We start from the raw sequence: 111173 nt of genomic DNA, 5'->3' as shown, positions 1-111173 counted from the left end.
CCGATGTCGCCCTCGGTGTCGGCGTAGATCAGGTTCTGCGAGGGGACGTCGAACAGGGCGGCGGCCTCGCGGAAGTCGTCCCAGTCCTTGGCCTTGTTCATCGCGAAGACGGCGTCCATGGAGGTGCCGGGGTCGAGCGCGGTCCAGCGCAGCGCGATGCCGTAGCCGTCACCGCGGTCGGGGGCGTCCTGGTCGACGGTGGCCTTCTTGCCGACCTGGACGAGTTCGTCGTTGCGGTCGGAGAGCAGGGGGCCGTTGTTGGTGGTGCGGACGACGATCTTCTTGGCGGTGCCGCCGGCGACCTCGATGGTCTCCTCGCGGGTGTCGAAGGGGAGCACCTTGCGGCCGAACTCGTAGCCGTCGCCGGTGAGCTTCTCCAGGTAGAGGTCGGTGACGTCGACGCCGGAGTTGGTCATGCCCCAGGCGATGTCCGCGTTGTGGCCGATTATCACGCCGGGCATGCCCGAGAAGGTGTAGCCGGAGACGTCGTACCGGCACTTCTCGGAGACGGGCTTGCAGTGCAGGCCCATCTGGTACCAGACCGACGGCAGCGAGGCCGACAGGTGCGGGTCGTTGGCGAGCAGCGGCTTGCCGGTGATCGTGTGGCTGCCGGAGACGACCCAGGAGTTGGATCCGATGCCGTTGCCGTTCACACCGACGGCCTCGGGCAGGTCCTCCAGGACCTTGTAGAGACCGTCCAGCTGGGTCGTGAGGGCCGAGCCGTCCGTGGAGGTGGCGGTACCCACGCCCGTTCCCGTGCCGCCGGTGCTCTGGGTGGAGCCGCCCGCGCTCTGGGTGGAGCCGCCCGTGCCCTGCGTCGATCCGGACCCGTCCGACCAGGTCTTGGTGAGCGCGTCGTACTCGCCCTCCTGCACGATCGCCTTGTTGCGGTCGTACGGGTACTGCGGGTAGAGGTCGGCGATCTGCTTGGGGCCGAGGCGGCTGGTCATCAGGGCGCGGTCGATCTCGTCCTGCATGTTGCCGCGCAGGTCCCACGCCATCGCCTTCAGCCAGGCGACCGAGTCGACCGGGGTCCACTCCTCGGGCTTGTAGTCGTTGGCGAAGCCGAGGGCCGCGTACTCCAGGGAGATCTCGTCGCCGCTCTTGCCGGCCAGGTAGGCGTTGACACCCTTGGCGTACGCGTCGAGGTACTTCTTCGTCTCGGGCGAGAGCGTCTTGTCGTACTCCTGCTGGGCGATCCGGTGCCAGCCGAGGGTGCGCAGGAACTCGTCGTTGTCGACCTGGCCCTCGCCGAACATCTCCGAGAGGCGGCCGGCCGTCATGTGGCGGCGCACATCCATCTCGTAGAACCGGTCCTGCGCCTGGACGAAGCCCTGCGCCATGAACAGGTCCTCGTCGGAGGAGGCGTAGATCTGCGGGATCCCGTTGCCGTCGCGCTTGACGTCGACCGGTCCGCTGAGACCCTCCAGGGCTATCGAGCCCTTGGTCTGCGGGAAGGAGGCACGCACGGTGGAGATGGACCAGAACGCCCCGTAGCCGACGCCACCGATGATGGCCAGGACCAGGACGATCAGGAGAAGGCGGACTTTACGCCCCTTCTTCCTGCCGGACTTGCCGGACTGCTGGCCGGAGGAGGCGGTGGTGTCGGTGGGCATCGCTGTCCTTGCTGTCCTAACACGAGCGGCAGGTCGGGCTGTGCATGTACTGAACGCTGGAGCAACCATAGGCGCAGGGCCCGACGCGACTTGACGCGGAGTCGGGAACTGGCACGGACGGCCGTTCGATCTTGCCCACGGAAGCGTCAAGAAATCGTCAAGAGTTAGGTAAGGTAACGAAGTACTTGCACTGACGTAACCGCAACCGCACGGTTTCCGTGATCGGCTTCGCCTGCCCACACACGCGCGCGTGCCCGCATCCAGTGCTCGGCACCCCACACTCGGAAACACACGTGCGGTTCGGCGAGAAAGGTACGGCCCTCTGACTGTCCACGACCTCAACCAGCTCCTGCTCGTCTGCTCGATCGTCCTGCTGGTCGCGGTAGCCGCGGTCCGGATCTCGTCGCGCAGCGGGCTCCCCAGCCTGCTCGTCTACCTGGGCATAGGTATCGCCATGGGCCAGGACGGCATCGGCGACATCCACTTCAACAACGCCGAACTGACCCAGGTCATCGGCTACGCGGCCCTCGTCGTGATCCTGGCGGAGGGTGGCCTCGGCACGAAGTGGAAGGAGGTCGAGCCGGCCCTGCCGGCCGCCAGCTCACTGGCGCTGGTCGGAGTCGCGGCGAGCGTCGGCGTCACAGCCGCCGGCGCGCACTATCTGATCGGGCTGGAGTGGCGACAGGCACTCATCATCGGAGCGGTGGTGTCCTCCACGGACGCGGCGGCCGTCTTCTCCGTGCTGCGCAAGATCCCCCTCCCCGCCCGCGTGACGGGCACCCTGGAGGCCGAGTCCGGCTTCAACGACGCCCCGGTGGTCATCCTCGTCGCCGCGCTCTCCACGGCCGGCCCCGTCGAACACTGGTACGTCCTGATCGGTGAGATAACCCTGGAGCTGGCGATCGGCGCGGCCATCGGCCTCGCGGTGGGCTGGCTGGGTTCCTGGGGCCTCAGGCACGTGGCCCTGCCCGCCTCCGGCCTCTACCCGATCGCCGTCATGGCCATCGCCGTCGCCGCGTACGCGGCCGGCGCGCTCGCCCACGGCAGCGGATTCCTCGCCGTCTACCTGGCCTCCATGGTCCTCGGCAACGCCAAGCTGCCGCACTGGCCGGCCACCCGCGGCTTCGCCGAGGGGGTCGGCTGGATCGCCCAGATCGGCATGTTCGTCCTGCTCGGCCTGCTCGTCACCCCGCACGAGATGGGCGACGACATCTGGCCCGCGCTCGTCATCGGCCTGGTGCTGACCATGGTGGCGCGGCCGGTCAGCGTCATCGTCGCGCTGCTGCCGTTCCGGGTGCCGTGGCGCGAGCAGGCGCTGCTCTCGTGGGCCGGACTGCGCGGCGCGGTGCCCATCATTCTGGCGACGATCCCCATGGTGAGCGGCGTGGAGGGCAGCCGCCGCATCTTCAACATCGTCTTCGTGCTGGTCGTCGTCTACACCCTCGTCCAGGGACCGACGCTGCCATGGCTGGCCCGCAAACTGCGCCTGGGCGGCTCCGGGGACGAGGCCGCCGACCTCGGCATCGAATCGGCGCCCCTGGAGCGGCTGCGCGGCCATCTGCTGTCCGTCGCCATCCCCGAGAAGTCCCGCATGCACGGCGTCGAGGTCAACGAACTGCGCCTCCCCGCGGGCGCCGCCGTCACCCTCGTCGTCCGCGACGGCACGTCCTTCGTGCCCCTGCCGAGCACGGTGCTGCGACGTGGCGACGAACTGCTCGTCGTCGCCACGGACCCCGTCCGTGACCAGGCGGAACGCCGTCTGCGGGCCGTCGGCCAGGGCGGCAAGCTGGCGGACTGGCTGGGGACGGGGAACGGGAACGGCGGGTCCCGTCGTTGAAGGAGCGTTTCCGTACCGTTCACACCCTCTGGAATCGGGGGCACGGGCGGCCACGGTGCTCATCTTCACAGGTGGCCCGGCCGTTCCCCCTGTACGATGAAGGCGCACTTGATCGGACCAACTCTGCCTGACGCAGAGCTGGCGCGACCGTATGGCGGCCGGAACACCCCCTCACCGCGGGCCCGGCATCTACCGCAGTAGCGCAAGAGGACAGCTCTCGGCGCCCGATCCCCGTCGCCGGGGGCCGCGCTACCAGGTGGCGGAAAGGCACGGCCGTGGCGTCCACGGTCACCTCGAACAGCTTGAACAGCTTGAAGACGTCCCGCCCGGGTTACGGGCAGCTGCTGCGCACCCGCGGCGCCTGGACGTTCCTCCTCCCCGGTTTCGCGGCCCGCCAGCCGTTCGCGATGCTGACCCTCTCCATCGTGCTGCTGGTCCAGCACACCACCGGCTCGTACGGGGCGGCCGGCGCCGTGGCCGCCGTGACCGGTGTCTCCATGGCGCTGTTCGCCCCGTACAGCGGCCGTCTGGCCGACCGCCACGGCCAGCGCGCCGTCCTCGTCCCCGGCGTTCTCGTGCACGGGGCGGCGGGTCTCTCGCTGACGGCGCTGGCGCTCGCGGACGCCCCCCTGTGGGCGCTCTTCGCCGCCGCCGTGCCGACGGGCGCCTCGGTGCCGCAGATCGGCCCCATGGTGCGGGCCCGCTGGGGCGTCAAGCTCAAAAACTCGCCCCTGACGAGCACCGCGGCCGCCTTCGAGTCCGTCACCGACGAGCTGACCTTCGTCCTCGGCCCACTGCTGGCGACCGCGCTGTGCACCGCCGTCCACCCGGCCGCCGGCCTGGTCACCGAGGCCGCGCTCACCCTGATCGGCGGCCTGCTGTTCGCCGCGCAGCGCGGCACGCAGCCCGAGGTGGTCTCCGTGGCACGCGCGCGCGTGGAGCGCGTCTCCGCGCTGTCCGTCCCCGGAGTACGCGTCCTGATCGTCACCTTCCTGGGCATCGGTTCCGTCTTCGGCGGCATGCAGGTCTCGCTCGCCGCCTTCTCCGAGTCGATAGGCGAGCCCGGCCTGAACGGTGTCCTGTACGGCGTGTTCGCGGCCGGCAACATGCTCGCCGGCCTCGTCTGCGGCGCGATCGCCTGGAAGTCGACCCCGCGGCGGCGCCTGATCGCCGGCTACTCGGCCCTCGCGCTGGTGGCCTGCGCCCTGTGGACCGCCGACTCGGTGCCGGTCCTCGCCGGGCTCGGCCTGCTGGTCGGCATGTGCATCGCGCCCGCCCTGATCACCGGTTACACCCTCGTCGACTCGCTGGTCCCGTCCGGTGCCCGCACCGAGGCCTTCACCTGGCTCACCGGAGCGGTCGCCCTCGGCCAGGCGGCGGCCGTCACGGCCGCCGGTCAGCTGGAGGACCGGCTGTGGACCGGCGCCGGGTTCCTGGTGCCGGCGGCCGGTACGACACTGGCCCTGACGACCCTGTTGGCGCTGCGTACGCGGCTGGTGGGCAACCCCCGCAGCCGTACCGTCGCGCGTGTCGTCGGTCACCGAGTGCCGGTGACAGTGGACTGATACCCGGGGAATAGGTCACTATGGACCGTCGTTAGCACTCATCGAGTGAGAGTGCCAGGAGGAAGACCAGTGCCGACGTACCAGTACCAGTGCACCGAATGCGGTGAGGGCCTCGAAGCGGTGCAGAAGTTCACCGACGACGCCCTGACCGAGTGCCCCAGCTGCGAGGGACGCCTCAAGAAGGTGTTCTCAGCGGTCGGCATCGTCTTCAAGGGCTCCGGTTTCTACCGGAACGACAGCCGTGGCTCGTCGTCGAGCAGCAGCCCGGCGTCGGCCGCGTCGAAGTCCTCCTCGTCCTCGTCGGACGCGAAGTCCTCGACCTCGTCGTCTTCGTCGTCTTCGTCGTCCTCCGACTCGAAGCCGTCCTCCTCGGGTTCTTCCTCTTCCTCCACCAGCAGCACGTCGGCCGCATAGCACCGGCTGCCGCTCCGCGTGGCACTTCCGCCCGGCCGTCCAGCGGTTTCGCACGGCCGGGTGGCGCTCTCGCCGGCCGAGTGCCGGTATAGCCGACGTGTGGCACCACCGCTTCTGGACCCTGCCGTCGTGACGAAGACCGGCGGGGTCTTTGGCGTTTTCCCGGCCCGGTTAGGGTGCGGGCATGGCGAACAGGGCGCATGCGGAGAACGTGACGGGGCCGGCGGTCGAGGCGGAGGAGGGCGCGGGCCTGGCCGAGATCGGCGTCATAGGGGGCTCCGGCTTCTACTCCTTCCTCGACGACGTGACCGAGATACAGGTCGACACCCCCTACGGGTCGCCTAGCGACTCCCTCTTCCTCGGGGAGATCGCCGGCCGCCGGGTCGCCTTCCTCCCCCGCCACGGCCGCGCCCATCACCTGCCACCGCACCGCATCAACTACCGCGCCAACCTGTGGGCCCTTCGCGCCGTGGGCGCACGCCAGGTGCTCGGCCCGTGCGCGGTGGGCGGCCTGCGACCGGAGTACGGACCGGGCACGCTCCTCGTCCCTGACCAACTGGTGGACCGTACGAAGTCCCGCACCCAGACGTACTTCGACGGCCTCCCGCTGCCCGGCGGCGCCGTCCCCAACGTCGTCCATGTCTCGCTCGCCGACCCCTACTGCCCCGTCGCACGCGAGGCCGCCCTGGAAGCGGCGCGGGGGCGCGACTGGGAACCGGTGGACGGCGGCACCCTCGTCGTGGTCGAGGGCCCCCGTTTCTCGACTCGCGCCGAGTCCCTGTGGCACCAGGCCCAGGGCTGGTCCGTCGTCGGCATGACCGGCCATCCGGAGGCCATCCTCGCCCGCGAACTGGAGTTGTGCTACACCTCGCTGACCCTCGTCACCGACCTCGACGCCGGCGCCGAAACGGGCGACGGCGTCTCCCACGAGGAAGTCCTCCAGGTCTTCGCCGCCAACATCGACCGCCTCCGAGGCGTCCTCTTCGACACGGTGGCCGCGCTACCGCCGAACGACACGCGTGACTGCCTGTGCACGAAGGCACTGGGCGGAATGGCCCCGGGCTTCGACCTGCCCTGACCGAAGCGGCGTCGAGCCCTTGGCCGATCGAGGAAGGCCTCACCTTCTCCCGGCCCGCGCATCAGAGGACGGGGGCCGACTCCTTTCAACCCGCCACACTTGAAGACGCCCCCGACCACCACCCTCACCCGCCACACTTGAGGACGAGCCCCACGACCACCCTCACCCGCCACACTTGGGGACGAGCCCGCCATCTTCAGCCCGTCCGGCGTTTGAGGACGAGCCCCGTAGGGCGATGACGGGGGTCTGGGGGCGGAGCCCCCAGGGGGCGGTCCGGGGTCGAAGGGGCAGCGCCCCTGGGATGGGACGGGCAGGGGCGGCGGGGGCGGAACTCCCCGTTCGAGTGTCGAAGTTATCCACAACCGGCAAGTAGTCCACCGCCCTCAACACACCCCACCACAAACCCTCATCGTGGGACCGCAAGCCGATCTCACACAGCAGGTGGTGGCCCCATGTCCCGTCCCTCATCCACCCCCACGTCCGCACCCACGTCCACAGCCAGGCCCGCGCCCCCGTACGCGCACCCATACTCGTCCGCCCTCACATCCACATACTCGTCCAGCCCTCAACACCCCTTCCCCCGCCTCCCCACCTGGGCCGCCGGCCCACCCGGCACCGACGCCCCACCCACCTGCGAGGTCCCCCACTTCGCCCCCCTACGCGTACGCGGCGGCACCCACCGTCTCCGCCGCCTCGCCCGCTGCCGAAGGCGAGCCATCGCGGCAGGCCTGGCGATGACGGCGGCCGCCCTGTTGGCGACGGGAGCGAGCCCGAGTGAAGCCGAACGGGTCAGGGGTCACCCCGTGGCCGACCCCGTTCCCGAGCGCCGCCCCACCCCGGCCGACACGGTCACCGCCCCCGTACGTATCGCCGACGCCGCGACGGTACGACTACTGCGCCCCGGCGACCGCGTCGACGTGATCGCCGCCGAGGACTCCGCCACAGGTGTCGGCGCCGACACCGACACCGCACGGATCGTCGCCCACGGCGCCCGCGTGTCCGAGGTGCCGACCGCGAGCGCCACCGAAAGCGGAGCCCTGGTCGTCCTGACCGTCCCCCGCCGCACGGCGGCCCGACTGGCCGGCGCGGGCGCCACATCCCGTTTGGCGGTGACCCTGTGGTGACGTCGAGTCCCACGTTGGAGCGCCCCGACTGGACACCCGGGCCACACCCTCACGTAGGTTGCGGAGTCGTTTGTTCCACAACCAGCTGTTCCACAACCAGCGCAGAGGGGCCTTGTGGTGAGCACGAAGAAGAAGCCGAGCGTCTGGGAGGGCTTCAAGGCCTTCCTGATGCGGGGGAACGTTGTCGACCTGGCTGTCGCCGTGGTCATCGGCGCGGCCTTCACGAACATCGTCAACTCGGTGGTGAAGGGGGTCATCAGCCCGCTGGTGGGGGCGTTCGGGACGAAGAACCTCGATCAGTACCGCTCGTGTCTGAAGGACCCCTGCGAGGTGGCGGCGGACGGAACGGTCACCGACGGCGTCGCGATTCTCTGGGGCACGGTCCTCAACGCGACCCTCACCTTCCTCATCACCGCGGCCGTCGTCTACTTTCTGATGGTCCTGCCCATGGCCAAGTACCTGGCCCGCCAGGAGGCCCGCCGCAAGGCGAAGGAAGGCGCCCACGAGGTCATAGAGGTGACCGAGCTGGAGGTGCTCAAGGAGATCCGCGACGCCCTGGTGGCCCAGCGCGGCTCGGGCCACGACCGCGAGTAACGGCAGTCGAGGCCTTCGGCGGCGGTGTCAGATGTGGTGGGGCGGCTTCTCGTCGAGGAAGCGCTTGAGGTCGGCCGCGCTGTCGCCGCCGTCGCCGGGCCGCTCGCCCCACCCGTGGTCCGTGTCGTCGGACGACGGCCGGCTCAGCGGGTCGTCGAAGACCAGCGCGGCCTTGGGGTCACGCGGTTCGGGGGCAGGAGCGGTACTCATGCCTCCAGAGTACGGCCCCCGCCGCGGACACCGTCCGTGCCCGCCACACACCCGCACACCCCTTTGCCCGCACACCCCCGACAACCCAGGCCACTCCCCCGCCTCCGACCCGTCCGCGCGCTCCCCCGACCCACAGGGAGTGACGCTCACCGCCCGCCACCACGGCATGCCGAGTGCCACGGACCCCCGAGGGACCCATGACAGTTGACGCTCTGACCGATGTCCCCGGCCTGCGGGTCGGCCACGCCACGCGGACGGATGGGGGGTGGCTCACCGGCACGACGGTGGTGCTGGCCCCGGAGGGCGGCGCGGTCGCGGCCGTGGATGTGCGCGGCGGCGGGCCGGGCACCAAGGAGACGGACGCGCTCGACCCGCGGAACCTGGTACAGAAGGTAGAGGCGGTCGTGCTGACCGGCGGCAGCGCGTACGGGCTGGACTCCGCGTCGGGGGTGATGGCCTGGTTGGAGGAGCACGGACGCGGCGTGCGGGTCGGCCCTGCCCCGGCGCATGTCGTGCCGGTCGTGCCGGCCGCCTGCGTCTTCGACCTGGGCAGAGGCGGAGACTTCAGGGCCAGACCCGACGCGGCCACCGGCCGGGCCGCGGTCGAGGCCGCCGCGGGGAGCGGGCTCGGCGCCCCGGTGGCGGAGGGGTGCGTGGGTGCCGGGACGGGCGCGACGGTCGGCCGGCTCAAGGGCGGCATCGGCACCGCGAGCACCGTGCTGGACTCCGGGATCACGGTCGGCGCGCTGGTGGTGGCCAACGCGGCCGGGTCGGTGACGGATCCGGAGACAGGCGTGTTGTACGGGGAGTTGTTCCAGGGGCGTACGGCCCGTCCGGCGCCGGAGGTCCACGCGAGCGCGGGCCGACGGCTCGCCGAGGCCGCCGCGAGGAACCCTCCTCCCCCGCTGAACACCACGCTCGCCGTCGTCGCCACCGACGCCGACCTGACCCGCGCCCAGGCCCAGAAGCTTGCCGGCACGGCGCACGACGGCATCGCCCGCGCCGTACGCCCCGTGCATCTGCTCAACGACGGGGACACGGCGTTCACCCTGGCGACCGGAGCCCGGCCGCTCCCACCATCGGCAGGCCCCCTCGCACTGAACGAACTCCTGGCGGCGGGCGCGGACTTGGTGACCCGGGCGATCGTACGGGCGGTGCGGGCGGCGGAGTCGGTGGACGGGCCGGGCGGAGTGTGGCCGTCGTACGGGGACTTGTACGGAGGACTCGGTTAGGTCCAGCAGAGGTGCCGGGAGGTGATTGTCCCGGTTCTGTCACGTGATGCCCCCGAGCGGGAGACGGGGGGAACCCGCTCGGCAGCCGTTCGCTCTCTCTCCACGTAACGGAGCGGATCACGCAGATCACGTAGACGCGAAGAAGCTGGAGCAGATCGTGACAAGGCCGAAGGTTGCTGTACGGCGTGCGATGGGGGCCTGTGCCGTGCTGGTGGTCGGTGCGCTGACGCTCACCGGCTGCGGCGGGGACGCCCAGGCCGACAACAAGAGCGAGGGGAAGGAGACGTCCGCGAAGGACTCGGCGGCACGGATCACGATCTCGGCGAAGGACGGCGCGACGGACGCGTCCATCAACGCGACCGGCGTGAAGGTCAGCGGCGGCAAGCTGACCGAGGTGACGATGACCGTGTCGGAGGGCGGCGCGGTCGTACCGGGTGAGATAGCGGCGGACGGGCGGTCCTGGAAGCCGAAGGAGCAGTTGGAGCGCGGAACCAAGTACCGGATCTCCGCGACCGCCAAGAACGCGGACGGGAAGACGTCGGCCGCCAACTCCATCTTCACGACCGTCTCGACGGCCAACAGCTTCATCGGGACCTACACCCCGGACAACGGCACCACGGTCGGGGTGGGGATGCCGGTGTCGTTCACCTTCGACAAGGCGATCACGGACCAGAAGGCCGTGCAGTCGCACATCACGGTCACGTCGAGCAGCGGGCAGGAGGTGGTGGGGCACTGGTTCGGAGCGCAGCGGCTCGACTTCCGGCCCGAGGAGTACTGGAAAGCCGGTTCCAAGGTCACCATGAAGATCGACCTGGACGGCGTGGAGGGCGCGAACGGCGTCTACGGCGTGCAGGACAAGACGGTCACCTTCACGGTCGGGCGCTCGCAGGTCTCCACGGTCGACGTGAACACGCAGACCATGACGGTCCAGCGGGACGGGAAGACGCTCAAGACCGTGCCCATCTCGGCGGGCAGCGCGGAGAACCCGACGTACAACGGCCAGATGGTGATCTCGGAGAAGTTCCGGCAGACGCGGATGAACGGGTCGACGGTGGGCTTCGGCGGTGAGTACGACATCGCGGACGTGCCGAACGCGATGCGGCTGACGACATCGGGCACCTTCATCCACGGCAACTACTGGTACAGCAGGTCCAACCCGCCCTTCGGACGGCAGGGCACCAGCCACGGCTGCGTCGGCCTCGCGGATGCCCAGGGGGCGAACGGCGACACCACCGCCAAGTGGTTCTTCGACAACTCGCTCATCGGTGACGTGGTGATCGTCAAGAACTCCCCCGACAAGACGGTCTCACCGGAGAACGGCCTCAACGGCTGGAACATGTCGTGGAGCGACTGGACGGCGGGAAGCGCCATCTGACGTCGCTGTTCCGGGAGTTCGTCGAGCCGCGCGGGAACCGATCGCGCGGCTCCGGCGTTTTAGGGGCGTACGTTTTCTCGGTTCCCGGACATGATGTCCGACCGAGGGGCTACGGTATGCACCCACAAGGTGACATGCAGCAACGCCGGGAGAAACCTTGAGCGTTCCGTACGAGACGGCAGCGTACGAGCCACCCGAGTCGCCCGAGTCTCCTGAGGAGCACCTCGCGCGACTCCTCGGCCGCGCCCTTAACTCCTTCGAGCTGCCCGACGAGACGATAAGGCAGCTCGACTGCGCCCTCGCGCACGACAGCTCGCTGCACTCCGCGCACTACAGTTCGGGGCTGCACCGGGCCACGTATCGGCACACGTGGCTGCTCGCCGACGGCTCCGCCGTCACCCTGTGGGAGCTGGTGCACAACACGGCGCCCGGCAGTGACACCCAGCACGAGGTGTACACGGACGACGAGGAGCTGCGGGCCGCCACCGCGCGGCTGCCGCTGCCGCCGGACGCCCCGGACTTCGAGCTGCCCTCCATGGTGGAGCTGGCGGCTTTCCCCGAACCGCGACATGAGTACGTTCCGGACGACTCGGCGGATCACGCCCGTCGGCTGCTGCGGCGCGCGGAGAACCCGGACCCTCCCGGGGACGAGCTGGCCACGCTACTGCTGCGGACCGCGTTCGCACATGAGATCACCCAGGCCTTCGGCCGCCCGCACCGTCCCGCCCGTCGGGGTCGCCCGGGCCTGAGTTTCTCGCTCTACGAGCACGCTTTCCTGCTCACCGACGGGCAGGAAATCTCCCTCTGGGAGGTCGAGCACACGGCCACACCGGACGGCCGGCACATGTGCGAGGTGTACGCGACGGAGGACGCGGCCAGGGACGCGATGGAAAGACGGGCGGGGACGCTCGGCTGATCCCGACGCTCGCTGCGCTCCGGCGGTCCAGCGGGGGCTGCTCCAGCGGGGGCGGCTCCAGCGGGGGCTGCTCTAGCGGGGGTCGTCGCTGAACTGGCGGGCCAGGAACGCGAAGGCGTCCTGTTCCGCCGGGGTCAGCTCCACGTGCTCCACATGAGGGCCCTTGCGGCGCTGATGGGGCAGGGCCCGCAGGCGCTGGCCACGGCGGCGGGCCACATCGGCGAAGCGGTCTCGGTGGACCTCACGGTCCCGGCGCAGTACGCGGGTGAGCACGGCGACCCAGATGACCGCCGCGACGGCGAGGGCGGCCACGCCCACGAGCTGGAGGATCGACACGTGCTCAGGCATGCCGTCCAGTAGACACCACCGGAGGGGACTTTGAGCCCGGACCGTGACGTATCTCGCAGGTGCGGCTTACACGTCACACGGGTTGTAAAGGATCTCAAACGGGCGCACGGGGCAGAAACGCGGACGGCCGCGGCCCTCTCGCGTGGGAGGGGGCCGCGGCCGACATACGGTCACGGGTTCAGGCCGCGACCGGCTCCTTCGTGTCCGCCTTGGCGGAGGCAGGGGCGGACACGACCGCCGTTCCCGGCTGGGTCTTGCGCATGCCCTTCAGGACGATGACCAGGCCGGCCGTGACCGCCGTACCGATCGCGATGGCCAGCAGGTAGAGGAACGGCTTGCCGATCAGCGGGGTGACCCAGATACCGCCGTGCGGGGCGCGCAGGGTCGAGCCGAAGGCCATGGCCAGCGCGCCGGTGACCGCGCCGCCCGCCATGGAGGCCGGGATGACCCTCAGCGGGTCGGCGGCGGCGAACGGGATCGCGCCCTCGGAGATGAAGGACGCCCCGAGCACCCAGGCCGCCTTGCCGTTCTCGCGCTCGGCGGTGGTGAACAGCTTCTTGCGGATCGTGGTGGCGAGGGCCATGCCCAGCGGCGGGACCATGCCGGCCGCCATGACCGCCGCCATGATCTTCATCGCCGAGTCACTGGGGTCCTGCACGGCGATACCGGCGGTGGCGAAGGCGTAGGCGACCTTGTTGACCGGCCCGCCGAGGTCGAAGCACATCATCAGGCCGAGGAGGACGCCGAGCAGGATCGCGTTGCTGCCGGAGAGGCCGCTCAGCCAGTCCGTCATGCCCTTCTGGGCCTCGGCGATGGGCTTGCCGATCACCACCAGCATCAGGAACCCGACGATCAGCGACGAGATCAGCGGGATCACGACCACCGGCATGACGCCGCGCAACACCGGCGGGATCTTGATCCGCTGAATGCCCAGGACCACGGCACCGGCGATGAGACCGGCGGCCAGACCGCCGAGGAAGCCGGCGTTGATGTTGAAGGCGATCATGCCGCCGACGAAGCCGGGCACCAGACCCGGCCGGTCCGCCATGCCGTAGGCGATGTAACCCGCGAGGACCGGAATCAGGAAGCCGAAGGCGACGCCGCCGATCTGGAACAGCAGCGCGGCCCAGCTGTCGACCTGGAGCCAGTCGAAGTGCTCCGTGACGGGCTTGGCCTTGTTGACCTCCCAGCCGCCGATCGCGAAGCCGAGGGCGATCAGCAGACCACCCGCCGCGACGAACGGGACCATGTAACTCACGCCCGACATCAGCCACTTGCGCAGCTTGGTGCCGTAGCCGTCGCCGGGCTCGCCCGCGCGGTCGACGGGGGTCCCGGGGCCGGCGGCGGCCGTGACCTCGCCGCGCGCCGCCTTCTCCCGCACCTCGGCGATCAGGGCGGCGGGCCGGTTGATGCCGGCCTTCACCCCGACGTCGACGGTGGGCTTCCCGGCGAACCGGTCCTTCTCCCGTACGGGTACGTCGTGGGCGAAGATCACACCGTCGGCGGCGGCGATGACCGCCGGGTCGAGGCGGGTGAAGCCGGCCGACCCCTGCGTCTCGACGACGAGTTCGACGTCACCGGCGTCGCGGCCCGCGTTCTCCAGCGACTCGGCGGCCATGTAGGTGTGCGCGATGCCGGTGGGACACGAGGTGACGGCGACGATACGGAACGGGCGGACGCCCTCGTCGGCCGCCGGGGCGCTGGTGCTGCCCGCGGCGACGTCGGGGGAGGCCGTTCCGCCCGACGCCGCCGCGGAGTCTTCGATTCCCTGGGAGGCCTCCTCGACGGCCTTCTCGACGGTTTCCTCGCCGGTCTCCTCGCTGACGTCCGCGCCGGCGTCTTCGCCGACGTCCTCGCCCCGGATGAGCGCGGCGGCGCGGGCCTCGTCGTCCACCGCGCGGAGCGCGTCCGTGAACTCGGTGTTCATCAGTTGGCGAGCGAGGGAGGAAAGGATCGTGAGGTGGGCGTCGTCCGCGCCCGCCGGGGCGGCGATCAGGAAGATCAGGTCGGCGGGGCCGTCGGGCGCGCCGAAGTCGATGCCGGCCGCGCTGCGCCCGAAGGCGAGAGTCGGCTCGGTGACGTGCTCGCTGCGGCAGTGCGGGATGCCGATGCCGCCGTCGAGACCGGTCGGCATCTGCGCCTCGCGCGCCGCCACATCGGCGAGGAAGCCGTCCAGGTCGGTGACCCGGCCCTTCGCCACCATGCGCTCGGCGAGGGCACGCGCCGCCGCTTCCTTCGTATCGGCGGACAGGTCGAGGTCGACCAGATCCGCGGTGATCATCTCGCTCATCGCGGGCTCCTTCGCACGCGTATCGCCCGGGGGGTGCCAGGGGCGGTGGTGGGGACGGAAGTGTGGGGGGTTGCGGGCCGCTGGGGCCGAGAAGAGGAGGAGGGGAAGGGAACGGCTAACGCAAAACGATGCTTTGTTCGCGTTGCGGGTGCTGGAAGAGCGGGACAGTGCTCTCGCTGGCTGCGAAAACGAAGGTTCTTTTCCGCAGCCACGCCGCCACCGCTCAGGCCGGAGGAATGGCGGCCACTTGCAGCCAGACCCGGTCGCGGAGCCCCGCCACCACAGCTCAGACCGGGCGAGAGCCTGCCGCCAAAACGAAGGTTCGTTCGCGGAGCCCCGCCACCCCCGCCCAATCCGGGCGAGAGCCCGCCGCCAAAACGAAGGTTCGTTCGCGGCCCCACGGCGTCACCCGCCAGGCCCCGCCCACCCCCGCCGCCAAGACGAACGTTCGCTCCGGATCGCCCCCTCACGACACCGGCTCCCTGAGCGCCCGGTCCACCGGCACGTCCCCCGTCACGACCACCGCGGCCGGGGCCAGGTCGGCCGGGGTCGGCATGACGCTGCCCGGCAGTTGGACGGCGGAGGCGCCGTGTGCGACGGCGGAAGCGAGGGCCTCGGGGCCGTTGCCGCCCGCGATGAGGAAGCCGGCGAGGGAAGAGTCGCCCGCGCCGACGTTGCTGCGGACGATGTCGACGCGGGCGTTGCCGAACCAGGCGCCCGAGGCATCCACGAGGATCTGGCCGTCGGCGCCGAGACTGGCGAGGACCGCGCCCGCGCCCATCTCGCGAAGTTCCTCCGCGGCCTTGACGGCGTCGCCGACGGTGACGAGGGGGCGGCCCACGGCTTCGGCGAGTTCCTCGGCGTTGGGTTTGACCACGTCGGGGCGTTCACGGAGCGCGGCGAGGAGGGCCGGGCCGGAGGTGTCGAGCGCGATGCGGGCGCCGGCCGCGTGGGCGCGGGCGACGAGTTCGGCGTACCAGGAGGGGGCGAGGCCGCGCGGGAGGCTGCCGCAGCAGGCGATCCAGGAGGCGTCGGCGGACTGGGCGCGGACGGTGTCCAGGAGGAGTTCCTCCTCGGCGGGCGAGAGCTCCGGGCCCGGCGCGTTGATCTTTGTCAGGACGCCGTCGGCCTCCGCGAGGGCGATGTTGGACCGGGTCGCCCCGGCCACCGCCACCCGTGCGACCTCGATGCCCTGCGCGTCGAGCAGGTCCGCGACCAGCGCGCCCGGCGCTCCGCCGAGCGGCAGGACGGCCACGGTGCGCTGTCCGGCGGCGGCGACCGCGCGGGAGACGTTGACGCCCTTGCCGCCCGGGTCCATGCGTTCACCGGTGGCCCGGATGACCTCACCGCGGGCGAGCGAGGGGACCTCGTACGTGCGGTCGAGGGACGGGTTCGGGGTGACGGTGAGGATCATGAGCGGTCTTTCCGGCCGTTGGCCCGGCTCGCGGCGGAGCCGCTGAGGGGCTCGGTGCTCGTGACACGCAGCACTTCGGTGCCGTCGCGTTCGATGGCGAGGGCGTCTTCGGGGCTCAGCCCGCTGTCGGTGATCAGCAGGTCCACGTCGCTCAGGTCGCCGAACCGGGCGAAGTGTTCCTGGCCGTGCTTGGAGGAGTCGGCGAGCAGCACCACGCGCCGGGCGGCGGTCACCGCAGCCCTCTTCACGGCCGCTTCGGCAAGGTCGGGAGTGGTCAGGCCGTGGCCGAGGGAGAAGCCGTTGGCCGCTACGAAGAGGACGTCCGCGCGGATCTCGCCGTAGGCCCGGAGCGCCCAGGCGTCCACGGCGGCGCGCGTACGGTGGCGGACCCGGCCACCGACCAGGTGGAGTTGGATGCCCGGGTGGTCGGCGAGGCGGGCCGCGATCGGCAGGCTGTGGGTGACCGCCGTGAGCGCGGCTTCCAGGGGGATGGCGGCGGCGAGGCGCGCGATCGTCGTACCGGCGTCGAGGATGACCGTGCCGTCGGCCGGCAGTTCGGCGAGGGCGGCCTGGGCGATGCGGTCCTTCTCGTCGGCCGCCGTGCCCTCGCGCTCGGCGAGGTCGGGCTCGAAATCCAGCCGGCCTGCGGGGATCGCGCCGCCGTGCACCCGCTGGACGAGTCCGGCGCGGTCGAGGGCCTTGAGATCCCGGCGGATCGTCTCCGCCGTGACCTGGAACTCCTCCGCCAGCGACACCACGTCCACCCGGCCGCCGTCACGGGCGAGCCGGAGGATCTCCTGCTGCCGCTCCGGTGCGTACATGTCCGTTCGCCTCCGACCGATGCCCGATTCTGTGGTTTCGATTCGGAGGCTACGCCCGCAGGTCAGGAAAGTAAACAGGTTCGGGCATGACTCGGACACAATCGGGCCCCGAGCAGTAGGAGGCAGCCGCAAAGCCGCCGGTCAAGACACCAACTGCGGCTCACCTTCCGGCTCTTCCGTCGCTGCCGGCTCTTGCGTCGCTGCCGGCATGTGCGTCGCTGCCGGCATCTGCGTCGTCGCTGCCGGCTCTTCCGGCTCTTCCACCGGCCCGGCCGTCCCGTCGTCCACTCCGGAGGGCCTGGCCGGCAGGGCGAACATCAGCAGGAAGATGACGAGCAGGACCGCGGCCACCCAGCCGAGGGCGTACTCGAAGGCATCCACGAAGGCGGAACCGATCTCGGCGGGGAGGAGGTGGTCCTCCATGACACCGAAGAAGACGACGGCGACCAGGCCGAGTCCCAGCGCGTTGCCCATCTGCTGGACCGTGCTGATCAGCCCGGAGGCGGACCCCGCGTGCTCACGCGGAACCTGGGAGAGGATCGCGTCGGTCAGCGGGGCGACGATGAGGCCCATGCCCGCGCCCATCACGACCAGCGGGAGCGCCATCTGCCAGGGGGTGATGGCGAGGCCGTACCGTTCGGACTCCGCCAGGTACAGCAGCACACCGGCCGCCATCAGCAGCGCGCCCGCCTGGAGGACCTTGCGGCCGAAGCGCGGGACGAGCTTCTGGACCGAGATCCCGGCCGCGACCGAGACCGCGAGGGAGAACGGGATACCGGTGAGGCCGGCCCGCAGGACGCTCCAGCCGAGGCCGGTCTGGAGGTAGAGGGTCCAGACGAGGAAGAAGACGCCGAGGGCGATGCCGAAGACGGTCTGGACGGCGATTCCGGCGGCGAAGCTCTTCACCTTGAACAGCGACAGTTCGATCAGCGGGGAACCGTCGCGCGCGCTCTTGCGCCGCTCGTACGCCACCAGCGCGGCGAACACGACCAGCGAGCCGGCCATCGAGACGTGGCCCCACAGCGGCCAGCCCAGCTCATGGCCTCGGGTGAGCGGGTAGAGAAGCATCAGCAGACCGCCGGTGACGAGGGCGACGCCGGCGAGGTCCAGCTTCAGGGCGTGCGGGGCCTTCGACTCGGTGATGAAACGGCGGCCCAGGATCAGGCCCACGACGCCGACCGGGAGGTTGATCAGGAAGATCGCGCGCCATTCGAGGCCGAGCGGGTTCCACTCGATGAGGAGGGCGCCGAGCAGCGGGCCGGAGACCGCGCCGAGGCCCACGATCGCGCCGAACAGCCCGAACACCTTGCCCCGTTCGTGCGCCGGGAAGGTCGCGTGCACGATCGACAGCACCTGCGGGACCATCAGCGCGGCGGTCGCGCCCTGCACGATCCTGGCCGCCACCAGCATCTCCGGGTTCGCCGCGAGACCGCACAGCGCGGAGGCGAGCGTGAAACCGCCGATGCCGAGGAGGAAGATCCGCCTGCGGCCGTGGATGTCGCCGAGCCGGCCGCCGGTGACGAGTCCGGCGGCGAAGGCGAGGGCGTAGCCGGCGGTGATCCACTGGATCTGGCTGAAGGTGGCACCTTCGCCTCGCTGGATGGACGGAATGGCGATGTTGACGATGGTGACGTCGACGAGGTCCATGAAGGCGGCGGTCATGACGACGGCGAGGGCGATCCATCGCCGGCGGTCGGCTCCGCCCGGGGCAAGGTCGAACACCGCCCGGGGGGCTGTCGTGTCGGCGCCGCGGGTGTTCGGCGGCTGGTCGCGCTCACGCGGCGGGGCCGCGGGGGTCACAACCCCACGCCCCTTCGTGGCGCTCGTGTTCGGAGACGGGGGCGGGGGCGGGGACGGGGACGTACCGGGGACGGGCTCGCTTGAGGTCATGTCCTGAAGTTAGGAGTTCACTAGGTCAGATCATGTCCTACAGCTACGGCATCCTCGTTCCATGACGACGACCACAGGGAAACCGCCGACCGGAGAGAGGCGCTCATGACCACCGACACCCCGGGCCGGCTGCTTCAGTTGCTCTCCCTCCTCCAGACCCCCCGTGAGTGGCCCGGCGGCGAACTGGCCGGCCGGCTGGGGGTTTCGCGGCGTACGGTGCGGCGGGACATCGACCGGTTGCGGGAGTTGGGCTATCCGGTGCAGGCGTCGAAGGGGTCCGACGGCGGGTACCGGCTGGTGGCCGGGAAGGCCATGCCACCACTGGTGCTGGACGACGAGGAGGCCGTGGCGATCGCGGTGGGGCTGCGGGCCGGGGCCGGGCACGCGGTGGAGGGGGTCGACGAGGCCTCCGTACGAGCGCTCGCCAAGCTCGAACAGGTGTTGCCGTCGCGGCTGCGCCACCGGGTCTCCACGCTGCAGGCCGCCACGACTCCCCTGACCATGGGCGACGGGGCGACCGTCGCACCCGAGACGCTGACCGTGATGGCCTCGGCGGTGGCGGGACAGGAACGGCTTCGCTTCGCCTACCGGGCCGGCGACGGTGCGGACTCGCGGCGCCACTGCGAGCCGTACCGGCTGGTGTCCACCGGCCGCCGCTGGTATCTCGTCGCTTACGACCTGGACCGCGCCGACTGGCGCACCTTCCGGGTGGACCGGGTCGAGGAACCCTTCGCCACCGGCGCCAGGTTCGCACCGCGCGAGCTGCCGACGGGGAGCGCGGAGGAGTATCTGAAGCAGTCGATGTACCGGCGGCAGGAGACGTACGAGTGCGACGTCACCTTCGCGGCGCCCGCGGAGTTCATCGCGAGCCGGCTTCCGCGCTGGTTCGGCACGCCGGAGCCCGTCGACGAGCACAGCTGCCGGCTGCGGGCCTCCGTCAGCGACCCCGTGGAGTGGCTGGCGGTGCGGCTCGCCGTCGTCGACTGCGACTTCACCGTGCACGAGCCGCCGGAACTGGTCGGCTATGTACGGGAGTTGAGTGCGCGGCTGGCCCGCGCGGCGGGCGGCGCCGACGGCTGAGACTAGGGCCGCCCGGCCCATGACGTGCGGCGACGGCACCTCGGCCCCTGCGGCTGTTCTCGCCTCTGTGCCACAATCTGCTGTTCGGGTCACCCCGGGGTTCAGGTCCGGGGTGGCCCCTTCTTCTGCCCTCACACACTGCCCGCGCTTCCCCGCCCCGACTCCGTCTGCGACGGCCCGGTCCGGCCCGGCCGCTGGACCGCAGACCGCAGCCCCGCTCACCGGCATGGAGCCGGGCTCCGGCGCCCGGGGGGGAGGCGCCGGAGCCCGGCTCGGGGAGAGTCCCGGCGCTGGGGGGAGAGCGTCGGGACTCGGCTTCGGATGACTTCCGTGAAGTCCGGCTGCGATGGCTTCGGTGAAGTCCGGTGGAGGTCGGTGAAGTCAGTCGGGGTTTCGCGTCGTTGCGTGCAGTGCCCTCGACTCCCTCGGACTCCGGGTCCCGGGCCTGAGGGCTCCGGGCTCGGTGAAAGTCGTGGGCCCGGAAGTCTTGTGCCCCGGGAACGAGGGGTTGAAGCGGCGTAGTACGGCCAAGGTGTGGCTGACGGGCGCCGGTACGCCCGACCGGCCCCCGCGGCGGCCCAGGGGGCGGGCCGCACGGGTGGCCATGGTCTGTACCGGACTGGTCCGGCGGGTCACGCGGTCAGGCGGCGGCGTCGAAGCCTGTGTCGCGGGCGAGCTTCTTCAGTTCGAGCAGGGCGTGCTTCTCGATCTGGCGGATCCGCTCACGGGTGAGACCGTGTTCCTTGCCGACCTCGGTGAGGGTGCGCTCGCGGCCGTCCTCGATGCCGTACCGCATCTTGATGATGGACGCGGTGCGCTGGTCGAGGCGCCCGATGAGGCTGTCCAGCTCCTCGCTGCGCAGCAGCGTGAGCACGGACTGCTCGGGCGAGACGGCAGAGGTGTCCTCCAGCAGGTCACCGAACTGGGTGTCACCGTCGTCGTCGACCGACATGTTGAGCGAGACCGGGTCGCGGGCCCAGTCGAGGACGTCACTGACGCGTTCGGCGTTGGAGCCCAGCTCGGCGGCGATCTCCTGGGGCTCGGGGTCGCGCCCGTGCTCCCGGTTGAACTCGCGCTGGACGCGGCGGATGCGGCCCAGCTCCTCGACGAGGTGGACGGGCAGCCGGATGGTGCGCGACTGGTCGGCTATGGACCGGGTGATGGCCTGACGGATCCACCAGGTGGCGTACGTGGAGAACTTGAAGCCCTTGCGGTAGTCGAACTTCTCCACCGCGCGCACCAGGCCGGCGTTGCCCTCCTGGATGAGGTCGAGGAGCGGCAGGCCGCTGCGCGGGTAGCGCCGGGCCACGGCCACGACGAGCCGCAGGTTCGACCGGATGAAGATGTCCTTGGCCCGCTCGCTGTCGGCGACGAGGGCTTCGAGTTCTTCGCGGGTGGCGTCCGCCCTGGCCTCCTCCTCACCGTCGAGGATCTGCTGGGCGAACACTCCCGCCTCGATGACCTGGGACAGCTCGACTTCCTTGGCGGCGTCGAGCAGCGGTGTACGCGCGATCTCGTCGAGGTACATGCCGACCAGGTCGCGGTCGGCGATCTCGCCGCCAGAGGCGCGAACGCTGCGAGCCGCGTCGGTCCGGCCGGAGGCGGACGAACGACGAGCGGCGACGGCACGGGTTGCCATGCGTGCTCCCTTGCGATGGTGGGCTGGCAGGGTCGTGTCTGGTCCTACGTGGGTCTTGTCTGCGGCCGCTCGGACACTCTCCCGAGTGCCCTGCTTCCGAAGGAAACAACGACTGGAATCAGGACAGAATTCCCAACCCGTCCCACTATTTTTCTGATCTTGCAGTACCCTGTGCCGCCACAGGGGGAGGAGTGATGTCGGTGGGGTCCGCAGAGGTGCAGGTCAGACCAGGAGTCGAGGCCGACCTCGCCTCCCTCACCGACATCTACAACCACTACGTCCGTGAGACGCCCATCACATTCGACACCGCTGTCTTCACTTCCGAAGAGCGCCGCCCTTGGCTCCTCTCCCACCCTGAAGACGGCCCGCACCGTCTGATGGTTGCCGTCTCCTCCGACTCACAGCGGATTCTCGGATACGCCACGAGCAGCGCCTTTCGCGCGAAGCCGGCGTACGGCACCTCCGTCGAGGTGTCGGTGTACATCGCCCCCGACGCGGGCGGCCGGGGCGTCGGGACCCTCCTCTACAAGGCCCTCTTCGAAGCCCTCGCCGACCAGGACCTCCACCGTGCCTACGCCGGCATCGCCCAGCCGAACGAGGCCTCGACCCGGCTGCACGAGCGGTTCGGGTTCCGGTACGTAGGCACGTATCGCGAGGTGGGGCGGAAGTTCGGGCGGTACTGGGACGTGGCCTGGTACGAGAAGGACCTCTGAGGGCTACGACCTGGGTCTCGGGAGCCTCGCCATCGCGGCGCGGATGCTCTCGGTGACCTCGGGAACATCGATCCCCAGGTCGCGGAGGCGGGCAGCGACCTCCTCGATGCCGATGTCGAGGGCGGCGGAGACCGCGCAGAGATGACCGAGGGGGACGGGGAAACCGGGCACGATCTGACGGCCGTAGACGCCGAGGTCCACCCAGAGCATCTGGAGGGAAGCGCCGAGTCCGTGCAGGTCCAGCAAGCGACACACGCGCGGTGGTGGCACGTTCAGGCCGTACGCGCCGAGCCGGACCGCGACCTCGACCGCGGGCCTCGCCACGGCGTGTGCCGTATTCAGCAGAAGGAACAGGTCGACATCCTTGGTGCTCCGGCGGCGACCAGCCCAGACCGGCAGCCTCGCCTGGAGAAGAAGGTCGTCGAGTCCGGTCGGCTCCTCGGGAAGGCCGGGCGGGCAGACCACTCCCAGGTCGCGCAGCCTCTCCGCCACGCCCTGGCCCTCGTTCCGAACCGGTGGGTCCGGGTCAACGGAGGATGGCCCTCCCGTGCGCAGCCCATAGGACTCGAGGACGGAGATCACGTCGGTGACGGCCAGGCGGCACGTACCCGCGGCACGCACGACCTGGCTGTAGCTCACCACCTCACCCGCCGCCCACCAACCCGGCCGGCCGTCCAGGCCTCTGCTGAGCAACCGCACGTCCTCGGCCCCCGGCCGGTCGGGCAGCTCGGTGACGCTCAGCCCGTACGCCCCGAGCCGCTGAGACACGTCCCGTACGGACAGCCCGGTCACCTGCGCGCTCCACAGCACATGCCCGGGTGCGACCTCACGATCGCCGGGCAGCCATCCCCCCTCCCCCCGGCAGTCCGTACTCAGCAGCCGGAGGTCCACCTTCTCCGGGCGAGAGGGGAAGGACCCGGCCGGCGAGACATCGAATCCGTAACCGGCCAGGCGCTCCGCCGTCTCCGAGAAGGCGAGGCCCTGTTCCACGTACGCGTCCAGGAAACACTCCATGGGCACCGGACGAGCGGTGGAAAGCCGGTCGTCCCTGCGTCCGCCCGGCTCGGACGGGTCGTGCGACACCCTGCCGAGAAGAGTGACGTCCACCGGGTCCGGATCGCCGTCCGGATAGCGCTCCGCCTCCAGTGCGCCGAGGCCCAGCTCTCCAAGTCGCACGACCGTGGCCCGCGGGCTCCCCCCGATCGACGCCGCGGTCTCCAGGATCGCCGCGGGCTGGGCCAGTTCCTCGCTGGACAGTGACAGCAGTACGGCGTCCGACGGGCGGGCGCGCAGGAGCGGACCCACCTCGTCCAGTTCTGGGACGAGAGCGGCCAACTGTGCGACCGAACGGTGGGCGAGCCTCCTCCAGAGCAGGATGTGATCAGTGTTGCTCCGGGGCGAGATCATGGTGCCCATCCAGCGCAACGGATCGCCGACGTCCGTGGACCAGTGGAGGAGCGCCTCCTCCTGGGGCAGGCACCCCACCTCTGCCGGTCGGAAGGTCCGGCCGTCCGGCAGCCGCAACTCCACGTCGGCTGCCATCGCCGCCTCGGCGACGATGTCGGCGACCTTGCTGTGGGTCTGCGCGACATGGCAGATCCAGTCGTAGCCGAGCAGACCTGACGGCGAGGCGATCAACTCGTCCACCGCCGTCCGGAGCAGTTCCTCCACGTCGTCCGCCACATCGCTGAGGATGTGCAGGCGGTCCACGGAGAGTTTGGGCACGCGGTGCCCGGTCAGGTTCACGAGGGCGCCGACCAGTGAGGTGTGCGGGGCGTCCCAGCCGAGGGGTTCTTCCAGCTCCCGGGCCGCCAGGACACCCGTCCAGCGGGTGGGTTCGATCACGATCCCGTCGACCAGCAGCCCGCCCCCGCGCTCGCACCAGACGACGTCCGGCACCCCTCCGCCCTCACCCCCAGGACCGGGCACCAGGCGGCCGCCCGCGTGGACGGCGACCGTACCGGCCGTCCCGGACCCCTGTCGCAGCCGGTACTCCCCCGCCGTCCATGTCGCCGACCGGGCCCCGTGCTCCACGGCCGTCTCGAACTCGGCGACGCCCAGCAGCCGGGTCAGCTCGGTGACACAGGAGGGCGCGCCCTCGCGGAGGTAGAGCCGTACGGTCGTGCCCGGGTGTCTGCGTTCCGTGCTTCGTTCCACGCGGAAGAGGTGGTTGGGGCCGTGGATGGCCACCTTGAAGCACGGTTCCGAGGTGGCCCCGTCCTCGCCCAGCCGACGCGTGACGACCTCGATCTCGTCGGCGATCATGAAGTAGCTGAGGACGCCGATGCCGAAGCGGCTGACGGGGTGCATCTGGATGCCCGCCGCCTCCCAGACGGCGCGCTCGTTGCGGACGTCCGTCAGGTCGGTGAAGCGGGTGCCGGCGCGGGCGAAGACATGGGTGAGTTCGGTTTCGCCCATGCCTATGCCGTTGTCCTCGCAGAGGAGGTACGGGCGGCCGTCCGGGCCCACGCCCTGCTCGAAGCGGATGCGGCCCCTCCAGTCGTCGGGGGAGCCGCCGGGCCTGGTGGCCAGGTACTCGGTGCGGGCCTTGCGGTAGCGGCAGGCGTCCAGCGCGTTCTGGTAGAGCTCACGGATCGCGAGGCCTGGGCTGCGGTAGAGCTGGTCGCCCATCAGCAGTTCCTGGACGCGCCGAGGATCGACGTGGAACTTGCTGTAGCCCTCGAACTTGGGGCGGTCGTCGTCGCCCAGCGCCGCCCGTACCCCCTCGGCGGACGCGCGCAGCGGCAACTCCCGCAGTGGCGCGAGGAGTTCGTCGCCTCGGGCCGCCCGATGGATGTCGTACAGGAGGTTGTCGACCTGCGAGACATGGCGTCGCAGCGCCTCGGCCACCGCCTCGTGGTGACAGTCGGCGGCCTGGAGCACCATGGGGCCGTTGTCGCTGTGCCAGGCGGCGTCGGCGACCGTCCGGCGCAGGTCGGCGAGGTCGACCCGGTGCGGAACGCCGAGGTTCTCGACGAGGTCGTCGGGGAGCGCGGGCAGGTCCAGGGCCCTGGCCCGGGCGAGGGAGAGGAGCATGCTGAGGCGTCGCAGCCGTACCCGCTGCGGCAGTGCGGTGCCACCGGGCACGGAGGCGACGGACTCGACCCGGGCGAGGCGTTCCGGGCCGTTCGTCTCCCCGAGCGGCAACCGGAGCCCGTACAGCAGTTGGCCCGCGCGGCGACGGTGGAACAGTGCCGTGGAGGTCTGGTCCGCCAGGGGCAGTCGGGCCACCAGGGCGTCGTACGCCGTCCAGTGGTCCTCCGTGCCCCGCAGCCCGTGGTCGATCCACTGGTGGAACAGCCACCAGCCGATGTCCGACTCCGCCCCGGGGCGTTCGGGAAGGTTCAGTGTGGCGCGGCGTACGAGGCGTTCATGGCCGCGGTCGAAGAACTTCTCGAAGTCGGCACGGTCTCCCCTGGCCCGGGTCAGCCGGAGGTCGGTGGGGCCCACGTGGACACGGGCGGCCGCCGTGCGCACCCACAGGGTCTGGGAGAGGTACGGGGCGAGGGTGAGGAGCAGAGCCTCGGCGGGTCTCAGCTCCCAGTCGGGGCCGCTCTCCGCGCAGACCAGTTGGCAGATCTGCCCGTGGAAACGGGAGCCGAAGGAGCGGTCCCACCAGGGGTCGGCCGACGCGCGCTCCGCGACGCCGACCAGCGCCCGCTCCGCCTCGTCGTGCAGGACCGCGAGGGTGGCGGCGATGTCGCACGCCGCCGAGAGCGCCGTTCCCGACGCGTCGCTGCCTTCCGGTAGCGCCCGCCACAGCGGGGAGTCCGCGACTTCCCGCACCCACGCGCCGGGTTCGGCGGCGGGCTCCGCCGGGGCGGGGGGCGACGTCCAGTGGTGGTGGACGTGCGCCTCCACCGATCCGATGTTCTCCGCCTGGATCGCCGGCCCGTTGACCGTGCCGCCGCTGATCCTGTTGGCCGTCCCGCCCCGCTCCGTCCCGCCCCGCTTCGTCACGTGGCCCAGCGTAGAAGCAAATCTCCTACGTCCTGAAGGGAATCGGCGGTCCCACCGCCCCTACCCGAACTGCACCGACCGCTTCGCCAGCCCCATCCAGAAGCCGTCGATCACCGACTTCTGGGCGTCCAGTTCGCCGGAGGCGTCCGCCGCGCCCATGGTGACGAAGAGGGGGGCGAAGTGTTCGGTGCGAGGGTGGGCCAACTGGCCGGCCGGGGACTTGTGGAGGAAGTCCAGGAGGGCGTCCCAGTCGCGGGACTCCAGCGCCCGGTGGCCCCAGTCGTCGAACTCGGCGGACCAGGTGGGGATGCCGCCCTGGCGGAGGGCGGCGAGGTTGTGGGTGAAGAAGCCCGAGCCGATGATCAGCACGCCCTCGTCCCGCAACGGGGCGAGCTTGCGGCCGATGTCCATGAGCTTCAGCGGGTCCAGCGTCGGCATGGAGATCTGGAGGACGGGGATGTCGGCGTCAGGGAACATCTCCACCAGCGGGACGTACGCGCCGTGGTCGAGACCTCGGTCCGGGATGTCCTGCACCGGGGTGCCGGGGGCCTGGAGGAGCTTGCGGACCGAGGCCGCCAGCTCGGGGGCGCCGGGGGCGCCGTACTGGACCGTGTAGTAGTGCTCCGGGAAGCCCCAGAAGTCGTAGACCAGCGGGACGGTGTCCACCGCGCCGAGGGCGAGGGGAGCCTCCTCCCAGTGGGCGGAGATCATCAGGATCGCCTTGGGGCGCGGCAGGGTCGCGGACCAGGCGGCGAGTTCGCCGGGCCAGATCGGGTCGTCGGCGAGCGGTGGGGCCCCGTGGCTAAGGTAGAGGGCGGGCATGCGCTCGGCGGTGGTGGCGGACATAGGGGTGACTCCCTCAACACACACGCGACGCACACGGCACACTCGTCACGGACGCCTCGGCGGGCACGGTGGTCGCTTCTGTCTCCTGGTTTGCGTGGCGCCTTCCGGCGCTTGAGACTCCTCCCGACTCCCCAGTAGTTGAAGTCTCAATATTTCTCGTTTCACTCTACATCTCTATAGTTCAATTTTCAAGGAGGGGCCTCGTACAGTGGAGGTATGAAGACCGCATCCGCTGAGGAAGAACCCCGCTGGCTCACCGACGAAGAGCAGCGCACCTGGCTCGCATATGTGCACGCCAAGACCCTTCTCGAGGACCATCTCGACCGTCAGCTGCAGCGCGACGCGGGCATGCCGCACCTCTACTACCACTTGCTCGTCGTGCTGTCCGACGAGCCGCAGCGACGGCTGCGGATGACCGAACTGGCGATGCGGACGAAGATCACACGGTCGCGGTTGTCACACGCCGTCGCCCGGTTGGAGAAGAACGGGTGGGTCCGGCGCGAGGACTGCCCGGCCGACAAGCGGGGACAGTTCGCGGTGCTCACCGACGGCGGGTTCGAGATGCTCTCGAAGAGTGCGCCGGGGCATGTGACCGCCGTACGGCAGGCGCTGTTCGACCGGTTGTCGCCGGAACAGCAGAAGTCCCTCGGCGAGATCATGGAGATCATCGCGGAGGGACTTCAGCCGAGTGAGGCGGGTGCCGACCTGCCTTGGCTCCGGTAGGGAGCCGCTCTGGTATGGAGCCGCTCCGGTATGGAGCCGCTCCGGTCGTGGAGAGGTGCGGGTGCGTGGGGGCTGGTGAGTGGGGGCTGGTCGAGCGGCTCCCGTGCCCCTGGGTGAAGAAGGACTTCGCGCCCTCCTTCACCCAGGACCTCAGTGAGCGATCACCGGGACCCTCACCTCGTTCTGCGCGTCCTCGCCGTCGCCCGCGCCGGTCGTGGCCGTCATGTCCGGCTTGCCCGTGGTGACGAAGGTGAAGGCGATGGCGGCGGAGGCGACCAGAATGGCCACGGCGACCCAGATCGCGTTGCTGTAGCCGTTGACCATGCCCTGGAGTTCCACCATCTGGGCGGCCTGCTTCGACGTGGCCGAGCCGATGTGGTCCGCGATGTAGGAGGTGGTCGCGGAGGCGGCGATCGTGTTCAGCAGGGCCGTGCCGATGGCCCCGCCGACCTGCTGGGAGGTGTTGACCATCGCGGAGGCCACCCCCGCGTCACGCGGTTCGACGCCGTAGGTCGCGAGGGACATCGCCGGCATGAACGCCGTACCCATGCCCAGGCCGAGCAGCAGCTGAGCGGGCAGGAGCAGACCGGCGTAGGAGGAGCCGACCTCCATCTGGGTCAGCAGGAGCATGCCGAGGCCGGCCACCAGGAAGCCCGGGGCCATCAGCAGACGCGGCGCGACCCGGGTCATGAGGCGGGTGCCGATCTGGGTCGAGCCGATGATCATGCCCGTGATCATGGGCAGGAAGGCGAAGCCGGTCTTGACCGGGGAGTACCCCTTCACGATCTGCAGGTAGTAGGTCAGGAAGAGGAACAGGCCGAACATCGCAATGATCGCGAGGCCCAGCGAGAGGTACACACCACCACGGTTGCGCTCGGTGATCACGCGCAGCGGCAGCAGCGGGGCCTTGACCTTGGACTCGACGAACACGAAGGCCGCGAGGAGCGCCGCCGAGGCGACGAACAGGGTGATCGTCATCGAGTCGCCCCAGCCGTCGGACTCGGCCCGCGTGAAGGCGTAGACCAGGGAGACCAGACCCAGGGTGGACAGGACCACGCCGGGGATGTCGAGCGGGGAGCGGTTACGGCTGCCCGCCGGCTCGCGGATGACGAAGTACGCGCCGGCCGCGGCGATCACCGCGAACGGGATGTTGACGAAGAACGTCCAGCGCCAGTCCAGGTACTCGGTCAGGAAGCCGCCGAGGATCAGGCCCACGGCGCCGCCGCCACCGGCGATCGCGCCGTAGATGCCGAACGCCTTGGCGCGCTCCTTGGCGTCGGTGAACATCACGGCGAGGAGGGAGAGCGCGGCGGGCGCGAGCAGCGCGCCGAAGACGCCCTGGAGCGCGCGGGCACCCAGCATCATCGCCTCACCGGTGGCCGCGCCGCCCAGCGCGGAGGCGCCGGCGAAGCCGATCAGGCCGGTGACGAACGTGCGCTTGCGGCCCCAGAGGTCGGAGATACGGCCACCGAAGAGGAGCAGACCGCCGAAGGCCAGCGCGTAGGCGGTGATGACCCACTGGCGGTTACCGTCCGATATCCCGAGGTCCTGCTGGGCGGACGGGAGGGCGATGTTCACGATCGTCGCGTCGAGCACGACCATGAGCTGGGCCAGAGCGATGAAGACGAGCGCTTTCCAGCGGCTCGCGTGCGTGTCGCGGTGCGCGTCGTCCAGCGCCTCGGGGGCGCTGCGGACTGTTTCGGACATGGAGGTACCCACCTCGGGACTTCGTGACGGAAAGATCGGTATCGGTATCGGGTGCTGGAAAAGGGCGTCGAGGGCCGGCGGCCCGCCGGGCCGGCACCGGAACGGTTGTGTCGTCGGCGCCGTGAGACAGGGACGGCGGTGACACCGTGACCATGGACGGCGGTGACAGCGTGACCATGGACGGCGGTGATGGACGGCGGTGGCAACCGCGAACCGGGTGTGCCGGCGGCGGTCGGTCAGTCGTGCCGGTCAGTGGTGTCGCTCAGTCGTGCCGGTCAGTCGTGCCGCTCAGTCGTGCCGGTCAGTCGTGCCGCTCAGTGGTGCCGCTCAGTGGTTTCGGTCGGTCGCTCGGACCGGGTCAGGTCATGACGGGTTCGGCCTCCGTAGGTCCTCCACGGTCACCGGGGTGCCGGGCAGTACGGAGGCGGCCGGGGCGCGCAGGCCGTCCACGAACAGTTGCAGGTGGCGGTGGAGGAAGCGGTCGGCGCCCGCGCACTGGGTGCCGGCCGGGGGCCTGCTGAGCTGGCTGACGGCGATCATCAGGTCGCCCACGCCAACGTCGGCGCGGAGCTGACCGGCGTCCCGGGCCCGCTTCATGACCCCGGCGACCTGCTCCTCCAGCCGTTCGCGCGCCGCCTCCAGGTCCGGGTGGTGCTTGTCGAACGCGCTCTGGATCATCGGACAGAGCGCGCTGACCCGCTCGTCGGCGGAGGTGTGCACGAACCGCGAGAGCGCCTCGAACGCGTCACCGGTCTCGGCCAGCGCGGTCTCGGCCGCGAGGGCCGTACGGTCCATCACCGAGCAGACGACCTCACGGACCAGCGCGTCGCGGTCCGGGAAGTTGCGGTACAGCGTGGCGTTGCCGACGCCGGCCCGGCGGGCGACCTCGTCGAGCGGCACCTCGGGGCCGTACTCGACGAACATCTCCCGGGCTGCGGTGACGATCCGCTCCCGGTTGCGCAGGGCGTCGGCCCGCGGGCGGTTCACCTTGCGGCGCACGGTGGTGGCGGTCTCCACGGCGTACTCCTCGTCCGGATTCGGTGGCGTGTGTTCCGTGATGCGTGTGGGGGGCGCCCGGTGACTATCCGGGGATGGAGTCCCCGTTTCGCTCGGACACATGACCAAACGGGGAAACGATCCCCGGTTATTTCCCGCACCCGAAGTCTTCTTGCGTGAGCTGGGTCACACTCACTGGGTCACGGCAGCCGGGTCGCATCGGCTGGTTCTCCTCACAATCGAGCGGCATTCGAACGTAAACCCCACGTTCGGACCTTCCAGCGCGCGCCCACGCACCCCTCGACACAGGGTGATCGAGAGGGTGCAGTCTCATCACCGGACGGCTGCCGTGGAGCGAAGGGCGCGGGCATGGAGCAGCCGTTCCGCCGAGACGGGATACCCACGCGCCGGACGCCTCCGCGCCGGGTACGTCCGTCCCGGGCGCCGCACGCCGGGCGCACGCGCCGGGCACGCCCGCGCCGCGTCGTTGCGCTTGCCTCGGTCACCGCCCTCACGCTCGCGGTCAGCACGTCCGCCGGCACCGGGCATCTGATGGCGGAGGAGCGGACGACCGTCGCAGGGGCCACCGCCGTGACCCGAGGTACCCCCCTCGGCCCCTGCATGATCCGCGGCCCGCTCGGCACCCAGATGTCCGAGGGCATCCCGACCCCACCCGGCTACACCCGCTCCACCGGCGTGGTCCGCGCCCTCAACCTGATGATCGACTTCGCCGACGCACCCGGCGAGGGCAGCGCGATGGACCGCTTCGCGGAGTTCGCCCCCCAGACCCGGAAGTGGTTCAGGACCAGTTCGTACGGCCGTGTCGACTACCGCCCCGAGGCGCCGCTCACGGAGTGGCTGCGGATGCCGAGGCCCTTCCACTCGTACGGCATAGAGCGCGGCGCGCCCTTCGAGCCCGGCTACCGCAAGCTGGTCCAGGACATGGTGCGGGCCGCCGATCCGCTCGTCGACTTCCGGACGTACGACCTGGTCAACGTCCTCGTCACCCCCAACGCGGGCCCCTCCGCCCTCGACACCGTCCTGTCGGTGACGTTCGCCGGGAACCGTGAGGCGCCGGTCGCGGACGGGGTCCCGGTCGCCAACGCGTCCTTCGTGTACAGCCGTCAGGACGACGGTTCGGGCTCGTACGACGAGACCGGCTACCGGGTCCTCCCCCACGAGAACGGCCATGTGTTCGGACTGCCCGACCTCTACACGCATGAGGGCGGCGGCGCGGTCGGGCACTGGGACATCATGAGCGAGGACTGGGGCGTCGACAACGATCTTCTCGGCTGGCACAAGTGGAAGCTCGGCTGGCTCGACAAGACCCAGGTGGGGTGCGCGGCTACCGTAGGCACGGCCGCGTACACACTGACCCCGCTCGCCACGCCCGGCGGCGTGAAGCTGGTCGTCGTCCCCCTGTCCTCCCGTACCGCGTACGCGGTCGAACTGCGCACCCGGGCCGGCAACGACGCGGCCGTGTGCCGGCCCGGGATACTCGTCTACAAGGTCGACGCCGCGGTCGACACCGGGAACGGGCCGATCAAGGTGTACGACTCCCGCCGCGACAGCGGGGGCTGCACGCGCAGCCCCAACGTCCACGCGGAACTCTCGGACGCGCCGCTGGTACCCGGCGAGTCCTTCGAGGATGTGCGCGCGAAGGTGGAGATCGCGGTGGCGGGGGCGGGGGCCGGGGGGAGCCACCGGGTGGTGGTGCGGCGGCGGTGAGTGGGGTTGATCAAGGGTGACCGTGGGGGTGGAGACGGAAGACACGAGCTACTGGGCGCCCGGCTGAGCGGCGCAGCCCGTCGGCATTAACGTGAACCCATGTTCCCGAACGTCACGAGCGCGGCCTCCGCCCCCGCGCCCGCTGAAGCCGTCGCACCCCTCATGCGGGGGATCACCGTGCTGCGCCGGCTCACCGAGGCGGACGGGACGCTCAGTCTGAGCGGACTGGAGAGGGCCACCGGGCTGGCGCGTTCCACGGTGGACCGGATCACGGCGACCCTGGCCCGCATGGGCTATGTACGGCTGGACGGCCGGGACGCGGTCCTCGCCCCCCGCCTGATGGAGCTGGGCAACGCCTACCTCGCCGCCATCCGCCTCCCCCGTCTCCTCGACGCCCACGCGGACGCCCTCGCCGACGAGCTGGACGAGTCGGTGTCGCTGGCGGTCGGCGACAGGGACGGCATCCGCTTCATCCACCAGGCCACCCGCCGCCGCGCGATGTCCCTCAGCTTCCGTATCGGCGACCTCCTCCCCGCCGAACGCACCGCGCCAGGCCCGCTGTTCGCCGCCGAGTGGGACAACGCCGACTGGGCACGGTGGCGGGCGCGGCGCGAGACCGATCCCGAAGGGCACGGCTTTCCGGCGGTGCCGCCGCGCGGTGGGGCGTACGACGACTTCGAGGCCCGTACGGCGCGCGCGGGCGCCCAAGGGTGGGCGCTGGACGACCAGTTGATCGAACCGGGGCTGGTGGCCGTGTCCGTACCGGTGCGGGACCCCCGTACCAGGCGGGTCGCGTGTGTGGCGAGCGTCGTCAGCCACACCAGTCGGCACACGGCGGAGTCGCTGCGGTCGGCGCTGCTGCCTCGGCTGAGGGCGGCCGTGACGGAGATGGAGCGGGAGTTGCGGGCCCTGGGGGGAGGGAGGGAACGGGGGGCGGCGCAAGGACAGCAGAGGCGGCAGGGGGTGCGGGGAGTGCCGGAGGTGCGGGGGGTGCGGGGGGTGCCGGGGGTGCCGGTGGAGACGCGTGCGGGCGCGGCCTCCTTGATGGGCGCGCCCGCCTTGATGGGCGGCGGCGCTGCGGGCGGACTCCCGGTGCGTTCCGGGCTCGCCGACTGGACGGGGGCGTCCAAGCAGGAGCTGGGCCGGGAGTTCGTCGAGTCGCTCGCCCGGGGGCTCACGGTCATCACCTCCTTCGGGGAGGGGCGGGCCGAGCTGACCCTCACCGACGTCGCCCAGGCCACCGGGCTCGCGCGGGCGACGGCCCGGCGCGCGCTGATCACGCTCGAACACCTCGGGTACGTCGAGTCGTACGACCGGGTGTTCCGTCTCACGCCCCGGGTGCTGGGCCTGGGCTTTCCACCACTGTCGATGCTGCCGCTCTCCCGGATCGCCGCCCCCCACCTGGCCGAACTCTCCGCCCGCGTCCATGACTCCGCGTCGCTCGCGGTCCTCACCGGCGGCGGGGACGAGGTGCAGTACACCGCCCGGGTCGCCACCAGCCGCATCATGAGCGTCAACATCACCCTCGGCACCCGGCTGCCGGCGTACGCGACCTCCCTGGGCCGCGTCATGCTCGCCGACCTGCTCCCAGAGGTCTCCCTCCCCGAACACCTCGACCGACTGACCCCGCACACGGTCACCGACCGCCGTGAACTGCTGGCCGTCCTGGAACGCGTCCGTGCCGACGGTCACGCCCTCGTCGACGGCGAGTTGGAGGAGGGGCTTCGTTCGATCGCCGTTCCGGTACGGGATCGGGGCGGGCGGGTGGTCGCCGCGGTGAACGTGGCGATGCACAGCAGCCGACGGTCCGTGGAGGAGTGCGTGACGGAGGTGCTGCCGGAGCTGCGGGCCGCGGTGGGCCGGATCGAGGAGGAGCTGAGGGTGGCGGGGAGGTTCCGGAGGGTCGCCGAGGTGTGATCCGGAGGTCTCTCCCCACGGCTCTCGGAGAGGCCCCTCGGAGAGATCCCTCGGACAGCTCGCCATCGTCGCGGACGTCATCGGCATGGCCACCGGCGAGGCCGCCTGGCTCAACGTCATCGCCCGCAGCATCCAGGACGAGCGGACCGTGGCCGAGTGGCTGCGGCCGAGCGGCTGTGCCCGACCGCCGAGCAGCCCGCCCACGAGTACCCGCTGCTGTGCGAGAACTACGCCGAACCCGTGGGGTGGACCCCCAGGCGGCCCGGGTGGAGCAATTCCGATACGGACGCGACCGGGTGCCGGACGGGTGGGAGACACGGCTCACCCGTTGACCCCGGTGTACCGGCTCAGGCTCCAGTTCCACAGCAGTCGCGACAGTACGAACGCCACGAGGCCGATGAACGGTGAGGCCACCGCGAGTGCCTCCGGTACGCCCATCGCGTCGCCGTGCCCGGTAAGTACGCCGGCCGGGAAGTAGGCGATGAAGGCGAGTGGTACGACGAAGGTGAACGCGGCGGACGCGGCCTTCGGCAGGATGCTGAGCGGATAGCTGCCGAAGGTGCCCATCAGTTCCTCCAGCCACTGGCTCCAGTACGAGGTGGCCGGGAAGTGGAACGCGGCGGCGGCCAGGGCCGTGAAGAGCGCGGCCTCGACCAGCATCCCGCCGAGCACGCCCGCCACCACGTACGCGATCCGGCCCGCCGTCCAGTCGAGGGAACTGCGCTGGAGTGCGGCGACGAACAGACCGACGGCCACGACCAGGTCACCGATGGCGTTGACCGGGAAGAAGGCGAGCTGGATCTGCCGGTAGACCGGAAGCGGGCGAATCAGGCAGGGATCGACGACCCCCTCCTGGACGAGGAGGTTCATGTACTGGACCCGGCCGAGGAACAGCACGTACAGCCCGTGGGCCAGCATGCGCATGCTGGCGATCAGCAGCACGTCGGAGCTGGACCAGCCGCCGAGACCGGGGAAGCGGGTGAGCAGCACTGAGGCGAAGACGACGATCGAGACCTGCCAGACCGCCCCGATGGCGACACCCATCAGGAACTCGCCCCGGTACTCCAGCCGGGCCTTGAAGTTGAGCTTGGTGATCCGCCAGGCGACCCGCCAGGCGTGCCGGGCCCCGTGCGGCGGGCCGGACGGCGGCATGGGCGCGGATGAGGACACGGGCGGGGGCGCGGGCGCGGACGAGGGCATGGACGGCGGCACGGGCGCGGACGAGGGCGTGGGCGTGGACGAGGGCTGGGACGCGGTCTCCGTGGAGGGTCCGGTGTTCGGTGGGTTCGTCATGCTCATCCTCCCTGTGCCACGACGCGTCGGCCGGCCCGGTCCCAGAGCCTGCGGGTGAGCAGCGCGAGCAGCACGATCCACACCGCCTGGACCGCCATCTGCCCGAAGGCGTCGCCGACGCCGATCCGTCCGACGTAGATGGAGAGCGGTACGCCGAGGGTCGCCTGGAACGGCAGGAACGTGCTGAGGGTGATGAACCAGTCCGGGAAGTACCAGAGCGGCGCGTACACCCCCGAGAGCAGGTTCTGCGCGAAGACGAGGATCATCAGGGCCGCCTCGTTGCGCAAGGTCCAGAAGCACAGCAGGTCGACCAGCATCATCACGTAGTACAGGACCAGTTGGCCGAGCAGCATGCTCACCGCGAAGACCCCGGCCACCGCGACGGAGGAGGGCGGGGCGACGACCCCTACGGCAAGGCACAGCACGTATCCGGCGAGCACCCAGCCGAAGCCGTAGAGCTGGTCGCCGAGGGCACGCAGCGCGTAGTAGCGCTGGGGCTTCATCGGCCGCAGGTACCAGTAGACGATCGTGCCGAAGTGCAGATGCTGGATCACCGTGTCGCGGCCGGCGCGCCGGTCGAGGCCGCGGATGCGGTTCGCGAGCACGGCGAGTACGGCGTAGCCGACGGCCTGGGTCTCGTTCAGCCCGGCGCTGGAGTCGGTGTTCGCGTACAGCCCCCGCCAGAGGTAGACGACCAGGCAGACCTGGACGAAGAGCCGTATGGCGGTGGCGGTCATCCGGGGCGGGGCGAGCAGTTCGCCCCGAGGGGTGATCGAGGCGATGCGGCGGGCGCGGGAGAGAGCGGCGGCGAGCGTAGGCGGTGCGGTGGGGGTGGGGGGCTCGTTCTCGACGGTTCCCGGCGTTCGGGCGGGTGTCCCGGTCGTGGCGGGCATGTCTCAACCGCCCTGGGTGGAGGAGGTGACGGTCGTGGCCGCCGAATCCTGAGCCGGTACGTCGCTGCCGTCGCCCACCTGGCCCACCACTTGGCCCACCTCGCCCACCTGGCTCACGTCAGACACTTTGCTCACGTCGCTCACGTCCGTCAGACGTCTGGCTCACGTCGCTCACGTCGCTCACGTCGCTCATGTCGCTGAGGTAGGCGGCGCGCATGACGTCCTCCAGGTCGTTCTCCTCCAAGGCGAGGTCCGCGACCCGGAACCGTCCGATGATGACCTTCAGCGCCTCGTGCACGCCGGGCGCGTCGTCCCCGACCGGCCCGAACACCACACGCGGCCCTTCGCGCCGGAGCACACCGATCCCGGCGAAGCCGGGTAACCCGACCCCGGGCTGCTCACCACGCTCGATCTCCTCGATCTCCTCGATGTCGGCGGGGTCGGCGAGGGTGGCCCGGACCTGCCAGGTGCCGCCGAAGCGCCGACGGATCTCCTGGAGCGGCCCGTCGAGCACGATCCGGCCGTGATTGATCAGCACCACGCGCTCGGCGAGCCGTTCCACCTCGGTCATGTCGTGCGTGGTGAGCAGGACGGTACGGGCGCGCTCCTCGACCTGGTGCCGCAGGAACCGCCGTACCTGCTCCTTCACGACCACGTCCATGCCGATGGTGGGTTCGTCGAGGAAGACGACGGGCGGGTCGTGCAGCAGCGAGGCGGCGAGATCACAGCGGACCCGCTGTCCGAGCGACAGGTGCCGGACCCGGGTGTCCCAGAACTCGGAGAGTTCGAGCAGCCCGTCGAACTCCTCGACACGATCCCTGAATTGCGCCTCAGGCACGCCGTAGATGTCCCGCAGGATCTCGAAGGATTCCCGCGCGGGCAGATCCCACCACAACTGCGTCCGCTGCCCGAACACGGCCCCGATGTTGTGGGCGTTGCGCTCCCGGTCCCGGTGCGGGACGACTCCGGCGACGAGGGCCTCGCCGGAGGTGGGCGTCAGAATGCCGGTGAGCATCTTGATCGTGGTGGACTTCCCGGCCCCGTTGGGACCAAGCAGCGCGAGCAACTCCCCTTCCCCCACGCTGAATTCGACGTCCTGCACCGCGACCTTGTCGACACGCCGCGGACTGACGAGCGACCTGAGCGCCCCGGCGAGACCGGGCCGCCGTACGGTCGTCTGGAACACCTTGGACAACCCGCGCGCCTCGATCACCGCGGACAACGGCATCACATCCCTCAGCCAGAATCGTTCGGAGCACACTCAGATCGTTCGCGTCCGTTCGAAATGCCGAACACCGTCCGGCACAACGGCGGCATGCTAGGCCCGCGCACCAGAGGAGAGAAACGGATTTGTTGGCCGTCATCGTCACCGAGAGCCTCAAGGACCCCGCCCTCCTGCGGAAGATCCCTGGCAGAGAACTCAAGCGCTACATGCTGCCGCTCAACGACGGCCCCGTAGAGATCACCGAACTCGACATACCCAGACCGGCCGCGCACGACGCCTGCCTCCAACTGGCCGCGGCACTCCGCCCCGAGGGCTACTACGCCCAACTCCAGGACGCCCACATCATGTACGTCGTCTTCCCCCACACGATCTCGGTCGTACGCCGCGCCGACCCCACCTCCGAGGCCGCCGCCCAGCGCGTCGGCACCCTCTTCTCCATCCCCCTCGCCCAGATGGACTTCCTACGTATGTTCACCACCCCTTACCCGAACGCCCCAACCCCGACCCGCTGACCCCCCACCCACCCGCTACACTGACCGGCCACCTTGACTCCACGCCTTCGTGGGGCTTGTAGAAAACTCCGTCGCCGCAGGTCAGCGGGTGGCCAGGAGATCGCTCCGGAACGCACACCCATCGATTCGGAAACGCTCAGCTGATCGCTGCAGGTCGGGGCGCTTTCTCGGATCATGCCGGTCGGTCTTCTGGAAGTGCCCCGTATGAGCAGTTCAGTTCTTCGCGCCGCTGGGCTGTCGCGGATTCCGGGCGGGATCGCCAGTCGTAGTAGCCGGATCTGGAGACGCCGAGTCGGCCGCACATGAACTCGACGCTGTATGCGTACTTCTCGGTGTCGAGCCTCATCTCGTCGATGACCTCGTACTTGCTTGCTACCGGGGATCCTTCGCGAAGTACGCCGCGCATTTTTTCAGGAAGGAGTTTTCCATCTCCAGTTCACGGTTGCGTCGTTCGAGCTCTTTCAGGCGGGCTCGCTCGTTCACCGTCAGTTCCGCATCGGGTGCCGGCTCGTGCTGCTTCTGGTACTTCTTCACCCAGCCGCGTAGCGTCTCCGAGTTCAGCTCAAGCTCCCGGGCGACTTCGGAGATCGTCTTGCTTGACCTCAAGGCGATCTGAACGGCTTCCTCGCGGAACTCCGGTGAGTACTTACTGGGTGGCGCCGCTTCTTCCTCGTTTCCTTGTTCAGGACAACCCTATTGGGTGCCTGTCCTGAACTTCGGGGCCTCTCGCCTACTGAAGCCATGCCCCCTGCGGACACGCGTTCAATAGGCATCGCAGAACAGCTCCAGGTCGGCCGCCTGTCATCGGCCTTGAGCGCGTACCCCTGCGCGCGCGTGCGTGCGGGTGCCCAGGCCGACACCCACACCTCGTGGACGCGGCGCAGCGGTGGTCCTGCCCGTCAAACCGCCGCGATGCCCTCCATGCCGGACTCGGCGAAGGCAGGCAGGCCCTCGGCCGTCGTGACCTTGGTGAGGGAGCCGTTCGCCTCGACGCGGAAGCCGTCGACAGTACCGGAGACGGCGTTCTGGACGTAGACGAACTTCTCGTCCTCCGTCACGGCAAGATCAATCACACCCTGCGAGTTGGCCGAGGGCGGGGTCGCGATGCCCACCTCGTTGGTCAGGGAGAGCCGGCCGTCCTTGTCCATGCGGTAGCCGGTGACGACGGAGTTCCCGGTGTTGCCGCCGTAGAAGTAGTTACCGGCGCGCTCCAGCCAGCACAGGGTCTCCTGGCCGTTGGCAAGCGGCTCCTGAACGACCTTCAGCTTTCCGTCGCGCCTCACCTTGTACGTGGTGACCGTGGACTTCTCGGCCTCGGCGACCAGCATCCGCTTGCCCGCCTTGTCGAAGCTGATGGCGAAGGGGACGCCTCCCGCCGATTTGTTGATGACCGGTTCGGCCACGGCCGGCAGGCCGTCCCGGCTCATGGGGAAGACTTCGACAGTGTTGTTGGACTTGGTGGTGACGACCAGGTTGCGGCCGTCCGGAGTGAACTCGACCTCGCCGGGTGAGCTGGAGAAGAGAGGGATCTCCTCGTTGTCCAGGCCCAGGGAACGATGTGACCCGGCCAGCGGCTTGAGCCCCCTGCCGGTGATCTTGAAGCCCTGGATGCTCCCCTCGCCGCCGGCGTTCATGACGTACGCGACGTTGCCGTACACCGCGATGCTGGCGGGGAACTCCCCACCGGAACCGACGACTTTCCGGTCTGTCAGCTTGCGCCCTTCGACGCGGAACGATGTCACCGTGTTGCTGCCCGCGTTGACCGCCAGCAGCATGCCTGACGTGTCGTCGTAGACGAGGGAGCCCTGGGAGGCGAGCGAGTCGGTGGGGGCATCGACCTGATCGCCGCCCTTGCCGCCGGTCGCGTAGGTCCCCGCAGGACTGAGCTTGCCGTCGTCACCCCGCGCGAACACGTGAATGGCGTTGCCGTCCAGCTCGTTGCCCTGGACGAAGACCGCGTGGTCGGCCCCGGCAGGGCTCTCGGAGTACTGACTGGCCGAGGCCAGGGACACGGCCACGGTGGCCGCCCCGGCGACGGCGAGGGCCCCGCCACCGATCATGATCCGCCTTGTCCTGGACTTCGCCCGGTGACCGCTGCGCGTCCCGGCAAGCCGGCCTGTGCGGTGATGACCACTACTCTGCATGTTCGTTCCCGTCCCTCTGGGGGCTGCGCCGTCTGTGCGCCCTTCATCCGCGACTGCGGACAGCAACAGCGTGGCCAAAGGGAACAGCGGGACGACGCGGAACGGCGGTCGCGTCAGACTCTCGTAAGGACGCCTCTCGAACTTTTTCGCCTTGCCAGTCCACCGGCATCGTCGAGGTCACCGACGCCTTCCCCCTCGAACCAGGTGTGTGCATTGATGAGGACGCGCCGGTCGTCACAGGAGAACTCGTCCGGCCCCCGCGTGTGGGAGATGTGCTGTCGCGCCGGTCGAGGCTTGGTTCACGGGAAGCAACCTGTGGCAGATGGCGTGGTCATGGATGCATGGTCGGGGTTTCCGCTTCGGGTGGTTGGTGTCGTGCCGGTGTCGGCTTGCGCCGCTTGGTGAGCCGGCCGGCCCTCCAGCGTCGCCGCAGCCAGTCGCCCGTCTCCCCGATCGCGACGAGGAACGCGGCCGAGGCGATGCACTGCGCGAGCGTGGCGGGCTGATCGAGCGCCTTGCCCACGAGCCAGAGGACGAGGGCGATCAGCGCCCACCAGACGGTGAGGGAAACCGCGAGGCGCCATACGCGCCGTCGGCTGATCACAGGGTGGCCTTCCCGACTCGGCGTGGCGCAAGAGCTGCGTACGTGCAGCCCACTGCGGCCACGATGGCCGCGGTGGCCGTAGACACCAGGGTGATCACGGGTGTTGCCTCGGCCAGGCGCGGGATCGTGTTGAGGGGCGCGGCGGCGTAGAGGGCGAGCAGGGCCAGGCCGCGCGGGCGCATGGGCGCGAGCCGGTGCCTCAGTCGGTGCGGTATCCGGCCGCTGACCAGGGCCAGGCCAGCCGGGAGCAAGGTGAGGGAGAAGAAGACGAGGCCGATCCAATGCCAGATCATGCGTGAGAGAACTCCTGTGGTGAGCGGCGCTGACGGAGGCACGGGGCAGCTTCCTCCACGACGGCCTCGGCGTCGGCGGTCGGCTGTGTCCAGTTGGGAAGCGTTGGGCACGGGTGGAGCGGGCCGACAGGCGTACGTCGACAGTGCGGGCATGGCCGCCAGGGCGATCCGGATGTGCCTGATAGGCGATCAATCACGGTCGGTCCTCGTCTCGGTGGACGAGGTGGGCGGTGAGCGCTCCGATGAGTAGGGCCCAGGCCACAGCTGCGGGTCCTGCCTGGTGCCAGCCGAGCAGGATGGTGGCCGCTGCTGTTGTCGCTCCGGCGGCTACAGCGCGACGGTCGGCGGCAAACGCCCACTGCTCACGGGCGGTTCCTCGGTGCCGGAGTTCGCCGAGTGCCGTTCTGACCAGCAGGGCGGCGATGATGATCGCGGGTGCCAGCAGCGAGGCGTCCGTGGCCATCAGCCGGACATCCCGTCAAGCACCCTGGTGACCTGTGCGCGGAATCGTGGGGCAGCGGCCATGACGGCACACCTCCGGGCAAACGGCGACGGGCACAAGGCCCCTTCACGCCGACCAGACTTCCCGGCACACCCACGTCCCTTGACGCGTTCTTTGCACTCTATCCGCTGTCGACGCCCCCGGGACAGCCCTGCAAGCAACGGTGTGGACCGTGGCCCCGCAGACGCGCTCATCCCTGGTCGGTCCACCCGGCGACCATGCGCAACAGCCCGCCAGCGCGCCGGAGCGATCATGACAAGTGACGCCGGTCTTGGGCACGGCCGCCTCGCAACCTGGCTGTCCAACTCGACGGTGCCGGGCCCGTATCCACCGCTGTGACGATCGTCTTGGTTCTGGGGGCTTGGTCTCAGGTGTCGACCGGAAAGGCCCTGCACAGGACGGACCGCTGCGCTCCGGCTGGTAACTACGGCCGCCTCTGGCCGATCCAGGGCCAGGAGCGGCTATGCGGCGGGTCCGTCAGTGGCTGGCTGACAGTTCGCCGCTGAGCTTGCCGTGGAGGTGGGCGCTGGGGCCGTTCAGGCCGGTGATCTCCACCCGCTTGCCGCGTTGGGCGTACTTCATCTCGATGGCGTCCAGGGCGGCGACGGAGGAAGCGTCCCAGACGTGGGCCGCGGACAGATCGATGACGACCTGGTCGGGGTCGGTGGCGTAGTTGAACTGGCCGACAAGATCGTCGGAAGAGGCGAAGAACAACTCGCCCGTCACCCGGTAGACGACCGTGCTGCCGTCCGGGTCGATGACGGCGGTGACCTCGGCGAGGTGCGCGACGCGCTTGGCGAAGACGACCATGGCGGTGACCGAGCCGACGACGACGCCGATGGCGAGGTTGTGGGTGGCGACCACGCACGCGACGGTGACCACCATGACGGTGATCTCTCCCGTGGGCATCCGCCGAAGCGTCTTCGGGGCGATGGAGTGCCAGTCGAACGTCGCGAACGACACCATGACCATGACGGCGACCAGGGCGGCCATGGGGATGTCGGAGACAACGGGGCCGAAGACGACGCACAGAACCATCAGGAACGCGCCGGCCAGGAACGTCGACAGGCGGGTGCGGGCGCCGGACACCTTCACGTTGATCATCGTCTGGCCGATCATGGCGCAGCCGCCCATGCCGCCGAAGAAGCCGGTGACGATGTTGGCGATGCCCTGCCCGATGGACTCGCGGGTTTTGGAGGAGCGGGTGTCGGTGATCTCGTCGACCAGCTTGGCCGTCATCAGCGACTCCATCAGGCCGACCAGCGCCATCGCGAAGGCGTACGGGACGATGGTGGTCAGGGTGTCGAGGGTGAAGGGCACGTCCGGCAGGCCGGGCACCGGCAGCGAGGAGGGCAGGTCACCCTTGCCGCCGACGGTCGGCACGGCGATCCCAGCCGCCACCGTGATGACGGTGAGGATCACGATCGACACCAGCGGGGCCGGGATGACGGTGGTGACCTTCGGGAAGAACACCATCAGTGCCAGCCCTGCCGCGAGCAGCGGGTACACCGGCCATGGCACGTCCGTCATCTCCGGGACCTGGGCCATGAAGATCAGGATGGCGAGGGAGTTGACGAAGCCGACCATCACGCTGCGGGGGATGAACCTCATCAGCTTCGCCACCCCGAGCGCGCCGAGGATCACCTGGAACACGCCCGCCAGGATGACGGCGGCGACGAGGTATCCCAGACCGTGCTCGCGGTTCAGCGGTGCGATCACGAGGGCGACGGCGCCGGTCGCGGCGGAGATCATGGCCCGGCGTCCGCCGACGACGGCGATGGTGACGGCCATGGTGAAGGAAGCGAACAGGCCGATCGCGGGGTCGACCCCGGCGATGATGGAGAAGGAGATCGCCTCGGGGATCAGCGCGAGCGCGACCACCAGGCCGGCCAGTACCTCGGTGCGCCAGACCTTCGGATCACGCAGCCAGTCGGGCTTGAGACCGCGCAGCCGCGCGGCGGGAGACAGGACGGAAGAAGACAAGGAAGCAGCTACCTGTCGTGCTCGGGCACGCCCTGAAGCAGGGCGGGGCGTGCGGAAGACGGCGCGGAAGGCCAGTCGGCATCCCGCGATCGGCCCGCTGACGGGCCGGAAGTCGAGGACAGAGCCGAGGGGCACGACCGGGTGCGCTCGGGACTCTGGTCAGGGGCGAAGGGTCACGGCGGACAGGCGGCGGCGCCGGGCACCACGGACTCGCGCACGCGTCTCTCCTGCAGATTCGAAGTTCTTCGCCGGAGGCGGCATCGGCCCCGACACTGCAACGGCCGGGCTGGAGACCCGCGCCGCAGGCAGAGGAAGGGCAGCACTCAGGCCCGTCCTCACCGACGAGTACTCTACCCTAACGTTAGAGTAGAGATCGGCGGCTGGTCGGACGCAGTGCCGTCGGCAACGAGAAGGGCCAGGTCGGGTACGTGGACGGCAAGCACATGCAGATCGGTGAGGTCGCCGCGCGGACCGAGCTGTCCCTGCGCACCATCCGGCACTACGAGGAGACCGGCCTCGTCGCCCCGTCGGCGCGCTCGCAGGGTGGCTTCCGCCTCTATACCGAGGCGGACGTCGCGCGCCTGATGGTCATCCGGCGCATGAAGCCGCTCGGCTTCACCCTCGACGAGATGCGCGCCCTGCTGGAAGCCACCGACCGCCTCGATTCCGGCGAGGACCTGTCGCCCGAGGAGCGCGAAGAACTATTGGGCCGGCTGCGCAACTTCGAGGAGGCCGCGCAGCAGCGCGTGGCCGACCTCCGCACGCAGCTGGTCCGTGCGGAAGAGTTCGCGGCCACGCTGCGCGAGCGCCTCCTGCAGACCGCCGGGCCGGCACCGACCCCATAGCCGATCGGAACCGAGCGTGGCGCGGCTTGATCACCCGCGAGGCGCAAGCGCCATCTCGGGTCGCGGCCCCGACCCTACGGAACTGTGGCCGAAGAGCTGGTCGAGATGGGCTCGCAGGACTGACATGGCCCGTTCTGCAGACCACTGACCGACCAGACCACCGTTACCCAGACCGTGGCCGAGTACCGGAAACCGGACCGCCTCTCATCCTCACCCGCGTCCAGCGCGCCGTCGCGCCGTCGCGCCGTCGCGCCGAGCTTGGAAAGCACATGGCGTGACCTGACCCGCGCGGGACGGCTTCGGTCCAGCCCTCCCCGGTCGAGTAGCAAAAGATGCTCAGTCCGATTCCTGGCGGGGTGGCCGCGGCCCAGCGCCAGGCGAGTTGCCGTCTCGCGACAAAGTCCTCGGCCACCACGGGTGTAGTGGCCCGAGGGCTCCGCGTGCGGCTACGGCCCGTCGCTGGGCGGGGAAGGCGTGACGTGTTGCGAGGAGACGGCCAGTTCGGCAAGGGGCACTCACGGCCTGCTCTGGGGACTGTCACGGCGGATCCGATACAGGCGATGCAGGCTGAGTACGAGCAGCGCACGCGCGATCATCGACCATGTAGGCGAAGCGCCCTGTCTGGTCAGGGCTAGCGCCTGCAACAGCAAAGAAGTCGAGGCCAGCACGGCGAGCCATCCCATCGCGATGTCGACCGCACCCCCTCGCCTGAACAGATCGAATGTAGTGGTGACCCCACTGGAGTGATCACCCAAGTACCGGCTGAGGAGCAGTCAGGCACCGTTCCGGCTTGTGCCCTCGCCACCCTCGGGGCCGGACACGGTGCGCTGGTAGATGTCGGGGATGCCGTCGGCGTCCTCGTCCCGGGTCTCGGCCTCCCACAGGCGGCGGTAGATCCCGTTGCGGCGTTTGATCAGCAGCGCCGCGGCGGCTGCGGCGATCAGTGAGCCGAGCAGGACGGCGGCCTTGATGTGCTCAACGTCTGCCGGGTCCGTGAAGGCGAGTTCACCGATCAGCAGGGCGACGGTGAAGCCGATCCCGGCCAGGACCGCCAGGGCGAACACGTCCGCCCACGCCAGGTCCGGGTTGAGACGGGCCCGGGTGAAGCGGGCCGCCAGATAGGTACCCGCGAAGATCCCCACCGTTTTGCCCACGACCAGGCCCAGTACCACTCCCAGCGGCTCCGGCCGGGTGAAGACCTCGCCCACGGCCTCGGTCGACACGCTCACCCCGGCGGCGAACAGCGCGAACAGCGGCACCGCCACACCGGCCGACACCGGCCGCAGCAGATGCTCGGTCCACTCCCCCGGCGAGGCGTCCTCGTCCTCGTCCCGGACGGTCCGCAGGATCAGACCCATGGCCACACCGGCGACCGTGGCGTGCACGCCGCCGTTGTACATCAGCGCCCAGATCACCAGGCCGAGCGGCACGTACCACCACCAGCCGCGCACCCGGAACCGCTGCAGCAGATAGAACACGGTTAGCCCGGCCACGGCCCCCGCAAGCGCGGGCAGGTTCAGGTCGCTGGTGAAGAAGACGGCGATCACCAGGATCGCGCCGAGATCGTCGACCACCGCCAGGGTCAGCAGGAAGGCCCGCAGGGCGGAGGGCAGGTGGGTGGAGAGGACCGCGAGGACGGCGAGGGCGAAAGCGATGTCGGTGGCCATCGGCACCGCCCAGCCCTGTGCGCTGCCGCCGCCGATCGTGGTGGTGGCCAGGTAGACGGCGGCGGGGACCACCATGCCGCACAGGGCGGCGACCACAGGTAGGGCGGCCGTGGCCGGGGTCCGCAGCTCGCCGACGACCAGTTCGCGTTTGAGCTCGATTCCGGCGACCAGGAAGAAGACGCTCAGCAACCCGTCCGAGGTCCAGTGCCCCACCGACAGGTCCAGGCCGAGCGCGGGAATTCCGAAGTGGAAGTCTCGGATGTCCTCGTAGGTGCCGCTCCACGGGGTGTTCGCCCAGACCAGCGCCACCACGGCCGCCGCCAGCAGCACCAGGCCGCCGACCGTCTCCGTCCGCAGGGCCCGGGCCACCCGTACCCGCTCCGGCCAGGGCAGGAGACCGAGGAATACAGAACGCTCACGCTGACCATCAGGCATCCGGGAGGACCTCCACAGCATCGGGTTTTGGGCACACGTGCCCCATCGACGCCGACCAGACTTCCCGGCACACCGCGCGTCACCTGACGCGTTCTTTACACACTATCCGCCGCTTCCGCAGGTATGCCCCATGAGCACTCCCGCGGATGGCAACCCGCTGTGACTGTCGTCATGGCGACGTCCGGACGACAAACCCGCACGTACGCGGGCGAGGCCACGTCCTCGTTGTTACGGACCTCAACCGGGCTTCGTCGGCCAGTCCAGCAGACGGGCGCCGATCACCGCGGTCTGCAGGGTGTAGCGGTGGACGGGGTCGGAGGGGTCCGCGCCGGTGAGCTGGTGGATGCGTTCCAGGCGGTAGGTGAAGGCGCGCACGCTCAGCGAGAGCCGCCGCGCCGCCTCCGCGGACACGCAGCCGGAGTCGAAGTAGACGGTGAGGGTTTCCAGGAGCGGCTGGGCGCCGCCGCGGGCGCCGCGCAGCGGGCCGAGAGCATTCTCGACCAGGTCGGCCATCGCCTGCCGGTCGCGGGTGAGGACCGGGTAGACGAGGAGGTCGGCTGCGTGCAACACAGGTTCGTCGAGTTCGAGGCGCTCGCCCAGGTCAAGGGCGTTGAGGGCCTCCTCGTAGGACTGGACGACGCCCGCCGCCCCGGGTTGCGGACGGCCGATCCCCACCTGGCCGCCGCCGGTGGCCGCGAACGCCTGCTTGGCGAAGTGGGCGAGCACCTCGCTCTGGTCGCCCGGGGCGATGCACACCAGCCGGCCGTCCTTCGTGGTGAGCAGGATGCTGCGGTCGCCGAACCGGCCGATCAGCGCACGCTCCACCTCCCGCAGAACCACGTCCCCCTCTTCGTACGCGACCGGGCCACGTGCCACGGCGACCGCGTGCTCGTACGAGAGGCGCAGCCCGTAGCGTTCCGCGCGCTGGGCCAGTCGGCCCAGGTCGCTGCGGCCGTACAGCAGGTCGTCGATGAACTCGCGGCGAGCGGCTTCCTCCTGGCGCACGGCGAGCCGCTGCGCCCGCTCATAGCCCTCGGCGAACGCGTCGACGGCCTGGGCCGCGGCGCCCAGCACGTCGTCCACGGAAACGTCGTCCCCGGTCGGCCAGTGCGCCCGGGTGGCGGCCATGTGGGCGCCGACCATGACGCGCAGGCCCAGGCCGGCCTCCGCGGCCTGCTCGCCCAGCGCCCGGCGCGAATCGAGTTCACCGCGGGTCAGTCGGCGCCCGGTCTCCGAGGCGTTCGCAAGGATGCGGGCGTACCCCTCCAGGTACTCCTCGTACTCCTCGGACGCGTCCCGCCCCGCCATGTGCGTCCCCCCGAAGTTGATGCGTTGTTGACGTCTTTCTAGCGCATGGCCGCGGGAATGGACCCGCACAAGCCGGGTCGTTGCCTGTCTCCGGCAGTTTTGAGAGGCGCTGACATGCCGACTGCGGGCAAGGTGTCACCGCCGCCGAGGGCCGAGACCGGTCAGCGCATGGAAGCGCGCCGCGATGGGCACACTGGCCAGCCTGCATCACGGAAGCCCGTTATGTCCCCACCTGATGGGCTGGTTCCGGCGGACCTGGCGCCGCCTGCTGCACACCTGCTGACGTCTTCGCTCAGCACGCCCGGTCCCTCCCAGCCCCCGCCGAATCGCCTTTCGCTGCCCGGCCAACCGGAGACCTGGTCCCTCGCCACGGTCTGCGGCCACGGCGTAGACGGATTCCTGACAGCACCCGGCATTCGGACCGCGGTGAACACTGCCGGGCCCTGGCAGTGCGACCGCCCTGGCTGTGCGCGCAGGATGAGTGTGGGGAGCTTAGGCAGTGGTCCCCGGTGCCGGCACCGTCCTGGCGCGAGCTGCACCGGGGCCAAGGCCGCCTCCCCACGCGGCAGGCTGGAAGCGAGCCGCCGGTACTCGCGAAGGGGTGTCGGCCGATGGCAAGGGCACCGTGTGCCAGGGTTCGATGCTGGCGGTGGCGGCGAAATCCGCTCCGCCGGCGCAGCGATGTCGTCGAAGCCTGGGTCATCCTCGCTGGATGGCTGCTGGCCCTGGTGGGCGGCCTGCTCGCGGGGCTCGCGGCGGCGGATGCGATCGAGCGGTCCGCCGACCGGCAGCGGGCGGAGCGCCGCACGGTGTCGGCCGTACTTGTCGAGGACGCCAAGGGCAAGGTTCCCGCCAGGACAGCGGGCGACCCCCGGGTGTGGGCGACGGTCCGCTGGACGGCCCCGGACGGCTCGATACGCACAGGCGAGGCCAGGGTGTCAGCCACGAGCCCCGCCGGCAACCGGGTCACGGTCTGGATCGACCAAAGCGGTCACCTCACCGCCGAGCCCCTGACCGACGGGCAGGCACGCTCCCATGCGGCCGCTGGAGGGGTGCTGGTCGCGACAGGTGTGGGCGGCATCGCCCTGGCCGCTGTCTCCGTCGCACGCTTCCACTTGAGTCAGCGGCGTATGGAGCAGTGGGCCGTGGAGTGGGAGCGGATCGACACGCGGTGGGGCAGGAAATCCGGCTGACCGGATCGGTTGATCAGCCAGACAGAGCAGCCTGACGAGGCCCGCCCGGCCAACCGGTCGGCCAGGATCACCACGGCTGCCGGCTGATGCCCCCAGCATGATCGACTGTCTGTGCTCGCACTGCCCGCCGGTAGAACCACTCGCCCAGGTGTGACCCGGCTACGAGCCCTCCCGCAAATACGAGAAACCCTCCCTGCGCGACGGACGCGAGAAAACTGGCGTCCTCGGCAGCCAGGTCGCTCCACCGCAGCAGCGGACCGGTCAGCCCGCCGAGCCACATCACCAGCAGTGCGACGCCCCGGACGCGGATGGCCCACGGGCTCGTACGGCTGCGGACTCGTTTCGGCGCCCACCCCCGCAGCGAGGCAATGGCCACAGGCAGCGCGAAGGCCGACCAGCCGATCAGCCAGAGCCACAGAAACACCGTCGTACCTCCGTAGACAAACCGCCCGAGCGGCCGAAAGCCTGCGCTCTCGCCGCCCCTGCGCGATGCCAGACAGCGAAAGCGCCTTCACGGACGAGCCCGGGCGGTTCCGGCACCGCCCGGGCTTACTCCTCTGACCGATGTGGACGTCAGCCGGTGATCTCGACCTTCCCGTTGACCTCGGTGGACGCCGTCGGCGCCGGCGGCGCACCGCCGACCCGGCCGGTAATGCCCTTCAGCAGCTCGGCGAGGTCGACACCGGTGGTGGAGCCGAGCAGTTCCATGCCCTGGGCCACGTTGTCGGCGACCGTGCGCGAGAGCTGGCTGGCGCCGTCGGTGGAGATCACCGTCATCTTGCCGATCGCGCTGAGCGGCTCGGACGCCTTGGCGACGACCTGCGGCAGCACCTCCACCAGCATCTGCAGCACGGCGGCGTCGCCGTACTGGGCGAAGGCGTCAGCCTTCTTGCGCATTGCCTCGGCTTCGGCGGAGCCCTTCGCGCCGATCGCGGCGGCCTCGGCCTCGCCCTCGATACGGACCGCGTCGGCGAGTGCGGCGCGGTGCGCCTTCTCGCCCTCACCGGTCAGCCGGGACCGCTGGGCGTCCGCCTCGGCCTCCTTGACCAGGGCGATACGGCGGGCCTCGGCCTCCTGCTCGGCCTGGTAGCGGGCGGCGTCGGCGGGCTTGCGGACCTTGGTGTCCAGCTCACGGTCGGTCAGCGCGGCCTGCCGCTCGGCCACCTTCTCCTGCTCGGCCAGGACCTCCTGCTGACGGGCGGCCTCGGCGAGCGGTCCGGCTGCGGCGGCGCGGGCGGCTGCCTCGTCGGTCTCGGCCTTGATCTCCGCGGTCTTGAGGGCGAAGGTCCGCTGGGCGATGGCTATTTCCTCTTCGGCCTTCAGCCGGGCCTGCTCGGCGGCGCGTCGGGCCACGGCCTCGGCGATGTCGGCCTCCTGCTTGGCACGCGCGGCCTCCGGACGGCCCAGGTCCTCGAGATAGGAGCCCTCGGTGGTGATGTCCTGGATCTGGAAGGCGTCCAGCACCAGCCCCTGCCCGGAGAGGCTGGCCTCCGCCTCCTCGGCGACCTGCCCGGCGAACGCGGCCCGGTCACGGATGATGTCCTCCACCGACATCCGCCCCACGATGGAACGCAGCGCACCGGACAGCACCTCCTGCGTGAAGCCGACGATGCCGTCCTGCTGCATCAGGAACCGCTGTGCGGCGGCCCGGATCGAGTCCTCGGTACCGCCGACCTTGACGATGGCGACCCCTTCGAGATTCGCCTTCACACCCCTCAGCGTGACCGCGCCGCGCACCGAGATCGGGATGTGCCGGCTGGACAGGTCGAGGGCGAACTTCTGCTGCACGAACGGCACGACGAACACGCCGCCGCCGACCACGACCTTCTGCCCGCTGTTGTCGGTGAACACCCGCCCGGTCTCCGGGTCGGTGGCCTGCTTGCCACGCCGCCCAGTGACGATGAACGCCTCGCTCGGCCCGGCCACCTTGTAACGGGTGACCACGACGAGGCCGAGCAGCACAAGGAGTACGACGACTCCTATCACGGCGATGACTACTGGACTCATGATGTCTTTCCCCTCAGCCCTCCCAGGGGACGGCAGATCGATACGAGTTCATGTGGATGAAAGGGCGGCGCCGATGCAGCGGCGCCCGATGTGCGGAGCGGCGCGGCAGATCAGCGTTCGACCGGGCGTACGGAGACCGCTGTCTGCGACAGCGTCTCCTCCACCCAGATCTCGGCGCCTCGCGGCACCGGACTCGGACTCTTCGCCGCGAGCTTCACCGGTTGCCCGGCCCGGTGGACCAGCACCTCGCCGTAGCCGTCGGCCGGAATGGCCGTCACCACGGAGCCCGCGGCGCCGATCAGGTCGTCGCCGCGCGGGGCGGCGCCGGACCTGTCGTTCAACAACGCGCGGCTGAGGCGATAGGAGAGCCAGCCCGTGGCGGCTCCGGCGGGCACTCCGACCGCGGTGGCGCCGACCGCGCCAAGCCCGGTGGTGCCCATGACGATCGCACCGGAGAAGCCGAGCATGGACACGAACCCGGCGATGACCGGAAGCGACAGCCAGCCGTCGAAGAGACCATCGAGCGCGTCGACGCCGCCGAAGAGGCCCTCAAGGACACCGTCGAAGATGAGGGACAGCAGGAGGACTACGACTCCTGCGATGCCGAGACCCAGAAACCAGGTCATCCGCCCTTCACCGCCTCTCGCCCACTGTCACCGCGCCGGTGGCGCAATACTCACACGTAGACGCGACGAAAACACTGCCTGGTTCCGGCAATCTTTACGCTCCCTTGATGCCGGTCTCCGCACAGCTCGGCCGGAGTGCGGCGGGCGCCGGGGGCGGCCGAGCTGGGAGCAGCTCTACGGTGTGGCGGGGTCGGCCGGTCGGGGGTGGCGGCCGAGGAGTTCGGCGAGCCCCTGCCGGGTGGTCGCCAGCACGACGCGGTCCTCGGCCGCAGGACGTATCCGGGGTGCAGCTCCCAGACCAGCCCGGGAGGCCGGTCGTCGCCGTCGGCTGGATGGGCCGACGCAAGGGTCGGGGCGGCGGTCGGCAGGGGAGGCGGCGTCCAGGGCCAGAACCCGCCAGGCACCGGGGCGGAAGGCTTCGGCGACCGTGCGGCCCTCCAGGTGCGGGTGTCCTGCGACGACGAGGGCGGCGAAGAGGAGCACCTTGCGCTCGACAGGGATGGCGCCAAGGATCTGGCGGCCCATCATCGCGCCGGCGAACGCGGGGGGCCGCGAGGCTGGAGACGCTGCGGCTGCGGGTGAGAGCGTGCGGGTGGGCGGCGCGCAGGGTGCGGTAGACGGCGGTGGCGAAGTCGTCGTCGTACAGCCGCAGTGCGACACGCAGGTCGGGCTTGACGGAGCGGGCATACAGGGCGGCTTCGAGGTTGGTGGTGTCGGAGGTGGTCAGGGCGAGCAGGGCGTGCGCGCGGTGGATCTTGGCGGATTCCAGGACGCCTTCCTCGGTGAGGTCCCCGATGACGGTGGGGACCCGCAGGCGGCGGGCCAGCGGGATGCCGCGCGCCTCGGGGTCCGACTCCACGCAGACGACGGGGATGTCGAGCTCCTACAGCCGGGCCAGCACGCGGGTACCGATCTTGCCGAGGCCGAGCAGCACGACGTGCCCGGACAGGCCACGCGGCGGGCGGCGCAGGGCAGAGGCGCCGCGGAAGGTGCCCAGCCCCTCCAGCACGGCAGCTGTCAGCACCGGCAACAGCAACAACCCGGCAAGTCCGGAGAGGAGTCGGATGATCTGACGGCCCAGCGGCTCGCCCAGCGCCGGGTCGTCGATGGCGAACAGGTCGAGCAGAGTGAGGTAAGTGGCGTGCACCAGGTCGTCGCCTGTGGTCAGCCAGGAGGCGACGGCGAGGCCGAGAACACAGGCGAGCAGACCGAACAGCGACCAGCGCAGCCGACGCGAGAACAACTGTCCGAGCGAGGCACCCCGGCCGGCCAGTCGGCCGGCGGGCAGTACCGGTCCGCTGCAGGAGACGGCTTCCAGCACCACCGTGCCGTGCCCGGTCGCCGCGGTCACCGCCTCCTCGTCGGGCAGGGGCCGGGGAGCTTCGGTCCCACTGTGGTCGGAACCCTCCGCCCCCGCAGGGTCGTTGGCAGTCGCCGACAGCAGAGCCAGAGTGCACAGACCGGGGTCGGCGGTCTCACCGTGACGCGGCGGAGCGCGTTCCAGCAGCAGCCCGTCCGCCTGAACCACCTTGCTGGTGCCCGCGACGGCGGTGGCAGCCAGTGCCGGAGCATCGGTGTCCGCGTCGGACAGGACGGTGGTGGAGGTGCCCAGAGCCACCGGGTCCAGCCCCGGCGAGGCGACCACGGCGGCCTGGTCCAGCAGTTCCTCCAGCTGCTGGCCGAGCTTGCGGTTGTAGAGCGGCATCCGGCACGGTGCCCGCGGCCCACGTCATCGCCGAGGACACCCGCCCGAAGAGCGCCGTGGCCCGTTCCCGGCCGGTGGGCGGCGTACCCGGAGCGACACCCCTGTAAGTGGGAGCGACGAGCGTGACCTGCTCGCGGTAGACCTCGCGCAGCTCGTAGGACAGCCGGTGAGCCAACCCGTCATCACCGCAGATGATCATGTGCCCGCTGCGAGGCTGCATCTGACGCGGGAGGGAAGACATGAAAGATCACTTTGCCGCAGTCCGGCAGCAGTTTCCATGCCTGCGTTCCAGCGAAAAAGGGATGTGGGAACAGCGCACTCACACGGATTGCTCCGCCGCCCGGCACACCGGACAGGTCAACTGACGGGCCGCCCGGTCATGCGTCACCTTGCCCGGGCTGGCGGGCCCGCGCAGCACCTTGCTCTCCGAACGTACGTGATCGGCACACACAGCCGCTCCGCACACACGGCACACAGCGACTCCAGCCACCGTACGGCCTTGCTGAGCACACTCGTAACAGTTCATGGCCAGAGCCCTTCGGCCGAAAGCCCGCCAATAACGCGTCCTCCGACTCCGCTTACCAGGTCTCCTCAAAGCCGCAGCCCAAACACCTCACCGAGCACCTCGGCCACCGCGGCGCACTGGATGCCTTACTTTTCGCGCCTCCAGTCAGGCGCGTCCTGCCCGCCGACCATCCACTTCGATTACCTGCCACACCGCTCACCCGACGGACTCGACGAACCGGAAGGGAACGCTCCTGTTCCGCGACTGCTTGCTCGTGGAAAACCTGGACGGCCGGGGCTGTGTCGACGCAGCCACCTGCGCCGACATCGCCCTACCGCTCTGGGGTCTCAGCTCCGTGCGCGGGCACCCGCAGCGCCGGCCAAGACGAAGAAAGTCGCGCAGGGACACAACATTCGCCCCACGAGCCGTGCCTACCATGACCGCAACATGACGCCACGGGATGTAGGGCCGGCATCGCTGCCTGCCCTTTGCCAGATCTGGTCATGGTCGGCTCCAAGGAACGTTTGAATCCGATGCCGACCAGAATCTCCGGCTCACTGCGGCGCAGTGTAGCCACCGGAGGCACTCCGCAGCCGCTCCAGGCCCTTCACTTCCTCGGGACGTCGCGGACCGGTGATCACCCAGGCAAGCGGCACGGAAGAAAGTACCGGACGAAGGTCAGCCCGCACGGGCGGCCTGCGGCCCGTGCGGGCGCGGTGGCTGTCAGCGCCTTCGGTGGTGGAGGCCGGGCTCCGGCTCCGCCATGTACTCGAGACAGTCGGGGTTGTGGCAGGGGGCCACGCCCCACACGGGGACAAACACCCCCAAGGTCTTGTGCCGTCTCTTGACGGTCATGTCCAGGGGCTGCCGACAGGCCGGGCACACCAGAGTCCCCTGAGGGCCGGTCTCATGCTCGGTTTTGCTCATCTTTTAACCATAGATTGCCTGGTCGTAGAAAGCAGTGCCACGTGCTCAGCCATCGTCCGCGCGACCGGCGGGCCCTTCGGGGCCGGCAGGCCGCTCCCCTTCCGCATACCGCGAAACGGCAGGCCCCGGGTCATCGGCGGCCGTGTCCGACCGCGGCGCCGCGTCCGCCTGAACGCCAGGGGCCGGATGGGGCGCGACGGGCCGTAGCAAACTGAGAACGACGGACCCGGCCAGCACAACGACGACGACCGCGAGGCTGATCAGCGAGGGGATTTCCGGGACGCTGGGGCTGATCGTCTTGTGAGCCGCTTGGAAGACCAGTTTGACGCCGATGAAGCCAAGGATTACCGCCAGACCCATGTTCAGGTAGTGGAAACGGTCGAGCAGTCCCGCGAGCAGGAAATACAAGGCGCGCAGGCCCAAAATGGCGAAGGCGTTGCTGGTATAGACGATGAAGAGGTCGTCACTGACGGCGAGAACCGCGGGCACGCTGTCGACCGCGAAGACCAAGTCGGCCGCCTCGATGGCGGCCACCACAGCGAGCAGCGGGGTGGCCACGCGCTTGCCGGCCTCCTTGACGGTGAACCTCATGCCCGCGTACTCGTCCCGAACCGGGATGACCTTGCGCAACAGCCGCAGCGTGAAGCTCTTGCCAGGGTCGAAGCCCTCCTCATCGCCCTTGAGGAGTTTGTAGGTGCTGTAGAAGAGCACCGCAGCGAAGGCGAACAGCACCGCGGTGAAGCGGCTGACCACGGCTACACCGAGGGTGAGGAAGATCCCGCGGAAGACCAGGGCGCCCATCACGCCGAAGAACAGGACACGGTGCTGGTAGGCGCGGGGCACGCGAAAGTAGGCGAAGATCACGGCGAAGACGAAGAGATTGTCGACTGACAGGCTCTTCTCCAACAGCCACGCGGTGGTGTACTCGGTGCCGGCCGTCGTACCGAGAACGAGGAAGACGAGCCCACCGAATACCAGAGCAAGGCCCACCCATAGTGCGCTCCAGGCGGCGGCCTCCTTGAAGCCGATGACGTGTGCGGCACGATGGGCCAGCAGATCCACCGCCAGCGACACCACTACCGTCGCGGCGAACACCACCCAAAGCCAGAGCGGGACCTCCAGCACGCCGGTCACCCTCTCCATGGCCTACACCGACGCAGGCCCTCCTACTTACTGAGTTTGTGGCATCTCACTGCAGAGGGCGACCCAGAGGCGGCGCCGTCCGCCCGGTCACCGAACCGGGGCACCTGGGTCCAGTGGATGCGCAGCGGCGCTCCCAGAGCATGTCCCATCCTTGCCGAGCTGCTCATCGCCGACCGCGCCCGGTGCCGCCCGCTCCGTCCGTTCCCTCTTGCCGCGGGGGCCGGGCAGTCCGCACCCGGTCGAGCCGGGCTACCACCGGCCCCGCCGTGACACCGTGCAGCACGACCGAAGCCAGTACGGTGAAGGTCACCACCGCCCACAGTTCCCGCTCCGGCACAGGAAAGTCGTGCTGTCCCAGCGCGTAGGCGAGGTAGTACAACGAACCGATGCCCCGAATGCCGTAGGCCGCGACCACCCAGCGCTCCTGCCCCCGCGGACGGCCCCCGAGCAGCCCTGCCCACCCGGACAGCGGCCGGATCACCACCAGCAGTACCAGCGCGGTGACGGCACCCTGCCAGGTCAGAGAGGCGAGGCCGCCCAGAGTGGTGAAGGCCCCGAGCAAAAACAGCACCGCTGCGGTCAACAGGCGCTCGATCTGCTCCACGAAGTCGTGCAGGACGTTGTGGAATCCGTGGGCGCGCTCGGCCGCCCGGATCGCGCACGCGGTGGTGAACACGGCGAGGAAGCCGTAGCCCCCTATCAGCTCGGTCACCCCGTACGACAGGAAGGTGGCGCCCAGCGCGACGAAGCCCTCGCGGTGTTCGGACAACCGCAGAACGGGCGATCGGGTCTGGAAGAACAGCCAGCCCAGCAGCCGGCCGACCAGCACCCCGCACAGCACCCCGACCGTGCACTTGAACGCGACGTCCTCCACTACCCACGCGCCGACCCAGTCGGCCGACCAGCCGCTGCCCGCGGCGGCGGCCAGCGCCACAGCCGCGTACGTCAGCGGGAAGGCGAGCCCGTCGTTGAGGCCCGCCTCACTGGTGAGGGCGAACCGCACCTCGTCCTCATCGTGGGGGTCCTCGGTGGGCTCCCCCACCCGCACCTCCGAGGCGAGCACCGGATCAGTCGGCGCCAGCACCGCGGCCAGCAGCAGCGCGGCGGCCGGCGGCCAGTCCAGCAGCCACCACGCCACGAGGGCAGTGGCCACGACAGTCAACGGCATCGTGACGCTCAGCAACCGCCAGGTCGTGGCCCAACGACGTCGGCCGACGGGGCGGTTGAGCGCCAGTCCTGCGCCCATCAGTGCGATGATCACACATATCTCGGTGACGTGCTCCGCCAGCAGCCGGTCGTCCACCGGATCGATCACAGGCAGCGGCAGGGGCAGCAGGTACACGCCGATGCCGGCCACCAGGAACACCAGCGGCAGCGACAATGGCCGTCCGGCCACCACCCGGGGCAGCACCGCCGCCAGCAGCGCTCCCACACCCACCCACGCGAACACCGCATCGGCGATCGTCACTACGTTGCGCCGCCCTTCCGCCATGTCACCGAACGAACCCGCGCGCATCGCACGGAACCGCGGTCGGCTTCGCTCCTGATCCCACGCCTGCAGGAGGCCGACGCGACACCGGCGCCGTCCCGCGTACCCGGCGCCGTCCCGCGTACCCAACTCGGCAGCACAGCGCTACGGAACGGATCACGCATACATAACGCCGCATTTCAGGCGCCCCGCTCCTGGGGCGCCGCCTCTCGCCGTCTGCCCCGGCGCCGACGTGGCCCGGCGATCACTGGCTCTCCGGCCTGCGGAGTCCGTGGCGCTGGACGATCCGGGAGATGTCCCGCGCGGTGATGATCCCGACCACGTGCGGGCCGTCGGTGACAAGGATGGGCAGGCCGCTGCTTGGGCGGAGCTTGTCGAGCACGTCCTGCAGAAGGTCGTCCGGCGCACAGGTCGTGCACCGCGGCAGCGGGACCGCCACGTCACGCGCGCGCAGTGTCTGCCGCTGCAGTGCGCCGATGCCCACGATCATGGTGACCATGGCATACGTCCTTGAGGCGTAAGGGAGTTGTAGCGTGAGGAAGAAGAGCCGGGGTGAGATCCGGCGGCGCTTCGGGTCAGGCGGCGCGGTCCCGCAGATGAAGCGCGGTGTCACGTGACGTCCCCCAGCAGGGGTCCTCGCTGTCGGCGTCTCGCCGTCCGATGACGTCGCCCCTGCGGGCCTCGCCCGGCACGGACGGCCCGGGTTCATCGGGGAAGAGGCGGTGCAACGGCCGTACGAGCACGCGTGCCACCCGCCAGGCGAGCAGCGGCGCGGCGATCAGTACGGCGATCCCGGTCAGTGCGCGCACCGGTCCCGAGAGGACGAGCGGTTCCAGGAGAACGGTCGCGCAGAGGCTGCCGAGCCAGGCGGCACCCGTCACCAGTGAGAACCCGACGGAGACCGGGACCCCGCCCAGTCCCCAGACTTCGGCGTCCGCATCGTCGTCGAAGCTGCCGGGGTGGGCCGCGCCCACCGCGACCAGCAGCCAGAAGCACACGACCACGGTCAGGGCGACGGTGAAGGGGAAAACCGGGTAAGTCGTGGCGGCCTCGAAGAACGTCCGCATGTCCGATCCCCCGATCGTCCCGATCCGTGACAGCCTCAGCGCACACTTCAGACCTTGGTGCCGGTCACCTGCCGGTGCCCGGCATCGAGGCCGATCGTGTGCTCCCCTCCGGACCAATCCTGCCGGGGGAACACTCAGAGCACATTGCTTGCTTCCGGCAATCTTTGCCCGGTCCTCCATGCCGGTTACCGCTAAGAGGACGTCAAGATGCTCACCAAGACCGCGAGCCGTCGCACATGAACCGTGAAGACCAAGGTTTCAGGCGCCTGAAAAGAAGGAGGGGCCTGCGCCCCCTCCGGGTCCTCCGGGCACAGGCCCCTCTCCGTGGCCCGTACGGAACCGCTCTCGCCCCACACCCGAACCCCGGCCCTCTTGCGGCGTACGACGAACATCGCGCCGGCACCGGCGGCGACGACGCGCCGTCGGTGATCCCGATCCCCACGCTTCCCTACGACGCAGGCGTCCTCCGCGGTCTTCTTCAAGAAGGCGTTCTCCAGCTCACGGTTGCGGGCTCAAGTTCCTTCAGCCTGACGCGTTCACTACCGAAAGATCCACACCGGCGGGCGACTCATGCTGCTTCTGGCGCTTCCTCACGCAGCCGCCGAGCGTCTCCGCATTCAACTCAAGCTCAGAACTCGAGTGGGCACTTATCGCGTAACCCCATTTCTGCCTCCGCGTTTCCTGTTCTGGGAATTCCTATTGGCCTCCCGTCCGGAAACGTCGGGGCACCCCAGGCTGCCGGACACAGCGGATCACCGCGGAGTATGCGCAGCCTCTCGATCACTGCCCAGCTCCTTCAGGATGCGACGAAGAACCATCACAGGAGAGGGCTACCACCACGAGCAAGGGGCAGCCAGTCATGCCAGGCCCCCAGGAGCAGCGCCGAGTACCCCCACAACCTGATGCAGGGGGCGGAACGGATTAACCCCCTCGCCCCCTGTCCCTTCATCGTCCGCCAACTCATCCACCGAGGCCATGGAATCGACAGGTCAGCGAACCAGCGCACCTTCGGTGCGCGCCGGGGGCGTGGTAAATCCCATGGCGCGCGCCGGAGGTGCTTCTGTCTGCCCTGTCATCGCGGGTGAACGCGACCCGCAGGCGCTCGCGGACCGGGCCAAACGCAAGCTCCGCAACAAGATCCCCGAACTCACCGAGGCCCTGACCGGCCGCTTCCGCGACCACCACGCCTTTCTCACCCGGCTGCACCTGGACCACTACGACCAGCTCACCGGCGCAATCGGGCAACTGGACGAGCGGATCACGGAGGCGATGGCCCCCTTTTCGAGGCGCCCTCGACCTGCTCGACACCATCCCCGGCATCAACCAGGCCGTCGCCGAAGTGATCATCGCGGAGACCGGCGGCGACATGGCCCGGTTCACCACCGCCAAACACCTGGCGTCCTGGGCCGGGGTCTGCCCAGGCCACCACGAGTCCGCCGGCCGCACCAAGAACACCAAAGTCCGGCCCGGCAACCCCTACCTCAAAGGAGCCCTCGGCCTGGCCGCCTTCGGGGCGGTGAGAACCAACAACACCTACCTGCAGGCCCGTTACAAGCGGCTGACCGCCCGCCGCGGCCCGCTCAGGGCCCTGGTCGCCATCGAGCACTCGCTCATCACCGCGATCTGGCACATGCTCACCGACAACGTCCCCTACGACGAGCTCGGCGGCACCTACTTCACCCAGCGCGACCCCGAACATGCCACCCGCCGAGCGATCACCGCACTCAACCAGCTCAGCTACACGTCACCCTCAACCCCTTGGAAGGCGCGGCCTGACCCACCACAGCCAGGACACCCAGCGACCGCCACGGCCACCGGGCACCCTTACGCGTCAGAGGCGCTGTCGCTTGGCTTCTTGCCCGTCTGCCCCCTATACCGACGCCTCTCCCTGGCAGGCATCCGCTACGCTGTCCCTGGTCGGTCGTTGATGCGCCGCGCTGTCTGCTCATGTAAGGCTGCGGAGCAGGTCGTACCGTGGCTGACCAGTGGGCTTGTACTCCTCGCTGAAGATCCACTTCCTGGATTTTCTCCAAGGTTTTCTACAAGCCCCCGCCTTCGTAGCTCAGGGGATAGAGCACCGCTCTCCTAAAGCGGGTGTCGCAGGTTCGAATCCTGCCGGGGGCACAGACTGCGTAGCAGGTCAGAGCACTGAGAGGCCTCTCGTTCATTCGAACGGGAGGCCCCTTTCATGATCGACTGCCACATAGATGCCACATCCCCACGGGATCTGCTCATCGCTCACCCGAACGAGGGACTGGACTACCTGCGGTTACCACGTAAAGTGGCGGTCGCGAGAGGGGCAGGCGTGCCTCCCCACACGCGCCTGAGACGCGCCTCTCGTAAGACCTGTGCGGGTTCCCGGTGGGGAGACCGGGCCGTGCAGGCGAGGGCCCCCCATCGGTTATGTCGATGGGGGGCCTTCTGGTGTCTAACGTAAACCGCCCCAAGAGCAGAAGCCCTCGGGGCGGGACGCCTTGACCGAGTCTTAGCGTCTAACGGCCGAATGCGCAGAGACGCGTACGCGCCAATCGGCCGCTTCAGTGCCACCCCCGCCGCGCTGGCCGGGCCGGGGTGGCTGTCTACAGATGCCCGACTTCAAGATCCTTAAATTTGCCTGTCCGGGCAAAGACATCGAACCATGATCGCTACAGCGTGTACGAGTGCCACTCGACCCGATGCCCGACTGGGTACATGCCCGCCGCCGGGAGATCGGGGAACGCCTCCGCGCCGCCCGCGAAGATGCGAACCTCACCCAGCTCCAGCTTGGTGAGCGCATCGGCCGCGACCACCGGACGATCCACCGCTGGGAGTACGCCTCCCGTATCCCGACGCTGGAGGACCTGCTGCTGATAGCCGACGCCCTCGACGTGCCGCTTGCTGAGCTGGTGCGGTGAGCCCGCCGCCGCGACGGGGGACGTCAGCGGCGGGCCCACCAGCCGCCCCCTACGGCAAGGGGCGGCGATCCTGCCGCCGGGAAGGTGCGGCGCCGGCGGCAGGAGCTTCTAAGACCAGCGGAGCGCGGGCCGGACGTACGGATACAGGTGCGCGCCGCGGTGTCCTACCGGGCCGGTGCAGTGCACGCCCTGGGTGGGGTGTGTCTTCCAGCAGTAGCCGTGCCCCAGCGGGCCGGGCTGGTAGTCCGGGCGGGGTGACGTGCTCTGGCTCACTGCGTCTCCTCGGTCAGGCCGTTGGGGTGCCCAGGGCAGGCGTAAACCTGGGTGCTGCGGTTGTGGGAGCCCCAGTAGCCGACCGCTATCCCCGCAGGCACCGCGCCGGCGCTTAGGGCGTGGCCGCACCAGATGCAGTCCTGTCCGCTGCGTTCCCGGCGTGTCAGGGTGAAGACGGTGGGGAGTGTGCGGTGGCTCATGTGGTGTGCTCCGCCAGTGGTGTGAGGCCGTGTTGGGTGCGGCAGTTCTGGCAGGCGTACAGCATGCCGTTCTCGCCGCCTGAGCCTTCTTCGGTGATGCGGACGAGGAGTGCGGTGTCGGACAGGCCGCGGTGCCAGTTGCAGTAGGCGATGGGGCGGGGCCCGGGTGGAGGGGTGCGGCTGTGCTCTCGTACGAGTTGCTTCAGGGTGGCGGCGGTTTGGCAGGCGGCGGGGGTTTCGACGCAGGTTTCGCACATGCCGACGTGAGCATGGTCGGCGGCTCGTATGCAGGTGGGGCAGCAGCGGGGGAACCAGTGCGTGGGGTGGCGGCGCTCGCCGAGGTCGACTGCGGTCTCGGCGGTGAGCGCGGTGTTGCACCAGCAGCAGTGGCCGCCGCGTACCTGGTCGGCGTTGAGGCGCGCCGGGTTCGGGAGGTCGAGGGTGTTGGCTCTGAGTTCCTCTCTCAGGCTGGTCATGGCGCTACTCCCCGCGTCAGTGATCGTTGCGCTACTGACGGTAGGGGCTGTTGGGTGGGGCAGGGGGTAGGGTTCCTACCCCCTTGCTAGGGGGTAGGGTTCCTACCCCTTAGATGATCATGCCGGTACGCCGAGATCCCGAGCCAACTCAAGCGCGTCCTGACGCACCATCCGCGGCCCCGACTTCACCAACTCCGGCAGCACACTCCGGGTGTGAAGGTTGAAGCGGATCGTCTCCAGCGACTCCCGCTTCGCCTTCCCCAACAGCGATACGGCCGCAGTGTTCTCGCCGAGCATGTTGTGCGCCCGCGCCGTCTCGATCAGGTGGTACGAGCGCCGCGTTGCCGAGGGAATCAGGTCAAGGTCCAGCGACTCCGCTACCTCCAGCGCCTTCCCGGGCTGCATCAGGTCGTTGTGCATGGTGATCGCGTAACCGTCGACGATGCCCCTGCCGAAGATCAGCCACGGGTGGGCGTAGTCGTCGCCGAGCTGACGCGCAGCAGCGTCGGCCTTGTCCCAGTACCGCCACGCGGACCCGGTCTGCCCGGTCTTCGCGTACGACAGGGCGACAGCCAAGTAGAGGACCCCGCGGCGGGCGATGTGCTCCGGGTCCTCCCGGTCACCGAGCAAAGCGGCAGCCTGCTCGGCGAGTTCGACGCGGGCCTCGGCGGCCTCTCCGGCGTCGCGGTGGACGTGGTTCATGTACCAGGCGGCCCCGGCGATGGCGCGTGGGCTGTCGGCGTCCTGCGCGGCGGTCATCGCCCGGTCGCCGGTGAGGACAACCAGGTCCGGGGCGGGCTGGAACGACAGGAACAACTGGGCGAGGTGGTAGGTCTCGGCCAGGGCGACGAGCGCCCGCCGGCGGTCCGCTCCTTCGAGGGTACGAACGGCGTGCTGGGCGTCGGAGAGCAGTGGCGGCAGGAGGTTCGCGATCCGGGACCGATGCCCCTCGACGCTCCGATGTACGGGGTGTTCGGTGTCGCCGTCGTGCCACATCTTCCAGGCGGCACGGACGCGGGCGGCGAGGACGTTGGCGGGCTCGGGTTCCCGGTCGGCGGGCCGGAGCTGGTAGGTGGTGAGGGCGCGTTTGACGACGGGCAGGTCGCCGTGGACGGCTTTGGTGTAGGTGGCGGCGGCGATGCGGTCGTCGCCGGTGAGCTCGGTGATGTCTTCGACGCCGAGGACGTGGGCGAGGCGGAGTAGTTTGGGGAGTCGGGGCATGCCGATGGAGCCGTTCTCGATTGATTTGACCCACTCGGTGGATTGGTCCATGAGGCCTGCGACGACGGCGCGGGTTTTCCCGGTGCGCTCGCGGGCGCGCTTCACGCGCTGGCCGAACGTGAGCGTATCGGTGTGCGGGTCGGGGGTAGCATCGGATGGCATGGTCTCGCCCCTTCTCTGTACAGCTTCGTCACTGTCAGGGTATGGGGCGAGGCCGTTTTCGTGGGCGGTCATGCGTGTTTGACCGGCCCGCTCGATAGGGTTGGGTCATGTCCCCCGATGTCGCTGGCCTTGGTTCTGTGCGCCCGTCTGCGGTGGTGAATGCGGAGATCCGGGCGCTCGTGCAGCGTGGCCTGCACCGTGAGGGGGCGCGGGCCCGGTACGCGGTGCTGGTGGAGGAGTGGACGCGGGCGGTGGCGGTGGAGCGGCGGCTGATCGACGTGGAAGAAGCGGCGTAGCTTCTTCGTGCTGTCACGAAAAGCCTGGTCAGCCAGGTTACGCAGACGAGTAACCTGACACGATGACGGCGCAAGTCAGCCCAACTTTGCGGAGATGCGCAAAGTTTCCCGACGCGCCTCTCGCCGCCACTCCCGTTTCTCCCGAGCCCGCCAGTGCTTGCGGGTCAGCGGCGTGTCCTCCACCGTCTGGCCGCGCCACACCCTGCGGCCAAGCATCCGAGCCACGGCCACCTCCTACGCGTACACGCGCCGCTGCGGATCCAGCGCGCCCTCCGCCTGCGGAGCCCCTTCGCCCGGCCCTGGATCCGGTGCCCCGTCCTTCCGGCACACCAACGCGTCCTCGTCGTACTCCGGCACCTGCAACGAGTACCCGTCCGGACACGACTGCCCATCCTCGCCATCCACCCCATCAGCCCCATCCGCGCCCGGTGCTCCCTGCGGCCCGGCCGGACCCGGCTCACCCTGCGGACCCGGCGGACCAGCAGGACCCGGCGCCCCCGACGGGCCCACCGCGCCCGGCTTACCGTCAGCCCCGTCGCTCCCGTCGCCTCCCGGCGAACCAGACGGGCCCGGACTCCCCACAGCCCCATCCGCGCCGTCCAAGCCGTCCCGGCCCGGAACACCCGGCGGACCCGTCACGCCCACACCCGGCTCGCCAGGCTCCCCCCTCAACCCCGGGGGCCCCGCCACCGGAGTCCCCCCAAGCTGCTGCACCTGCCTGGCCAGCGCGTCCCGGTCCTGCGCCAGCCCCTGCACCCACAACGCCAGCAGCACAAACCCCGCCAACACCAGCACAGCGAACACCGCAAACACCGCGTCCTCACGGCGGTGCCGCTGCGCCTGACTCGCATGCCCCGCCGTCACGTCCCCGCCCCCTGGCTCGTCAAGTACAGGGTCAGCAGCAGCATCAGCACCGGGGCGATCAACGCCGTGAACACCAACCGCCGGTCAGCCGCGCGCCGATCCGCGAGCTTCTGCTCCGCGTCCTGCTTCTCCTTCGCCTCCCGCTCGCGCGCATCCTCGATCGCCTTGATCCGCTCCGCTGCGAGGCGCTCCCGCTCCAATGCCGCCTGCTGCTCCAGCTGGTAACGCTCCATGGAGACCTTCCCGTCGAGCCGCCCGGCGACGTCGCGGAAGTCCTCCTTGAGGTCCTGGTGCACGGCCTCAAGGCGGCGTACGACCTCGCCGAGAGTCGGCTCATCCGGCACGTGCTACTCCGATCAGACGCTCTGCGGCGGGGCAGGCCGCACCGGGCTGGACTGCTCGATCGGCAGCGCCGACACCGGCGCCGTTACCTCCCGATGCAGCACCAGCGCCACCGCGCCCTCCACCAACGCCATCCACATCGCCTGCTGCTCCGCCGACATCTCCAGCCCGAACGCGAGGAACAGAGCCAGCGCGCCCTGCGCGAGGTTCACGATCGCCGCGCCGGCCGCGCCGGTCCTGAGGACGAGCGCGGCGATGACCGCGACGACGAGGGAGAGGACGGCCATGATGGCGCCCTGCTGCTCGCTGGTGACGTCCAGGCCGTACGCCGAGCTGAGCTTGAGGGCGACGGCGATGAACGCCAGGATGTACACCGGCTCGCGACCGAATACCTTCATGGTCAGGCTCCCTTCTCAAGGGCGGCGAGGCGCGCGCCCTGGTCCTTCACGGTTTTCTCCAGCACCGTGAGCCGCTCCTCGACCGTCGGCGGCTTCGGTTCGGTCGGCGGCTTGGTCTCCCACGCCTTCTCCTTGGCCATCCCCAGGACTCGCACCATGGGGAAGTTCCCCGGGTCGCCGTGGTCGTTCTCTGGGACGTGCTGGTGGCCGAGCCAGCCGTAGTAGTCCATCCACTGGGCCCCGGACAGGCGGACACCGTTGGCCCCGTATGAGCCGGGGTATGCCTTCCACGTCACTGTCGATGCGAGCTTCACGCCGTGCTCGTCCGACAGCCAGCGCACCAGGCGGGCGAACTCCAGCAGCGCCCAGTCGGGGGCTTCCGGCCAGAAGATGAACGAACGGCCTTCCGCCTGCCACTTCGCGCGGGTCTTCGGGTCGCACGTGCCGACGAGCTCCACCTGCACGCAGTTCAGGGTGTTCGTCTGCACCCCGCCCGTCTTGTTCACCAGCGCCCTCGCGGAGCGGTCCACGTCGAAGTGCTGGAACACCGCCACCGACTTGGCAGCGAGGGATGGTACGAGCGTGAACGTCGGCGCCGACGCCCCCGCCCCGTACGACGGCAGTGTGGTGCCCTCTGTGGTGTGGACGACGCCCGTGTTGGCGTCCATCTGGTCGCCGAGGTAGCGGCTCTGATACCAGGCCGCCAGCGACGCTCTGGGGTACTTCTGGATGGCCATGGTCAGGCCCCCTCTTGTGTGGGGTGGATCGCGAGCTTGAACTCGGCGAGATAGATCCGCTCCGCGCGGGCACTGTTGTGGCCGACCTTGAACGCGATCGGCGTGCCCGGATGCACGAACATCTGGTGCTGCTTCGTGAAGCACTGCACGCCCGACGTACGCACCCGATGATCCGTAGCCGTCGTGTCCGAGCCCGTGCTCAAGCCGAGCGGATCCCGCTCGAACCGGTCATGCAGTTCCGTGTACGAGCCGTGCTCCCAGTACACAATCCCCGTCAGCACACCCCACCCCGACACCGACGGCCAGATCAGCCCAGCCCGGTCGTCCGTCCGCCAGTTGGTGATCTGGTACTCGTCGGGCTGGATCATCTGGTGCATGCCGTGCGCGTCGTACGACTCGCCCGTACCGAACGGGAAACGGACGACGTGATACCCGCCGACCGGGATGGTCTGCGGCTCGCCGCTGATCAGCGAGCACACGTGGACGGTCACGACGGCACCGCCACCCAATTCGCGTTGTAGGCGGCGTTCCCGCCGTGCCACAGCAGATTCCGGGAGCTGTCCCGCACCAGCCAGCCGTTCAACCGGATCCGTTTACGGGTGCCTTCCCCGTCCCGCAGGACGAGAAGCTGACCGTCGTCGCTGATCACGGTGTAGGAGCCGTCCAGCCATTCGGCCAGCGCGGCGCCGTTGGTGCCGTCGTATTGCGCCGACTCTAGGCGCGCCGTCACGGTAGGCATGTGTCTCCTTAGGCGATTCTCGTGAAGGTGAGGAAGCTGTCGGTGTAGAGCACCGTGGCGGTCGCGTTGGATGTGTTCTGGGCCCATTGGAGAGCGATGTTCCCGGCGGTCGATGCCATGCGGAACAGGCCGCCCATTGGGGTCATGTGCTGGGAGTCGGACGTGCCGTAGCCGGTGCGTCCGTTGGAGACGTCGTTGGTTTCGGTGCGGATCGAGTAGCCGGTCGTCCCTGTGGTGGCGGTTGTGGAGCCGGGCATGTTCCATGCCCACTCGCCGAGGCAGCCGGACGGCACCGAGAATTGGATCTTTATGTCGGGGGTGGGGTCCGCGAAGTACTTGACCCAACCCACCATGGTGTAGACCGCGCCTGCTTCGGCCGCGAACACCAGGTGCGGATCATCGGCGTACGTTGTCGTCGCTGAGCGCTCGGTATCGGCGGTCTTACGGACGGTCTGCGGCAGCATCGACCGCAGCAACGCCGCTGTCGCCCGCTGCCCGGCGGCCGGTACCGGGTAGGCCTCTGCTGCCATCACGTCTCCTTACAGGGCCAGGTAGGCCGGGTTGGCGAGGCGTACGTCACTGCCCGCAGCGTGGGATTTGACGCACCCGTTGACGGAGCGGGTCACCGTGAACGTCTGCGGGCGGATCACCCGGTAGTTGTCGTGGCGGATCTCCACGGCCGCCCCATTGGTGTTGCCCGTCGTCCGGATCGACCTGGTGCCGATCGAGTGGGCCTGGCTGATCGCCGAGTCCGTGACCTGCACGTTCCACACCGGCGTCTCCACCGGATCCGCCGCCGCCCACGCCTTCGCCTTCAATGCGGACCCGATCCCCTGGAACCTGACCCGCACGTACGTTCCGGCGACGTGCGTGACCGGCACCGTGTACGTCCCCAAGTCCGTGCCCACGTCGGCAAGCAGACGCCGCAGCACCATCACGACCGTGTTCGACGTCGTGAACTCCAAACGGACCATGTACATCGTTCCGGAGTCCTGCATCCGCGCCGTCACCGCACCGAACAGCGACGCACCGGTCGCCAGCGCGCTCGTGGTGATGTCGCAGTACAAGTCGAAGTCCGGGCTCGCCGCAGTCACCGACGTCCGCCGCGACACGTCCACCGTCGACAGCACATGCACGCCGGCAGTCCCGTTGACCGAGTAGTCCGAGGCGGCGCCGCCCGTCGCAGTCCAGGCGCTGCCCGCGTCCGGGTTGCCCCAGCTGTTGGAGACGCTGCGGGTGAACGTGTCCGACAGCCAGTCCGTCACGCTGGTGACGGTCATGACTTCGCCGCCCATCCGCACATCGAACGGGAACTCGGCGCTGTCGGTGGTCCACAGCGTCGACACGCCCGCCGACGGTGCCACCACAAGCGATGTCGCCGACGATGACACCGCATCCACCAGCTCCGAGCCGTCCGTATCCAGCCGGGCATCCACCGCGTCAAGGACACCTATCGAGGAGTATGGGGACGCCGGCGCGCACACGAGGGTGATGCGGTGCTCGAAGTGAGTGATGGACTCCTCGAAGCCCAACACGAGTTGGTCGATGGTGTCGGGTGGCAGCCAGGCGGGCGGGTTCTCGATCTGGATCCGGTCGCCTTGCCGCAGGCCGAGTACGGCGCGCTTGAGGGCGGGGTCGTTGATGAATGACTGGTGGGCGAGGTTGACGCTGATGCGAGGGAAGCGGTCCTCGTTGACGGTGCCGAGGTGGACGCGCCACGCGGACTGGTCCAGCAGGGTTCCCGTATCGGAGGTGGCGAGGTTGAGGTCGAGGCCAGAGTCCGAGTTCGGCCCGTACACACCCACCCCGGCCGGGGGCGGCGCAGTCGACAGGCGCCCCTCAGTCTCCTCATAGGTGGCGGACACCCCGCCCACGGTGACAGTGACCTTGTTTGCGAGGTAGCGGTCATCGCCCACAGGAGTGGGCACTTGAGCAAGGTGTTTGCCCGCGTACGACAGCACCAGCGCGGGATCTTGGTTGTACAGAGAGGCGCGGGTGCGGTAGCCGAGGCCGAGGACGTCAGTGGTCTCGTACAGCATGCCGCCGTCAGCCTTCACACAGTCCTGTATCAGGCTGAGCGGGTTTTGCCGGTCCTGGCCGCCCATGGCCACGGTGTCGTCGAGGTCGCCGACCCACTGGAACGGGATGCCCTCCTCAGCGCACAGACGCTGAATCCGGCGGCCGGCCGTCTCACCGATCGGGTTGACGCGGACGCCAAGAGCATCCGTCGCCGTGATCGCGTTCTCGACCGTCACATGCCCGACTGCCACGCCCGGCAGGTACTGAGTGCCTGGCGTACCCACGACCGTACGGCTCGCAGGCCCGAACTGGACGCGGGTGACGCGGGTGAGTTCGGTCAGCGCCGCAGTATCCGTCGCCGTGTACACAGTGTTGCTGTTGACGTCGGTCACTCGGATGGCGCGGGTGATACCGGTGCCCGACTCCTCCAGTTCGACGGACACGTACATGTGGCGTCCGCGGACGTCAACGGTGTGGGTGAGTTCCGCGCCGAGGGGGGAGCCGTCGGAGTCGTGCTGGCGCAGCACGAGGGTGTTTCCGGTGGTGGTGTAGTACAGCTCCCAGAAGGTGGTGCCGCCGTACTCTTCCTGGTCGATCGCGCACAGGACTTTGGCGTCGGAGAGTCCGGCTGGCGGGATGTGGCACAGGAATCGCACCTGGTGTGCGGTGGGGGTGGCGTAGCGGGCTACGCCGCCGGACAGGCTGGCTTCGGTGAGGTCGGGCAGCGGGTCTGACGCTTGGAACCCTTCGAAGGAGGCCAGTCTGGCAGTGCCGGAGATCGACATGCGGGAGCCGTTGGTGAGTGTGCTGGCGATGTTCGTGGCGGTGCTGGGGTCTTCGCATGGCCAGTACGCGACCACGCTTGGTTGCAGCGGGTCGGTGATCGCCCGGTAGATCACCGACCGGTCCGCTGCCGGCCCCTGCGCCAGGCGCTGGAGGAGGCCGGATACCTGCACATCGGTCCACACGTCGTTGCCGGAGCGTTCCCAGCCCTGCGACCAGTCCGACACCTCCCCCCGCAGCCTGTATGACTTGCCGCCCAAGCCGTCCGGGACGGACCACCAGACTTCCGTGTTCCGGCCGATGCCGATGTCCCCGTAGTAGGGGCCGGTCGGCACGTTCGGGTTGAAGCGGCCGTCGGTGTTCCGGAGCTGGAAGTCTGGGGTTTCCGCCGCCTCCGTCTGGGAGGCTTCCGCCCGCATGCCTCGGGTGAGGGAGATCTGCCCGCTGTCGTCGCGGACCAGCGTGAACTCGGTGATGTCGATTGCCTCGCCTGCCACGCGCATCTCGACCTGCACCGGATCGCCATTGGACACCTCGCCGGATGACCGTGCGGGTCCGGGGAGGTTGGCGAGTCGGCGCTTAAACGCGGCGACGAGCGGGGCAATGGGCACAGGTCAGCCCACCTCGTTGAAGATGACCCAGCAGCGCATGTCCACGCCCGTCGTCGGCGTGGTGGCCCGTACCCGCAGGAACCGGGAGACGGCAATGATCGGGCGGGTGTCCGGCATGAACTGGCGGATGTATGTGTACGGAGACTCCGAGGTGGTTGCGCTCAGCGCCACCGCGTCGAACACGCGGGCTGCCGTCGTAGAGCCCTCGGCGGTCGCCGTGTACCCGGTCGCCGAGGTGCCCAGCGTGAGCAGAGTGTTCGTGCCATTCGGGTCCAGGTTCGGCACGCCCGCGTTTACGTGCTGGGTCACTGTGGCTGCCACGTCCGTCTGCAGCAACTCCACGACCCCGTCTGCACCGGCCGTGTCGTCGATCGTGAACCCCCACTCCAGCACCTGGATCTGCCGCGTCGCGGGCGTAGCGAGCTGCAGCATCGTCTTGATGGCGGTGCCCGTTGTGACGCTGGCCTGCGCGGCCGTCGTCGGCGAGGCCGAGTTCCATGTGATGTACGGCAACGCCGCCTCCTAGTTTCTTTCGAGGGCCTTGAGCCCGCCACGCCTGTGGATCTCTCCACGCATCGGATCGAAGATCTGTTTGGCGACGACTCGCCCGTCCAGCTCGATCGTCTGGTGCACGATGATCGGCTGGCCCTGCACCGCAGAGGCCGACGCACTCGCCCGACGCGAGACCGGGGCAGGCGCGTTGAGCATCGACTGCCATGCCATCTGCCGCGACTGCCCGGCCGGGTACACCGTTGACCCTTCCGGTAGCCGCAGCAGCTCGGGGCCGTCCTCGCCCACGACCGTCAGCCCGCCGCCGATGCCACCCGCCGCTTTCTTCTTCGCCTTCAAGGCGTCCGCGAGCCGGTCCAGGGCCTTGACGAGTTTCTCCTGCGACTTGATCTGCGACCCGTACAGGGCATCCGCAGTCGTCTTCCCCGCCGCCCCTGCCGCCGTGCCGATCTGCGACTGCAGCGAGTTGATGGACTTCAACTCCGACGACGACGCCCGCAGCAGTGCCCCGGCCGTCTCCAGCCCGCCGCCCTCGATGCCGGCCTCGGCGACCTGCCGCAGCAGGCTGTTGGACAGGCCCCGCTTCCGCAGGTCCTTCAGTGCCTGGGCGAACGCGGTCGCTTTGTCCCGCGACTGCACGAGACCGCCCACGATGGAGCGGACCGTGACCGGCTGGTCCCGGTCCGCGCTGCGGGTGATGTTGGAGGCGGACAGGACGCCGGACTTGACGCTGTTGCTGAGCTGGGAGGCGGTGCTTTTCAGGTCGCCGAGTTTGTCTTTGGCCTTGTCCAGGGCGGACGTGACCTGCTTGAGCGCGGTGGCCATCTTGATATGCCCGCGGCTGATCGTGTCCATCAGCTTGAGCAGGTTCCGCTCTGTGGTGCCGGATGTCGCGTCCCGGATTTCGTCGCGGGCGCCACGCGCTGCACTACGGGCTGCTCGGCCTATGCTGCCGCCCTTTGCGAACCGGGGGATCTCGTCGTCGTTGATGGCTTCCAGTAGACGGCGGTGCTTACGGGAGGACTTGGCGTTGACGATGAACTCATCGTTCGACGCCATGATCGGCACACTGTCTGACGTGTCCGTTCCCGGGCCGCGCACCACGCCGCCGGTCGCCATGCGGCCGGCCGACCCCTCGAAGATGGTTTTCCCCTTGTAGGACACGTACTTGGCGACGTGGGTGGTGGTGATGGTGGTGTTGGCGTTCTTCCCGTCGAGGTTGTTCAGTGCGGTTGATACGGCGCCGATGCCGCCGAGGGCTTGACCGTTGGCGGTGTACACGGCGGTCTTGCCGTCGGGCAACTGTTTCGTCTTCAACCCGACGGCTTCCAGTGCGGCGATCGCGGCCCCGTTGAGGGTGGAGACCTTGACCTCTTTCGCGTCCGGGGTTGCGCGGATCGCTTCCCGGACTGTCTCCAGCCCGGCGATGGCCTCCTCGCGTTCCAGCTTCACCAGCGTTTTGATCTCGCCGGGCATGCCGAGGAGGGTGTTGACGTAGTCGGTGGCCTTGGCCTTGTTGCCGTCGAAGGCGTCCGTCGCGAGCCGCATCATCGTCTCGCGAAGCTCATCCGACTTCTTCGTCATGCTGCCGAGCGACTCGCCCGCCGCCAGCCCGGACGCGATCAGTTCATCCTGCGCTGCGGCCGCCGCCGACATGGCCTCGCCGTTACGGCGCCCCGCGTCCGTGTCCAGGTTGAGGGTGTCGCCGTGCTCCTTGAAGCTTTCGGTGAGCTTGTCCAGGGACTCCTCGAACCCGATTTGCGCGTCGTACGCCGACCGGTTGACCTCGTTCAACGCCAGCAGACTCGCCCGCAGCCCGTCTGCGGCACTCTTTTGCGCGTCCAGCTTCGCCGACGTGTCCTGCGCGGCTTCGCCGAAAATGCCCATGCTGTCGGCGATCAAGTCCTGCTCGAACTTCACGTCGGCCAAAGCGGACTTGTAGCCGTCCATCTGATTCGTGAACTCGGAAACGTCCTTACCGCCTGCGGAGTATTCGTCCTTCATCCGCTTGAACGCTGCCGCCGCCAGGTCAGCCTTGCCGCCGCGAACTAGGTTGGTCAGGCTGTCGTCGATTCCGTCGAGATGCTTTCGGGCTTCCTGCGACGGCGTGGAGTCGGCGAAGCCAAGGCTGAAGACCTTGACCAGGCCGTTTTGGATTTGGTCTGCCGTTGACGGGTCGGTGATGTTCCTGACCGAGTCGTAGAGCCCGTCGAGATCCTTGCCGAACAGGCGCGCGGCCTCACCACTGACCTTGCCCGTACGCCCCAACTGCCCGAGCGAGGTAGTCAGCTTGTCGACATTCGGAGGCGCCTCCCTGCCGATGTCACCCAGCTTCCCGAACGCCACCACCACCGCGGCGATCGCACCCACGACGATGCTCGCCTTGGCCGCCGTGCCCAACGCCAAGAACGCCGCGCGGAGCCCAGCAATCCCGCCGCCCGCGGCCGTCGACGCCGCGCCCAACGCCGTGAGCCGCGCACCCAGCGTTGCGATCCCACCGGAGATCGCCGCAGCCCCGGCCCCGGCCAGCGTCACCAGTTTCAACCCCAACGCAAGCTGCATGACCGTCGCCACAAGCTCAGGCGGCAACGCGGCCACCAGGCCGGCCGCCGCGTTCACCAGCGTCAGCATGCCTGGTCCGGCTTCCGCCGCTGCTTCTACCAGCGTGGTGACAGCACTCCCGACGGTCGAAAGGGTTTCCTGCACCGCAGGGCCGTTCTGGGCGGCGTAGTCCATGAACGCCTTGATCGGGCCCGACGCCTCGCCCTCCGACAGAGCACGCGTGAAGTGGATGATTCCGTCGACCGCCTCCTTCAGCGACTGGTTCGCGAACGCAGACAGCCGCTCCGACAGGGCATCGAAGCCCGGCGAGGCGACCGCCCCGCCGGCCACGCTGACGAGCCGGTCCAGCTCGTTTGAGGCGCCCTTCACCATCGGGGTGAGCTTCGGTATCACCTGCCCCATCAGTGCGAATGACTTCTCGACAGGGGCCATCGTGAACTTTGCCGTCGAGTCGGAGAAGCTTCGGAATGTGTCTTTCAGGGTGCCGAGTGCCGCGGATGCGCGGGCGGTGGCCTGTGGCATCGACGCGAGTTCGGCCTGTACCGCGCGTTGCGCGTCAGCGGCTTGTTTTGACCCGCGCCCGTGCTTGGCGACCGCGTCGGTGTACTTCTGCTGCGCCTTCGCCGCCTCTGACAGGCTGCCCACCTGACCGGCCAGCGCGGCACCAAATGCGCCCAGCGCAAGGCCCGCGCCGGCCGTCTTCACTGCTACGGCGCCCGCGCTGACTGCCATCTTCGCCATCACGGGTACCGCGGCCGTCGCCAGCGGGATCAGGACGCCTTTCACTCCGGCGATGGATGATGACACCCTGCCCATCGCTCCGGACATGGCGTTGCCCTCGGACACGAACCGGCCGCGCATGTCGCGAAGGTGTCCGTTGACGTCGCGGAAGGCGCGGATGGCGTCGCCGTTGTTGGCGCGGATTGTGATCGTTACATCGTCTCCAGCCACTCTGTTTCACCTCCTTCCGTGGTGTCGTCGGACTCTGGGGTGCCGAGGCGTTCGATGGTGAGCAGGCGTAGCAGGCGTACGTCTTCGTTGAGGAGAGAAGAGAGGGTGTAGCCGGGGAACTGGCGGAGGATGTCGAGGAGCCAGCGGGCCTGTGCTAGTTGGGCTGGTTCGGTGATCCGGTGGCGGGGGTCATCGGGATGGGGGGCGCCGGGGAAGTCTCGCCAGAGGGCGAGTTCTCGGGCAAAGGGTCAGCGTTGTGGACCCCCTGGAGGGCGGTGATCCAGTCGTTGTTGAGGCGGCGGATCATGCGGGAGTCCCGGTTGGGGGCCTCGCTGACGGGGATCGGCTGGCCGGTCTCGTCTTCGAGGTTCCAGGAGACGAGGTGGGTGTAGAAGCGCTTCATGGTGGCGGCGGCGTCGTCGCCGTCACCACCGTCGAGGCCTGCGGCTTGGAGCCAGTCGGCGATGCTCATGCCGCGCATGTGGACTTCGAGGCCGTGGAGTTGGTCGCCGGGCTCGAAGGTGAGCTTGATGGTGCTCGGTTCGCGGAAGCCCACGGTGAGCCCCCTCTCTTGATGTGTCCGAATTGACTGTTACGACCAGGTTGGTACGGTTCCGTCGGCGAGCTGGAACGGAACGCTCCACGTGAACTCGCCGGACTGCGCGCGGGTCAGCGCATAGTCCGTGAGGATGACCTCGTTGTTCAGGGTCTGACCCGAGATCGTGATCCCCATCGTCCGCTCCACCGACGTGGAGGAGACGGTCTTGAACACGGCGTGCGCGAGGTTCGCGCCGTCGTCGAAGCCACCGGCCGCCGTGCCGGAGAAGTCGGCGAGGAGCAGCAGGCGGGCCATCGCCGATTCGGCGAGGCTGGTGATGTCCTGGACGCCGCGCGGCATCGTCCAGTCGAGGTTGAAGGTGGAGGTGCGGATGTCCCGCGCGCTGCCGCCGCTGTCGTCCACGTTGAACGTGGTCCAGCCGAGGCCCGACTCAATCGCCATGATCTATCTCCCTTTCGATCTACGCCGCATTGCTCGGCGACTCAGCCCTTGTCCCGCTCGTGCAGGAGCCGACCCATGTGTTCCTGCACGTGCTCCACCCAGTCCGACGCCCGCTGATGCACCCGCACCTTGCCGACCGCTGCCCGATAGTCGCCGCCCCGCACCAGGTACTTCTCCGGCATCGTCTGGTGGTCCGCGAAGCACCGCTGATACGGCTCGAACCGGAACACCGTCAGACCCGCACCGTTGCGCTGCTCCCGGAACGTGCGCCGCGAGCCCCGGATGAACGCCGCCTGCTGCCGACCCAACTCGGTGGACTCGTCGATGACCGAGTCCCAGCCCTCACGCCACTGCTGACAGCCCACGCGCTCGCACACGGTCTTCACCCGCTTGTCCGGACGCGACTTCACCGACCACGTCTGATACGCCTCCACCGGCAGCCGCGGATCCTTCGGCCTGAACGCCATCACGCCCACCCCTCTCAGAACGTCGTCTCGGTGAGGTTGACGTTCGCCGCGGCCGTGAACACCAGCGACGTGAACCCGCCCGATGTCGTCGTCACCGCCCGCACATAGCGTTTGATCTCCGTCCCGGCGGCGATCTCGATCCGCTGCGTCGTCGGCCCCGACGTGACCTGTGTGAACCCGCCCCCGGTGATGTCCGCGAACGCGTCGGCGGACCCGTTGTCGTGGGAGTGCTGCAGCTTCACCGTCACATCCGTGCCCGCAAAGCTGAACACCTGCAAGTACGCCTGCGCCCCATGCACGGTGTGAGAGGAGACGTAGGCGTTGCCGTTGACCGTCCACGTCCGCGGCGTCGCATCGGTGACCCCGTTCGACGACGCCGACGCGACCGGCGCCGCCACCGACGTGCCACCGATCCCCGACAGCACCTGGCCTTCGAAGAACTTCCCCGCCATCCGGTTCACCGTGCCGCCGGTCTGCGCCCCGATCTCCAGCACCGCCGTCGACGCAAAGATGCTCGTGGTGGCGCCAACCAGCTGCTCCGCCCCCAACGCCGCCCACATCGAACCGTCGTCGGAGGTGTAGAAGTTCACCGCCGCGTCGCCACCACCGTTGTCCACATCGAGCGTGGCCCGCACCCACTTCGTCGCCCCAGCCGACGCCGACACCGTCGCCGACGACGTCTCCGACGACTCCGCCGTGCCGTCCTCGGACCAGCGGAAAATCAGTGCGCCCGTCGCCGTGACAGCCAGCGCGTAGGAGCGCTGGTCGCCGGTGGCCGTGTACTTCGCGATCAGTGTCGACTCCGCCGCCGGCGTCCAGTCGTCCATCGCGACTCGCACACGCAGGTCGATGTCGCCGGTGATGTCGAGCGCGGCGGCGTCGGGGGTGGAGACGTAGTCGCCGGATGCGCCGGGCAGGAGGACGAAGTCCTCGCTGTCGTAGCCGAACTCGGCTGCCGTGCCGTTCGTGGCTGAGGTGTCGGTGCGCTTGCCTGCGGTCAGCAGGTCGCCCCACTCCAGCCCGTACGCGTTGCCTTGGGCGTTGACGGCGATCGTCAGCGTGCCGTCCTGCCCCCTGGTGGGGTCGTAGTTGATCTGCTTACCGACCAGGCAGGCGGCAGGGTCGCCGATGCTGGTGCCGGTCGCCCACATCAGATGCTGGTCAGCCGTCGGTAGCGCGGACAGGCGCGCGTGAGCGCGGCCGGTGGCGTCGTTGAAGAACGACATCCACGAGATCCGCCCGTCCCTAAGGAGCCCGATCCGCTTGAACGCGGACAGGTCGATGGTGGTGACGTCCTGAGTGCCAACCAGGCCGCCGCCGATGTCCTCCGCCGACCCGGTGTCCCCGGACAGGTCGTAGCCGCCGTAGTAGAAAGCCTGGCCGAGGCCGTTACTGATCGCCATTCACGCCACCTCGCTCCATGCTGCGTTGATGATCAGGGGGATGGTGAGTGTGGCCACTCGGTAGGTGGTGCCGCCCGCGAAGGTCGTGTAGCCCATGTCCGAGCTCAGCGGCTCGCCGTGCGCGCCAAGCAAGTCCACGTTGCCCACGAGGTCGCCGAGGGTGAAGTCACCGCAGTAGGCGCCCATCAGCTTCGACACCGCGTTCGTGACGGTCACGTCGACGTCGTCCATCGGCTCGCTGTCCGCAGGGCAGAACACCTGCCCGCGGAGCTCCAGCCGCGCCGACACCTCGTTCAATCCGGATCGGGACGGGACCGGCCGTACCGGTCCGGCCCACATGGCGTAGGTGAGGCCGCTGCCCGGTGCGGACACCGGCTGATGGCCGAGAACCTGCTCGAACAGGCCGAGGGCCTGCGCGTGCGACATGGCTGCAGCGCGGTAGGCGTTGAGGTCGAGGTCGGTCACGGCCACTCACATCCTGCCTGTGTAGCGGCGCAGGAGCCGTTCGCCGATGCCGACCTTGCGGGCGTTGAGCTTGTCGCGGGTGATGATCCAGTGGTCGTAGCCCTTGAACTTCGTCACCGGATAGTTCCGGGAGCCGATGCCTGCCAGCCATGGCCCGTACTTGACGCGGCTGTCCCAGATCTTGGTTCGCTCGATGACCTTGATGCGGGTCGCGTAGTACGGGGTCTGTGTCTTCAAGACTCGGTCGAGCTCATCGAGGAGAATGGTCCGGCCGGTATCGGCGAGATTCCGTTCGAGGTGGTCCACATAGGCGTTCAGGGCGCGCATGGCGCGCCCGTCGAACATCGGGCCGCTGGATCGTGTCGATACGTCGAGGCGCATGGCTACACCGCCTCCTCAATCTCTGCCGCGCCATACCACTGGCCCCGGTCGGCAGTTCTGATGCGGTGACAGTTCGAGCAGACCACTTCGCACTTGGCGATCTCAGCGAGGATGTTCTCCCAGGAGTAGGACATGCGGATCATGCGAGAGATCGATTCGATCTTCTCTCCTCGCACGTGATCGAAATCCATGCAGACTCTGGGGAAGCGCCCACCGCAGTCTGCGCAAGGAACATCCTTCAGTGCGTCGAGCTTGGTGTATCTCTCGGCGATGAGCGCCTTGCGCCTTGCGTGCTGCTTCTCCCTGCCGCCGCTCTCGTGGTAGTACTTCCGGACTTCACTGCTTGCGCACGGCTTGCAGTTTGCGCGGCGCGCACCTGCCACAGAGCGATCGTGAGGAAACTCCTCAAGGGGCTTGTCTGTGCAGCACTTCGTGCAGTGCTTGATACCCGCGTCCTCTCCGTGCGGAAAGATCGGGTGCTCGTGCCCTGCCCGATTGCGCTCGGCAAGATCAGGACGGCGCCTACGAGGCTTGGGGTCTAGGGTTTCCTCTGTGTCAGATGCAGTGAAATCCATGTACACCAGTGTACCTTGGTGTACATGACTGAGTCTGTTGAGATGAGCACCAAAGACGTGCGAGCCGAACTCGCCGACGTCCTGAACGCGGCGGCTGTGCACGGCCGGATCACGTACATCACAAGCCGAGGACGCCGCGTCGCAGCGATCGTCCCGCTGGAGATTGCTGAGAACGCTGAGCGGAGTAGGGACGACACATCGCCCTGAGATCGTGCTCATACGGCTCTCACCCGCCCCTTGCGGCCGTGGGAGACGTACACGCGTTCACGGAGATCCTTCAGCCCGCGGGCTGTCGTCTCGCGCTCGTATTCGCCGCTGCCCGCCGTGCGCGCGTATCCGGACCGGCCTTGGAGAAGACTGGTGAGCGCTTCAGCAATGCACAGTTGGCGGGCGGGGCCGGGCGCGTCCCACCGGTACACGGTGGCAGCGGTGAGGTGGCTGGCGGCCGTAGTGCCGAGGGCACCTCTCGTGACGGTGAGCGTGCGGGGCGCGTAGATGGTGGCGCCGACACTGTGGGCGGCGAGCGTAGAGCCGTCCCACGCACGGGTGACGACCAGGCTGTTACCTGCGATGTCGTCGACGCGCATGCGCTCGCCATCGACGAGGATCGTCTCTCCGGCCGCGAATGCTGCGCCGCTCTGCACGGTGACGGTGACAGAGTTGTTGGCGTTGGTCAGGCCGGAACCGCCGAGAGTTTGTCCGGTGTCGAGGTTCGAGCGGCCAGTGACGATGAGCCGTTCGGTGTCGACACGAAGGAGGGAGCCGACACCCACGGCAGCTGAGGTCGCGGCGTCGACGTCGACGCCGGTCTCGCTGCTGTCAAGGTCCTCGATGGTGGCGCCCGCCGACGTTTCGACGAGGGGGCAGCCTGCGAACACGCCGGTCACACCGATGTCACGCTGGTGGGTGTCACCGCCGCCGAACGCCGCGCTGGAGTCGAGGTCGATCTCAATGCGGTTGTAGGGGGGCCCGTACTGGTTGGGCTCCAGGAAGTAATCCGACGCGGCGATAGTGACGCCGCCGCTGGTGAGAGCGGTGACGGAGACGACCTCGTTGGCGTCCAGCCACAGTCGCCACGGGCGGGCGTACTGCGGGCCGGGGTAGTCGAAGTAGCGGGTGGCCTGCACCGGGTAGAACACGCGGTGGCACAGGCCATGTACGGCTTCGGTGGCGTCGGCCAGTGCGCGGTCGATCCGGGCGTTGGAGCGGGCCGTCTCCTTCACATCCAGCTCCGCCTTGATCTCCTCGCGGGTGGCAAGCCACGGAGTGACGGTCATCTCTGTCACCTCCTCTCAGGTCTATGCGTGGTCGTGCAGGTCAGGGCCGGCCGTGGACGCTGAAGCTGACGCCGGTGAACGTGGGGGTGTCGGTGCCGCCGATGGTCCAGCGGATTCGGCCGAGGTTGGTCATCTGGTAGCCGTTGTTGATCACGCCGTAGGTGGTGCCTGCGGCCGACACGACCACCCCGCCGATCGACGTTGCGGGTGAGGTTTGCACCCAGTTCCCGAACGCGTCCTGCACGTCGAAGAACAGGGCCATGGTCGGGTTGGTGCCGGTCGGGGCGTCCGCGAACCGGGCGACCAGCAGGCCGTTGGAGACGCGGGAGATGTCGATCGCGCCGGTCCGGCCTGTGGTGCCGTTGGTGATGGACGCGGTGACGTGGTCGGTTGAACTGTTCAGGGTCAGGCCGGTGGCCCTGAACAGTTCGTTGTTGCGGTAGGCGGCCACGGCTATTCGGCCGTTTCGTCAGCAGCCGACGAACCGTCCGTCTTCTCGCCATCCGTCGAAGGGGCAGAAGCGGACTCCGTCGGGCCCTGCTCGGAGCGGCTCGCCGTCTTGCGGGCACGCCTCGGGCGGGTCTTGCTGCTCGGCTCGGAGTTCGTCGGCTGCGGCTCGGTAGATGCTGATGAGCTGCTCCCAGGCGATGACTCCTCACCCCCCTCCTCGTCGGCCACGATTGGGAACATCGAGCCGCTGCGCGGCAGGGCGACGGCCTCGGGGCCGTCCTCGCCCTGGACGTCAGGCGTCTCGGGCTCGGGCTGGTCCGCTGCCGCAGGCTCAGGCTCGACAGCTGCGGCGTCCTCGGTTGCGGGCAGGGTCTTGTCGCTGGGCCCGCCGTGGCGGGTGATCTTCGCCATGGGGTCTCCGTCCTCGTGAAACGCGGTGTTGTGGCAGCGGGGGCAGCGGAAGAGGCCGACCGCGTACTTCGTTCCGCAGCCGTCCTTTCCGCTGCACACCCACAAGGCCATCAGCTGGCCACCAGCCGCGCGCCGTCGGACAGGGGCACCCACGTCGCGTACCAGGTGATCGCACCGTCCGGGTTCGTGCCGGTGGTCACCTGCTCGATGTCGCCGGTCGTGACGACCAGGTCCCGCAGGACGTGACCACCGAGCATGATCGAGTGTTCGGTGAGGGCACCCGACGTCGCCGGGTCGTCGATCGACGGCGTGAACCCGACGACCGTGCCCACAGCGGTGTCGTTCGTGCCGATGTCGGTGGCCTCGACGAACACCTTCGTGTCACCCGTGGTCGGGTTCGTCTGAAGGGCGACCGTGTTCGCGACGGTGATCGCGGTGGTCACCTTGCCCCACAGCGCGGTGATCAGCACCTCGCCGCCGGTCACGGTGAACACGGCCCGCGTATCGGCGGCGAACGCGCCGGACGGGCTGGACAGGGGCGGGTTGCCGAGCAGGAGACTACGCAGCTCGGGGCCCTGGATGAGCGTTGCCATCAGTCAGGCTCCCTTACGCGTTCGCAGCGCCGGGGCGCAGCAGGTTCGGCATGTTCGACGGCTTGCGCTGCACCTGCAGACCGACCTTCAGGTACAGGAACGCGGCGAGCTGCGCGTTGTTCGACAGGTCCGCCTGGTTGACGGAGATGTGCGTGTACCCGTCGGCGAGCGCCGTGGAGGGGACGTGGATGACGTAGATCTTCTGCTTCTGTGCGTCGTCTGCGACGGCCGTCATGATGGCGGCGGCGGTCTGGGTGGTCTCCGCCCAGATCTCGTCGTTGTCGAGGGTGGTCTCTGCCTTGCGGTAGATCGTGCTGATCTCCGCGAGGTCGGAGCTGGTGCCGCCGGTGTAGGCGGTGTGCTGCTGCAGCGAGGGGACGGGGTCGTCGCCGTCGGTGCCCGCCCCGTACACGAGGACGATGTCCACGCCGGCACAGTCGTGCATGCTGATGCGCTTGCCGGTGGCTCCGGCGGTTGCGAGGTCGACCGGCGCGAGCGCGAGGCCGATGTCGTAGTCCTTGCCCAGTCCGAGCATGGTTGTTGCCTCTCCCAGCGGGGTGTGAATGCCGCTGTGGGTTGGGCCCGGGGCGGGGGTTGATTGCCGCTCCCGGGCTGGCTGTCAGATCAGGCGCGCTCGGCGAGCTGCACGAACGGGGAGAGTGTGGGGCCGCCGTTCTGGGGGGTGACGGCGGACTGGAGCCAGGGACGGCCGTCGACGCGCTGGATGATGCGGTACGCGGTCTGGTCGTTCTGGAACTTGAAGTGCGGGCTGCTCATCGCACTCATGACCTGCCGGTCACCGATCAGGTAGAACCCGAAGTCGACGAAGCTGATGTCGCCGAGGTCACCGAGGACGCCGGGCGCCTTCTCGGTGAAGATGACGGGCCGGCCGAGGATCGTCATCGGGGGGCCCTGCACGCCGTTGTTCAGCCAGATCGCGGAGCCGCCCGTACCGACGGACAGGGCCATGGTGGCGAGCTGCGGGAAGACGTCGATGCTGCACACCCAGACGGCCCGGTCCAGCGAGCTGGGCAGCATCCTGCTGTACATCTTGACGATGTTTTCCCACACGATGGTGTCGGCGACCTGGCCGGACTCCTTGTCGACGGGGATGATCGCGCCGTTGTTGGCGTCGAGGGCGCCGAGGGGCTCGCCGACGCCGGAGCCCTTGAGGAACGCGATGTCCTCGTAGAAGGACAGGGCTTCGGGGAAGATCTGGTCGAGGAACGCCTGGAACGAGATCGCCGAGTCGGAGATGAGTTCGTTGGGGACCTCGGTGTACGCGGTGAGCTTTTTCGCGTCGAGGACGATCCGGCTGAAGGCGGCCTGGCTGGCGGTGAGCGCGGCGCCTTCCTCCGTCCAGTAGCCGACGACACCGCCGTACACGCTGCTGACGTTGCTGGTGGAGTCGATCGCCGGGAACGGAACCCGCAGCGTCTCCATCGGGATGACCCGCGCCCGCTGCCGGACGACCGACGACTCCAGGGCCACCGCGAGCATCTCGGAGCGGAGGGTCTCCGGGATGAGGAACCCGCCCTCCGACGGCACGGTGGAGGAGAACGCGTTGCGGACGCGGGACAGCTTGGCCTGCATGTCGGCGGTGCGGTTGGCGTTGTGCCAGATCGTCTGGAAGTACTCCGCCGAGTTCTTGAACTCGCGGTCCAGGACGGCACCCATGGCCTTGGGGTTGTGCAGGTGGTTGCGGGCGTTGCCGTTGGCGACGACTGCCTTCGGGGTGAGGTCGATCCGCTCGACGCCTTCGGGCTGGTTGTCCCGGAGCCAGTTCGCGAGGATCTGCTCCGTCTGCTCCTTGACCTGCGTCGCGATGCTGAGGTCGCGGTTGTGGACGGCGCGCGCGTAGTTGGTGACGAACTCGCCGAACGCGCCGTTCTTGTCGGCGAACACGCGCTGCATCTGCGCGGAGTCGCCGAGCATCGCCTCCAGCTCCGCCTGGTTGGTCGGAATGACCATCCGCTCGGGGTCCATGGCGTTCTTCGGGGGCGCCGGCGTGACCTGGTTGTAGGCGCGGCCCGCGCGTCGCGGGTCGTGGCCGTGGGCGCGGAGCATGCGCGTGCGCAGCTGGGTCGTCACGGCCCTGCGCCGCTGCTCAATCACGGTCGTGTTCAAAATCGTGCCTCCCTGAGGCTGCGCTCGAAAGCGATTCGGTCGATAGCGGGGACCGGCTCGACGGGTGTCGGGCCGGGTGCCGCAGCCTGTTCGGGGGCGGCAAGGTCTTGGGCGGCGTTCGCCATGAGGGTCCGCATGTAGCCGACGGCGACCTCACCGGCCGGCGGCGGGGGTTCGGGGACGTGCACGATCTGGGGGGCCTCGGCTACGGGTGTGGGGCGCTCCGTGGCGGGCACGGCGGGAGCATCGGCGGCGAGGCCGTCGAACAGGGACCGGAACCAGCCCACAGCGACGGTCTCCGGGTCCGCTTCGGGCGCCTGGTCGGCGGGGCGCGGCACGTACGGCGTCTCGGGCCGGGCGGGTGCCTCGGGTGCGGGGGCGTCGCCTGCGAGCCCGGCCATGAGCGACCTGAGGTGGTCGGGCTGGTAGCCGGGCATGGGGTCAAGTGCGGCGGCGGTGGCAGCGCGGAAGGCGTCCGGGTCGAACGCGACCGGGGCGGCCACGGCAGGCTCTGCTGCGGGCGGCGTCTCCGGCTCGACGGGCGGCGGTGCGGGGGCTTCTTCGCGGCTGGTGTGCGCGTAGTTGTACACGGAGAGGTCCCAGGCCGCGGCGATCGCTCGGGCCTGCTCTTCCTCTTCCGGTGTCATGCGCTGCGGGTTGGCGACTTCGTCGGCGAGTCCGGCGGCTACGGCTTCGTCGGCGAAGTACCAGGTCTCTGCCTGCATTCGCTTGCGCCACTGGAGTTTGGTGCCGCCTGCTCGTTCGGCGTAGACGGCGGCGATGTTCTCGGATTGGCGATCGAGGAAGTCGGCGTACTCGCGCATCTCTTCGGGGCTGCCGCAGGCTACGCCTTGGGCGTCGTGGATCATCATCTGGCTGTGGGGGCTCATGACGATCCGGTCGCCTGCCATCGCGATGACGGAGGCGATGGACGCGGCGAGTGAGTCGACCTGCACCATGACGGTGGCTCGGTGTGAGCGGAGCGCGTTGTGGATGGCGAGGCCGTCGAAGACTTCTCCGCCGGGTGAGGAGATGTTGACCCGCAGTTCGGATGCGTCGATGGCTTTGAGTTCCTCGACGAACGAGGCGGCGGTGATTCCCCAGGAGCCGATGTCTCCGTAGATGGAGATGGAGCCGACGGGTGTTCCGCCTTCATCGAGGCTGTTGGTGATCCGGTACCAGGTCTGTTCCCCGTCGGGTGCGGGGAGCGCCGGTCGTGCGGCGCGTCCGCGTTCGGCGAGCACTTCGGGGGTGGCGGTATTCCAGCTCGGCCGTGTGTGGCTCATTGGCTGTTGCCCTCCCCGGTGTGGGTTTTTGCATGGTCCAGGCAGGGTCATTGTGCACTACGTATTGCGTTCTCTGGGTGCTCTGACCTGCGATAACACTGTTCTAGCGTTTCTGTATCGTGGGGCTCTCATTTCTTTAACGTGCGGGTTTGTGAATACCTGTCAGTTAGGTGCGTGAATGCATGTATTCGCGTATCGTCTTCGCGTATGGAGAGAAACACTTCGCAGGATGCTGCCGTACGGGCTGAGGCTCTGGCGCAGCGTGTGCGTGCCGCTCGACTCCCTGAGCCGGGCGAGCGGGCCCGTATCCGTGCTGGTGCGGGTGTGACGCTGGCGGACTTCGCGCAGACGTTGGGGGTCAGCCAGATGACGATGAGTCGCTGGGAACGGGGCGCGGCCGAGCCGAGGTTGGAGCAGCGGGTGGCGTATGCGCTGCTGCTGCGGGAAGTCGCCGCCGCCACAACCGAGGAGGCGTCGTGAGCGCCCCGCTGAGTCTGACCGCCGAGCAGTTGCGGAAGCTCGGCACCGTCCTCGACGAACTCAGCGAGATCACGAAGACGCACGGCGTCTCGTTCACCCCGTACCAGCGGCTCGAAGTCGGCTTGGACGACAACGTGCTGCGCGTGTCGTGGGACGAGCAGGCAGAGGCGTATGTCATCGACGACCGCAACGGCGAGTAAGGAGCAGCCGTGACCTACCTGATCCCTCTCGGTCTGATCGTCGTCCTGTTCGTGGCCATGCCGTGGCTCGCGGTCGTGTTCTCTCGGTACTGCGACGCCGTGAACCGGTTCCTGGCCAGGCGGAAGCCGCTTGCTGTGGTGCCGGATGGTGAGGTGTGTGGCGCCTACCAGCCGCCCGCCACGTCTGCCGACAGCGGCTTGTGTGCCCGGTGCGGCATGTCCGACTACAAGCACCCGGAGGCGGCCGATGCCTGGCCTGCATGGCTGGATCACCCAGCAGATCGACCGCGTTGAGGTTCTCGCCCGCGCGGCAACACGCGGCCCGTGGATCACCGCCGACCATGATGACCAAGTCGGCATGCTCGAAGTCCGCACCGTCCACGAAGCAGACATCATGATCGGCTATGTTGCCGACGTTGCTACGGCCGACGCCCACCACATTGCCCTGCACGATCCGGTTGCGGTGTTGCGTCGGTGTGCCGCCGACCGGAAGATCCTCGCCCGACACCGCCTCGACCCCAACGCCTTCTGGGCTGACGCTGCGATGTGCGAAGGCTGCGGCACCGAGGGCGAGATGGGCTACCCGCGCACCGAGAACCTCAACGACTGCCCCGAGTTGCTCGACCTCGCCGAGGCGCACGGGATCACGCCGGAGATCCTCGCCACGCTGGATCGGCCGCAGGAAGGCGAGCGGCCGGAACCGCCCGGGCCCAGCCTCATCCCTGACGCCATCGTCGAAGGCATGTACGGGCAGTTGTGGGCGCACGTCATCGGCACGCGCCCGATAGAGCCGCGCCCGGAGGTGAAGGCGATGAAGATCCTGGGGCCCGAGCTGAAGAAGATCCCCGGCTACGTACCCACCACCGAGGAGCAGCCGTGAGGCGACTGATCAGCAACCGGACCCTGTGGGGCTTGCACATCGCCCAAGGCCGCGCCATGGAGATCAGCGCGTGGGTCGCAGCAAACGGCATTGAACCCGACGACGTGTCCACCGACCACGACCTGACCGTGGAAGAGGGTGCGGACGGGAGGGTGATCCGGTACCGGGCGTACCTGCGTAATGCCGAGGGCGCGAGGTGCCACGTGGACGGCGTGGGGGCGGCCTCGGAGGAGCGGACGACGCCGCTCACCGTCGAGCCGCCGGAGCACTGGCCCGTGTGGGCGCTCGCCGACGAAAGGCTGAAGCCGTGAGCGGATGCCGCGACGCATCAGAACCGCCGACCACACTGCGGATCGTCGTCGAAACCTGCGCGGCCTGCCCCAACCAATGGGACGCCTGGACCACCGACGGCCAATACCTGTACCTCCGCTACCGAAGTGGAATCGGCACCGTAGACGCCTACGACGCGCCGGGCCCCGATGGCTGGACCGTGTCACCAGACGGGCGCGTCGCCCGGTTCGAAGACGACGAGCCATCCGCGATCGACATCGAACTGGACGACTTCCTGCGCCGGACGGGGCTGCGGCTCGCGCCGGACGCGGTGGTCTCCCTCAAGGACAACCCGCCGGTGCAGTGCTGGCACTACGAGCCCGGCACACCGTGCGATTGGAACGTCTGCCGACAGCCCGAACGCCTCGCCGCAGGAGACCGAGGCACCGACCCCGCACGCGACGGCGTGGCCGTCGACCCGCTGCCGGAGCACTGCCGTCCGGGCCGCTGCCTTGGCCTCACCTGCTGCTCGTACGAATGCTCGCAGGGTCGATGCCCATCCAGTCCCGAAGAGTTCAGGGAGACAACGCCATGACCCCTTCCGCCGCCGCCGAACGAGCCAAGCAGCTGCAACTGCACGCCGAAGACCTGATGCTGTTGCTCAACGCCAGCAAGGTGAAGAAGGACGGCGCCGAGTACGGCGGCTACCCGTTGCCGCTCCGCACCTTCGACAAAGCGGAGCCGTGGACCGATGTCGCCCGGGACATCTACCGCGATGTCCGTCCTGACGACACCGAGTTCTTCACCGACGCGTGGCCCGAAGACTTCGCGGGTGGCGTCAACATCGCCCTGCTCGCCCCCGTGACCGACCAGAGCGACCGAGGTGAAGACGTCGTGGTGCGCAGGTATCGCACGGTCCGTCGGCCGCTCCTGCCCGTAGTGAGGCTTGCGCGGCATGTCGTGGCCGAACAGCGGCTGTTCCTGAACCGCTCCACCGGGGTCGGGCACACGTCCATCCGCTACTACGGGATCAACAAGCGTGACCGTGAGGCGTGGATCGACCTCCAGCGTGGGGTGCCACTGATCGAGGCGCACCCAGGCGAGACCGCAGCACTCTGGTGCGCCCTGGGCATCCAGTTCAACCGCGACTACCTGTGGCACGCGCACCTGAAGCTTCCTGGCGCGGAAGCGGGCGTCATGATCCCCACCACGCCCGAGGGAGCCCGCTCCCTCTTCCGTCTCCGGGACTACGAGGCGGGCGCTTCACGCCGCAAGGCGCTCATCCACTGGGTGTCCGAGCACTCCCGTCGTATCCGCAAGGACACCGCCGAGGAAACCCGCGTCTGGGTTCGCGAGCACATGCGCGGCACGGCCCAATTCAAGTGGCAGGACATGGAAGGCGCCATCTATCCAGCAGCCGACGACTTGCGGCGGATCGCTGAGCGGTAGGCGTCATTCACTCCCACACGGCCGTCACGGTCCCTCGGCAGCGGCTTCCGCCCTCGCAGTGCAAATACCCGCCCGACCCGTACGCCGCCCGCACCGCATCGAGATCGTCGAACTCGGTGCCGTCGATGTCCTTGCACGGCTCGCACCGGTTCGCATCGTTCTTCTCGCTCGCCACATACCGGGCCTTCGGCGCCGCCTCCAACGTCGCGATCCGGCCCGCGTTCTGCGCCCTGTGCAGCGCTCCCCCGAGCTGGTCCCTCCTGAACCAGTTCTTCAACCCGCGCAGGAACCCGCCGACCTTCTCCGCAACCTCCGAACCCCGCGCGCCTGGCACCAGCAGCCTGAGCGCCTCACGACCAGCCGACGCCGCCACATCCGCCGCCAGCAGCGCAGCAGTCGCGGCAGCGATCTCGATCAACTCCGAACCGAACGCATTCCTGAGGCCCTTGTCGACCTTCGGCGGCTTCACCTTCACGCCCTGCTCGGCAGCCTCGTCCGACATCCGCTGAGCAGCCGTCTCCGCCATGCCGCCGAGCGCCCGCCGAAGCACCTCGATACTCGACCCGGAGTCCACGACCAGAGTCGCCAACGCCTCCGTATCCCCGCCGTCGACAGCCGCCGCGATCTGCTCCTCCACCGCCGCTACCTGCGCCTCGGCGATCGGCTCCCACGCCTCCAGCAGCCCCGCCAGCGCCTCCTCGAACTGCTCCCGCACCGGCCCAAGCTCAGGCTCCACAGCAGCGCGCGGCAGGACGCGAGGACGGGCCACCGCAGCGTTGTACGACGGCAACGCGCGCGGCGGCGGCGTGTACGGCACGTGGTGGTGGAGGTCCAAGCGGGCAGCCGGCGCCGCCACAGCCGGAGCCGGCGAACCCTGAGGCGCAGCCTGCTCCGGAACATCGAAGCCCAGCAGCGGCAGAATCAACGGCGCCGTCGACGGCGCGCCCACCACAATCCGCACCAGCAGATCCCGCTCCGCATCCCCCGACAACTGCGGCAGATCCAAGTACTCCGCAGCCAACTGAGGATCCGCGCCCGCACCAACGAGCGTGGCGTACGCCTCTGTCTTCGCGGTGAGCTCCGCGTTTCGCGCCTCGGCATCCGCAGGCACCGGGTCGCAGTAGTCAAACTCCAGGCCCCGAGCCGCCTCCGGCCCGTACAGCGGCAGGAGGTCGTTGATCAGGGCACCCTTCCAGCGCTCCAGTCGGGGCACCGTGAGCTGCTCCGCGAACAGCACCTTGCTGGCCTCGGCGGTCGCCCGGTTGACGTCCCCGACTTCGCCGAGGACGAAAGCGGGTGCGCCGAACGCTTCCCGGATCACGTCACGGGAGACTTGCCGGAGCTCGGCGAACTGCATGTCCCGCTGCGTGTACTTGCGGTCCTTCCACGTGCCGTGCTCCAAGAACGCCACCCGGTGCGCGTTGGCGACGCCCTTGTGCTGCTCGTTCCACCGCATCTGAAGCTGATCCCACTCGGGGTCAGAGAGGACCGTGGGGAGCTCGATGATCCCGCCTGGCTCCGCGCTGTTCATGAAGAAGTTGCGGTTCCACTCCGCGCTGTACCGGGAAGCGTCCAGCTCAGTGAGCACCGACTGCACCGGCCCCATGCCGCGGTACGGGTCCAGCGGATTCGGCATCCGGATCTGGATCACGTCTTCCACCCGCAACGCGATCTCCTGCCCGTCCGGGCCCGTGTACAGGTAGCCGGAGATGAAGTCGACCGGGTGCGGCACCGGCTGGATACGGTCTGGACGCACCGGCCACAGTTCGAGGGGCATCGGCGAGCGTGGATTCCGGGCGACGACCAGCCAACCCTCACCTGTCAGGTCGATGTGCTGCTGAACCGTCTCCACCAGCTCCTGCCGGGTGAAGAACCGGTTGGGCTTATTCCACAGGTCCAGCACCGCATGCTGTGTGACCTCAACACGATCCTCGGGCAGTCCCGACCGGGCCTTCCGGTACAGCTTCCAGTCAACGAGCGCGGTCGCATTGCTGGTGCGGTTGACGATCGAGAACAGCGTCCCGACATGCCCCATCGCCCGCATCTGCGCCTCAACCCCAGACGGGGCCCGCCACGGAATGCTCAGCCCGCCACGCGACGACACATACGGCACCGGCGCCTTGTTCCTCAGAGCACGCAATGACCTCACCGGGCCGCCCCCTTCTCACCGTCAGACAGGACACCCATCAGCAGGAATGAAGCAGCAGCACCGGCAAGCCCGGCACCAACACCCCACGTGACCCATGCGGACGCGGTACCGCACGCAAACCCGGCAGTCGTGTACAGCCCGGCTCGGGCCTCGGAAGTGGCGGACGCGGCCTTGGCGAGGCGGGCGCGGGCCGCGGCGAGTGTGGCGGCTGTCTGTTTCACGCCGGCCTCCCAATGGTTCGACTACCTGGCATTGTCCACGGATGTCCAGCAGGGCGGCTAGCGTCCGGCGATCACAGCCACCGCACCCGCGGCCGGCCAGCGGCGTAGAACGCCAGCAGCAACGCATCCGCGTTGTCCGGCGACCTGTTCAGCCGCTTCTTGATCTCGTCCTTCGGCTCCACTCGGATCCGGCCTTTCGGGTCCACGTCCCACCGCGGCTCCAGCAGTTGGGCCACCGTCGTGTCGGCGTTCGCCATCGTCGACAGGTCCCAGCCACCGGACTCGGACAGGCCGCGGCCCAGTTCCCACCACAGCTCGGCCCGCAGATTCATGAACTTCGTCGGCTGGGATGCGGCCTCGGCAACGTTCACGGCGACGATCTGCGCAGTGTGCTCGCGCCGGTTCTGCGCGTTCCGGAGCTCGCCGATCACACCGAACCCGACACCGATGCTGTCGACCTTCACCACGGTCGCACCGGACTCCCGGATAGCGCGCAGCACGAGCGGCGCGATCTGCTCAGGCCGGTCTGTATGCGCCCGCCACTCCCGGCCAGCATGCACGCCGCGGCGTTCCCGGATGACGGTCTCGTCACCGCCGCCTCCGACGTCCACGCCGAGTTCGACGGGCACAAAGAACTCGTCCGGGCGCCGCTGCTCCATCGGCATGCGGCACTTGGCCACATCGGAGCCGCGAACGACTTGGTTGGGTCCGTCCTCGGAGAACTCACCCAGCACCTTGGACCGGTAGACGGGGTTCTCCTCGCCCCACTCACGGGCCTTCTCCTCCACCCACTCGCGGCCGACGAGCGCAGCTGACATCTCCTCCGGCACCGTCTCGCCGGTGAGGTTCGGAGAGTCGAAGGCGCTGATTGCCATCTGGTGCCAGGTGGATCCGGGGAGGCACACCTTCCGGAAGTGGCTCGCCGGGTTGTCCGGGTTACCGATCGCCAGGATCCGGCAGTCCGGGCCTGTCGCCAACGCGTCAGCCGCAGTCCACAGCTGCTCCGGGATTCCGCAGGCTTCATCCAGGACGACGAGGACGTAGCGGGCGTGGATGCCCTGGAAGCCGTCGGTGTCGGTGTCGGCGGGCTTGCGTCCATAGCCGACGAGTTCGTCGTCGATGAGCCACTCGGTCTGGTTGACGCGCCCCGCGAGTTGACCGGCGCGGTGGTGCTTGCGGATGTACCGCCAGAGAATGGCGCGGACCTGGGAGAAGGTGGGGGCGGTGGAGACGACGAACGCTTCGCCGGGCGGGTGAGTGTCGAGCCACCAGCAGGCGACGAGGGCCGCGGTCCAGGACTTGCCGACGCCGTGGCCGGATCGGACGGCGACGCGGCGGTGGTCGCGGACGGCGTTGAGGATCTCCCGCTGCTTCGACCACACCGTTTGGTTGAGGCGCTCCTGCACCCAGCGGACGGGGTGTGCCCCGTACTTGGTTGTGCGGCCTGCGAGGGCGTGCCGGTCGACGGTGGCTTTCAGGTGGTCGCGGAGGGCCTTTAGTTGTCGGGTGTCGCCGGCGCGGACGAGTTGGTCGACTTGTGCGCGGATCCGCGCGATGTCAGCCGGTGGGGCTGTCATCGCTGGTGGCGCGGTCGAGGAGGGCAGTGATTTCTTCGCCGAGCTGTTGGGCGTCGACGCTGACGCGGGAGGGTGCGTCGATGCCGAACAGCTTGCGGTAGGACTCTCTCACGCGGAGGAGCCGGTCGATCGCGGCGAGCTTGGGGCCGTCGTCGAGGATGGGCTGACCGTCGTCGTCCTTGACGATGTGGCCGTGGGAGACGGTGAGGTGGTCCCGCTCCAGGACTTCCAGTGCCGCCACGAATAGGTCGTCGAGTTGCTGGGCTTCGGCTGCGATGAGTTCGGCGCCGGCTTCACGGATGACGGCTTCGCGGCAGCGTTGGATGGCGCGCCAGGCGTCGCTCTTGTTGCTGTAGCCGACGGCGTCTGCGATCTGCTGGTAGCTGAGCTTGGGGTTCTCGGCTTTGAGGCGTGCGGCGTGGGCTGCGCGGTCGGCGGCGTGCTGGCTGGGTTCGAAGCGGCCGGTGTTGTTGTTGTGTGGGCGGTCATTGGGGTGGGGGTCGTTGGTGGTCATGGCGGGCCCCCTCATGGTCGCGTGTTACCGGTGGTGGTGGTTTGATGGTAACTGTGCGTCCGGTTGGGCGTCTGTGGTGCAGGGCTGAGGCCCGCCTTCCCTTGGGCGAGGGAGGGCGGGCCTCTGGCGTTCTGCTCAGCCGGGGTAGTCGTCGCCGAGGACGCGCCGCCGCTCTCGCTCGGCGCGCCGGTTGAGTGCGGACGTCATCCGTACTGCCGCGATCGTGGCGAGGATGCCGAGGGTGCCGAATACGGCGAGTGTGACGGTGCCCCAGATGGGGGTGTCCGCTGTCGTGATCATGATGCCGCCGCCGACCCAGCCTCCGCAGAGCCATGCGAACCAGATGCGTAGCTTTTCGACTCTGACGGCTTTCTGGATGTCGCTGTAGTTGCTCACGGTGTCCCCTTACTGTGGCGCCCGGTTTGGTGCGGGTTGGGGGACGGTACCGCTTGTGTGCCCGGTGTGAAGGCGGGTGCCGCTTCTGTTACCCAGACGTGGCAGTGACCCGCGTCCCGGGAAGGGAGCGGGCCACAGTCGGGGCGGGGTCAGGGCAGTTCGTCGGCGGTGATCCGCTCCCACAGCACCCAGCGCCCGTCTTCCCAGTGCCGGACTTCTCCGGTGTCGGCCGGGCTGTCGTCGCCCTTGAGCGCGGCGCGCATGAGGCTGTAGGCGGCGGTCTCGCTGCCGTGGTCGGACTGGGCGCGGACGTCGGGGCCGGTGAGGGTGAGACGCCACCTCTTGCGGGGCTTTGCGGTCATGTGGTTCATCCTGTCGGTCGGGCGGGTTAGGCGGTGTGTACGCGGGCGGTGATCTGCCGGATGGTCAGGCCCCGGATGGTGAAGTTGTGGCTGGGGGGTGTCCACCCGGCGCCGGGGTAGGTGCGGACGCTGGTGGTGCGGGTGGCGGTGTCGTGGGTGATTTCGAAGAGGACGGTCCGGCCGCCGATACGGCGGGTGTATTCCCATTTGGTGACGCCGTGGCTGCCGCCCCAGTGTTGGGTGGGGCGGTGGAGGCGGTGGGTGATGGTCACGGCGTGCTCCTCAGGCGGCCAAAGCGTCAGCCAGCAGCTGGACGCGGGCGGTGGCGGGGCAGGTGGCGGGGTCAGGTCGCGAAGGGGCAGTCGTCGCGGGTGCAGGAGCAGCGGACGAGTTCACCGCTGTCCAGGCGTGTGACGCCGATGTACGGCTGTCCGAGGCGGGAGTGCTTGACGTGGACGAAGAAGAAGCGGACGCCGTTGATCTCGCGCTTCCAGTAGTGGTGCACGTTGTTCTCGAACTCGTCGACGCGGGGGCCGATCGCGATCCGCTGCCTGATGGGCGTGACGGTCCAGCCTCGTGACTCGGCCTCGGCGCGGTCGATGCGGGTGCAGTTGTCGCAGGCGTCGAGGGGGATGGAGCCGTCGCGGGTGAGTGCGTGGGTGGCGGGCTGCTTGCAGGTCCAGCAAGGGCGGGTGCTCATGTCGTTCTCCGTTCAGGCCGCGAGGGCGAGCTTGGCAGCGGCGGCCTTGTAGGCGGGCTTGCGGGGGCGGTAGATGACGGCGATGGCCGCGACCTCGGCGGGGGTGTAGCGGGTGCAGGTGCGGGCCTTGGCGTTCTTGGCGTAGCTGGTTCCGGTCTGTCCGGTGACTCCGGCCTTGTCGGCGTTCTTCCGCAGGCTGCCTGCCACGGTGCGCGCCTCCTTCACCCCGAGGCCCGCCGCGATGCAGTGGGTGGCGAGGGTTCCGACGCCGTGGCGGGCGATGCGGGAGGCGGCGCGCTGGGTGCGGGTGCGGGCCTTGAGGGTGGCGCGGCGGGTGCGGTTCGAGCGGATCATCGGGTCCCCCTTGGTGCGGCGTTCCTTACGCCTAATACTCTAGGCCTCGCACGTTAGGCATGTCAACTAGACTAGGCCTAACTCGTGAGGCATAGTTGGAGCATGTTGACGAAGGACCACATGGCCAAGGCCCGCCGCGTATATGAGCAGGCCATTGAAGAAGCCGAGCGGCAGCGGGCTGTCACGTTCGCCCGCGCCATCGACGAGGGCATGCCACAGAAGGACATCATCGACGCGACCGGCTATAGCCGTGAGACCGTGCGCCGCATCATCGGCGAGGGCCGAAAGCTCGCGGAGCGCCCGGTGGGCAGCGAGGAGACCACCACATGAGCGAGCAGCCCGAGTGCGAGCCGGAGCCTCCGCTCGTCCAGATCGAGATCACTGCCGACACGGCGCCGTTCATCCGGTCGCTGCACCGGGCCCACTCGGCGGTCGTGTTCGCCACCCACCCCGACCTGCGGAGCGCGGGCTCGGTGCGCCCGGACGAGGAGCCCACCCCGTAACACGAAGGCGGCGCCCCGGTCCGAAAACCAGGGCGCCGCCAGGACCAGCCACCGGCAGGAAGGCCGTCGCAGCTCGACCATCCCGCTGCGTGCTACGAACCCGCAGTGCCCTCCGCAGCCGATCCAGACCACCGACCGTAAACCCGCCCTGCCCTGCCGTCAGTCACCCGAACGAGTGAAGACCCCGCCACGACGGGGGGCGCGGCGGGGTCCCGGTCTCAGTGTGGCAGGCGGCTACAGGTTCGTGTTCGTCTTCCCGAACCAGCGGGCATGGTTGTGGACCTCCTGCCGCACATGCGTCACCGACCCGCCGCCCCGCATACCGGCCGCGAGCAACAGGCCGACGAGAAGTGCCAGACCGCTCGTCCCCATCAACGCCAGGCCCGCCGCGAGTTGCCCGAACCCGAACCCGAGACCAGCCCCCGCCGCGCCCACCCCGACCCCGCCAGCGAGGAGACGCTGCGCAAGCGGGTCGAGAAGCGGCTGCGGGCTGAGGTCGCGGACTGCTGGCGCCTGCACCGGGGCCGGCGCCTGGGACTTACGGACGGGCACCATCTCCCCGTACGCGCCGGGAATCCACACGACCGGGTCACGGTCCTCGTACAGCTCCACCTCGGCATGCTGGACGACCGACGGGTGGGCGTAACGCTGGTACTGCTCAGGCAGGCTGCTCACCGGTGGCTCCAGGCAGGTAGTAGCGGGTCGAGCGGCCGTCACGGCGCTGCTGCACGCCGTGCCGGGTCCACTCCTCGATCGCACGCATCGCCGTATCCCGGGAGATACCGCACGCCTGCGCCAGCTCCTTCTTCGTCGCCCCGCCGTCCAGGCTGGCGAACACCCGGTACAGGTCCGGCCACTGGTCGCGGCCGACCGTGCCACCGTCGGGGAAGCGGAGCGGCGCGAACTGCTCCACCCACGGCTCGTCGGTAAGCGCAGGCTGAGGCTCCGTGTCCTTCATGTCGGAGTAGAAGAAGCCGACCTCTTCAGCGATGTCGGTGTCGGACACGTACTCGGCCCGGTACACGCGCGGCGTGTCGTGCTCCGGCGTCTGCGCGAGGAACTTCCCCGGCAGGTCCAACAGCTCGGGCCGCCAGCCCTTCGACTGGCAGCCGGATCCGAAGATGAACGGGGCGTGCCCGGCCTCGCCAGCGCGAGTGGACAGCCGGTTGGCGTAGTTGCCGCGGGCGTCCGTGCTGCCGCCGAACACCTTTCGGCTGGGCTGCTGGGTAGCAGACACGAACTGGATCGCGAGGAACCGGGCGATCGCCAGCAGGCTCTCGTACAGGGTGGACAGCTCAGCGTCCTGCCGGACCAACTCTGCAAGCTCGTCGGTGACCACGAAGATCGCGTTGCCGTGCTCCCCCGGCACCCACTTTCGGACCGGGCCGCGGCCCTCCGACATCGCCTGGCGGGAGAGTTCGGCGAGGATCGCACCCCGCCGGTCGCACTCGGCACGGATGAACTCCAGCAGTTCCCGCGCCTGCCCCGCGTTCTTCGCGAGCGCCTCCATGCGGCCCTCCCACGGACCGAGCTCCGGAGCGCCGGGCTTCATGTCGATGCCGTACAGGTCGACGTCCTCGCACCGGTTCAACCGCTTCAGGATCAGGTTGACGATGCCGGACTTCCCCCAGTCGGACGCGCCGGCCACCAACGTGTGCCGGTATAGCAGGCGCAGCAGGAACGCCTCGCCGTCCTCGTCGCGGCCGAGCATCACGGGCTCGCGGCAGGTGGTAACGCCGGTGTCCGTGACCTCCAACGTGGTGGCGAGGGCGTCGGACATGGCGACCTTCACGATCAGATCGTTGGCCTCCGGGCCTTCTGCGAGGACCAGCCGGCCGGGCACGCCCATGTTGGCCTGCAGTTGCTGCGCGCGCTTCACCAGTACGGCGGGGGCGGTGTTCTTGCCGGGCGGCGTCTTGATCAGGCACGACCACGAGCCGTCTGCCATGCGGTGGAACGCGTGCACCGCCAGCGGCACGGCGCCGGTGAGGGCGTGGAACCCGCGGCGCAGCACGGTCTCCTCCGGGCTGGCTCCGGTGAGGCCCGGGTCTGCGGCCTCCAGGCCGAGCGCCTCGGGCACGGCACCCTTGGCCTTGACCGTGTCCACGTGCAGCTTCATGCGGGCGTTGCGCTGGGTCGCCAGCCACGGCCCGTACACCCCGTACGCCGCACCCGTGGACAGCGCCCACGCGGTCGCGGTCGGCCACGAGAACCCGGCAGCCACGGCGGTGGTGACGTCAGCGAGGGCGATGAATCCGCCGGCGCCGACGTGGGTGACGAGCTGGTTCTTGTGCTTCAGCCCGGCCGCAACGGTGGCGCCAGCGAGGACGGTGAGGCTGCCGTAGGTGAACAGCAGGTCGGCCCCGTCCTGGGCGAGCCCGAGGACGGTGAGCAGGCTGGTGCCGCCCGCAGGGGCGACTTCGTAGCGGCGGCGGGACATCCACGATCCGATGCGGGTGGCGCACAGCAGGCAGCGTTCCCACGTCCGGCGTGACGACGACGATGACGACGACGACCCCGTAAGCCCTTGACCAGGGATTTTGTAGTTCGTCGTTGTCCCGTCGGTCGTCATCGTCATCGGGATCGGCGTATACACAGGCGTCTGGTTCATGCGGTGGCCTTGGCGGTGTTCAGGGCGACCGACGTGCCTGCGGTGAGGATCCACAGGGCAGCGTCGATCACGTGGCGGGCGGCGCGCAGCAGGACAGCGAGGGCGGCGGCGAGGACAACGACGGTGGCGCCGATGGTGCGCCAGACCGGGGCGCCGGTTGCGTGGGCGAGGGTGCCGACCACGGCGGTGTAGCCGGCCACAGCGGCGAGGAGGGGGCTGGCGGGGAACCAGGACACTGCGACGACCGCGGCGAGCAGTCCGGCGACGGCGGTGAGGAGGAGCGTCGGCTTGTTCACAGGTACGTCCCGTCGGTCGCCTTGCGGGCCTTGCGGACGGCGGCGGCCACGGAGTCCCTGTTGGCCTCCGGGCGGACCCGCATGATCGCCTCCGTTACGTCCTTGTTGTCGCTCATCTTCGCGACGAAATCGCGAGCCAGATCGGCCACGCTCGCGACGGGTTCGCGAACCTGGTTCGGCGGGCTGGCCAGCGGGTTCGGGGTGGGTTCGCCGGTGCGTTCGCGGGCGAGATCGCCGAGCACGGCCCGCAGACTCGCGAACTGTTCGGCGAGTTCGGCGACCACCGGATCGGGTTCCGCTTCGGCACCTGGGCCATTCAGCGTGACCGGGGTGCGCCGCCTCAGATCGGCCCGCGTGGTGATCTCCTTGATGCCGACCTCGAAGTCGACCTCCAGGCGCTCCATGTCGACCTTGCCCTTGGCCCGGATCGCGGCGATGTCCTCCGCGGCCTCACGCTCGATCTCCGCGGACTTCAGGCGTGCCTGGTACTCGCTGTCGCGGATGACGTCGTTGATCTCGGCTTCCTGCTCCGCGGTCAGCGCGGTTGGGTCGTAGGAGCGCAGAAGGCGCAGCCGAATGTCGCCAACCCAGGAGATCTTGGCGACGATCGGCGGGAGCGCGCCGGCGAACGCAGCGGCCGGGGTGATGGTCCATCCGTGCCAGGCGAGGAGGGAGCAGGCGACGACGAGCGTCACCCACTCGACGACCTCGATGACGCGTCCGCCGATCCGCTTGTAGGACAGGTACTGGACGACTCCCCACAGGCCGTCGACGGACACGGCGGCGAGGATGCCCCAGGCTCCAGACTTGATCAGGTCGGTGATGGACCAGCCGGTCCAGCAGAGTGAGACCGCGGTGAAGGCCAGGGCGATCGGGGTGAGCGCCGTGAATCGACGCCCGCTGGACGGCTGGCGAATGTCGGGGCTGGCCATGGCGGTCTTCCTTACGCGTCGTAGAAGTAGCGGGCGGCAACGCCCTTGTCGGTGACCTCTTTGCGGATTCGGTCGACCTCTTCGCGGACGACGGTCACGGCGTCGCCGAGCGGGGTGAGGTCGAACCATTCGCCGTTCTTGCGGTAGTCGGCGAACCGGCGGTGCAGCTCTCGTTCGAGCCGTTCGTGTCCCGGGATGGACCAGGCGACGGTGAGCTTGCCGGGGCTTCCGGTCTGGAGTTCGCGGGCGCGCTGTTCCGGCTTCACGGCGTACCCGATCTTGACCAGCCTCGAATTGCTCGACTTGATCACGTACGCGTGAGTCGGCCTCGGAGCCTTGGCCGCCGCGCCCTGGACTGGCGCGCCCTGGGGCGGCGAGTACGGGGCTTGAGCGGGAACGTCGTCGCGGATGTGGCGGTGCCTGGGGTCCGACTGAAAGCCGAAGAAGACGACCTGCCGTGCGTCCTCTGCCGCTCTTGCCATCGCGACGTTGTCGGCGCCGATCGTGTAGCCGCAGAGCGCGTTCACGTGGTTGAAGATCGCGGTGTCCAGGTTCCGGGCTGCGTCGCTGATGTGGCGGACAAGTTCGGTGATTCGGTCGTCGACCTGCACTCCCGGTTGGGTGATGGCCTGGTTGACGATCCCTGATGCGTAGTTGCAGTCGTACGTGTAGTCGCCAAGGTTGCGGGCACGGGGCTTCTTGCTGGCTGGCGGTTCCTCTTGCGGGTGCTGCCTGGGCTTCCAGAACACGGTGCAGTTCTCCTGGCTGAGGCCGACCCCTGCGTGGGGGTTGCTGCGAGGGCCGGCGGTCTGGGCGGGGCGTGGGCTGGTCGGATTTCCAGGGCCCGCGTACCGGTGGGGGGACGTGGGCCGTGGGCTACCGACAGCCGGTCAGCGGATGGCGGCAAGTCCGGAGTGGGCGCCGCACTGGCAGTTGGTGGGGTTGGTGGGGTTGTGGGTGCCGCAGCGGGCGCATTCCCAGCCGGGGCGGTTGGCGCCTGGGTCGACGAGGCTGCCGTTCTTGTCGTAGTAGGCGCCGCCGTTCTTCGCGGCCGACACGGTCTTGCGGCGGAACAGGCCCATGTCGGGCTCCTCTCGGGTTGGTGTGGCGGGGCGGGCAGCCGGGCGGTGCTGGTTCAGTCGGCGTCGGTGATGTCGACGCGGGTGATGGTGCCGACCTGGAACGGCAGTTCCTCGTACTCGCGTGCCGTCTCGTCGTCGCTGACGGTGGTTTCGATGGTGTCGCCGTCGGACTCGTAGATCGTGACCTTCTTGGCCATGGCGGGCTCCTGCCTCGGGAAGGAGGCCGCGCCCCGGCCGGGGGTGGTACCGGGGCGCGGCGGCTTGTGAGTTAGCGGCGTGCCCCTGCTGCTTCTTGTGCGTGGGCTCGGGCTTGGGCGAGTTGGGCGGCTGCGGCGGCTTCGTTGGCGGCGCGTTGGGTTTGGGCGCGGGCGTAGTCGGCGGCGGCTTGTTGTTGGAGGGCGGCGACGCGTTCGGCTTCGGTGGGGGCGCTCATTGGGTGGCCGCCGGGCGGGGCAGGGCGCGGCAGGTCTCGGCGTGGGCTTGGGCCCACTTGCTGGCCTCGGTGTCGGCGCCGCTGCTGCCGTTGTTGGTGCGGTAGGCGTAGTCGGCCCACTTCTCGGTGTGGGTGGCTCCGCAGCCGGTGCCGCCGCAGCGGGCGATAGTGAGGTTGGGCTGGGTGTCGGTGATGAGGTGCATGTCGTGGCTGAGGTCGACGGTCGCTCTGGCGACGGTCAGGAACCGGGCGATGACCCCCGGCTCCCACGGCTGCTGCTCGCTCATCCCGCCACCGCCGGGCGGAGTTCGCTGTTGAGGTAGCAGCGGATCTGCTCGTCGGTGTGGCCGTGGGCGTGGGCTGCGTTCTGGTAGCGGTCGAACGCGGCGCGCTCCGTGTCGTTGAGCGGGTTGCCCTGTTGGGTTCGGGCTTCGGCGAGGCCGATGGCGACGGCGGCCCAGTGGAGTGCGGCGGTGGGGTCGTTGGTGGGGGTGCCGTCGTCGGGCGTGGGGGTGGGCTGGCTGGCCGGTTGGTCGGTACGCTCAGGCATCAGGGCCTGCTCCTTCGTCGAGGTTGTGGGTAGGCCCGGCCCCCAGCCGGAGGGTGAGAACTACGGCTGGGGGCCGTTCTGTTGGTGCTGTCCCACAGTGGCAGAGCTTCTGGACAATGTCCAGAAGCTCGGGAAGGATGTAGCCGTGCCCGAGAACCCTGAGAGCGAGGGGAGCCGCTTGATCACCTTGAAGCAGATCGAGCTGGAGCACGGGGTCAGTCGGTCGGCGCTGCACACGTACCGGCGCAGCACCTCCTTCCCCCAGCCAGTTCCGGTCGAGGGCTCCACGAAGACCCATTACCGCGCTGACGAGGTGGCCGCCTGGTTCCAGGCGAACCCGAAGCAGCAAGGTAAAAAGCGCGACCAGTTCGTCAGTCATCAGCAAGGAGATCCCGTGTCCACCACCGTTGACCCGCGTATCGCGGTCCTGTCTGATCTGTCGTCGCCGTCGTGGCATCCGGTCCCTGAGGCGTACGGCATGCCGTGGAGCGAGGCTGAGAAGCTCCTCGACGCCTACCGTGCGGCCGTGCTCCGCGACTTCCTGTGGCGGCTGGAGCAGTCGTCCGGGGATCAGGTCGCGGCGAAGCTGGTCGAGGACAATCCGGATCTGGCGGAACTGCTGAACGCGACAGAGACGGAGGCGTCCTGATGGCCCACATCGATCCCGCTGCCGCCGAGAACTGCCACTACGCTACCGATCCCCGTATCCGGCATCTCGCCGAAGCCGCTTGGCGGATGCGGACCGGGGGCAGCCGGATGGATTGGCTGTGTCTCGGCAAGGACAACCCGGCGGCGCTGATCTCGGAGGCGCGGGAGTGGGTGCGGGCGGCGGTCGCTGCCGGGATCATCCCGCCGCCGAGCAGTGACCCGGCATGGAAGAACGCCGCGTGGGCTGCCGCCAACGCCTGACCCCCACCACACAGCAGGGCCCCACCGGATTGGTGGGGCCCTTGCCGTTGCCCGTGAAGCGTCGGGTCGGGTAGCGCTGCTGTGTCCGCGCAGCCAGCGAGGGCGCCCAGCAGCGTTGTCCAGCGTACGCCGCCCCTCCGACACCGCTACCGTCCACGGAAGGAACCACCAGAAGCGAGGCCCCGCCATGACCACCCCACGGAAACCCGAGCGTGTACCGCTTGCCGCTCTTGCTACTCGCCCACTGTCGCCTGCGATACGCCGCGTGTTGGACCGGCCGGCGGTGCGGTCGAAGCCGGAGTTCAACTCGTCGATCTGAACGTGGTCGGGCCCCCGTCCGGGAAGAGACGGGGGCCCGGGTCTCCGGGGGCCACTGCCCGCTGCGGCGTTGGTCCCCGGTGGGGCGCGGCGTGTTGCGGGAGGATCCAGTTGCCTGGTTCCGGCCTGGTCCCGGCAGACGGTGTTCGCCGCCCGGTCGCTGCGCACATCGCGAGCACCTGGTGGAGCCCGCGAGGAGATCTCTTCGAACCCATCGCCGGGCGGCGAACGTGAGGCCCGGTGCCACGTGGAGGCGCTGCCCTGAGCAACCCACACCGGGCGGAGCATGCCTACCCCGGCAACCGTGTCCGGATCAGCCTGCGAACTTCATGGTGCCAGATGCGGCGAGCGCCCCGCTCGGGGGAACGGGGCGCTCGGGTGCGGGGCGGCGGCCGTCACCGCCAGGTGTCACGCGCGCGGGCGTGGATCTGCCGTCCCGCCTGCCTGCTCGGCTATCACCGGATGACGCGTCCGGGGCCCGAGTTTCCTACGGGCAGACGAGCGGGCTGAGTTCAGAATGCCACGCTCGTCAAGCCGGGCCGGGCTCCTCGCTACGGTGCGGCGTCGCCCCAGCTGTCCAGTCCGTCCACAGGGCGCGCCCGTAGTCGCCCCTCTTTGGGCCGACGTGGTTGCTGGGGTGTCCGGCTTCGCGGGTGCATTGGACGGGGCCGCCGCCGGGAACGAGACGACCGTCGAGGGTGGCAGTGCAGGGGGTCACGGGGTCTCCTCGGGGATGGCCAGGTCGCGGGTGCCGGCGTGGAGCCAGCTGCCGGCTTCGGTCGTCCGGGTAGTGGCCGGGCCGGGCTCGGGAAGGGCGGCGCGCCATCGGTCCATGTCGTCGGGGAAGACGCAGGGGACGCGGTAGCCGCTGAGGGTTCCGTCGTCCTCGTTGTGAGTCGCGACGAACGTGTCGAGGACTTCGCGAAGGGCGGCCTCGGCGCGCTGTGCCCGGTCTCGTTCGTGTTCCCAGTCCTCGACGGTGGGTGCGGCGTCTCCTCGCCCGCAGGCCGGGCAGTAGCCGCGGGCCACGGCACGGAGGGCTTCCAGCTCGGCGTACAGCTGGTCGAGGTCGTTGCTGGTGAGGTCGTCCAAGCGGATGCGGTCGGTCACGGCTTGCCTTCCGCCTGGTCGGCCCATGCGTGCAGGGCTTCGGCGAGGTGCCGGGCCTGCGCCGGGTTGATCAGCGCGCACGGGTCGCCGGGCGTGGTGAGGTGCATTCGGAGCCACGGCCATGGCGTGCCGTCTTCGGGTTGGTCGTCACGGCCGTCGCGGGTGATGTGGCCGGGGATGAGGGCGAGGCCGATGACGCCGTCGCGGGGGTCGCCTTCGTTGGGGAGGATGTGGGAGCCGAGGTACACCCAGGGTGGGCCGAGTGTTCGGGGTCGCCGTCGGCGCCGATGCCTTCGATGCTGGCGTAGATGCTCACCGCTGCTCGCCTCCCTTGCGGCTGATCAGGCGGGCGGCCCGGTCCATGCCCGCGCGTTCGGGGTCACAGCGGTGGCACCAGCCGTGGTAGGCGCAGTGCTGGCTGGTGCGGCAGGCGGGCTTCTCGGCTCGCGGATACGTGCGGACACGGTCGGCAAGGTGATCGGCGTATTCGTCAACGAGCTGTTCCGGTGTGGCGCCGAGTTCGCTTCGGGCCCAGGTGCGGTCGATGGCGGCGAGGAGGCGTTCGCGGGGGTCGGTACGCCACGCTTCGGGATCGGTCACGGCTGCTCCGGTGGTTGGTGTGGGGTGCCGCCCGCGCGTCGGCACGGGCGGCGAAACGGTCAGTTGGTGGGCCAGAGGAAGACGGCGGGGGCGGCGTCGTCCGGGGCCTGGAACCAGTCGTCCGGCTCCTCTTTGGCCAGGCGCTGTTCCTCGGTGAGGTAGCGCTCTCCAGACCAGGTGGTGTCAGCGGCGTACATGCAGGACTCGGTCGCGTCGAGCGGGGAGAAGCCGTTGCCTTCGGCGTCGCGGGCGAGGATGACGGGGGTGTCGTCGGGGAGGTTGAGGGCGTCAAGTTGGGCGCGGAGTTCGGCGAGGGTCACGGGGTCTCCTGGCGTCGGGTGGATACGGAAAGGCCGTGAGCGCCGCTGTGAGGCCCGTAGAGCCCCTCCGAACGTCGCGAGGCACCGGCGAGTGGGGTTGAGGCCGCGCGAGGGGCCCTCAGGGCGTTTCTCGGGGCCGAGTTGGCGGGGTGGGAATCTGCGCTCACGACTCCCCCTGAGGTTCTGTCATGGTTTGCGGTGCTTCGGCTCCCATGCGGAACGCGGCCAGTTCCACCGCCTCCGCGATGGACAGCTCGCCGTCCGCCTCAGCCCACATCTGTGCGGCCCGCCGGGACAGTTCGTCGGCGACCGCCTGAACCTCCGGCGGCATCTGCGGGCGGCCCTTCCGGCTACGGCGTCCGGGCGTGAACTCAGCCACGGCGCTCCTCCTGCGACATGAGGACGTCCACGCCGCACTCGGGGTAGGTGCAGATCCCGCCGTCGGGCAGGTCCTCGGCTGTGAGCGGGGTGAAGCCGGTGTGGTCGCTCGGGGCGTGGGCACGGCAGCGCAGCACGCGGGCACCGCTGGCCCGGTAGGCGACGATGATCAGTTCGCTCGGCTGCGCCCCGTCCTGCCCCACCCCGGCGGCGGTGCAGGCACAGCCCTGGTTGTGCGTGGCTGGCGTCTGGCAGTTGGCGATGCCGAGGATCCGCCATGGGCTGATCGCCTCGGCAGCCAGACGGCGCAGCTCGGACACGGCGCGCTGGACGCCCTCGGCCGCCTTCTGGCCCATGTCGTCGTAGACGGCCGGGAAGAGCGCGGTGTACAGGTGCTGCGCGGCAGCGTTGAGGACGGCAGCCCGGTCGGCGGATAGGCGGGCGGCTTCCTTCTCGCCAAGCTGGCGGCGCGCCATCTCCTGCCCAAGGTGGAAGTCCGCGTTCTCCCGGATCTTCTCGGCGGCAGCCAGCTTTCGGCGCAGCGTTGCCTGCTCGCTGTCGGCCAGGGCCACGACGGCTTCAGCAGCGCGGGCGAACAAGGCCTGCTGTCCCGGCTCCTGGTCCACGAGCGAGAGGTCGGGCTCCATCGCGTCGTGGATCGCCACGGCGTACCGCTCCGGGCGATCGGCGATGCGGTCGCGGAGCGCGGTCTGGTCTGTGGGCGGCGGCACAGGCACAGCGGGCGCCTGACGTAGGCGAGCCACCAGTGGGCCCACAGCGTCCAACACGGCGGTCCGGGCAGCCTCCAGGGTCCCGAAGCCGGGATCGGGCAGCAGAACGCCTTCCAGGGCCTCCTCGACGGCAACGAGGACGTCCTCGTCGGTCGGCACTCCAGCGGCGGCGGGTTCGGTGCTCATGGTCAACTCCAGGGGTTCGATGAGACGGTTGGGGCACGGCCCCCGGGACTAGGACTCCCGGGGGCCGGCCTGCTGGTCATGCGGTGGCGTCGAACAGGCCGAGCTGGTCACCGAGGCGCCGGTTCGCCCACAGCACCTCCTTGCGGGCCTTCGCGGTCTTGGCGTTGCCGGTCATCGACTGCTGCTCGTACCGGTGCCAGCCCTCGTACAGCTCGGCGTACAGCGGGCTGTGGTAGCCGGACAGGACGACCGTGGCCTTGCAGTCGGCGAGCGCGGCCGCCAACTCGCGATGCTCGCCGTCGGTCTTCATCTCGCAGCGGTAGTTGTTGCCCCACCCGCGGGTCGTGCCGAGGTACGGCGGGTCGACGTACAGCAGCACGTTCGGCCGGGCTCCGTAGCGGGCGATGACTTCCAGCGCGGGCAGGGCCTCGAGGGAGACGCCGTGCAGGCGCTCCGCGGCGGCGGCGAGCCGGAGGGCGTAGGCCTCGAGGTAGCCGGGCATCGAAGTGCCCGAGCCGGCGGGGTCGATGTAGTGCCGCCAGCCGGTGTTCCGCAGGGTGCCCGAGCGGCCTTGGGCGAGGCGGGACCAGATGCGGCGGGAGAGTTCGAGTTCGTCCTCGGTGGGGTCCCAGGTGGCGGCGAGTTCGGCGCGGCCGTGCGGGGTGAGCATGCATGCGCGCAGCAGTTCGGTCGGCCGGTCGCGCAGCACGCGCCAGAACGTCATCAGTTCGCCGTCGAGGTCGTTGACGGTCTCCATCCGCGACGGCGTCTTGGCGAGGAGGACGGACAGGCCGCCGGCGAAGGGTTCGACGTAGTGGTCGTGGTCGGGCAGGAGGCCGACGATCCAGTCGGCGATGCGCTGCTTGCTGCCGAAGTACGGGACGGGACTCTTCACGGGGTTCCTCGGGTCGGGGCGGTTTCGCGCGGGGTACTGATCGTTTGTGGTGCGGGCCGGGGTACGGGCGATCACACGAGGCGGGGGGTGGACGGGGCTCCGTCGAGGAGCGGCGCCCACGTGGCGCGCATCGTGTCCGCGCACTCGGTCAGGAAGGCGCGCACGGCGGGCTCGTCGGCCTCGGTGACGGGCATCTCGACGGAGCACAGCCACGCCTTGCGCTGGAGGACGAAGAACAGCAGCAGGTACTCAGGGCCGTCCCACTCGTGGAAGCCGGGCTTGCGCCAGTCCCAGCGGATGAGGAAGTTCTGGTCGCGGTCGGCGCGGACGAACAGCGTCTCCTCGGCAAAGGAGGTCCAGGATGCGAAGGGCGTGTGCTGTCCGGCCTTGAAGTAGTTGCCTTCCTGGCAGTAGTACGGGTGATCGATTTCCCAGAGGTGGCGTGCGGGCTTACTTACTGCCGGGTCAGGTGGGGTCGTCATGGGGTGACTCCTAGGCGGCGGGGGTGATGAGGCGGAGGCGGGTGGGGCGTTGTTCGCGGGTGGCGCCGACGGCTTCGCGGAGGGCGTTCCAGTGGGCGTCTTGCTCGGCGGGCGTCCACGTGCGGGAGCTGTGCGGGGTCCGGGGCCGGTTCGGGGGTGGTGCGGGCCGGGTGGGGATGTCCTCGGCGAGGAGCCGCTCCAGCGGGGTGCTCACGGCGTGCGTTCCGGGTGGAGGACCGCGACCACAGCCCCGGCGGGCTGGGGACCGCGCCCGGAACAGGAGGCGCACATGTCGCGGCCGTTGGAGTGCGTGACCCAGCCGTGGGCGCGGGCAGCTGCCCGGGCTTCGGCAACGGTGTCGGCGTCGGTGAGGAGCTGCTTAGGGCAGCCGCCGTACTGCCATTGGGTGTCGCAGTGCAGGGTGATCCGGGCGCTCACGGGGTGGCCTCCGTCCGCTTGGCCGTTTGTTCGTTCCACTCGACCCAGCCGCACACCGCGTCGTGGAAGGCGTCCAGGGCGGCGGTGACGCCGGGCGGTACGTCGGTGCGTTGGAGGTTCTTGATCGCGTGGTGCCAGTCGCCGACGTCTTCGAGGAGGGCGGACGCGATCTGGGCGCCGGGGTTTTCGGCGAACGACACGATGACGGCGTCGGGGTCGTCCATGGCGCACATGAACATCCATGGGGCGTGGACGGCAGGGTGCGGCTTGAAGCCAGTCACTGGTCGGCCTCCGCCCGGTCGGTCGCGGCGGCGATGCCGTCGCAGGTGGCCTTGTCGGCTTCCTGGCGGGCGAGGATGCGGGCGTTGTTGTGTACGGCTCGCACGAAGAAGTCGGCGGCGTCGTTGTCGAGGGGGTCGCCGGGGTCGTTTTCTTCGCGTTGCTTCTCGGTGCTCCAGCAGCGGGTGCAGAGCAGGGGCTGCTTGTCGCGGGCGCACCATTCGCAGGTGATGCCGGTGAGGTGGAAGTCGTGGTCGGGCTCGTACAGGAACAGGGGCCGGGCCTGCTTGCAGTGGTCGCAGCGGGCTTCGATCGGCTGGGCGGTGGTCACTGGTCCTCCTGGCTGGCGGTGTGGGCTCGTATGCGTGCGTCGTGGCTGTTGGTGGTGAGTCGTCGGCCTCGTGCGCGGCTGGTGCAGCGTTGCCCGGGTTCTGCGTTGCACCACGGGCAGCGGACGGACCACTCGGGCGGCTTGTCGGTCACGGGCCCTCGGTCTCTCGGAGCTGCTGCTGGAACTCCTCCAGCTGGGCGCGCTCCTCGGCGGGAAGCTGGTTGAGGTAGGCGGCTGCGGCTTCCTTGCGGGCAGCTATCTGGGCGATGTCTTCACGAGGCAGGTCGTGGGCGTCGCGTGCGGCACGACGGCGGGCGGCGTGGGGGACGGCGCGGGGGTGGCCGTTGCTGCGGCAGTGCCGTCCGAGGGGCGCAAGGCAAGCGGGGCACGGGACGGTGAGCGGGCCGACGCGTACCGGCCGGCGGCTTCCGGTCGGATCGTCGTCGGGTACGTCGCGGCCGACGGCGGTGAGTTCGCGGAGGAGCCGCGGGTCGGGGGCGCCGGGGTTGAGGGCGCGGAGTCCGGTGTCGGGTCCGATGCGTCCGTCGGCGAGGGCGGCGGTACGGGCGCGGAGCCGGGTGAGGTACTGCTCGGGGGTTTCGTCGGGGTCGCCGTCGTAGCGGAGGTTGGCGACGCGTTCGCGGCGGGCCCGCTTGGCGATGTCGATCAGGTCGACGGCGGTGACGCGGTAGCGGTCCTTCGGCTGGCGGCTGGCCATCTCCTGGTAGAAGACCGTGAGCGCATTCTCGGCGTCGGCGCGGGTGAGGCCGGCGGCGGACAGGTCGGCGTGCCAGGCGAGGACGTCGGCCCGTCCGACGGTGCGTTGGTCGCGGGCGGCGGCGAGGCCGAGGAGGGTTGAGGCGTCTTCGAAGGTGATCACTGGGCCTCCTTTTGGGCGGCGTCGTATTCGGCTTGCATCTGCCGGCCGAGGTCGAGAGCGGCTTGGACGCGGGCGTCGGTGGTGGAGAGCCGCGGTTGGGGCTGGCCGAACGGGACGACGTTGCCGCCGTAGCGGTTCAGGTGGTCGTTGGCGCCGGCGATCCATTTCTGCCAGGCGGCGTACCAGTTCCGGCGGCGCGTGCTCTCGCCTTGGTGGTGCAGCCGGAACTTGGCGGTCTCGCTGTCGACATCGACCCGCGGGTATGTGTTGCGGACCCAGCTGCGCATGGTGTCGGTGAGCGCGAAGTCGTCGGGGAGTTCGGTGAGAGGCGGCCGGCCGTCGGAGTCTCTGGCGGGTGTGTTGCTGACGGCCCTGACCCCCCTCTGGTTCATAGGACGGTTAGTGGGTGGTTCAAAGGACGGTTTGGGTGACGTGGACGTCACCCCGGTCGCGACGTGGACGTCACCCCACTCGGACGTGGGCGTCACCCCGGAGGTGACGTGGGCGTCGGGGGGTGACGTGGGCGTCACCCCTGACGTGGACGTCACCCCTACCTCGTGCTGACCTGCGGGCTTGCGCTTACCGCGTGCGCGGGATGACGCCAGCGTCACCCGTGACGCCTGCGTCACCGCATCGTCGCCCGCACGACCGCCCGGAACAGTGGATTCCATGGCGAGGTCGTAGACGTGCGGACGGCGTTCCTGCGGGATGTGATCGGCCTCCGACTGGTTGCCGTCTCTGATCAGACCGAGCTTCAGCAGCTCCTTGAGATCGCGCTGAACGGACCGCTCCGACTTGCAGGCGTACGCGGCGAGCGTGCGCACTGACGGGTAGGCCCCGCGGCCGTGCTTGTCGGCGTGGTCGGCGAGGCCGAACAGGGTGCCGAGCAGCTGCGGCGGCATGGGCGGCGCGTACTTCAGGGCCCATACGGTGGCTTCGAGGCTCAACGGTCCTTCTCTCGTCGTGCTGATCAGGAAGGGCGGGGCCGCCCGTCGACGGCCCCGCAGGTGCGGCTACTTGGGCATGGGCATGGGGGCGTCCGCGGGCTGCTGGATCCGGGTGAGGGGCCGGTCGCTGCGGACGGCGTTCCAGGCGCGGATGAGGTACGCCATGTACTGGTGGTCGGGCACCTTGCGGCTCTCGGCCCGGTCGGTCATGACCCTGCTGCGCAGCGCGAGGACGGGGTGGCTGACGGGGAGGTCGGCGCCGTCCCCGACGCGGCAGAAGAACCACACGGCCTCGTCCACGTCGATGCGGGAGAGGACGTGGTGGGCGGTGCCGACGACGGACTTCGGCAGGTAGCGGAACGCCTGGTGTACGCGAGCGGCGATCTCCACCGAGCGGTAGATCTCGGGGCGCTTCTGCAGCAGGGCGGCGCACTCGGCGGTGGTGGGGCTGTAGTTCTGGCCGAACTTGTAGTCGCCCTGGTCCCACAGCCAGACCTTCTTCAGGACGGCGGCAAGGACGGCGGCGTTGGTCTCACCGCGGAGACTGAAGGCGTCGGCGGTGGTGCGCTTGCGGCCGGCGTCCATGGTCTCTTGGGTGTCGTTGGGGAGGCCGGTGACGACCATGAGGGGGATGGCGACGTCGGCTTCGATGACGGCCATGAGGCGGTGCTGTCCGTCGAGGAGGGTGCCGTCGGTGGCAAACTTGATGGATTCGCCGTTGAGGCGCCACTGCCCGGCGGCCATGTCGCGGGCGTAGTCGGAGACGGCGCGCTTGCGGGCGTTGCGGTTGCGGGTGTTCTGCTTGAGCCACTTGGCGGCGAGTTCGGGCGTGACGGCCATGATCTCGACCTGGGGAATGTCGGTGGCGGGTACGCTGAGCTGTGTCATTACTGCTCCTGTTCGATGGAGTTGGCGACGTCGGCGAGGGCGTCGCTGATCTTGCGGAGGCTCGTCGCCCACCAGCGGCGGGCCTCTTCGCTTGTGTCGGCCGCGGGCAGGTCCATGTCTGCGGCGAGTTCGGCGATGGAGCCGAGGGCCCGGACGATTTCCGGGGCTTGGCGGTGGGTCTGTTCTCGGTTCCGCGTGAACCGGTCGTCGTCACGCAGGCGGTCGAAGCGCTCTGCGATGCGGACGAAGTCGTGGGTGGCGTCGGCGAACATGTCGGGAAGCGGGCGCCGCTTGGGCTTGGGTGGAGGCGTGACGGCGGCTTCGAAGCCGGGGCCGTCGGGCTGCACCCAGTCGTCCCCCGCAAGGAGGTCGCCGTCGGACGACGACTCGGGGACCGGTCGTGCCGCGGCGTACGTGCCGCCGTCTGTGCCGAGAACTACGGCAGGTGTTTCATCTGAAACACGTGAGTCCCGCATGGCTGTGGCCGGCGAGATTCCGGTAGCCGATGAGATCGCCCGGAGGCTCATACCGGACTCGCGGAGGGACGCGACGACTTCTTGTCGTTCCTCGCGCGGAAGCCGGAGGCGTGCTGTGCCGAACTCGGCAGCGCAGTAGGCGTCCCACGTGGCGTAGCCGAGCGCGGCCCAGGT

124 protein-coding genes, 1 tRNA gene and 1 pseudogene (2 of these 126 cut by a window edge) are annotated in these 111173 nt (G+C 69.3%); 33 read left to right on the top strand and 93 right to left on the bottom strand.

Translation table 11 applies throughout. From position 1 onward, the window contains the following. A protein-coding gene (locus ACFY9I_RS11585) for a penicillin acylase family protein (protein ID WP_390999873.1) crosses the window boundary here: on the bottom strand, nucleotides 1–1616 show its 5' portion. 1177 nt of this gene lie to the left of the window's left edge; the window shows 1616 of its 2793 coding nt (coding positions 1–1616); the start codon lies at nucleotides 1614–1616; its stop codon lies off the left edge, out of view. A gap of 250 nt (nucleotides 1617–1866) precedes the next feature. Here ACFY9I_RS11585 and ACFY9I_RS11580 point away from each other — a divergent pair, with 250 nt between their 5' ends. The 6 genes from ACFY9I_RS11580 to mscL all read left to right on the top strand — a co-directional run bounded on the left by ACFY9I_RS11580 (nucleotide 1867) and on the right by mscL (nucleotide 8228). Then, the gene (locus ACFY9I_RS11580) at nucleotides 1867–3453 is read left to right on the top strand and encodes a potassium/proton antiporter (protein ID WP_390999870.1); all 1587 of its coding nucleotides are present in this window, start codon (nucleotides 1867–1869) and stop codon (nucleotides 3451–3453) included. Between the two features lie 275 nt (nucleotides 3454–3728). After that, complete coding sequence (locus ACFY9I_RS11575) at nucleotides 3729–5018, top strand: MFS transporter (protein ID WP_390999867.1); 1290 nt, start codon at nucleotides 3729–3731, stop codon at nucleotides 5016–5018. Between the two features lie 69 nt (nucleotides 5019–5087). Continuing rightward, the gene (locus tag ACFY9I_RS11570; RefSeq protein WP_390999864.1) at nucleotides 5088–5432 is read left to right on the top strand and encodes an FmdB family zinc ribbon protein; all 345 of its coding nucleotides are present in this window, start codon (nucleotides 5088–5090) and stop codon (nucleotides 5430–5432) included. A 184-nt stretch (nucleotides 5433–5616) separates the two neighbouring features. Continuing rightward, nucleotides 5617–6510 (top strand): S-methyl-5'-thioadenosine phosphorylase, encoded by an 894-nt coding sequence (locus ACFY9I_RS11565; RefSeq protein WP_390999862.1) that lies wholly within the window; start codon nucleotides 5617–5619, stop codon nucleotides 6508–6510. Nucleotides 6511–6962: 452 nt separating this feature from the next. Continuing rightward, nucleotides 6963–7634, top strand: a complete 672-nt coding sequence (locus ACFY9I_RS11560; RefSeq protein ID WP_390999860.1) for a hypothetical protein — start codon at nucleotides 6963–6965, stop codon at nucleotides 7632–7634. A 117-nt stretch (nucleotides 7635–7751) separates the two neighbouring features. After that, nucleotides 7752–8228: a large conductance mechanosensitive channel protein MscL gene (gene mscL, locus ACFY9I_RS11555; RefSeq protein ID WP_390999857.1), complete on the top strand. Its 477-nt coding sequence runs from the start codon at nucleotides 7752–7754 to the stop codon at nucleotides 8226–8228. Between the two features lie 27 nt (nucleotides 8229–8255). Here mscL and ACFY9I_RS11550 read toward each other — a convergent pair whose 3' ends face one another. Continuing rightward, a complete protein-coding gene (locus ACFY9I_RS11550) occupies nucleotides 8256–8438 on the bottom strand; it encodes a hypothetical protein (protein WP_390999855.1) in 183 nt (60 codons plus the stop codon). A 197-nt stretch (nucleotides 8439–8635) separates the two neighbouring features. On the opposite strand from ACFY9I_RS11550, the gene ACFY9I_RS11545 reads away from it, so the two are divergent. The 3 genes from ACFY9I_RS11545 to ACFY9I_RS11535 all read left to right on the top strand — a co-directional run bounded on the left by ACFY9I_RS11545 (nucleotide 8636) and on the right by ACFY9I_RS11535 (nucleotide 11961). Further along, nucleotides 8636–9670: a P1 family peptidase gene (locus tag ACFY9I_RS11545; RefSeq protein ID WP_390999852.1), complete on the top strand. Its 1035-nt coding sequence runs from the start codon at nucleotides 8636–8638 to the stop codon at nucleotides 9668–9670. 157 nt (nucleotides 9671–9827) lie between these two features. Continuing rightward, complete coding sequence (locus tag ACFY9I_RS11540) at nucleotides 9828–11045, top strand: Ig-like domain-containing protein (protein WP_390999849.1); 1218 nt, start codon at nucleotides 9828–9830, stop codon at nucleotides 11043–11045. A 157-nt stretch (nucleotides 11046–11202) separates the two neighbouring features. Then, nucleotides 11203–11961, top strand: coding sequence for a DUF6227 family protein (locus ACFY9I_RS11535; protein ID WP_390999846.1), 759 nt, complete (start codon nucleotides 11203–11205; stop codon nucleotides 11959–11961). A gap of 72 nt (nucleotides 11962–12033) precedes the next feature. Here the strand turns inward: ACFY9I_RS11535 and ACFY9I_RS11530 are convergent, their stop codons facing one another. The 5 genes from ACFY9I_RS11530 to ACFY9I_RS11510 form a co-directional block, all read right to left on the bottom strand. Further along, nucleotides 12034–12309, bottom strand: coding sequence for a hypothetical protein (locus ACFY9I_RS11530; RefSeq protein WP_390999843.1), 276 nt, complete (start codon nucleotides 12307–12309; stop codon nucleotides 12034–12036). Between the two features lie 178 nt (nucleotides 12310–12487). After that, nucleotides 12488–14599, bottom strand: coding sequence for a fructose-specific PTS transporter subunit EIIC (locus ACFY9I_RS11525; RefSeq protein ID WP_390999841.1), 2112 nt, complete (start codon nucleotides 14597–14599; stop codon nucleotides 12488–12490). Between the two features lie 466 nt (nucleotides 14600–15065). Continuing rightward, entirely contained in the window at nucleotides 15066–16013 is a 948-nt protein-coding gene (gene pfkB / locus ACFY9I_RS11520) for a 1-phosphofructokinase (RefSeq protein ID WP_390999838.1), read from the bottom strand. Beyond that, on the bottom strand, nucleotides 16010–16834 hold the full coding sequence (locus ACFY9I_RS11515; RefSeq protein WP_390999836.1) for a DeoR family transcriptional regulator: 825 nt from the start codon (nucleotides 16832–16834) through the stop codon (nucleotides 16010–16012). Before ACFY9I_RS11515 ends, pfkB begins: the two co-directional genes overlap by 4 nt. Nucleotides 16835–16975: 141 nt before the next feature. Continuing rightward, nucleotides 16976–18496: a DHA2 family efflux MFS transporter permease subunit gene (locus ACFY9I_RS11510; protein ID WP_391000386.1), complete on the bottom strand. Its 1521-nt coding sequence runs from the start codon at nucleotides 18494–18496 to the stop codon at nucleotides 16976–16978. Between the two features lie 333 nt (nucleotides 18497–18829). Here ACFY9I_RS11510 and ACFY9I_RS11505 point away from each other — a divergent pair, with 333 nt between their 5' ends. Then, nucleotides 18830–19804, top strand: coding sequence for a WYL domain-containing protein (locus ACFY9I_RS11505; RefSeq protein ID WP_390999834.1), 975 nt, complete (start codon nucleotides 18830–18832; stop codon nucleotides 19802–19804). Nucleotides 19805–20444: 640 nt separating this feature from the next. Here the strand turns inward: ACFY9I_RS11505 and ACFY9I_RS11500 are convergent. Continuing rightward, a complete protein-coding gene (locus ACFY9I_RS11500; RefSeq protein ID WP_390999831.1) occupies nucleotides 20445–21443 on the bottom strand; it encodes a sigma-70 family RNA polymerase sigma factor in 999 nt (332 codons plus the stop codon). Between the two features lie 194 nt (nucleotides 21444–21637). Here ACFY9I_RS11500 and ACFY9I_RS11495 point away from each other — a divergent pair, with 194 nt between their 5' ends. Continuing rightward, nucleotides 21638–22156 (top strand): GNAT family N-acetyltransferase, encoded by a 519-nt coding sequence (locus tag ACFY9I_RS11495; RefSeq protein WP_390999828.1) that lies wholly within the window; start codon nucleotides 21638–21640, stop codon nucleotides 22154–22156. Nucleotides 22157–22159: 3 nt separating this feature from the next. Here the strand turns inward: ACFY9I_RS11495 and ACFY9I_RS11490 are convergent, their stop codons facing one another. Then, nucleotides 22160–26116 carry a hypothetical protein gene (locus tag ACFY9I_RS11490; protein ID WP_390999825.1) on the bottom strand — a complete coding sequence of 1319 codons (3957 nt, stop codon included), beginning with the start codon at nucleotides 26114–26116 and terminating at the stop codon, nucleotides 22160–22162. A 60-nt stretch (nucleotides 26117–26176) separates the two neighbouring features. Beyond that, on the bottom strand, nucleotides 26177–26962 hold the full coding sequence (locus tag ACFY9I_RS11485; RefSeq protein ID WP_390999822.1) for a dioxygenase: 786 nt from the start codon (nucleotides 26960–26962) through the stop codon (nucleotides 26177–26179). A gap of 216 nt (nucleotides 26963–27178) precedes the next feature. Here ACFY9I_RS11485 and ACFY9I_RS11480 point away from each other — a divergent pair, with 216 nt between their 5' ends. Continuing rightward, complete coding sequence (locus tag ACFY9I_RS11480; protein ID WP_390999819.1) at nucleotides 27179–27685, top strand: MarR family transcriptional regulator; 507 nt, start codon at nucleotides 27179–27181, stop codon at nucleotides 27683–27685. Between the two features lie 150 nt (nucleotides 27686–27835). Here the strand turns inward: ACFY9I_RS11480 and ACFY9I_RS11475 are convergent, their stop codons facing one another. Next, the gene (locus tag ACFY9I_RS11475; RefSeq protein ID WP_390999816.1) at nucleotides 27836–29392 is read right to left on the bottom strand and encodes a DHA2 family efflux MFS transporter permease subunit; all 1557 of its coding nucleotides are present in this window, start codon (nucleotides 29390–29392) and stop codon (nucleotides 27836–27838) included. 363 nt (nucleotides 29393–29755) lie between these two features. After that, a complete protein-coding gene (locus tag ACFY9I_RS11470) occupies nucleotides 29756–30409 on the bottom strand; it encodes a TetR family transcriptional regulator (RefSeq protein ID WP_390999814.1) in 654 nt (217 codons plus the stop codon). Between the two features lie 348 nt (nucleotides 30410–30757). Here ACFY9I_RS11470 and ACFY9I_RS11465 point away from each other — a divergent pair, with 348 nt between their 5' ends. Together ACFY9I_RS11465 and ACFY9I_RS11460 are read left to right on the top strand one after the other, a co-directional pair. Beyond that, entirely contained in the window at nucleotides 30758–32116 is a 1359-nt protein-coding gene (locus ACFY9I_RS11465; protein ID WP_390999811.1) for a M6 family metalloprotease domain-containing protein, read from the top strand. Between the two features lie 99 nt (nucleotides 32117–32215). Next, nucleotides 32216–34033: an IclR family transcriptional regulator C-terminal domain-containing protein gene (locus tag ACFY9I_RS11460; RefSeq protein ID WP_390999809.1), complete on the top strand. Its 1818-nt coding sequence runs from the start codon at nucleotides 32216–32218 to the stop codon at nucleotides 34031–34033. A gap of 321 nt (nucleotides 34034–34354) precedes the next feature. Here the strand turns inward: ACFY9I_RS11460 and ACFY9I_RS11455 are convergent, their stop codons facing one another. From ACFY9I_RS11455 to ACFY9I_RS11445, 3 genes are all read right to left on the bottom strand, one after another. Next, nucleotides 34355–35185 (bottom strand): ABC-2 family transporter protein, encoded by an 831-nt coding sequence (locus ACFY9I_RS11455; protein ID WP_391000383.1) that lies wholly within the window; start codon nucleotides 35183–35185, stop codon nucleotides 34355–34357. Between the two features lie 143 nt (nucleotides 35186–35328). Further along, complete coding sequence (locus tag ACFY9I_RS11450) at nucleotides 35329–36219, bottom strand: ABC-2 family transporter protein (protein WP_390999806.1); 891 nt, start codon at nucleotides 36217–36219, stop codon at nucleotides 35329–35331. Between the two features lie 118 nt (nucleotides 36220–36337). Beyond that, entirely contained in the window at nucleotides 36338–37447 is a 1110-nt protein-coding gene (locus ACFY9I_RS11445; RefSeq protein WP_390999803.1) for an ATP-binding cassette domain-containing protein, read from the bottom strand. Between the two features lie 125 nt (nucleotides 37448–37572). On the opposite strand from ACFY9I_RS11445, the gene ACFY9I_RS11440 reads away from it, so the two are divergent. Next, complete coding sequence (locus ACFY9I_RS11440; protein WP_390999801.1) at nucleotides 37573–37956, top strand: hypothetical protein; 384 nt, start codon at nucleotides 37573–37575, stop codon at nucleotides 37954–37956. Between the two features lie 372 nt (nucleotides 37957–38328). Here ACFY9I_RS11440 and ACFY9I_RS11435 read toward each other — a convergent pair whose 3' ends face one another. The 6 genes from ACFY9I_RS11435 to ACFY9I_RS11410 form a co-directional block, all read right to left on the bottom strand. Then, a complete protein-coding gene (locus ACFY9I_RS11435) occupies nucleotides 38329–38562 on the bottom strand; it encodes a transposase (protein ID WP_390999799.1) in 234 nt (77 codons plus the stop codon). Nucleotides 38563–38855: 293 nt separating this feature from the next. Next, nucleotides 38856–40016: a beta-propeller fold lactonase family protein gene (locus tag ACFY9I_RS11430; RefSeq protein WP_390999797.1), complete on the bottom strand. Its 1161-nt coding sequence runs from the start codon at nucleotides 40014–40016 to the stop codon at nucleotides 38856–38858. A gap of 415 nt (nucleotides 40017–40431) precedes the next feature. Beyond that, complete coding sequence (locus ACFY9I_RS11425; RefSeq protein ID WP_390999795.1) at nucleotides 40432–40704, bottom strand: hypothetical protein; 273 nt, start codon at nucleotides 40702–40704, stop codon at nucleotides 40432–40434. Next, nucleotides 40701–40997: a hypothetical protein gene (locus tag ACFY9I_RS11420; protein ID WP_390999792.1), complete on the bottom strand. Its 297-nt coding sequence runs from the start codon at nucleotides 40995–40997 to the stop codon at nucleotides 40701–40703. Before ACFY9I_RS11420 ends, ACFY9I_RS11425 begins: the two co-directional genes overlap by 4 nt. Nucleotides 40998–41190: 193 nt before the next feature. Continuing rightward, complete coding sequence (locus ACFY9I_RS11415; protein WP_390999789.1) at nucleotides 41191–41460, bottom strand: hypothetical protein; 270 nt, start codon at nucleotides 41458–41460, stop codon at nucleotides 41191–41193. A 516-nt stretch (nucleotides 41461–41976) separates the two neighbouring features. Next, entirely contained in the window at nucleotides 41977–43467 is a 1491-nt protein-coding gene (locus ACFY9I_RS11410) for a SulP family inorganic anion transporter (protein ID WP_391000380.1), read from the bottom strand. A 443-nt stretch (nucleotides 43468–43910) separates the two neighbouring features. Here ACFY9I_RS11410 and ACFY9I_RS11405 point away from each other — a divergent pair, with 443 nt between their 5' ends. Continuing rightward, nucleotides 43911–44327, top strand: a complete 417-nt coding sequence (locus tag ACFY9I_RS11405) for a MerR family transcriptional regulator (RefSeq protein ID WP_390999786.1) — start codon at nucleotides 43911–43913, stop codon at nucleotides 44325–44327. Nucleotides 44328–45100: 773 nt separating this feature from the next. Here ACFY9I_RS11405 and nhaA read toward each other — a convergent pair. After that, nucleotides 45101–46429 (bottom strand): Na+/H+ antiporter NhaA, encoded by a 1329-nt coding sequence (nhaA, locus tag ACFY9I_RS11400; RefSeq protein ID WP_390999784.1) that lies wholly within the window; start codon nucleotides 46427–46429, stop codon nucleotides 45101–45103. Between the two features lie 237 nt (nucleotides 46430–46666). Continuing rightward, complete coding sequence (locus ACFY9I_RS11395; RefSeq protein WP_390999781.1) at nucleotides 46667–47737, bottom strand: helix-turn-helix domain-containing protein; 1071 nt, start codon at nucleotides 47735–47737, stop codon at nucleotides 46667–46669. Nucleotides 47738–48348: 611 nt separating this feature from the next. Between ACFY9I_RS11395 and ACFY9I_RS11390 the strand changes: the two genes are divergently transcribed. Beyond that, nucleotides 48349–48930 (top strand): hypothetical protein, encoded by a 582-nt coding sequence (locus ACFY9I_RS11390; RefSeq protein WP_390999779.1) that lies wholly within the window; start codon nucleotides 48349–48351, stop codon nucleotides 48928–48930. 67 nt (nucleotides 48931–48997) lie between these two features. On the opposite strand, the gene ACFY9I_RS11385 is transcribed toward ACFY9I_RS11390, so the two are convergent. The 9 genes and pseudogenes from ACFY9I_RS11385 to ACFY9I_RS11345 all read right to left on the bottom strand — a co-directional run bounded on the left by ACFY9I_RS11385 (nucleotide 48998) and on the right by ACFY9I_RS11345 (nucleotide 58399). Next, on the bottom strand, nucleotides 48998–49354 hold the full coding sequence (locus ACFY9I_RS11385) for a hypothetical protein (protein ID WP_390999776.1): 357 nt from the start codon (nucleotides 49352–49354) through the stop codon (nucleotides 48998–49000). A gap of 149 nt (nucleotides 49355–49503) precedes the next feature. Continuing rightward, nucleotides 49504–50937 carry an SPFH domain-containing protein gene (locus tag ACFY9I_RS11380; RefSeq protein WP_390999773.1) on the bottom strand — a complete coding sequence of 478 codons (1434 nt, stop codon included), beginning with the start codon at nucleotides 50935–50937 and terminating at the stop codon, nucleotides 49504–49506. Between the two features lie 110 nt (nucleotides 50938–51047). Next, entirely contained in the window at nucleotides 51048–51563 is a 516-nt protein-coding gene (locus ACFY9I_RS11375) for a hypothetical protein (RefSeq protein WP_390999770.1), read from the bottom strand. A gap of 174 nt (nucleotides 51564–51737) precedes the next feature. Continuing rightward, nucleotides 51738–53467, bottom strand: a pseudogene (locus ACFY9I_RS11370) (potassium channel family protein). 120 nt (nucleotides 53468–53587) lie between these two features. Further along, nucleotides 53588–53794: a DUF2180 family protein gene (locus tag ACFY9I_RS11365; RefSeq protein ID WP_390999768.1), complete on the bottom strand. Its 207-nt coding sequence runs from the start codon at nucleotides 53792–53794 to the stop codon at nucleotides 53588–53590. Between the two features lie 951 nt (nucleotides 53795–54745). Further along, nucleotides 54746–55825, bottom strand: coding sequence for a TerC/Alx family metal homeostasis membrane protein (locus ACFY9I_RS11360; RefSeq protein ID WP_391000377.1), 1080 nt, complete (start codon nucleotides 55823–55825; stop codon nucleotides 54746–54748). A 181-nt stretch (nucleotides 55826–56006) separates the two neighbouring features. Continuing rightward, the gene (locus ACFY9I_RS11355) at nucleotides 56007–57311 is read right to left on the bottom strand and encodes a cation:proton antiporter (RefSeq protein ID WP_390999765.1); all 1305 of its coding nucleotides are present in this window, start codon (nucleotides 57309–57311) and stop codon (nucleotides 56007–56009) included. Between the two features lie 265 nt (nucleotides 57312–57576). Then, nucleotides 57577–57831 (bottom strand): CBS domain-containing protein, encoded by a 255-nt coding sequence (locus ACFY9I_RS11350; RefSeq protein ID WP_390999763.1) that lies wholly within the window; start codon nucleotides 57829–57831, stop codon nucleotides 57577–57579. A gap of 76 nt (nucleotides 57832–57907) precedes the next feature. Further along, entirely contained in the window at nucleotides 57908–58399 is a 492-nt protein-coding gene (locus tag ACFY9I_RS11345) for a hypothetical protein (protein ID WP_390999761.1), read from the bottom strand. Between the two features lie 1339 nt (nucleotides 58400–59738). On the opposite strand from ACFY9I_RS11345, the gene ACFY9I_RS11340 reads away from it, so the two are divergent. From ACFY9I_RS11340 to ACFY9I_RS11330, 3 genes are all read left to right on the top strand, one after another. Next, the gene (locus ACFY9I_RS11340; protein ID WP_391000374.1) at nucleotides 59739–60488 is read left to right on the top strand and encodes a transposase; all 750 of its coding nucleotides are present in this window, start codon (nucleotides 59739–59741) and stop codon (nucleotides 60486–60488) included. Then, a tRNA-Arg gene (locus ACFY9I_RS11335) sits at nucleotides 60451–60523 on the top strand. Before ACFY9I_RS11340 ends, ACFY9I_RS11335 begins: the two co-directional genes overlap by 38 nt. Before the next feature lie 536 nt (nucleotides 60524–61059). Then, a complete protein-coding gene (locus ACFY9I_RS11330) occupies nucleotides 61060–61293 on the top strand; it encodes a helix-turn-helix domain-containing protein (RefSeq protein ID WP_390999758.1) in 234 nt (77 codons plus the stop codon). 108 nt (nucleotides 61294–61401) lie between these two features. On the opposite strand, the gene ACFY9I_RS11325 is transcribed toward ACFY9I_RS11330, so the two are convergent. The 4 genes from ACFY9I_RS11325 to ACFY9I_RS11310 all read right to left on the bottom strand — a co-directional run bounded on the left by ACFY9I_RS11325 (nucleotide 61402) and on the right by ACFY9I_RS11310 (nucleotide 63625). Next, nucleotides 61402–61566 carry a hypothetical protein gene (locus ACFY9I_RS11325; protein WP_390999755.1) on the bottom strand — a complete coding sequence of 55 codons (165 nt, stop codon included), beginning with the start codon at nucleotides 61564–61566 and terminating at the stop codon, nucleotides 61402–61404. Then, nucleotides 61563–61766 carry a hypothetical protein gene (locus ACFY9I_RS11320; protein WP_390999752.1) on the bottom strand — a complete coding sequence of 68 codons (204 nt, stop codon included), beginning with the start codon at nucleotides 61764–61766 and terminating at the stop codon, nucleotides 61563–61565. Before ACFY9I_RS11320 ends, ACFY9I_RS11325 begins: the two co-directional genes overlap by 4 nt. After that, on the bottom strand, nucleotides 61763–62242 hold the full coding sequence (locus tag ACFY9I_RS11315; protein WP_390999750.1) for a hypothetical protein: 480 nt from the start codon (nucleotides 62240–62242) through the stop codon (nucleotides 61763–61765). The genes ACFY9I_RS11320 and ACFY9I_RS11315 overlap by 4 nt, the downstream gene beginning before the upstream one ends. A gap of 117 nt (nucleotides 62243–62359) precedes the next feature. Continuing rightward, complete coding sequence (locus ACFY9I_RS11310) at nucleotides 62360–63625, bottom strand: helix-turn-helix domain-containing protein (protein WP_390999748.1); 1266 nt, start codon at nucleotides 63623–63625, stop codon at nucleotides 62360–62362. Between the two features lie 155 nt (nucleotides 63626–63780). On the opposite strand from ACFY9I_RS11310, the gene ACFY9I_RS11305 reads away from it, so the two are divergent. Further along, nucleotides 63781–63921, top strand: coding sequence for a hypothetical protein (locus ACFY9I_RS11305; protein WP_390999747.1), 141 nt, complete (start codon nucleotides 63781–63783; stop codon nucleotides 63919–63921). Nucleotides 63922–64781: 860 nt separating this feature from the next. Here ACFY9I_RS11305 and ACFY9I_RS11300 read toward each other — a convergent pair. The 16 genes from ACFY9I_RS11300 to ACFY9I_RS11225 all read right to left on the bottom strand — a co-directional run bounded on the left by ACFY9I_RS11300 (nucleotide 64782) and on the right by ACFY9I_RS11225 (nucleotide 78728). Beyond that, entirely contained in the window at nucleotides 64782–65129 is a 348-nt protein-coding gene (locus ACFY9I_RS11300) for a hypothetical protein (RefSeq protein ID WP_390999744.1), read from the bottom strand. 12 nt (nucleotides 65130–65141) lie between these two features. Further along, nucleotides 65142–65525 (bottom strand): hypothetical protein, encoded by a 384-nt coding sequence (locus ACFY9I_RS11295; protein ID WP_390999742.1) that lies wholly within the window; start codon nucleotides 65523–65525, stop codon nucleotides 65142–65144. A 2-nt stretch (nucleotides 65526–65527) separates the two neighbouring features. Next, nucleotides 65528–66262, bottom strand: coding sequence for a hypothetical protein (locus ACFY9I_RS11290; RefSeq protein WP_390999739.1), 735 nt, complete (start codon nucleotides 66260–66262; stop codon nucleotides 65528–65530). Nucleotides 66263–66264: 2 nt separating this feature from the next. Continuing rightward, nucleotides 66265–66753 (bottom strand): hypothetical protein, encoded by a 489-nt coding sequence (locus ACFY9I_RS11285; protein ID WP_390999737.1) that lies wholly within the window; start codon nucleotides 66751–66753, stop codon nucleotides 66265–66267. Further along, nucleotides 66750–67001 carry a hypothetical protein gene (locus ACFY9I_RS11280; protein WP_390999734.1) on the bottom strand — a complete coding sequence of 84 codons (252 nt, stop codon included), beginning with the start codon at nucleotides 66999–67001 and terminating at the stop codon, nucleotides 66750–66752. Before ACFY9I_RS11280 ends, ACFY9I_RS11285 begins: the two co-directional genes overlap by 4 nt. Before the next feature lie 8 nt (nucleotides 67002–67009). Beyond that, nucleotides 67010–67531 carry a hypothetical protein gene (locus ACFY9I_RS11275; protein WP_390999731.1) on the bottom strand — a complete coding sequence of 174 codons (522 nt, stop codon included), beginning with the start codon at nucleotides 67529–67531 and terminating at the stop codon, nucleotides 67010–67012. Between the two features lie 9 nt (nucleotides 67532–67540). After that, a complete protein-coding gene (locus ACFY9I_RS11270; RefSeq protein ID WP_390999729.1) occupies nucleotides 67541–70414 on the bottom strand; it encodes a hypothetical protein in 2874 nt (957 codons plus the stop codon). A gap of 3 nt (nucleotides 70415–70417) precedes the next feature. Further along, nucleotides 70418–70927, bottom strand: a complete 510-nt coding sequence (locus tag ACFY9I_RS11265) for a hypothetical protein (protein WP_390999726.1) — start codon at nucleotides 70925–70927, stop codon at nucleotides 70418–70420. A gap of 9 nt (nucleotides 70928–70936) precedes the next feature. Further along, nucleotides 70937–74437 carry a phage tail protein gene (locus tag ACFY9I_RS11260; RefSeq protein ID WP_390999723.1) on the bottom strand — a complete coding sequence of 1167 codons (3501 nt, stop codon included), beginning with the start codon at nucleotides 74435–74437 and terminating at the stop codon, nucleotides 70937–70939. Nucleotides 74438–74591: 154 nt separating this feature from the next. Next, nucleotides 74592–74993: a hypothetical protein gene (locus ACFY9I_RS11255; protein WP_390999720.1), complete on the bottom strand. Its 402-nt coding sequence runs from the start codon at nucleotides 74991–74993 to the stop codon at nucleotides 74592–74594. Nucleotides 74994–75029: 36 nt separating this feature from the next. Further along, nucleotides 75030–75437, bottom strand: a complete 408-nt coding sequence (locus tag ACFY9I_RS11250) for a hypothetical protein (protein WP_390999718.1) — start codon at nucleotides 75435–75437, stop codon at nucleotides 75030–75032. A gap of 41 nt (nucleotides 75438–75478) precedes the next feature. Further along, nucleotides 75479–75904 carry a hypothetical protein gene (locus ACFY9I_RS11245; protein WP_390999715.1) on the bottom strand — a complete coding sequence of 142 codons (426 nt, stop codon included), beginning with the start codon at nucleotides 75902–75904 and terminating at the stop codon, nucleotides 75479–75481. 14 nt (nucleotides 75905–75918) lie between these two features. Further along, nucleotides 75919–77307 (bottom strand): hypothetical protein, encoded by a 1389-nt coding sequence (locus ACFY9I_RS11240; protein WP_390999713.1) that lies wholly within the window; start codon nucleotides 77305–77307, stop codon nucleotides 75919–75921. Next, nucleotides 77308–77772 carry a hypothetical protein gene (locus ACFY9I_RS11235; protein WP_390999711.1) on the bottom strand — a complete coding sequence of 155 codons (465 nt, stop codon included), beginning with the start codon at nucleotides 77770–77772 and terminating at the stop codon, nucleotides 77308–77310. It lies immediately after the preceding gene. 6 nt (nucleotides 77773–77778) lie between these two features. Then, nucleotides 77779–78153 (bottom strand): hypothetical protein, encoded by a 375-nt coding sequence (locus ACFY9I_RS11230; RefSeq protein WP_390999708.1) that lies wholly within the window; start codon nucleotides 78151–78153, stop codon nucleotides 77779–77781. A 2-nt stretch (nucleotides 78154–78155) separates the two neighbouring features. Then, a complete protein-coding gene (locus tag ACFY9I_RS11225; protein ID WP_390999705.1) occupies nucleotides 78156–78728 on the bottom strand; it encodes a hypothetical protein in 573 nt (190 codons plus the stop codon). A gap of 24 nt (nucleotides 78729–78752) precedes the next feature. Here ACFY9I_RS11225 and ACFY9I_RS11220 point away from each other — a divergent pair, with 24 nt between their 5' ends. Further along, nucleotides 78753–78935, top strand: coding sequence for a type II toxin-antitoxin system prevent-host-death family antitoxin (locus ACFY9I_RS11220; protein WP_390999702.1), 183 nt, complete (start codon nucleotides 78753–78755; stop codon nucleotides 78933–78935). An 8-nt stretch (nucleotides 78936–78943) separates the two neighbouring features. On the opposite strand, the gene ACFY9I_RS11215 is transcribed toward ACFY9I_RS11220, so the two are convergent. From ACFY9I_RS11215 to ACFY9I_RS11185, 7 genes are all read right to left on the bottom strand, one after another. Continuing rightward, nucleotides 78944–80005: a hypothetical protein gene (locus tag ACFY9I_RS11215; RefSeq protein ID WP_390999701.1), complete on the bottom strand. Its 1062-nt coding sequence runs from the start codon at nucleotides 80003–80005 to the stop codon at nucleotides 78944–78946. A gap of 40 nt (nucleotides 80006–80045) precedes the next feature. Beyond that, the gene (locus ACFY9I_RS11210; RefSeq protein WP_390999698.1) at nucleotides 80046–80456 is read right to left on the bottom strand and encodes a hypothetical protein; all 411 of its coding nucleotides are present in this window, start codon (nucleotides 80454–80456) and stop codon (nucleotides 80046–80048) included. A 2-nt stretch (nucleotides 80457–80458) separates the two neighbouring features. Continuing rightward, complete coding sequence (locus ACFY9I_RS11205; RefSeq protein ID WP_390999696.1) at nucleotides 80459–80866, bottom strand: hypothetical protein; 408 nt, start codon at nucleotides 80864–80866, stop codon at nucleotides 80459–80461. 110 nt (nucleotides 80867–80976) lie between these two features. Further along, entirely contained in the window at nucleotides 80977–81459 is a 483-nt protein-coding gene (locus tag ACFY9I_RS11200; protein WP_390999693.1) for a hypothetical protein, read from the bottom strand. Between the two features lie 13 nt (nucleotides 81460–81472). Then, nucleotides 81473–81994 (bottom strand): hypothetical protein, encoded by a 522-nt coding sequence (locus ACFY9I_RS11195; protein ID WP_390999690.1) that lies wholly within the window; start codon nucleotides 81992–81994, stop codon nucleotides 81473–81475. An 89-nt stretch (nucleotides 81995–82083) separates the two neighbouring features. Continuing rightward, complete coding sequence (locus tag ACFY9I_RS11190) at nucleotides 82084–83586, bottom strand: phage major capsid protein (RefSeq protein ID WP_390999687.1); 1503 nt, start codon at nucleotides 83584–83586, stop codon at nucleotides 82084–82086. Beyond that, nucleotides 83583–84872, bottom strand: a complete 1290-nt coding sequence (locus tag ACFY9I_RS11185; RefSeq protein WP_390999685.1) for a head maturation protease, ClpP-related — start codon at nucleotides 84870–84872, stop codon at nucleotides 83583–83585. Before ACFY9I_RS11185 ends, ACFY9I_RS11190 begins: the two co-directional genes overlap by 4 nt. Before the next feature lie 207 nt (nucleotides 84873–85079). On the opposite strand from ACFY9I_RS11185, the gene ACFY9I_RS11180 reads away from it, so the two are divergent. Genes ACFY9I_RS11180 through ACFY9I_RS11150 form a run of 7 tightly spaced genes read left to right on the top strand, consistent with a single transcriptional unit; the run spans nucleotide 85080 to nucleotide 88151 of the window. Beyond that, the gene (locus tag ACFY9I_RS11180; RefSeq protein WP_390999682.1) at nucleotides 85080–85352 is read left to right on the top strand and encodes a helix-turn-helix domain-containing protein; all 273 of its coding nucleotides are present in this window, start codon (nucleotides 85080–85082) and stop codon (nucleotides 85350–85352) included. After that, complete coding sequence (locus ACFY9I_RS11175; protein ID WP_390999680.1) at nucleotides 85349–85552, top strand: hypothetical protein; 204 nt, start codon at nucleotides 85349–85351, stop codon at nucleotides 85550–85552. The genes ACFY9I_RS11180 and ACFY9I_RS11175 overlap by 4 nt, the downstream gene beginning before the upstream one ends. Nucleotides 85553–85561: 9 nt before the next feature. Next, entirely contained in the window at nucleotides 85562–85846 is a 285-nt protein-coding gene (locus ACFY9I_RS11170) for a hypothetical protein (protein ID WP_390999677.1), read from the top strand. After that, nucleotides 85800–86432, top strand: a complete 633-nt coding sequence (locus ACFY9I_RS11165; RefSeq protein ID WP_390999675.1) for a DUF6221 family protein — start codon at nucleotides 85800–85802, stop codon at nucleotides 86430–86432. Before ACFY9I_RS11170 ends, ACFY9I_RS11165 begins: the two co-directional genes overlap by 47 nt. Further along, nucleotides 86429–86743, top strand: coding sequence for a hypothetical protein (locus tag ACFY9I_RS11160; RefSeq protein WP_390999672.1), 315 nt, complete (start codon nucleotides 86429–86431; stop codon nucleotides 86741–86743). The genes ACFY9I_RS11165 and ACFY9I_RS11160 overlap by 4 nt, the downstream gene beginning before the upstream one ends. Next, the gene (locus ACFY9I_RS11155; RefSeq protein ID WP_390999670.1) at nucleotides 86740–87297 is read left to right on the top strand and encodes a hypothetical protein; all 558 of its coding nucleotides are present in this window, start codon (nucleotides 86740–86742) and stop codon (nucleotides 87295–87297) included. The genes ACFY9I_RS11160 and ACFY9I_RS11155 overlap by 4 nt, the downstream gene beginning before the upstream one ends. Next, nucleotides 87294–88151, top strand: a complete 858-nt coding sequence (locus ACFY9I_RS11150) for a hypothetical protein (protein WP_390999667.1) — start codon at nucleotides 87294–87296, stop codon at nucleotides 88149–88151. Before ACFY9I_RS11155 ends, ACFY9I_RS11150 begins: the two co-directional genes overlap by 4 nt. 7 nt (nucleotides 88152–88158) lie before the next feature. On the opposite strand, the gene ACFY9I_RS11145 is transcribed toward ACFY9I_RS11150, so the two are convergent. From ACFY9I_RS11145 to ACFY9I_RS11110, 8 genes are all read right to left on the bottom strand, one after another. Then, nucleotides 88159–90264, bottom strand: coding sequence for a phage portal protein (locus tag ACFY9I_RS11145; protein WP_390999664.1), 2106 nt, complete (start codon nucleotides 90262–90264; stop codon nucleotides 88159–88161). A 328-nt stretch (nucleotides 90265–90592) separates the two neighbouring features. Beyond that, entirely contained in the window at nucleotides 90593–92098 is a 1506-nt protein-coding gene (locus ACFY9I_RS11140) for a hypothetical protein (protein ID WP_390999662.1), read from the bottom strand. Next, nucleotides 92079–92612, bottom strand: coding sequence for a hypothetical protein (locus tag ACFY9I_RS11135; protein ID WP_390999659.1), 534 nt, complete (start codon nucleotides 92610–92612; stop codon nucleotides 92079–92081). Before ACFY9I_RS11135 ends, ACFY9I_RS11140 begins: the two co-directional genes overlap by 20 nt. A 135-nt stretch (nucleotides 92613–92747) precedes the next feature. Next, entirely contained in the window at nucleotides 92748–93008 is a 261-nt protein-coding gene (locus tag ACFY9I_RS11130; RefSeq protein ID WP_390999658.1) for a hypothetical protein, read from the bottom strand. A gap of 149 nt (nucleotides 93009–93157) precedes the next feature. Then, entirely contained in the window at nucleotides 93158–93370 is a 213-nt protein-coding gene (locus tag ACFY9I_RS11125; protein WP_390999655.1) for a hypothetical protein, read from the bottom strand. Nucleotides 93371–93396: 26 nt separating this feature from the next. Continuing rightward, entirely contained in the window at nucleotides 93397–93642 is a 246-nt protein-coding gene (locus tag ACFY9I_RS11120) for a hypothetical protein (protein WP_390999653.1), read from the bottom strand. Between the two features lie 71 nt (nucleotides 93643–93713). After that, nucleotides 93714–94070, bottom strand: a complete 357-nt coding sequence (locus ACFY9I_RS11115; protein WP_390999650.1) for a hypothetical protein — start codon at nucleotides 94068–94070, stop codon at nucleotides 93714–93716. Nucleotides 94071–94082: 12 nt separating this feature from the next. Continuing rightward, nucleotides 94083–94424: a hypothetical protein gene (locus ACFY9I_RS11110; RefSeq protein WP_390999647.1), complete on the bottom strand. Its 342-nt coding sequence runs from the start codon at nucleotides 94422–94424 to the stop codon at nucleotides 94083–94085. Nucleotides 94425–94526: 102 nt separating this feature from the next. On the opposite strand from ACFY9I_RS11110, the gene ACFY9I_RS11105 reads away from it, so the two are divergent. Beyond that, entirely contained in the window at nucleotides 94527–94754 is a 228-nt protein-coding gene (locus tag ACFY9I_RS11105) for a hypothetical protein (RefSeq protein WP_390999645.1), read from the top strand. Then, nucleotides 94751–94927, top strand: coding sequence for a hypothetical protein (locus tag ACFY9I_RS11100; RefSeq protein ID WP_390999643.1), 177 nt, complete (start codon nucleotides 94751–94753; stop codon nucleotides 94925–94927). The genes ACFY9I_RS11105 and ACFY9I_RS11100 overlap by 4 nt, the downstream gene beginning before the upstream one ends. A 234-nt stretch (nucleotides 94928–95161) precedes the next feature. On the opposite strand, the gene ACFY9I_RS11095 is transcribed toward ACFY9I_RS11100, so the two are convergent. From ACFY9I_RS11095 to ACFY9I_RS11050, 10 genes are all read right to left on the bottom strand, one after another. Beyond that, nucleotides 95162–95602: a hypothetical protein gene (locus tag ACFY9I_RS11095; protein WP_390999640.1), complete on the bottom strand. Its 441-nt coding sequence runs from the start codon at nucleotides 95600–95602 to the stop codon at nucleotides 95162–95164. After that, nucleotides 95586–97367, bottom strand: coding sequence for an FtsK/SpoIIIE domain-containing protein (locus ACFY9I_RS11090; RefSeq protein WP_390999637.1), 1782 nt, complete (start codon nucleotides 97365–97367; stop codon nucleotides 95586–95588). The genes ACFY9I_RS11095 and ACFY9I_RS11090 overlap by 17 nt, the downstream gene beginning before the upstream one ends. A gap of 167 nt (nucleotides 97368–97534) precedes the next feature. Next, the gene (locus ACFY9I_RS11085) at nucleotides 97535–97834 is read right to left on the bottom strand and encodes a hypothetical protein (protein ID WP_390999634.1); all 300 of its coding nucleotides are present in this window, start codon (nucleotides 97832–97834) and stop codon (nucleotides 97535–97537) included. After that, nucleotides 97831–98766, bottom strand: a complete 936-nt coding sequence (locus ACFY9I_RS11080; protein ID WP_390999631.1) for a hypothetical protein — start codon at nucleotides 98764–98766, stop codon at nucleotides 97831–97833. Before ACFY9I_RS11080 ends, ACFY9I_RS11085 begins: the two co-directional genes overlap by 4 nt. An 11-nt stretch (nucleotides 98767–98777) precedes the next feature. Beyond that, on the bottom strand, nucleotides 98778–99515 hold the full coding sequence (locus ACFY9I_RS11075; RefSeq protein ID WP_390999630.1) for a GIY-YIG nuclease family protein: 738 nt from the start codon (nucleotides 99513–99515) through the stop codon (nucleotides 98778–98780). A 141-nt stretch (nucleotides 99516–99656) separates the two neighbouring features. After that, nucleotides 99657–99848, bottom strand: a complete 192-nt coding sequence (locus ACFY9I_RS11070) for a hypothetical protein (RefSeq protein ID WP_390999627.1) — start codon at nucleotides 99846–99848, stop codon at nucleotides 99657–99659. A 53-nt stretch (nucleotides 99849–99901) separates the two neighbouring features. Next, entirely contained in the window at nucleotides 99902–100045 is a 144-nt protein-coding gene (locus ACFY9I_RS11065; protein WP_390999625.1) for a hypothetical protein, read from the bottom strand. Nucleotides 100046–100116: 71 nt separating this feature from the next. Beyond that, nucleotides 100117–100281: a hypothetical protein gene (locus ACFY9I_RS11060; RefSeq protein ID WP_390999622.1), complete on the bottom strand. Its 165-nt coding sequence runs from the start codon at nucleotides 100279–100281 to the stop codon at nucleotides 100117–100119. Beyond that, nucleotides 100278–100568, bottom strand: a complete 291-nt coding sequence (locus ACFY9I_RS11055; RefSeq protein WP_390999619.1) for a hypothetical protein — start codon at nucleotides 100566–100568, stop codon at nucleotides 100278–100280. The genes ACFY9I_RS11060 and ACFY9I_RS11055 overlap by 4 nt, the downstream gene beginning before the upstream one ends. Continuing rightward, on the bottom strand, nucleotides 100565–100831 hold the full coding sequence (locus ACFY9I_RS11050; RefSeq protein ID WP_390999616.1) for a hypothetical protein: 267 nt from the start codon (nucleotides 100829–100831) through the stop codon (nucleotides 100565–100567). Before ACFY9I_RS11050 ends, ACFY9I_RS11055 begins: the two co-directional genes overlap by 4 nt. Nucleotides 100832–100928: 97 nt before the next feature. Here ACFY9I_RS11050 and ACFY9I_RS11045 point away from each other — a divergent pair, with 97 nt between their 5' ends. Together ACFY9I_RS11045 and ACFY9I_RS11040 are read left to right on the top strand one after the other, a co-directional pair. Then, nucleotides 100929–101480, top strand: coding sequence for a helix-turn-helix transcriptional regulator (locus tag ACFY9I_RS11045; RefSeq protein WP_390999613.1), 552 nt, complete (start codon nucleotides 100929–100931; stop codon nucleotides 101478–101480). Beyond that, nucleotides 101480–101740: a hypothetical protein gene (locus ACFY9I_RS11040; RefSeq protein ID WP_390999610.1), complete on the top strand. Its 261-nt coding sequence runs from the start codon at nucleotides 101480–101482 to the stop codon at nucleotides 101738–101740. Before ACFY9I_RS11045 ends, ACFY9I_RS11040 begins: the two co-directional genes overlap by 1 nt. A 1032-nt stretch (nucleotides 101741–102772) precedes the next feature. Here the strand turns inward: ACFY9I_RS11040 and ACFY9I_RS11035 are convergent. The 16 genes from ACFY9I_RS11035 to ACFY9I_RS10960 all read right to left on the bottom strand — a co-directional run. Continuing rightward, nucleotides 102773–103168: a hypothetical protein gene (locus ACFY9I_RS11035; RefSeq protein ID WP_390999607.1), complete on the bottom strand. Its 396-nt coding sequence runs from the start codon at nucleotides 103166–103168 to the stop codon at nucleotides 102773–102775. Then, nucleotides 103165–103416 (bottom strand): hypothetical protein, encoded by a 252-nt coding sequence (locus tag ACFY9I_RS11030; protein WP_390999604.1) that lies wholly within the window; start codon nucleotides 103414–103416, stop codon nucleotides 103165–103167. Before ACFY9I_RS11030 ends, ACFY9I_RS11035 begins: the two co-directional genes overlap by 4 nt. A gap of 64 nt (nucleotides 103417–103480) precedes the next feature. After that, nucleotides 103481–103768, bottom strand: a complete 288-nt coding sequence (locus ACFY9I_RS11025) for a hypothetical protein (protein ID WP_390999602.1) — start codon at nucleotides 103766–103768, stop codon at nucleotides 103481–103483. A gap of 59 nt (nucleotides 103769–103827) precedes the next feature. Beyond that, a complete protein-coding gene (locus ACFY9I_RS11020; RefSeq protein WP_390999599.1) occupies nucleotides 103828–104088 on the bottom strand; it encodes a hypothetical protein in 261 nt (86 codons plus the stop codon). Between the two features lie 163 nt (nucleotides 104089–104251). Beyond that, nucleotides 104252–104467, bottom strand: a complete 216-nt coding sequence (locus tag ACFY9I_RS11015) for a hypothetical protein (RefSeq protein WP_390999596.1) — start codon at nucleotides 104465–104467, stop codon at nucleotides 104252–104254. Next, the gene (locus ACFY9I_RS11010) at nucleotides 104460–105383 is read right to left on the bottom strand and encodes a hypothetical protein (protein WP_390999593.1); all 924 of its coding nucleotides are present in this window, start codon (nucleotides 105381–105383) and stop codon (nucleotides 104460–104462) included. The genes ACFY9I_RS11015 and ACFY9I_RS11010 overlap by 8 nt, the downstream gene beginning before the upstream one ends. Nucleotides 105384–105459: 76 nt before the next feature. After that, nucleotides 105460–106278, bottom strand: a complete 819-nt coding sequence (locus ACFY9I_RS11005; RefSeq protein WP_390999591.1) for a DNA adenine methylase — start codon at nucleotides 106276–106278, stop codon at nucleotides 105460–105462. Nucleotides 106279–106349: 71 nt separating this feature from the next. After that, on the bottom strand, nucleotides 106350–106760 hold the full coding sequence (locus ACFY9I_RS11000; RefSeq protein ID WP_390999589.1) for a hypothetical protein: 411 nt from the start codon (nucleotides 106758–106760) through the stop codon (nucleotides 106350–106352). A 10-nt stretch (nucleotides 106761–106770) separates the two neighbouring features. Continuing rightward, entirely contained in the window at nucleotides 106771–106974 is a 204-nt protein-coding gene (locus ACFY9I_RS10995; RefSeq protein ID WP_390999587.1) for a hypothetical protein, read from the bottom strand. Then, nucleotides 106971–107198, bottom strand: coding sequence for a hypothetical protein (locus ACFY9I_RS10990; protein WP_390999584.1), 228 nt, complete (start codon nucleotides 107196–107198; stop codon nucleotides 106971–106973). The genes ACFY9I_RS10995 and ACFY9I_RS10990 overlap by 4 nt, the downstream gene beginning before the upstream one ends. Further along, the gene (locus tag ACFY9I_RS10985) at nucleotides 107195–107479 is read right to left on the bottom strand and encodes a hypothetical protein (protein WP_390999582.1); all 285 of its coding nucleotides are present in this window, start codon (nucleotides 107477–107479) and stop codon (nucleotides 107195–107197) included. The genes ACFY9I_RS10990 and ACFY9I_RS10985 overlap by 4 nt, the downstream gene beginning before the upstream one ends. After that, nucleotides 107476–107808 carry a hypothetical protein gene (locus tag ACFY9I_RS10980; protein WP_390999579.1) on the bottom strand — a complete coding sequence of 111 codons (333 nt, stop codon included), beginning with the start codon at nucleotides 107806–107808 and terminating at the stop codon, nucleotides 107476–107478. The genes ACFY9I_RS10985 and ACFY9I_RS10980 overlap by 4 nt, the downstream gene beginning before the upstream one ends. 148 nt (nucleotides 107809–107956) lie before the next feature. Continuing rightward, a complete protein-coding gene (locus ACFY9I_RS10975; protein WP_390999576.1) occupies nucleotides 107957–108688 on the bottom strand; it encodes a hypothetical protein in 732 nt (243 codons plus the stop codon). Further along, a complete protein-coding gene (locus ACFY9I_RS10970; protein ID WP_390999573.1) occupies nucleotides 108685–109635 on the bottom strand; it encodes a helix-turn-helix domain-containing protein in 951 nt (316 codons plus the stop codon). The genes ACFY9I_RS10975 and ACFY9I_RS10970 overlap by 4 nt, the downstream gene beginning before the upstream one ends. Before the next feature lie 66 nt (nucleotides 109636–109701). Continuing rightward, nucleotides 109702–110523, bottom strand: a complete 822-nt coding sequence (locus tag ACFY9I_RS10965; RefSeq protein WP_390999570.1) for a hypothetical protein — start codon at nucleotides 110521–110523, stop codon at nucleotides 109702–109704. After that, a protein-coding gene (locus ACFY9I_RS10960; protein ID WP_390999567.1) for a hypothetical protein crosses the window boundary here: on the bottom strand, nucleotides 110523–111173 show its 3' portion. The gene runs 111 nt beyond the window's last position; the window shows 651 of its 762 coding nt (coding positions 112–762); its start codon lies off the right edge, out of view — the gene reads right to left on this strand; it ends in the stop codon at nucleotides 110523–110525. Before ACFY9I_RS10960 ends, ACFY9I_RS10965 begins: the two co-directional genes overlap by 1 nt.

The sequence above is a fragment of the Streptomyces sp. NPDC012510 genome (genome assembly GCF_042955065.1).
Lineage (GTDB): Bacteria > Actinomycetota > Actinomycetes > Streptomycetales > Streptomycetaceae > Streptomyces.
The sequence above is the reverse complement of the archived record's forward strand: the minus strand, read 5'-3'. Positions and strand labels throughout refer to the sequence as shown.

Coding starts and splice junctions, on each gene's coding strand:
- ACFY9I_RS11450 (WP_390999806.1), bottom strand. CDS start 36,219: ATGCCCGCCACGACCGGGACACCCGCCCGAACGCCGGGAACCGTCGAG.
- ACFY9I_RS11230 (WP_390999708.1), bottom strand. CDS start 78,153: ATGCGCCTCGACGTATCGACACGATCCAGCGGCCCGATGTTCGACGGG.
- ACFY9I_RS11115 (WP_390999650.1), bottom strand. CDS start 94,070: ATGAGCACCCGCCCTTGCTGGACCTGCAAGCAGCCCGCCACCCACGCA.
- ACFY9I_RS11125 (WP_390999655.1), bottom strand. CDS start 93,370: ATGACCGCAAAGCCCCGCAAGAGGTGGCGTCTCACCCTCACCGGCCCC.
- ACFY9I_RS11110 (WP_390999647.1), bottom strand. CDS start 94,424: ATGATCCGCTCGAACCGCACCCGCCGCGCCACCCTCAAGGCCCGCACC.
- ACFY9I_RS11365 (WP_390999768.1), bottom strand. CDS start 53,794: ATGAACTGTTACGAGTGTGCTCAGCAAGGCCGTACGGTGGCTGGAGTC.
- ACFY9I_RS11105 (WP_390999645.1), top strand. CDS start 94,527: ATGTTGACGAAGGACCACATGGCCAAGGCCCGCCGCGTATATGAGCAG.
- ACFY9I_RS11200 (WP_390999693.1), bottom strand. CDS start 81,459: ATGGCAACGCTCATCCAGGGCCCCGAGCTGCGTAGTCTCCTGCTCGGC.
- ACFY9I_RS11390 (WP_390999779.1), top strand. CDS start 48,349: ATGGCAAGGGCACCGTGTGCCAGGGTTCGATGCTGGCGGTGGCGGCGA.
- ACFY9I_RS11480 (WP_390999819.1), top strand. CDS start 27,179: ATGAAGACCGCATCCGCTGAGGAAGAACCCCGCTGGCTCACCGACGAA.
- ACFY9I_RS11290 (WP_390999739.1), bottom strand. CDS start 66,262: ATGGCCATCCAGAAGTACCCCAGAGCGTCGCTGGCGGCCTGGTATCAG.
- ACFY9I_RS11475 (WP_390999816.1), bottom strand. CDS start 29,392: ATGTCCGAAACAGTCCGCAGCGCCCCCGAGGCGCTGGACGACGCGCAC.
- ACFY9I_RS11530 (WP_390999843.1), bottom strand. CDS start 12,309: ATGCCTGAGCACGTGTCGATCCTCCAGCTCGTGGGCGTGGCCGCCCTC.
- pfkB (WP_390999838.1), bottom strand. CDS start 16,013: ATGATCCTCACCGTCACCCCGAACCCGTCCCTCGACCGCACGTACGAG.
- ACFY9I_RS11565 (WP_390999862.1), top strand. CDS start 5,617: ATGGCGAACAGGGCGCATGCGGAGAACGTGACGGGGCCGGCGGTCGAG.
- ACFY9I_RS11445 (WP_390999803.1), bottom strand. CDS start 37,447: ATGCCGTTGTCCGCGGTGATCGAGGCGCGCGGGTTGTCCAAGGTGTTC.
- ACFY9I_RS11515 (WP_390999836.1), bottom strand. CDS start 16,834: ATGTACGCACCGGAGCGGCAGCAGGAGATCCTCCGGCTCGCCCGTGAC.
- ACFY9I_RS11040 (WP_390999610.1), top strand. CDS start 101,480: ATGGCCCACATCGATCCCGCTGCCGCCGAGAACTGCCACTACGCTACC.
- ACFY9I_RS10965 (WP_390999570.1), bottom strand. CDS start 110,523: ATGACACAGCTCAGCGTACCCGCCACCGACATTCCCCAGGTCGAGATC.
- ACFY9I_RS11550 (WP_390999855.1), bottom strand. CDS start 8,438: ATGAGTACCGCTCCTGCCCCCGAACCGCGTGACCCCAAGGCCGCGCTG.
- ACFY9I_RS11495 (WP_390999828.1), top strand. CDS start 21,638: ATGTCGGTGGGGTCCGCAGAGGTGCAGGTCAGACCAGGAGTCGAGGCC.
- ACFY9I_RS11350 (WP_390999763.1), bottom strand. CDS start 57,831: ATGGTCACCATGATCGTGGGCATCGGCGCACTGCAGCGGCAGACACTG.
- ACFY9I_RS11250 (WP_390999718.1), bottom strand. CDS start 75,437: ATGGCGATTGAGTCGGGCCTCGGCTGGACCACGTTCAACGTGGACGAC.
- ACFY9I_RS11080 (WP_390999631.1), bottom strand. CDS start 98,766: ATGGCCAGCCCCGACATTCGCCAGCCGTCCAGCGGGCGTCGATTCACG.
- ACFY9I_RS11420 (WP_390999792.1), bottom strand. CDS start 40,997: ATGATCTGGCATTGGATCGGCCTCGTCTTCTTCTCCCTCACCTTGCTC.
- ACFY9I_RS11195 (WP_390999690.1), bottom strand. CDS start 81,994: ATGCTCGGACTGGGCAAGGACTACGACATCGGCCTCGCGCTCGCGCCG.
- ACFY9I_RS11205 (WP_390999696.1), bottom strand. CDS start 80,866: ATGGCGAAGATCACCCGCCACGGCGGGCCCAGCGACAAGACCCTGCCC.
- ACFY9I_RS11415 (WP_390999789.1), bottom strand. CDS start 41,460: ATGGCCACGGACGCCTCGCTGCTGGCACCCGCGATCATCATCGCCGCC.
- ACFY9I_RS11430 (WP_390999797.1), bottom strand. CDS start 40,016: ATGATCGGTGGCGGGGCCCTCGCCGTCGCCGGGGCGGCCACCGTGGCC.
- ACFY9I_RS11525 (WP_390999841.1), bottom strand. CDS start 14,599: ATGAGCGAGATGATCACCGCGGATCTGGTCGACCTCGACCTGTCCGCC.
- ACFY9I_RS11065 (WP_390999625.1), bottom strand. CDS start 100,045: ATGGCCAAGAAGGTCACGATCTACGAGTCCGACGGCGACACCATCGAA.
- nhaA (WP_390999784.1), bottom strand. CDS start 46,429: ATGCCTGATGGTCAGCGTGAGCGTTCTGTATTCCTCGGTCTCCTGCCC.
- ACFY9I_RS11050 (WP_390999616.1), bottom strand. CDS start 100,831: ATGCCTGAGCGTACCGACCAACCGGCCAGCCAGCCCACCCCCACGCCC.
- ACFY9I_RS11240 (WP_390999713.1), bottom strand. CDS start 77,307: ATGGCGATCAGTAACGGCCTCGGCCAGGCTTTCTACTACGGCGGCTAC.
- ACFY9I_RS11245 (WP_390999715.1), bottom strand. CDS start 75,904: ATGGCGTTCAGGCCGAAGGATCCGCGGCTGCCGGTGGAGGCGTATCAG.
- ACFY9I_RS11320 (WP_390999752.1), bottom strand. CDS start 61,766: ATGAGCCACCGCACACTCCCCACCGTCTTCACCCTGACACGCCGGGAA.
- ACFY9I_RS11150 (WP_390999667.1), top strand. CDS start 87,294: ATGACCCCTTCCGCCGCCGCCGAACGAGCCAAGCAGCTGCAACTGCAC.
- ACFY9I_RS11460 (WP_390999809.1), top strand. CDS start 32,216: ATGTTCCCGAACGTCACGAGCGCGGCCTCCGCCCCCGCGCCCGCTGAA.
- ACFY9I_RS11465 (WP_390999811.1), top strand. CDS start 30,758: ATGGAGCAGCCGTTCCGCCGAGACGGGATACCCACGCGCCGGACGCCT.
- ACFY9I_RS11180 (WP_390999682.1), top strand. CDS start 85,080: ATGGAGAGAAACACTTCGCAGGATGCTGCCGTACGGGCTGAGGCTCTG.
- ACFY9I_RS11375 (WP_390999770.1), bottom strand. CDS start 51,563: ATGACCTGGTTTCTGGGTCTCGGCATCGCAGGAGTCGTAGTCCTCCTG.
- ACFY9I_RS11505 (WP_390999834.1), top strand. CDS start 18,830: ATGACCACCGACACCCCGGGCCGGCTGCTTCAGTTGCTCTCCCTCCTC.
- ACFY9I_RS11345 (WP_390999761.1), bottom strand. CDS start 58,399: ATGCGGACGTTCTTCGAGGCCGCCACGACTTACCCGGTTTTCCCCTTC.
- ACFY9I_RS11135 (WP_390999659.1), bottom strand. CDS start 92,612: ATGACCACCAACGACCCCCACCCCAATGACCGCCCACACAACAACAAC.
- ACFY9I_RS11225 (WP_390999705.1), bottom strand. CDS start 78,728: ATGGATTTCACTGCATCTGACACAGAGGAAACCCTAGACCCCAAGCCT.
- ACFY9I_RS11055 (WP_390999619.1), bottom strand. CDS start 100,568: ATGAGCGAGCAGCAGCCGTGGGAGCCGGGGGTCATCGCCCGGTTCCTG.
- ACFY9I_RS11010 (WP_390999593.1), bottom strand. CDS start 105,383: ATGAGCACCGAACCCGCCGCCGCTGGAGTGCCGACCGACGAGGACGTC.
- ACFY9I_RS11380 (WP_390999773.1), bottom strand. CDS start 50,937: ATGAGTCCAGTAGTCATCGCCGTGATAGGAGTCGTCGTACTCCTTGTG.
- ACFY9I_RS11510 (WP_391000386.1), bottom strand. CDS start 18,496: ATGACCGCCGCCTTCATGGACCTCGTCGACGTCACCATCGTCAACATC.
- ACFY9I_RS11060 (WP_390999622.1), bottom strand. CDS start 100,281: ATGAGCGCCCCCACCGAAGCCGAACGCGTCGCCGCCCTCCAACAACAA.
- ACFY9I_RS11310 (WP_390999748.1), bottom strand. CDS start 63,625: ATGCCATCCGATGCTACCCCCGACCCGCACACCGATACGCTCACGTTC.
- ACFY9I_RS11485 (WP_390999822.1), bottom strand. CDS start 26,962: ATGTCCGCCACCACCGCCGAGCGCATGCCCGCCCTCTACCTTAGCCAC.
- ACFY9I_RS11560 (WP_390999860.1), top strand. CDS start 6,963: ATGTCCCGTCCCTCATCCACCCCCACGTCCGCACCCACGTCCACAGCC.
- ACFY9I_RS11215 (WP_390999701.1), bottom strand. CDS start 80,005: ATGACCGTCACTCCGTGGCTTGCCACCCGCGAGGAGATCAAGGCGGAG.
- ACFY9I_RS11220 (WP_390999702.1), top strand. CDS start 78,753: ATGACTGAGTCTGTTGAGATGAGCACCAAAGACGTGCGAGCCGAACTC.
- ACFY9I_RS11315 (WP_390999750.1), bottom strand. CDS start 62,242: ATGACCAGCCTGAGAGAGGAACTCAGAGCCAACACCCTCGACCTCCCG.
- ACFY9I_RS11545 (WP_390999852.1), top strand. CDS start 8,636: ATGACAGTTGACGCTCTGACCGATGTCCCCGGCCTGCGGGTCGGCCAC.
- ACFY9I_RS11455 (WP_391000383.1), bottom strand. CDS start 35,185: ATGCCGCCGTCCGGCCCGCCGCACGGGGCCCGGCACGCCTGGCGGGTC.
- ACFY9I_RS11070 (WP_390999627.1), bottom strand. CDS start 99,848: ATGGGCCTGTTCCGCCGCAAGACCGTGTCGGCCGCGAAGAACGGCGGC.
- ACFY9I_RS11100 (WP_390999643.1), top strand. CDS start 94,751: ATGAGCGAGCAGCCCGAGTGCGAGCCGGAGCCTCCGCTCGTCCAGATC.
- ACFY9I_RS11280 (WP_390999734.1), bottom strand. CDS start 67,001: ATGCCTACCGTGACGGCGCGCCTAGAGTCGGCGCAATACGACGGCACC.
- ACFY9I_RS11090 (WP_390999637.1), bottom strand. CDS start 97,367: ATGTCCCGCCGCCGCTACGAAGTCGCCCCTGCGGGCGGCACCAGCCTG.
- ACFY9I_RS11165 (WP_390999675.1), top strand. CDS start 85,800: ATGCCTGGCCTGCATGGCTGGATCACCCAGCAGATCGACCGCGTTGAG.
- ACFY9I_RS11275 (WP_390999731.1), bottom strand. CDS start 67,531: ATGGCAGCAGAGGCCTACCCGGTACCGGCCGCCGGGCAGCGGGCGACA.
- ACFY9I_RS11500 (WP_390999831.1), bottom strand. CDS start 21,443: ATGGCAACCCGTGCCGTCGCCGCTCGTCGTTCGTCCGCCTCCGGCCGG.
- ACFY9I_RS11395 (WP_390999781.1), bottom strand. CDS start 47,737: ATGGCGGGGCGGGACGCGTCCGAGGAGTACGAGGAGTACCTGGAGGGG.
- ACFY9I_RS11295 (WP_390999742.1), bottom strand. CDS start 65,525: ATGAAGGTATTCGGTCGCGAGCCGGTGTACATCCTGGCGTTCATCGCC.
- ACFY9I_RS11000 (WP_390999589.1), bottom strand. CDS start 106,760: ATGACGACCCCACCTGACCCGGCAGTAAGTAAGCCCGCACGCCACCTC.
- ACFY9I_RS11185 (WP_390999685.1), bottom strand. CDS start 84,872: ATGAGCCACACACGGCCGAGCTGGAATACCGCCACCCCCGAAGTGCTC.
- ACFY9I_RS11140 (WP_390999662.1), bottom strand. CDS start 92,098: ATGACAGCCCCACCGGCTGACATCGCGCGGATCCGCGCACAAGTCGAC.